Origin of the sequence: Dyadobacter beijingensis DSM 21582 (genome assembly GCF_000382205.1) — a bacterium.
In the GTDB taxonomy this organism is placed as follows: Bacteria; Bacteroidota; Bacteroidia; order Cytophagales; family Spirosomataceae; genus Dyadobacter; species Dyadobacter beijingensis.
Genome location: NZ_KB907794.1, coordinates 57,672 through 170,080, shown reverse-complemented (window position 1 = coordinate 170,080; position 112,409 = coordinate 57,672). Strand labels below are relative to the sequence as shown.

Annotated in this window: 100 protein-coding genes, 1 tRNA gene, 1 rRNA gene and 2 pseudogenes (1 of these 104 only partly in view); 40 read left to right on the top strand and 64 right to left on the bottom strand. The window is 51.1% G+C overall.

The genetic code is table 11. The annotated features are described in order from the left end of the window. Positions 1-139 precede the first annotated feature (139 nt). Positions 140-251 (top strand): 5S ribosomal RNA (gene rrf, locus H144_RS0131055). A gap of 289 nt (positions 252-540) precedes the next feature. Here the strand turns inward: rrf and dxs are convergent. The 4 genes from dxs to mutL form a co-directional block, all read right to left on the bottom strand. After that, positions 541-2,478 (bottom strand): 1-deoxy-D-xylulose-5-phosphate synthase, encoded by a 1,938-nt coding sequence (gene dxs / locus H144_RS0131050; RefSeq protein ID WP_026351140.1) that lies wholly within the window; start codon positions 2,476-2,478, stop codon positions 541-543. Positions 2,479-2,564: 86 nt separating this feature from the next. Continuing rightward, positions 2,565-3,479, bottom strand: a complete 915-nt coding sequence (locus H144_RS0131045; protein ID WP_019946037.1) for a rhomboid family intramembrane serine protease — start codon at positions 3,477-3,479, stop codon at positions 2,565-2,567. A gap of 3 nt (positions 3,480-3,482) precedes the next feature. Next, positions 3,483-4,268: a rhomboid family intramembrane serine protease gene (locus H144_RS0131040; protein ID WP_019946036.1), complete on the bottom strand. Its 786-nt coding sequence runs from the start codon at positions 4,266-4,268 to the stop codon at positions 3,483-3,485. A gap of 58 nt (positions 4,269-4,326) precedes the next feature. Then, entirely contained in the window at positions 4,327-6,213 is a 1,887-nt protein-coding gene (mutL, locus tag H144_RS0131035; protein WP_019946035.1) for a DNA mismatch repair endonuclease MutL, read from the bottom strand. A gap of 245 nt (positions 6,214-6,458) precedes the next feature. Between mutL and H144_RS34680 the strand changes: the two genes are divergently transcribed. Continuing rightward, positions 6,459-6,623 (top strand): hypothetical protein, encoded by a 165-nt coding sequence (locus tag H144_RS34680; RefSeq protein WP_019946034.1) that lies wholly within the window; start codon positions 6,459-6,461, stop codon positions 6,621-6,623. Positions 6,624-6,715: 92 nt separating this feature from the next. On the opposite strand, the gene nagB is transcribed toward H144_RS34680, so the two are convergent. Continuing rightward, the gene (gene nagB, locus H144_RS0131025) at positions 6,716-8,656 is read right to left on the bottom strand and encodes a glucosamine-6-phosphate deaminase (protein ID WP_026351139.1); all 1,941 of its coding nucleotides are present in this window, start codon (positions 8,654-8,656) and stop codon (positions 6,716-6,718) included. A 346-nt stretch (positions 8,657-9,002) separates the two neighbouring features. Between nagB and glyA the strand changes: the two genes are divergently transcribed. The 5 genes from glyA to serS all read left to right on the top strand — a co-directional run bounded on the left by glyA (position 9,003) and on the right by serS (position 14,730). Continuing rightward, positions 9,003-10,304 (top strand): serine hydroxymethyltransferase, encoded by a 1,302-nt coding sequence (glyA, locus tag H144_RS0131020; RefSeq protein ID WP_019946032.1) that lies wholly within the window; start codon positions 9,003-9,005, stop codon positions 10,302-10,304. 235 nt (positions 10,305-10,539) lie between these two features. Then, entirely contained in the window at positions 10,540-11,241 is a 702-nt protein-coding gene (locus tag H144_RS0131015; protein WP_019946031.1) for a tetratricopeptide repeat protein, read from the top strand. Positions 11,242-11,361: 120 nt separating this feature from the next. Beyond that, complete coding sequence (gene ribH / locus H144_RS0131010; RefSeq protein ID WP_019946030.1) at positions 11,362-11,865, top strand: 6,7-dimethyl-8-ribityllumazine synthase; 504 nt, start codon at positions 11,362-11,364, stop codon at positions 11,863-11,865. A gap of 154 nt (positions 11,866-12,019) precedes the next feature. Then, positions 12,020-13,378 carry an aspartate kinase gene (locus H144_RS0131005; protein ID WP_019946029.1) on the top strand — a complete coding sequence of 453 codons (1,359 nt, stop codon included), beginning with the start codon at positions 12,020-12,022 and terminating at the stop codon, positions 13,376-13,378. 59 nt (positions 13,379-13,437) lie between these two features. Further along, on the top strand, positions 13,438-14,730 hold the full coding sequence (serS, locus tag H144_RS0131000) for a serine--tRNA ligase (RefSeq protein ID WP_019946028.1): 1,293 nt from the start codon (positions 13,438-13,440) through the stop codon (positions 14,728-14,730). 29 nt (positions 14,731-14,759) lie between these two features. On the opposite strand, the gene H144_RS0130995 is transcribed toward serS, so the two are convergent. From H144_RS0130995 to H144_RS0130985, 3 genes are all read right to left on the bottom strand, one after another. Next, positions 14,760-16,103, bottom strand: coding sequence for a MutS-related protein (locus tag H144_RS0130995; RefSeq protein ID WP_019946027.1), 1,344 nt, complete (start codon positions 16,101-16,103; stop codon positions 14,760-14,762). Between the two features lie 63 nt (positions 16,104-16,166). Next, complete coding sequence (locus tag H144_RS0130990) at positions 16,167-17,408, bottom strand: hypothetical protein (protein WP_019946026.1); 1,242 nt, start codon at positions 17,406-17,408, stop codon at positions 16,167-16,169. Continuing rightward, positions 17,405-18,676 carry a hypothetical protein gene (locus tag H144_RS0130985; RefSeq protein ID WP_019946025.1) on the bottom strand — a complete coding sequence of 424 codons (1,272 nt, stop codon included), beginning with the start codon at positions 18,674-18,676 and terminating at the stop codon, positions 17,405-17,407. Before H144_RS0130985 ends, H144_RS0130990 begins: the two co-directional genes overlap by 4 nt. A gap of 151 nt (positions 18,677-18,827) precedes the next feature. Between H144_RS0130985 and H144_RS0130980 the strand changes: the two genes are divergently transcribed. After that, a complete protein-coding gene (locus tag H144_RS0130980; protein ID WP_019946024.1) occupies positions 18,828-19,967 on the top strand; it encodes an acyl-CoA dehydrogenase in 1,140 nt (379 codons plus the stop codon). Between the two features lie 172 nt (positions 19,968-20,139). Next, entirely contained in the window at positions 20,140-21,069 is a 930-nt protein-coding gene (locus tag H144_RS0130975; RefSeq protein ID WP_019946023.1) for a helix-turn-helix domain-containing protein, read from the top strand. 81 nt (positions 21,070-21,150) lie between these two features. Here the strand turns inward: H144_RS0130975 and H144_RS0130970 are convergent, their stop codons facing one another. Further along, on the bottom strand, positions 21,151-21,576 hold the full coding sequence (locus H144_RS0130970) for a nuclear transport factor 2 family protein (protein WP_019946022.1): 426 nt from the start codon (positions 21,574-21,576) through the stop codon (positions 21,151-21,153). A 104-nt stretch (positions 21,577-21,680) separates the two neighbouring features. Here H144_RS0130970 and H144_RS0130965 point away from each other — a divergent pair, with 104 nt between their 5' ends. Further along, positions 21,681-22,022 carry a hypothetical protein gene (locus H144_RS0130965; protein ID WP_019946021.1) on the top strand — a complete coding sequence of 114 codons (342 nt, stop codon included), beginning with the start codon at positions 21,681-21,683 and terminating at the stop codon, positions 22,020-22,022. Here H144_RS0130965 and nadD read toward each other — a convergent pair. The 7 genes from nadD to H144_RS0130930 form a co-directional block, all read right to left on the bottom strand. Continuing rightward, the gene (gene nadD, locus H144_RS0130960; RefSeq protein WP_019946020.1) at positions 22,017-22,589 is read right to left on the bottom strand and encodes a nicotinate (nicotinamide) nucleotide adenylyltransferase; all 573 of its coding nucleotides are present in this window, start codon (positions 22,587-22,589) and stop codon (positions 22,017-22,019) included. The two genes, H144_RS0130965 and nadD, sit on opposite strands and share 6 nt — an antisense overlap. A gap of 14 nt (positions 22,590-22,603) precedes the next feature. Continuing rightward, complete coding sequence (gmk, locus tag H144_RS0130955) at positions 22,604-23,173, bottom strand: guanylate kinase (protein WP_019946019.1); 570 nt, start codon at positions 23,171-23,173, stop codon at positions 22,604-22,606. A gap of 9 nt (positions 23,174-23,182) precedes the next feature. After that, a complete protein-coding gene (locus tag H144_RS0130950; protein ID WP_157505265.1) occupies positions 23,183-23,386 on the bottom strand; it encodes a phosphohydrolase in 204 nt (67 codons plus the stop codon). 166 nt (positions 23,387-23,552) lie between these two features. Next, positions 23,553-24,152, bottom strand: a complete 600-nt coding sequence (locus tag H144_RS0130945; protein ID WP_015813277.1) for a sigma-70 family RNA polymerase sigma factor — start codon at positions 24,150-24,152, stop codon at positions 23,553-23,555. Positions 24,153-24,338: 186 nt separating this feature from the next. Beyond that, positions 24,339-24,842, bottom strand: a complete 504-nt coding sequence (locus H144_RS0130940; RefSeq protein WP_026351137.1) for a hypothetical protein — start codon at positions 24,840-24,842, stop codon at positions 24,339-24,341. After that, complete coding sequence (mreC, locus tag H144_RS0130935) at positions 24,839-25,681, bottom strand: rod shape-determining protein MreC (RefSeq protein ID WP_019946015.1); 843 nt, start codon at positions 25,679-25,681, stop codon at positions 24,839-24,841. Before mreC ends, H144_RS0130940 begins: the two co-directional genes overlap by 4 nt. A gap of 101 nt (positions 25,682-25,782) precedes the next feature. Next, positions 25,783-26,808, bottom strand: coding sequence for a rod shape-determining protein (locus H144_RS0130930; protein WP_019946014.1), 1,026 nt, complete (start codon positions 26,806-26,808; stop codon positions 25,783-25,785). Between the two features lie 187 nt (positions 26,809-26,995). On the opposite strand from H144_RS0130930, the gene H144_RS0130925 reads away from it, so the two are divergent. The 3 genes from H144_RS0130925 to H144_RS0130915 are packed head-to-tail and all read left to right on the top strand — an operon-like array spanning position 26,996 to position 30,126. Then, positions 26,996-28,498 carry a GH3 auxin-responsive promoter family protein gene (locus H144_RS0130925; protein WP_019946013.1) on the top strand — a complete coding sequence of 501 codons (1,503 nt, stop codon included), beginning with the start codon at positions 26,996-26,998 and terminating at the stop codon, positions 28,496-28,498. A 17-nt stretch (positions 28,499-28,515) separates the two neighbouring features. Next, the gene (locus H144_RS0130920) at positions 28,516-29,676 is read left to right on the top strand and encodes a 1-deoxy-D-xylulose-5-phosphate reductoisomerase (RefSeq protein WP_019946012.1); all 1,161 of its coding nucleotides are present in this window, start codon (positions 28,516-28,518) and stop codon (positions 29,674-29,676) included. Next, positions 29,677-30,126 (top strand): hypothetical protein, encoded by a 450-nt coding sequence (locus tag H144_RS0130915; protein ID WP_019946011.1) that lies wholly within the window; start codon positions 29,677-29,679, stop codon positions 30,124-30,126. Positions 30,127-30,133: 7 nt separating this feature from the next. Here the strand turns inward: H144_RS0130915 and H144_RS0130910 are convergent, their stop codons facing one another. From H144_RS0130910 to H144_RS0130890, 5 genes are all read right to left on the bottom strand, one after another. Then, the gene (locus H144_RS0130910; RefSeq protein WP_019946010.1) at positions 30,134-30,898 is read right to left on the bottom strand and encodes a glycosyltransferase family 2 protein; all 765 of its coding nucleotides are present in this window, start codon (positions 30,896-30,898) and stop codon (positions 30,134-30,136) included. A gap of 38 nt (positions 30,899-30,936) precedes the next feature. Continuing rightward, a complete protein-coding gene (locus H144_RS0130905) occupies positions 30,937-31,767 on the bottom strand; it encodes a glycosyltransferase family 2 protein (RefSeq protein WP_019946009.1) in 831 nt (276 codons plus the stop codon). 7 nt (positions 31,768-31,774) lie between these two features. Next, on the bottom strand, positions 31,775-32,593 hold the full coding sequence (locus H144_RS0130900; RefSeq protein WP_019946008.1) for a phytanoyl-CoA dioxygenase family protein: 819 nt from the start codon (positions 32,591-32,593) through the stop codon (positions 31,775-31,777). A gap of 96 nt (positions 32,594-32,689) precedes the next feature. Then, complete coding sequence (locus H144_RS0130895) at positions 32,690-33,625, bottom strand: glycoside hydrolase family protein (protein WP_019946007.1); 936 nt, start codon at positions 33,623-33,625, stop codon at positions 32,690-32,692. Between the two features lie 40 nt (positions 33,626-33,665). Continuing rightward, positions 33,666-34,547: a class I SAM-dependent methyltransferase gene (locus H144_RS0130890; RefSeq protein ID WP_019946006.1), complete on the bottom strand. Its 882-nt coding sequence runs from the start codon at positions 34,545-34,547 to the stop codon at positions 33,666-33,668. A gap of 186 nt (positions 34,548-34,733) precedes the next feature. Here H144_RS0130890 and H144_RS0130885 point away from each other — a divergent pair, with 186 nt between their 5' ends. Beyond that, positions 34,734-35,927, top strand: a complete 1,194-nt coding sequence (locus H144_RS0130885) for a M20 metallopeptidase family protein (protein ID WP_019946005.1) — start codon at positions 34,734-34,736, stop codon at positions 35,925-35,927. Here the strand turns inward: H144_RS0130885 and H144_RS0130880 are convergent. Both H144_RS0130880 and H144_RS0130875 read right to left on the bottom strand, forming a co-directional pair. Continuing rightward, positions 35,890-36,651 carry a polyprenol monophosphomannose synthase gene (locus H144_RS0130880; protein ID WP_019946004.1) on the bottom strand — a complete coding sequence of 254 codons (762 nt, stop codon included), beginning with the start codon at positions 36,649-36,651 and terminating at the stop codon, positions 35,890-35,892. The genes H144_RS0130885 and H144_RS0130880 overlap by 38 nt on opposite strands. Positions 36,652-36,708: 57 nt before the next feature. After that, positions 36,709-37,068 carry a DUF4296 domain-containing protein gene (locus H144_RS0130875; protein ID WP_019946003.1) on the bottom strand — a complete coding sequence of 120 codons (360 nt, stop codon included), beginning with the start codon at positions 37,066-37,068 and terminating at the stop codon, positions 36,709-36,711. 84 nt (positions 37,069-37,152) lie between these two features. Here H144_RS0130875 and H144_RS0130870 point away from each other — a divergent pair, with 84 nt between their 5' ends. Genes H144_RS0130870 through rnhB form a run of 4 tightly spaced genes read left to right on the top strand, consistent with a single transcriptional unit; the run spans position 37,153 to position 40,626 of the window. Further along, positions 37,153-38,046 (top strand): DUF58 domain-containing protein, encoded by an 894-nt coding sequence (locus H144_RS0130870; RefSeq protein ID WP_019946002.1) that lies wholly within the window; start codon positions 37,153-37,155, stop codon positions 38,044-38,046. After that, positions 38,039-38,968: a hypothetical protein gene (locus tag H144_RS0130865; RefSeq protein ID WP_051100224.1), complete on the top strand. Its 930-nt coding sequence runs from the start codon at positions 38,039-38,041 to the stop codon at positions 38,966-38,968. The genes H144_RS0130870 and H144_RS0130865 overlap by 8 nt, the downstream gene beginning before the upstream one ends. 12 nt (positions 38,969-38,980) lie before the next feature. Then, a complete protein-coding gene (locus H144_RS0130860; RefSeq protein WP_019946000.1) occupies positions 38,981-40,000 on the top strand; it encodes a vWA domain-containing protein in 1,020 nt (339 codons plus the stop codon). Continuing rightward, positions 40,000-40,626 carry a ribonuclease HII gene (rnhB, locus tag H144_RS0130855; RefSeq protein ID WP_019945999.1) on the top strand — a complete coding sequence of 209 codons (627 nt, stop codon included), beginning with the start codon at positions 40,000-40,002 and terminating at the stop codon, positions 40,624-40,626. Before H144_RS0130860 ends, rnhB begins: the two co-directional genes overlap by 1 nt. Here rnhB and H144_RS0130850 read toward each other — a convergent pair. The 8 genes from H144_RS0130850 to H144_RS0130820 form a co-directional block, all read right to left on the bottom strand. Further along, the gene (locus H144_RS0130850; protein WP_019945998.1) at positions 40,587-41,120 is read right to left on the bottom strand and encodes a DUF2480 family protein; all 534 of its coding nucleotides are present in this window, start codon (positions 41,118-41,120) and stop codon (positions 40,587-40,589) included. The two genes, rnhB and H144_RS0130850, sit on opposite strands and share 40 nt — an antisense overlap. A 74-nt stretch (positions 41,121-41,194) precedes the next feature. Next, positions 41,195-41,890 carry a tRNA (adenosine(37)-N6)-threonylcarbamoyltransferase complex dimerization subunit type 1 TsaB gene (gene tsaB / locus H144_RS0130845; RefSeq protein ID WP_019945997.1) on the bottom strand — a complete coding sequence of 232 codons (696 nt, stop codon included), beginning with the start codon at positions 41,888-41,890 and terminating at the stop codon, positions 41,195-41,197. 42 nt (positions 41,891-41,932) lie between these two features. Next, positions 41,933-43,585 carry a S41 family peptidase gene (locus tag H144_RS0130840; RefSeq protein ID WP_019945996.1) on the bottom strand — a complete coding sequence of 551 codons (1,653 nt, stop codon included), beginning with the start codon at positions 43,583-43,585 and terminating at the stop codon, positions 41,933-41,935. A 6-nt stretch (positions 43,586-43,591) separates the two neighbouring features. Beyond that, on the bottom strand, positions 43,592-44,008 hold the full coding sequence (locus H144_RS0130835) for a ribonuclease P protein component (protein WP_019945995.1): 417 nt from the start codon (positions 44,006-44,008) through the stop codon (positions 43,592-43,594). Positions 44,009-44,117: 109 nt separating this feature from the next. Continuing rightward, the gene (rpmH, locus tag H144_RS34165) at positions 44,118-44,276 is read right to left on the bottom strand and encodes a 50S ribosomal protein L34 (RefSeq protein ID WP_015813300.1); all 159 of its coding nucleotides are present in this window, start codon (positions 44,274-44,276) and stop codon (positions 44,118-44,120) included. 124 nt (positions 44,277-44,400) lie between these two features. Then, positions 44,401-45,819, bottom strand: coding sequence for a hypothetical protein (locus H144_RS0130830; protein ID WP_019945994.1), 1,419 nt, complete (start codon positions 45,817-45,819; stop codon positions 44,401-44,403). A gap of 124 nt (positions 45,820-45,943) precedes the next feature. Beyond that, complete coding sequence (locus H144_RS0130825) at positions 45,944-46,168, bottom strand: hypothetical protein (RefSeq protein ID WP_229208041.1); 225 nt, start codon at positions 46,166-46,168, stop codon at positions 45,944-45,946. A gap of 339 nt (positions 46,169-46,507) precedes the next feature. Next, a tRNA-Met gene (locus H144_RS0130820) sits at positions 46,508-46,580 on the bottom strand. Positions 46,581-46,688: 108 nt separating this feature from the next. Between H144_RS0130820 and H144_RS0130815 the strand changes: the two genes are divergently transcribed. From H144_RS0130815 to H144_RS0130800, 4 genes are all read left to right on the top strand, one after another. Further along, positions 46,689-48,689 carry an LTA synthase family protein gene (locus H144_RS0130815; protein WP_019945992.1) on the top strand — a complete coding sequence of 667 codons (2,001 nt, stop codon included), beginning with the start codon at positions 46,689-46,691 and terminating at the stop codon, positions 48,687-48,689. A 45-nt stretch (positions 48,690-48,734) separates the two neighbouring features. After that, entirely contained in the window at positions 48,735-49,658 is a 924-nt protein-coding gene (gene era / locus H144_RS0130810) for a GTPase Era (RefSeq protein ID WP_019945991.1), read from the top strand. Between the two features lie 64 nt (positions 49,659-49,722). Beyond that, positions 49,723-51,033, top strand: a complete 1,311-nt coding sequence (gene der, locus H144_RS0130805; protein WP_026351135.1) for a ribosome biogenesis GTPase Der — start codon at positions 49,723-49,725, stop codon at positions 51,031-51,033. Between the two features lie 335 nt (positions 51,034-51,368). Next, a complete protein-coding gene (locus H144_RS0130800) occupies positions 51,369-51,755 on the top strand; it encodes a hypothetical protein (RefSeq protein ID WP_019945989.1) in 387 nt (128 codons plus the stop codon). A gap of 61 nt (positions 51,756-51,816) precedes the next feature. On the opposite strand, the gene H144_RS0130795 is transcribed toward H144_RS0130800, so the two are convergent. The 6 genes and pseudogenes from H144_RS0130795 to H144_RS0130770 all read right to left on the bottom strand — a co-directional run bounded on the left by H144_RS0130795 (position 51,817) and on the right by H144_RS0130770 (position 57,742). Beyond that, positions 51,817-52,653, bottom strand: coding sequence for a fumarylacetoacetate hydrolase family protein (locus H144_RS0130795; RefSeq protein ID WP_019945988.1), 837 nt, complete (start codon positions 52,651-52,653; stop codon positions 51,817-51,819). Between the two features lie 119 nt (positions 52,654-52,772). After that, a pseudogene (locus H144_RS32910) lies at positions 52,773-53,153 on the bottom strand (RES family NAD+ phosphorylase); the annotation flags it as partial. Next, positions 53,144-53,365, bottom strand: a complete 222-nt coding sequence (locus tag H144_RS0130785; protein WP_019945986.1) for a hypothetical protein — start codon at positions 53,363-53,365, stop codon at positions 53,144-53,146. The gene H144_RS0130785 and the pseudogene H144_RS32910, both read right to left, overlap by 10 nt. Positions 53,366-53,413: 48 nt before the next feature. Further along, complete coding sequence (gene uvrA / locus H144_RS0130780; RefSeq protein WP_019945985.1) at positions 53,414-56,272, bottom strand: excinuclease ABC subunit UvrA; 2,859 nt, start codon at positions 56,270-56,272, stop codon at positions 53,414-53,416. A gap of 106 nt (positions 56,273-56,378) precedes the next feature. Continuing rightward, positions 56,379-57,173, bottom strand: a complete 795-nt coding sequence (locus tag H144_RS0130775) for a cysteine hydrolase family protein (protein WP_019945984.1) — start codon at positions 57,171-57,173, stop codon at positions 56,379-56,381. A gap of 17 nt (positions 57,174-57,190) precedes the next feature. Then, positions 57,191-57,742 carry a hypothetical protein gene (locus H144_RS0130770; protein ID WP_033403579.1) on the bottom strand — a complete coding sequence of 184 codons (552 nt, stop codon included), beginning with the start codon at positions 57,740-57,742 and terminating at the stop codon, positions 57,191-57,193. A 111-nt stretch (positions 57,743-57,853) separates the two neighbouring features. Between H144_RS0130770 and H144_RS0130765 the strand changes: the two genes are divergently transcribed. From H144_RS0130765 to H144_RS0130755, 3 genes are all read left to right on the top strand, one after another. Beyond that, positions 57,854-58,831: a glycosyltransferase family 2 protein gene (locus tag H144_RS0130765; RefSeq protein ID WP_019945982.1), complete on the top strand. Its 978-nt coding sequence runs from the start codon at positions 57,854-57,856 to the stop codon at positions 58,829-58,831. Between the two features lie 21 nt (positions 58,832-58,852). Continuing rightward, entirely contained in the window at positions 58,853-59,605 is a 753-nt protein-coding gene (locus H144_RS0130760) for a DUF5672 family protein (protein ID WP_019945981.1), read from the top strand. Positions 59,606-59,688: 83 nt separating this feature from the next. Beyond that, positions 59,689-60,933, top strand: coding sequence for an OmpA family protein (locus tag H144_RS0130755; protein WP_019945980.1), 1,245 nt, complete (start codon positions 59,689-59,691; stop codon positions 60,931-60,933). A 169-nt stretch (positions 60,934-61,102) separates the two neighbouring features. Here H144_RS0130755 and tpiA read toward each other — a convergent pair whose 3' ends face one another. Continuing rightward, positions 61,103-61,864: a triose-phosphate isomerase gene (gene tpiA / locus H144_RS0130750; protein WP_026351132.1), complete on the bottom strand. Its 762-nt coding sequence runs from the start codon at positions 61,862-61,864 to the stop codon at positions 61,103-61,105. 302 nt (positions 61,865-62,166) lie between these two features. Between tpiA and H144_RS0130745 the strand changes: the two genes are divergently transcribed. The 5 genes from H144_RS0130745 to H144_RS0130725 all read left to right on the top strand — a co-directional run bounded on the left by H144_RS0130745 (position 62,167) and on the right by H144_RS0130725 (position 69,267). Continuing rightward, positions 62,167-63,435 (top strand): aspartyl protease family protein, encoded by a 1,269-nt coding sequence (locus tag H144_RS0130745; protein WP_019945978.1) that lies wholly within the window; start codon positions 62,167-62,169, stop codon positions 63,433-63,435. A 29-nt stretch (positions 63,436-63,464) separates the two neighbouring features. After that, positions 63,465-64,121, top strand: coding sequence for a tRNA (5-methylaminomethyl-2-thiouridine)(34)-methyltransferase MnmC2 (mnmC2, locus tag H144_RS0130740; RefSeq protein WP_019945977.1), 657 nt, complete (start codon positions 63,465-63,467; stop codon positions 64,119-64,121). A gap of 25 nt (positions 64,122-64,146) precedes the next feature. Beyond that, positions 64,147-64,731: a D-sedoheptulose 7-phosphate isomerase gene (lpcA, locus tag H144_RS0130735; protein ID WP_019945976.1), complete on the top strand. Its 585-nt coding sequence runs from the start codon at positions 64,147-64,149 to the stop codon at positions 64,729-64,731. 204 nt (positions 64,732-64,935) lie between these two features. Beyond that, a complete protein-coding gene (locus H144_RS0130730; protein ID WP_019945975.1) occupies positions 64,936-65,379 on the top strand; it encodes an NUDIX domain-containing protein in 444 nt (147 codons plus the stop codon). 102 nt (positions 65,380-65,481) lie between these two features. Then, positions 65,482-69,267, top strand: a complete 3,786-nt coding sequence (locus H144_RS0130725; protein WP_019945974.1) for an SNF2-related protein — start codon at positions 65,482-65,484, stop codon at positions 69,265-69,267. 38 nt (positions 69,268-69,305) lie between these two features. Here H144_RS0130725 and H144_RS0130720 read toward each other — a convergent pair whose 3' ends face one another. The 6 genes from H144_RS0130720 to H144_RS0130695 all read right to left on the bottom strand — a co-directional run bounded on the left by H144_RS0130720 (position 69,306) and on the right by H144_RS0130695 (position 77,206). After that, positions 69,306-69,551: a hypothetical protein gene (locus H144_RS0130720; protein WP_019945973.1), complete on the bottom strand. Its 246-nt coding sequence runs from the start codon at positions 69,549-69,551 to the stop codon at positions 69,306-69,308. Between the two features lie 206 nt (positions 69,552-69,757). Beyond that, positions 69,758-70,141, bottom strand: a complete 384-nt coding sequence (locus H144_RS0130715; RefSeq protein WP_019945972.1) for a RidA family protein — start codon at positions 70,139-70,141, stop codon at positions 69,758-69,760. Between the two features lie 43 nt (positions 70,142-70,184). After that, on the bottom strand, positions 70,185-72,338 hold the full coding sequence (gene recQ / locus H144_RS0130710) for a DNA helicase RecQ (protein ID WP_019945971.1): 2,154 nt from the start codon (positions 72,336-72,338) through the stop codon (positions 70,185-70,187). Positions 72,339-72,398: 60 nt separating this feature from the next. Then, on the bottom strand, positions 72,399-74,516 hold the full coding sequence (locus tag H144_RS0130705) for a ComEA family DNA-binding protein (RefSeq protein WP_019945970.1): 2,118 nt from the start codon (positions 74,514-74,516) through the stop codon (positions 72,399-72,401). A gap of 36 nt (positions 74,517-74,552) precedes the next feature. Then, positions 74,553-75,416: a carboxylating nicotinate-nucleotide diphosphorylase gene (gene nadC, locus H144_RS0130700; protein ID WP_019945969.1), complete on the bottom strand. Its 864-nt coding sequence runs from the start codon at positions 75,414-75,416 to the stop codon at positions 74,553-74,555. A 17-nt stretch (positions 75,417-75,433) separates the two neighbouring features. Continuing rightward, positions 75,434-77,206 carry a capsule assembly Wzi family protein gene (locus H144_RS0130695; RefSeq protein ID WP_019945968.1) on the bottom strand — a complete coding sequence of 591 codons (1,773 nt, stop codon included), beginning with the start codon at positions 77,204-77,206 and terminating at the stop codon, positions 75,434-75,436. Between the two features lie 126 nt (positions 77,207-77,332). On the opposite strand from H144_RS0130695, the gene upp reads away from it, so the two are divergent. Next, the gene (gene upp / locus H144_RS0130690; protein WP_026351131.1) at positions 77,333-77,977 is read left to right on the top strand and encodes a uracil phosphoribosyltransferase; all 645 of its coding nucleotides are present in this window, start codon (positions 77,333-77,335) and stop codon (positions 77,975-77,977) included. 4 nt (positions 77,978-77,981) lie between these two features. On the opposite strand, the gene H144_RS0130685 is transcribed toward upp, so the two are convergent. Further along, on the bottom strand, positions 77,982-81,065 hold the full coding sequence (locus H144_RS0130685) for a carboxypeptidase-like regulatory domain-containing protein (RefSeq protein ID WP_026351130.1): 3,084 nt from the start codon (positions 81,063-81,065) through the stop codon (positions 77,982-77,984). 288 nt (positions 81,066-81,353) lie between these two features. Here H144_RS0130685 and H144_RS0130680 point away from each other — a divergent pair, with 288 nt between their 5' ends. Continuing rightward, complete coding sequence (locus H144_RS0130680) at positions 81,354-82,421, top strand: mannose-1-phosphate guanylyltransferase (protein WP_019945965.1); 1,068 nt, start codon at positions 81,354-81,356, stop codon at positions 82,419-82,421. A 251-nt stretch (positions 82,422-82,672) separates the two neighbouring features. Here the strand turns inward: H144_RS0130680 and recF are convergent, their stop codons facing one another. Beyond that, positions 82,673-83,770 (bottom strand): DNA replication/repair protein RecF, encoded by a 1,098-nt coding sequence (gene recF / locus H144_RS0130670; protein ID WP_026351129.1) that lies wholly within the window; start codon positions 83,768-83,770, stop codon positions 82,673-82,675. A 129-nt stretch (positions 83,771-83,899) separates the two neighbouring features. On the opposite strand from recF, the gene pdhA reads away from it, so the two are divergent. Both pdhA and tatC read left to right on the top strand, forming a co-directional pair. Continuing rightward, positions 83,900-84,931 carry a pyruvate dehydrogenase (acetyl-transferring) E1 component subunit alpha gene (pdhA, locus tag H144_RS0130665; RefSeq protein WP_019945962.1) on the top strand — a complete coding sequence of 344 codons (1,032 nt, stop codon included), beginning with the start codon at positions 83,900-83,902 and terminating at the stop codon, positions 84,929-84,931. Between the two features lie 138 nt (positions 84,932-85,069). Continuing rightward, positions 85,070-85,960 (top strand): twin-arginine translocase subunit TatC, encoded by an 891-nt coding sequence (gene tatC, locus H144_RS0130660; RefSeq protein WP_019945961.1) that lies wholly within the window; start codon positions 85,070-85,072, stop codon positions 85,958-85,960. A gap of 8 nt (positions 85,961-85,968) precedes the next feature. On the opposite strand, the gene H144_RS0130655 is transcribed toward tatC, so the two are convergent. From H144_RS0130655 to H144_RS0130630, 5 genes are all read right to left on the bottom strand, one after another. Further along, a complete protein-coding gene (locus H144_RS0130655) occupies positions 85,969-87,063 on the bottom strand; it encodes an aminotransferase class I/II-fold pyridoxal phosphate-dependent enzyme (RefSeq protein WP_019945960.1) in 1,095 nt (364 codons plus the stop codon). Positions 87,064-87,072: 9 nt separating this feature from the next. Continuing rightward, positions 87,073-88,095, bottom strand: a complete 1,023-nt coding sequence (locus tag H144_RS0130650; protein ID WP_019945959.1) for a dipeptide epimerase — start codon at positions 88,093-88,095, stop codon at positions 87,073-87,075. Positions 88,096-88,121: 26 nt separating this feature from the next. Further along, positions 88,122-88,997 carry an NAD kinase gene (locus H144_RS0130645; RefSeq protein WP_019945958.1) on the bottom strand — a complete coding sequence of 292 codons (876 nt, stop codon included), beginning with the start codon at positions 88,995-88,997 and terminating at the stop codon, positions 88,122-88,124. Positions 88,998-89,090: 93 nt separating this feature from the next. Continuing rightward, the gene (locus H144_RS0130635) at positions 89,091-89,762 is read right to left on the bottom strand and encodes a CBS domain-containing protein (RefSeq protein WP_019945957.1); all 672 of its coding nucleotides are present in this window, start codon (positions 89,760-89,762) and stop codon (positions 89,091-89,093) included. A gap of 90 nt (positions 89,763-89,852) precedes the next feature. Then, positions 89,853-90,626 carry an alpha/beta fold hydrolase gene (locus tag H144_RS0130630; RefSeq protein ID WP_019945956.1) on the bottom strand — a complete coding sequence of 258 codons (774 nt, stop codon included), beginning with the start codon at positions 90,624-90,626 and terminating at the stop codon, positions 89,853-89,855. A gap of 317 nt (positions 90,627-90,943) precedes the next feature. Between H144_RS0130630 and H144_RS0130625 the strand changes: the two genes are divergently transcribed. Next, positions 90,944-91,855 carry an alpha/beta hydrolase gene (locus H144_RS0130625; RefSeq protein WP_019945955.1) on the top strand — a complete coding sequence of 304 codons (912 nt, stop codon included), beginning with the start codon at positions 90,944-90,946 and terminating at the stop codon, positions 91,853-91,855. Here the strand turns inward: H144_RS0130625 and H144_RS0130620 are convergent, their stop codons facing one another. The 7 genes from H144_RS0130620 to glpK all read right to left on the bottom strand — a co-directional run bounded on the left by H144_RS0130620 (position 91,856) and on the right by glpK (position 101,040). After that, a complete protein-coding gene (locus H144_RS0130620; protein ID WP_019945954.1) occupies positions 91,856-92,992 on the bottom strand; it encodes a UDP-N-acetylglucosamine 4,6-dehydratase in 1,137 nt (378 codons plus the stop codon). A 111-nt stretch (positions 92,993-93,103) separates the two neighbouring features. Continuing rightward, positions 93,104-94,498, bottom strand: coding sequence for an NADH-quinone oxidoreductase subunit N (locus H144_RS0130615; protein WP_019945953.1), 1,395 nt, complete (start codon positions 94,496-94,498; stop codon positions 93,104-93,106). Between the two features lie 9 nt (positions 94,499-94,507). Further along, on the bottom strand, positions 94,508-95,956 hold the full coding sequence (locus tag H144_RS0130610; protein WP_019945952.1) for a complex I subunit 4 family protein: 1,449 nt from the start codon (positions 95,954-95,956) through the stop codon (positions 94,508-94,510). 54 nt (positions 95,957-96,010) lie between these two features. Beyond that, positions 96,011-97,930: an NADH-quinone oxidoreductase subunit L gene (gene nuoL, locus H144_RS0130605; protein ID WP_019945951.1), complete on the bottom strand. Its 1,920-nt coding sequence runs from the start codon at positions 97,928-97,930 to the stop codon at positions 96,011-96,013. 32 nt (positions 97,931-97,962) lie between these two features. Further along, entirely contained in the window at positions 97,963-98,316 is a 354-nt protein-coding gene (gene nuoK / locus H144_RS0130600) for an NADH-quinone oxidoreductase subunit NuoK (RefSeq protein WP_033403560.1), read from the bottom strand. A gap of 102 nt (positions 98,317-98,418) precedes the next feature. Next, positions 98,419-99,228: a 3'-5' exonuclease gene (locus tag H144_RS0130595; RefSeq protein WP_019945949.1), complete on the bottom strand. Its 810-nt coding sequence runs from the start codon at positions 99,226-99,228 to the stop codon at positions 98,419-98,421. Between the two features lie 312 nt (positions 99,229-99,540). Then, a complete protein-coding gene (glpK, locus tag H144_RS0130585; RefSeq protein ID WP_019945947.1) occupies positions 99,541-101,040 on the bottom strand; it encodes a glycerol kinase GlpK in 1,500 nt (499 codons plus the stop codon). Positions 101,041-101,195: 155 nt separating this feature from the next. Between glpK and pbpC the strand changes: the two genes are divergently transcribed. Further along, on the top strand, positions 101,196-103,496 hold the full coding sequence (gene pbpC, locus H144_RS0130580) for a penicillin-binding protein 1C (RefSeq protein ID WP_019945946.1): 2,301 nt from the start codon (positions 101,196-101,198) through the stop codon (positions 103,494-103,496). Between the two features lie 4 nt (positions 103,497-103,500). Here pbpC and H144_RS0130575 read toward each other — a convergent pair whose 3' ends face one another. The 3 genes and pseudogenes from H144_RS0130575 to H144_RS35275 form a co-directional block, all read right to left on the bottom strand. Next, positions 103,501-104,535, bottom strand: a complete 1,035-nt coding sequence (locus H144_RS0130575; protein WP_026351127.1) for a M28 family peptidase — start codon at positions 104,533-104,535, stop codon at positions 103,501-103,503. A 49-nt stretch (positions 104,536-104,584) separates the two neighbouring features. Continuing rightward, a complete protein-coding gene (gene cysS / locus H144_RS0130570; protein WP_019945944.1) occupies positions 104,585-106,087 on the bottom strand; it encodes a cysteine--tRNA ligase in 1,503 nt (500 codons plus the stop codon). 21 nt (positions 106,088-106,108) lie between these two features. Further along, positions 106,109-106,494: pseudogene (locus H144_RS35275) on the bottom strand (DUF5618 family protein). A 192-nt stretch (positions 106,495-106,686) separates the two neighbouring features. On the opposite strand from H144_RS35275, the gene H144_RS0130560 reads away from it, so the two are divergent. Both H144_RS0130560 and H144_RS0130555 read left to right on the top strand, forming a co-directional pair. Next, the gene (locus tag H144_RS0130560) at positions 106,687-107,604 is read left to right on the top strand and encodes a PfkB family carbohydrate kinase (protein ID WP_019945942.1); all 918 of its coding nucleotides are present in this window, start codon (positions 106,687-106,689) and stop codon (positions 107,602-107,604) included. 131 nt (positions 107,605-107,735) lie between these two features. After that, the gene (locus tag H144_RS0130555) at positions 107,736-108,548 is read left to right on the top strand and encodes a glycerophosphodiester phosphodiesterase family protein (RefSeq protein ID WP_019945941.1); all 813 of its coding nucleotides are present in this window, start codon (positions 107,736-107,738) and stop codon (positions 108,546-108,548) included. Positions 108,549-108,573: 25 nt separating this feature from the next. On the opposite strand, the gene H144_RS0130550 is transcribed toward H144_RS0130555, so the two are convergent. From H144_RS0130550 to kdsA, 3 genes are all read right to left on the bottom strand, one after another. Next, a complete protein-coding gene (locus H144_RS0130550; protein ID WP_019945940.1) occupies positions 108,574-109,107 on the bottom strand; it encodes a DNA-3-methyladenine glycosylase I in 534 nt (177 codons plus the stop codon). A 97-nt stretch (positions 109,108-109,204) separates the two neighbouring features. Next, positions 109,205-109,852, bottom strand: coding sequence for a phosphatase PAP2 family protein (locus tag H144_RS0130545; protein ID WP_229208040.1), 648 nt, complete (start codon positions 109,850-109,852; stop codon positions 109,205-109,207). A gap of 41 nt (positions 109,853-109,893) precedes the next feature. Next, a complete protein-coding gene (kdsA, locus tag H144_RS0130540) occupies positions 109,894-110,706 on the bottom strand; it encodes a 3-deoxy-8-phosphooctulonate synthase (protein WP_019945938.1) in 813 nt (270 codons plus the stop codon). Positions 110,707-110,938: 232 nt separating this feature from the next. Between kdsA and H144_RS0130535 the strand changes: the two genes are divergently transcribed. Further along, the gene (locus H144_RS0130535; RefSeq protein WP_015813362.1) at positions 110,939-111,175 is read left to right on the top strand and encodes an acyl carrier protein; all 237 of its coding nucleotides are present in this window, start codon (positions 110,939-110,941) and stop codon (positions 111,173-111,175) included. Between the two features lie 43 nt (positions 111,176-111,218). Continuing rightward, on the top strand, positions 111,219-112,409 hold the 5' portion of the coding sequence (gene fabF / locus H144_RS0130530) for a beta-ketoacyl-ACP synthase II (protein WP_026351126.1). 63 nt of this gene lie beyond the right edge of the window; only the first 1,191 of its 1,254 coding nucleotides appear in the window; the start codon lies at positions 111,219-111,221; its stop codon lies beyond the right edge, outside the window.

Below are 112,409 nucleotides of genomic sequence, written 5' to 3'. Positions count from 1 at the left end.
TCTTCATCTCTTCTACTTCCAATATGACATGAAAAGAGTTCAAAGTTCAGAGCCAAAAGTCAATGAGTGAGAATCACTCATGAACTTTAAACCGCTGCGGCGGACCGCTCCTAAACGCTCAACTCCACTCAAAGAGCTTGTTGGTGACTATTGGACTGGTGTTCACCTCTTCCCATCCCGAACAGAGAAGTTAAGCCCGGTTCCGCCGATGATACTTGGATCAAACCTGGTAAAGTAGGTAGTCGCCACAATTATTAAAACAAAAAGCATCCCCCAAAAGGATGCTTTTTTGCGTTTAGGGGGGCTTTGTTATCTTACTACCATTGCGACTACCGACTGTATCAGAAAGTAACAACATCGTTAATAGTTATACGCCGGAGCCTCTTTTGAGCACTCTGAACGCACTAGAATTAAGTTCTGATCCGGAAGGTCCAACTCATCCATCAAGCGTCTCTGAGCACGAATTTTAAGCCACATAAGCAAAAAGCCGGTCAGTAGATCGGCTTTGCATTATTATCAATGTTTCTTAATTCTGGTAGATTAGTGTAGCACAGCTCGTGACCTATGCTGCATGAATGCGATCGAAGTATTTAAAATACCTTCTGCATCAAGACCACATTCGTGGTAGAGTTCCGCCGGCTCCCCGTGTTCAACTATGGTATCCGGTATTCCGAGGCGCTTTACCTGGCTGGTGTAGCCGTTATCAATCATGAATTCCAGAACCGCGGTGCCAAATCCGCCTTGTAAGCAGCCATCTTCCAATGTTATGACTCTATCATAGGAAGAAAAGATTTCATGCAGCATGGCTTCATCTAATGGCTTTGCAAACCGCATGTCAAATAAGCCGGCGTGAATGCCCTGCTGTTCGAGTTCGTCGCAGGCTTTTAATGCAAAATTTCCGAGAGGGCCGAACGACAGGATTGCCAGGTCGCTGCCTTCACGTACTTTTCTTCCTTTACCAATCTGAATTTCTTCAAATGGCGTTTTCCATTCAGGCATCACGCCATTGCCTCTTGGGTAGCGGATCGTGAATGCATTTCTACCCGATTGAAAGGATTCCAGCTGCGCGGTGTACATCATATTACGCAGTTCTTGCTCGTTCATCGGGGACGCGACCACCATATTTGGGATACAACGCATAAATGCGATGTCGTAAACACCGTGGTGCGTAGGCCCATCGGCACCTACCAGCCCTGCCCTGTCGAGACAGAAAACAACCGGTAGCTCCTGAATACATACGTCGTGCACGACCTGGTCGTATGCGCGCTGCATAAATGTGGAGTATATATTACAATACACCACATCCCCACGCGTAGCCATACCTGCCGAGAATGTAACCGCGTGCTGCTCGGCAATACCTACATCGAATGCTCTTTCCGGAATAGCTTCCATCATGATGTTCAATGAAGAACCGGATGGCATTGCGGGTGTAATGCCGACGATCTTCGGATTTTGTTTCGCCAGCTCGACGATGGTATGGCCGAATACATCCTGGTATTTGGGCGCCTGAGGCGTGTCGTATACTTTCTTCTTGATTTCCCCCGTGATCTTGTCAAAAACGCCGGGAGCGTGCCATTTTGTTTGGTCTTTCTCCGCCGGGCCATAACCCTTACCTTTCACAGTAAGACAATGCAACAGCTTGGGACCTGGGATGTTTTTAAGGTCTTTAAGTACCTCGGTCAGGTGGCCGACGTCATTGCCGTCGATCGGACCGAAATAGCGTAACCCGAGCGATTCGAACAGGTTGCTTTGGCGCAAGATTGCCGTTTTCATGGCAGTTTCTACCTTTGAAACGATCTCCTGCGCACTTTTGCCGAAATTGCTCATTTTGCCGAGCAGGTTCCAAACCTCGTCCTTGAACTTGTTATAAGTCTGAGAAGTCGTAATATCGGTCAGGTATTCCTTGAGCGCACCGACGTTCGGGTCGATGGCCATACAGTTGTCATTGAGGATGATCAGCAGGTTGGAATCCGTAGCACCGGCATGGTTCATGCCTTCAAAGGCCAGGCCGGCCGTCATGGCACCGTCGCCTATAATGGCGATGTGCTGGCGCTCGAAGTTCTTTTCCAATGCGGACGCTACCGCCATTCCCAGCGCGGACGAAATAGACGTAGACGAGTGTCCTACTCCAAATGCATCGTAAATGCTCTCTTTTCTTTTTGGAAAACCGGAAAGACCGCCGTAAGTGCGGTTGGAATGAAAATCATCGCGGCGCCCTGTGAGGATCTTGTGGCCGTAAGCCTGGTGGCCTACATCCCACACCAACTGATCATCGGGCGTGTTGAAAACGTAATGCAAGGCTACGCTCAATTCCACCACACCCAGACTGGCACCGAAGTGCCCGCCGTACACAGACACATTATCTATAATAAATTGCCTTAACTCATTGCAAACCTGCGGAAGCTGAGAACTGTCCAGTTTTCGAAGATCTTCGGGAGAATCTATTGTTGCTAATAATTTTCCTGGCGTTATAAGCATACCGTAGGGCTATTGAATCAAATTTACTAGCTGTCCGCTTTATTAAATAGTCACAAAATTAAGCAAATACGCAATACGACTGACTATTATTTTTGCTGGCTCGCCTTGAACAACTTTTGCTTTTCCTCCCTCGTAAGGCTTTCGTAGCCCGATTTCGAGATTTTATCCAGGATCGAATCGATCTCCATCTGGTCCGGCATTTCGATCGTGCCCGATGATGAAGACGAATATACGCTCGTACTGCGGTACACCTGCCGTTCACGGTAGGTCACCTGCATCGAAGGTCGTTTGCGGAAAATACGCGACCATACTGCCAGCAACCCATAAACAGGCTTGCCGAGATCTGTCCCGTTTTGCAGCAATTTGATGAATATATAACCTGTAAATGCCCCGCCCAAATGCGCCAGGTTACCGCCTGCATTGGGGCCAACGGTTTGTGCCAGTGACAGGATAATGTAGAACAGTGCAATGAATTTGATACGTACCGGTCCGAGAAAGATCAGGTTAAATGTATAATTCGGGAGCAACGTAGATGCACCTACGGCTACCGAAAATGCGGCTGCCGAAGCACCCAGCATTCTGGAACCTTCGATATGCGCCTGAAAATAAGGCAACAGGTTGTACAACACGATGTAAATCAAGCCGCCGGCAATACCGCCCAGCATGTAAAGCGCAACTACCCTTTTGGCACCGAGATATTCATCCACCAGCTTGCCGAACCAGTACAGGAACAGCATATTGAACAGAATGTGAAAGATATCGTCGTGGGTAAAAAAGTAGGTGATGAGCGTCCAGGGCTTGTAAATGAATTCCTGCGTCGCAGCTGGGAGCTGCAACATGTTGATCACCAGGGCGTATACGTTAGAAGATTGGGATAGGGTAAGTACAATCTTCATGAGCAGCAGGATCAGGAATACTGCTGTATTTATTAGGATAATCTTGACCAGTGCATTCTCGGATTTCGCGAACTCCCGTTTTACGTCGTCAACAATATTGCTCATCTTCTAATAGAAATTTGATTTTTGCGTACCCCAGTAACGCAACAATATATATGCAAATAGCATTCCTCCAACGTGCGCGAAGTGGGCAACATTGTCGGATTGAGCATTTTGTATTCCTGAATACAATTCAAAAAGCCCATAAAATGCGACGAAATATTTCGCTTTGATGGGGAAAGGCACAAACAGGAGAAAAAGCTCGGTGTTTGGAAACAACAAACCAAACGCCATCAGAATGCCGAAAATCGCACCCGAAGCGCCCACCATCGGAATGCCGATGGCGATCTGGTACACAGCCTGTACATCCTTAATACTCTGTTGAATATACAGTGAATTAGTGGGATTTACTTCAAAATCATTTACAAATTGGAGCCGCGAATCGTAATAGGGTGCAGCATGCTTGCTCAGGAAGTCTGCGAAGCCGTCAGGTGTGGGGTTTTGGGTATATATCTCAACAGCCTGCGCCAGTTGCCAGTTCTCATAAAGACCTATCCCCGAGAACAAAAGCCCCGCTCCGATGCCCGTCACGAAGTAGAATATCAGAAAGCGCTTCGGCCCCCATATCCTTTCCAGCAAAGGTCCGAACATAATCAGACCGAACATATTACTGAACAAATGCCCCAGGCCGCTGTGCAGGAACATGTAGCTCACAAACTGGAAAATGTGAAAATCGGGCGATAGCACCGGCATCAGCGCAAATAGCCCTTTCAGTTGAAAAACGGAAGAATCTATAAAATAGAAGAGAACATTCAGGATCAGTAAATTTCTTACCGTGGGGGTTATGGCTAACATATTTAATTCAGATTCAAATATTTACCTTCAATAAACTGTGTGCGGTCCGTTTTTGTTCTCAGTTCCGGAATATATTCGCGAGCTTGTCCATCGTCAGTAAAACGATGATAGGCTCCCCGCCGGGTGTCCGGTTCGGGTCGGAAGATGAAAACAGCTGGTTCATCAATGTATGTATCTCCATATGCGACAATTTGACCGCATAACGCACCGAAAACCGCTTCGCCAGCGACCTGGAAAGGCTCTCCGGCTTGTTTAGTTTGAGGTCGGAATAACTCTGTTTGAGTTGCTCGATGAGCTCTTCGAATAAATCCTGTTCGCTTTCTTCCGGCAAATCGGCCGGAATGCCGCGGATGATCAGCTCATTCAAACCGAACTCGTCGAACTCGAAGCCCAGGCTGCGGATTTCCTTTTTCGTCTCGTGTACAAGCTGCATATCCGAATGCGTGAGCCGGATCGTTTTCGGGAAAAGCAGCTGCTGGCAAGCCCCGTTGCGGTTAATGAGCATCTTACGATATCTTTCGTAGAGAATGCGTTCATAGGCCGCCTTCTGATCGATGAGCATAATTCCGTCTTTTACCTGAGATAAAATATAGCGGTTGTGGAGCTGGAACAGCAATGCGTCGGCTTCCGGTGCGGCCACTACTTCGGACGCCATCCGGTTGACCTTACTCGCCACCGTTTTGGCCTGCTCCTGGTACACCGGGCGCGATACGGCAGGTGTATTCATTTCAAATGCGGCCAGTTCGCGGTGCCGGTCCTCCGTATTTTGCAGCCCTTCGAAAAGCTTGCTCCAATTCGTCAGGTTCGATTTGGAAGCGCCGCCCTCGCTCTTGCGCGGCTGTGCGGCCCAGTCGGGCATCACCGTGCGCGGGATCAGGTTGTTGTTTGTTTCGTTCGGTGTTGGATTGAGAAAATTGATATTTTCTTCAAAATCGATCGATTGCGACAGATTGTAGACGCCTACCGCCTTCTTCACTGCGGCCATGATGATCGCATATACCGAGCGCTCGTCGTCGAATTTGATCTCTGTTTTAGTCGGGTGAATGTTAATGTCAATATGCGAAGGGTCGATGTCAATAAACAACACGTAAAACGGATGGCTGCCTTCCGGGATCGTCCCGTCGAATGCGCTGATCACCGCGTGGTGCATGTAGTTATGCTTGATAAACCGGTCGTTCACGAAAAAGAACTGCTCACCGCGCGTTTTGCGGGCAAATTCGGGCTTGCCGATATAGCCGCGGACCTTAATGTACGAAGTGTCTTCCTGGCAGAATGCGAGCTGCTCGCGGTAGCTTTTGCCGTAAATGTCGATGATCCGCTTCACCAGTTTCACCGGCAGCAGGTTGAAAACTTCGGTGTCGTTGTGATGGAGTGTAAAGCCGACCTCGGGATTCGCCAGCGCCACACGCTGGAACTCGTCTAGCACGTGCCGCATTTCCACTGAATTGGATTTCAGAAAGTTGCGGCGCGCCGGCACATTGAAAAACAGGTTTCGGATGGAAAAATTGGTGCCTTTCGGGCAAGCCACCGGCTCCTGCGTTTTAATATCCGACCCATCGATGCGGATTAATGTGCCTATTTCATTCTCTTCCCGACGTGTCCGGAGCTCCACCTGTGCTACCGCGGCAATGGAAGCCAATGCCTCGCCGCGGAAACCCATGGTCCTGATCCTGAACAAATCTTCCGACTGCCTGATTTTGGAAGTAGCGTGTCTTTCAAAGCTCATCCGCGCATCCGTTTCCGACATTCCGGTTCCATTGTCGATCACCTGGATCAGCGTTCGGCCAGCCTCCCGGAGTATCACCTGCACCTGTGTCGCCTTCGCATCGATCGCGTTTTCCATGAGCTCCTTTACCACTGAAGCGGGCCGCTGAACGACCTCTCCCGCGGCAATCTGGTTGGCTATGGAATCGGGTAATAGTTGTATGATGTCGGATGAAGGCATGTCGGAAGTGGCAGTTAACTTTACTATAACAAATAAACAAAAATTTTTTTTACTGCCTGGCTTGTCGTGGCGGGTAACAAACGGGGGCCATTTGCTTTTCCATAAATCCCAATTGAAATAATTACATTAATTATTCAAATTTTATAGAAAATTTGGACGTTATTGAAGTAAATACTTGTTGACAATGAATTAATTGTATAACTTGGGATACATAAACCGATGAAATTTAAGCAACCCGATCCTTTATGAAAACGCCAATTAGCAAGAGATTTAATTTTACCATGGCACTGCAATGGCTCATCTTCCTACCCATTATCCTGCCTTTATGCGTCGTTTTCGGCGCTTTGCAGGGAGTGATGAATATGGTGGAAAAAATGGCACACAGGATGTGGGCTGATATGGAATTGTAATAGAAACAACAACTTATTGATTGATATATCAGGTAGATATAAAGTAAAAGAGCCCGGAAAATTTCCGGGCTCTTTTTGTTGGCGGCTGCCGCTTAAAACTTCCAGCGAACAAATGCTTCCATCGCTTCGTACTCCGCAAGGCCGAGCGAGTCGTACAGATGCGCAGTACCACGGTTCCGCTCTTCGGCACGCTGCCAGAATTCGCGGGAGTCTTCGCCCTGGAATACCACACCGTCTTTCTGCGACTGGTGTTTGAAAATACCCTGGCGTTTTTTCAGTACCTGGTCGGGGCTCATTGGTACGGCCATTTCGATTTCGTAAATGTCCCACTCAGCCCATGCGCCGCGGTACAGCCATACCCAGCAATCTTTCATGAAATTCTTATGCTTTGAGCGCTGCAGAGCCGCTTCGATCGCGTCCCAGCAAACTTTGTGCGTTCCGTGCGGATCGGCGAAGTCGCCGGCTGCGTAGATCTGGTGCGGTTTGATCTCCTCGATCAGGTTCTCGATGATCTTGATATCGTCTTCGCCGATCGGCTTTTTCTGCACGGTACCGGTTTCGTAGAATGGCATATCCAGGAAGTGCGCCTGGCTTGTCGGGATGCCTACGAAACGGCACGTAGCCTTCGCTTCACCGCGACGGATCAGACCTTTTACCTTGCGGACCTCGGGGCTGTCGATTTCGCTGTTTTTGGTATGCCTCAAAAACTCCTTGGCATCCAGGAACAATTTATTTGCATCCGGGCTGTCGATACCGAAGCCGGTGTTGAAATCCACGACGAAATCGATGAAACGCAATGCTTCGTCGTCGGCTACGGCGATGTTACCGGAAGTCTGGTAAGCCACGTGTACTTCGTGTCCCTGGTCGACGAGGCGCTGGAAAGTACCACCCATTGAGATGATATCGTCGTCAGGGTGCGGGCTGAAAATCAGTACGCGTTTTTTCGCAGGCTGTGCACGCTCCGGACGATGCGTGTCGTCCGCATTGGGTTTACCACCCGGCCAGCCGGTAATGGTATGCTGCAACTGGTTGAATACGTTGATATTGATCTCGTAGCAAGCACCATATTGTGCCAGCAAGTCGCTCATACCATTATCGTTGTAATCCTTGTCGGTCAGTTTCAGGATTGGTTTTTTCAAGGTTTGCGACAAATGCGTTACCGCTTTCTTGATCATTTTATTATCCCAGATCACCGAATCCACCGCCCAAGGTGTTTTAATGCGGGTCAGTTCGGATGCGGCGCTTTCGTCTACTACAAAGCTCACATCGGCGTGTGCTTGCAAGTACGAAGCCGGGTTTAGCTCGGTTACAGGGCCTTCCACGGCGCTTTTGATCACCGAAGCTTTTCTTTCACCCCAGGCCAGCAATACAACGCGGCGTGCATTCAGGATCGGAGCCACACCCAATGTGATCGCTTTGCGCGGCACATTGTGCAGTCCGCCGAATTCCATGCTCGCGGCAGCGCGGGTAGAATGGTCGAGCGTGATGAGGCGGGTATGCGAGTTGATAAGCGAGCCCGGTTCGTTGAAACCGATGTGGCCGTTACCCCCGATACCGAGCAACTGGAAATCCAGTCCGCCCACGGCGTTTATTTTATTTTCGTAGGAAGCACAGTAATCGCGCAGCAATGGCGCCGGTACGGTACCATCCGGCAGGAAATAGTTTTCTTTGGGAATGTCTACGTGATCGAACAGCTGCTCTTTCATGAACCGGTGGTAGCTGTAAATGGAATCAGGCTCCATTTGATAGTACTCATCCAGGTTGAAAGAAATTACATTCTTGAAGCTCAAACCTTCTTCGCGGTGCATACGTACGAGGATCGCGTACACCGTCTTCGGTGAAGAACCGGTGGCGAGTCCCAGCACGCAAGGCTTTCCTTCCTTTTGTTTCTGGCGGATGAGGTCCGAGATCTCTTTCGCTACCGCATAAGACGCTTCTTTCGAATCGGCAAAAATCTGCGTCGGGATTTTTTCATAGGTAATGGGTTGCCCTATGGTGCCGGAAGTGCCTTTTCCATTATTGGAAGCTTGCATCAGGATTGTTTGTGGACTTACCGCTTGTTGGCTCATAACTAAATGTTGAATGATGTAAGAGTTTCGTGAATAGAATTAAACCGCAAGTTACTCATGTGTTCGATCACGCACGAACGATTCGACCACAAAAGTACAACGGAAAACAATTATTCTTAAAATAATTTAAGAAATAACTTACAGTTAAAATTACGCCTGCCGCCTGTCTTTAGGCTATTTGCCTCTGTAATGCTTATCAGCCCGTTGGCACTTTAAATATAAAGTAAGTGTTAATATTTTATTCCAAAATAATTGCTTGTATTTTTGCGGCTTATTCCGAAATATCACACCATTTTTTCTGACAAATCCCATGTCTACACTCACCAGCGTTGAACGCGACACCGCCATTTTTGATCTGATCAACAGAGAAAAACATCGCCAGGAGTCTGGTATCGAACTGATCGCTTCTGAAAACTTCACGTCACGCCAGGTAATGGAGGCGTCGGGGAGTGTATTGACCAACAAATATGCAGAAGGTCTTCCGGGCAAACGTTACTACGGTGGTTGCGAGGTCGTTGACGAAATCGAACAGATTGCGATCGACCGTTTGAAAGAGCTTTTCGGCGCTACCTGGGCCAACGTACAGCCACACTCGGGAGCACAAGCCAATACCGCCGTTTTCCTTGCTTGCCTGAATCCCGGCGACAAGATCATGGGCTTCAACCTCGCACACGGAGGTCACCTTACCCACGGCTCGCCTGTGAACATTTCAGGTAAATATTTCCAGCCGGTATTTTATGGCGTGGAAGCAGAAACCGGTCTGATCGACTGGGATAAGGTTGAGGAGACCGCATTGAAGGAGCGTCCGAAGCTTTTGATCTGCGGCGCGTCTGCGTATAGCCGTGACTGGGATTACGAACGCCTGCGTGCGGTGGCCGACAAAATCGGTGCATTGTTGATGGCCGATATTTCCCACCCGGCGGGTCTGATCGCGAAAGGACTTTTGAAAGATCCGTTCGATCACTGCCACATTGTTACCACAACTACGCACAAAACATTGCGCGGCCCACGCGGCGGTGTGATCATGATGCGCAACGACTTCGAAAACCCGTTCGGTATCAAAACTCCGAAAGGCGCGCTGCGTACGATGTCGTCATTGCTGGATTCGGGCGTATTCCCGGGTACACAAGGCGGACCTTTGGAGCACATTATCGCAGCCAAAGCCGTTGCATTCGGAGAAGCATTGAGCGAAGGATATTATAATTACGCCACCCAGGTTGCCAAAAATGCACAGGCGATGGCCAAAGCATTTGTGGACAAAGGTTACCGGATTATCTCAGGCGGTACCGACAACCACCTGATGCTGATCGACCTCCGTACGAAAAACGGCATCGAATCGGGCTTGACTGGTAAACTGGCTGAAAATACGTTGATCAAAGCCGACATTACCATTAATAAAAACATGGTTCCTTTCGACGACAAATCGCCGATGGTAACCTCGGGTATGCGTGTAGGAACGGCTGCAATGACGACCCGCGGATTGGTTGAGGCAGATATGGAGCGCATCGTTGACCTGGTTGATACCGTTTTGGTCAACAACGACAACGACGCGAAAATCGCTGCGGTAAAAACAGAAGTAAACGAATGGATGAAGCAATATCCATTGTATTAATGTTCAATAGTAATGCAGAATGCTGCGCGGTGACTCCGGTTACCGCGCAGTTTTTGTTTTCGGGCAGGTTAATGCGTTGACTTACAAATCAAAGGGCTCTTCATGCATTTGTCACCGAAAGCCTTTCGTTCATTATTGGTTAGCCGGAAACATATAACACAAAGAATTGTGTCCTAACTTGTTTTGACTTAATAAGTTTTTCATAACTTTGCACTCCAAAATCGAATTAATTGATATGAGCAAGAAAAATCCGGGCGAACCCGGGATTGAAATCATCGAATCTCCGGAGGCATTAGCGGGTCAGATCAATAAAGCAGAGGTTTTTTTCCTAAAAAACCGTAAGGTTGTTCTTGGAATTGGAGGGGCTATTCTGGTTGCTATCGTTGGCTTTGCAGGTTACCGTTTTTATATAGATGGTCAGGAAGGCACCGCACAGAATGCACTTGCAAGTGTTGTTTACGATTTTGAAGCCGATTCTCTGCAAAAAGCACTGAACGGAGCCGGTGGTAACGAAGGACTTTTGTCTATCGCCGACAATTATAAAGGAACCGACGCCAGCAACCTCGCCAGCTTCTACGCAGGTGTAGCATTGCTGAAACAGGGCAAATACGACGACGCGATCAGCCGCCTTCAATCATTCAGCTCTTCCGATCTGTTGATCCACGCACGCGCACAATCGTTGATCGGTGACGCATATCTCGAAAAAAATCAGCCTGCCGAGGCGATCTCATACTACCAGAAAGCAGCTGACTATGAGAAAAACGAATATTTTACACCAGTTTACCTGATGAAGCTCGCACTCGCGCAAGAAAAGGCTAACCAGCCTGCTGACGCGGTGGCTTCCTATAAACGTGTTGTTGACGAGTTCCCACTCTCCTCGGAAGTGGTGAATGCCAAGAAATATATGGGATTATTAGAGGGACAGGTCGGCAAATAATGGTTAACCATTCTGTTTCTGAAAAAGGATAAAGCCGACCTGGGTTTTATCCTTTTTTTATTCATCTAATCCGGATTTTTGAAGTAATACCTTTTATAAACTCCTTGAAAATCAACTACCATGTCAAGTGCCGATAAAAATCTGAGCGTATTCACGACGGAAGGGCTTCCCGATATCAGTAATAAAAAATTCGCGATCCTCGTGGCCGAATGGAACAGCGAGGTCACCGAGAAGCTTTTCGAAGGCGCATATCAAACGCTGATCACCTACGGGGCGCTCCCGGCGAATATCGTCAGAGGTAATGTACCGGGCAGCTTCGAGCTTACGATGGGTTCCCAATGGTTCGCACAGCGCGCCGACATCGATGCGGTCATCGCATTGGGCGTCGTGATCCAGGGCGAAACCAAGCATAATGATTATATCAACCACGCAGTAGCGCAGGGTATCACCAACGTGAGCCTGAAATACGACAAACCTGTCATTTTCGGCGTACTGACGCCTAACAATATGGAACAGGCATTGGAACGCTCGGGCGGCGTGCATGGCAACAAGGGCGACGAAGCGGCGATGACGGCGATCAAGATGGTCGGCCTTAAGGCGCAGGCTGTTGCCGGTCAGGCGTAGTCTGTCGTTGTCAGGTGCGGTCACAAGTCTTTAGAATGGGGTTTGTTAAAACAATACCTAACTATCAATGACCATGCCTGACCATCCATGACAACCTCCTGACGGCACCTGACAAAAAATAATTCATTCAAAATTCAATCATTCAAAACTAGTTATGCAAGTCTGGAAATTTGGCGGTACTTCGGTAGGGAAGCCTGAGCGTATGCACTCAATCCGCGAACTCCTCAACAATGATCCTAATCGTAAAATTGTGGTATTGTCGGCATTGTCCGGTTCTACCAATGCGCTGATCGCTATCGGAGAAGCGGCCAAATCGTATGACGATGCCAAGGCTGCGGCTTTGATTGAAGAGTTGAAAAACCACTACGATCTGTTTATCAAGGAATTGTATTCAACGCCGGAAGGATTGGCGGCTGGTCAGCAGATCGTAGATGCCGAGTTTGGATTTATCAAATCGGTGGTAGGCGTGAAGCCGTTTACGATCAAGCAGGAGAAGGAACTCGTTGCGGAAGGTGAAATATTGAGTACCAAAATGTTCCAGGCTTATCTCGAAGAAAAAGGAGAAAGCTCGGTGTTGCTTCCCGCGTTGGATTTCATGCGTATCGACGCCGACGGCGAGCCGGAACTGGCGACGATCGAGGAAAAACTGGTGACGATTTTGAACCAGTATACCGACAAGCAGACGATCGTAACCCAGGGCTTCATTTGCCGCAATCCGCGCGAAGAAGTGGACAACCTGAAAAGGGGTGGTTCGGATTACACGGCGTCACTGATCGGCGGTGCGATCCGTGCGGACGAGATCCAGATCTGGACCGATATCGACGGTATGCATAACAACGACCCGCGCATTGTGAAACGCACCTTCCCGATCCGCGAGCTGACGTTCGAAGAGGCAGCTGAGCTGGCATACTTCGGGGCGAAAATCCTGCATCCAAGCACGATTACCCCTGCCAAATTGCGCGGCGTACCGGTTCGTTTGAAAAACACCATGCAGCCCGAAGCTCCGGGAACGCTCATCGCAACCCAGACCTCTGACCGCGATATCAAGGCCATCGCTGCGAAGGACAATATCACGGCGATCTACATTCACTCGACGCGTATGCTGAATGCTTACGGCTTCCTGCGCAGGGTGTTCGAGATCTTCGAAAAATATAAAACACCGGTGGACATGATCACGACCTCCGAAGTATCGGTGTCGGTAACGATCGATAACTCGGAAAACCTGGAACAGATCAGCGCCGAATTGCGTGAATTCGCTGATTTGGAGGAACATGACCGTGATCAGAACATCATTTGCATCGTGGGTAATTTCAGCGCCGACAAAGAGGGTATCGCCCTTAAGGTGCTCGACGCGATGAAAAATATTCCTATACGAATGATTTCGTACGGCGCTTCGGAGCACAACCTTTCGTTGCTGATTCATTCAAAATATAAAGCGGAAGCGCTGAATGTCCTGAACGAGCGCTTGTTCTTTTACGAGGATGCGATGAAGGACATTTTCACCGCGCCTTGATTTTCAAAGCATTCAAAATACTAAAAAGCTGATCGCCGACAGCCGACAGCGCACAGCCAATGTTACAAACGAATTTTATCCGCGAAAACCGCGAACTGACCATCGCGGGACTGACGAAAAAGCATTTCAAGGATGCCGAACAAGCGGTAGACCGCATTATAGAGCTGGATAGCAAGCGCCGTCAGGTCCAGCAGGAGCTGGACGACGTGCTAGCCGCATCCAACAACAAAGCCAAGGAAATCGGTGCATTGATGAAGGCTGGCCAAAAAGCCGAGGCAGAAGCCGCCAAAGCCGACACCGCCGCATTGAAAGAGCGTTCCAAAGCATTGGAGGAAGAGCACAAGGCATTCGAGGAAAGCTTGCTGCAAGAGTTGGTAAAATTGCCAAATCTCCCGCACGAGAGCGTGCCCGAAGGCCGCACTGCCGACGATAATGTGACCGTCCTCGAAGCCGGTATCAAGCCGACATTGCACGAAGGCGCATTGCCGCACTGGGACCTGATCAAAAAGCTGGGCGGAAGCCAGGCACCGATCATCGATTTCGAGCTCGGCAACAAAATTGCCGGCGCGGGTTTCCCGGTGTACAAAGGCAAGGCCGCGCGTCTGCAGCGCGCGATGATCGCATTCTTCCTCAGCGAGGCGGGTAATGCAGGTTATACCGAAATACAACCGCCGATCGTCGTGAATGCGGATTCTGGCTTTGCAACGGGCCAGTTGCCGGACAAGGAAGGCCAGATGTACCACGCCACTGTGGACGATCTATACCTGATTCCCACCGCCGAGGTGCCCGTTACCAACCTCTACCGCGATGTGATCGTAGCCGAAAGCGAATTGCCTGTGAAGAATGCCGCATTCACGCCGTGCTTCCGCAGGGAAGCGGGCAGTTGGGGTGCGCACGTACGCGGGTTGAACCGCTTGCACCAGTTTGATAAGGTGGAAATCGTACAGATCAACAAGCCGGAGGAATCTTACAAAGCCCTCGATGAAATGGTGGAGCACGTCAAAAGCCTCCTCGAAAAGCTGGAATTGCCTTACCGCATTCTTCGCTTGTGCGGCGGCGACATGGGTTTCACTTCCGCATTGACCTACGATTTCGAAGTATGGTCGGCCGGGCAGCAGCGCTGGCTGGAATGTAGTTCTGTTTCAAATTTTGAGACTTACCAGGCCAACCGCTTGAAACTGCGCTACAAGAATGCCGATAAAAAGACGCAGCTGCTTCACACATTGAACGGCTCCGCATTGGCATTGCCGCGCATTCTGGCCGCATTGCTGGAAAACAACCAGCAGGCCGACGGAACCGTGAAAGTACCGGCCGTTCTGGTACCATTCTGCGGCTTCGATGTGATCGAATAGGATATTTGAATGCAAATTGCAAAAGGCTCTCATTCCAGTGAGGGCCTTTTTGCGTTTTGGAGTAATGCGGTAACGCCGGTCTGCTCCATAATGAGCCTTCCTACTTTTTCAAATGCCGCACCTTCCTCGATTTTGAACGTGTTTTGAAACCCGTTTTCGTTAATGCGGGTGCGAAAGCATCGGAAGCTGATGGCCGGCTGCGCGGTATATTGCGCGATAAGCTCGTGCAGGTGAGTAGAAACGAGGAAATAGGAGCCGCCGAAGTCGGAAAAACCGTCCAGCACTGTTTTGGAACAATGCAAGGCGTCCTCCTGATTGGTACCGCGGAATAATTCATCCACGATCACAAAGCATTTCTCTCCATCGCTCAATGCCTTTGAAATCTCTTTGATACGCATCATTTCATTATAAAAATGGCTGAAACCCTGGTCGAGGTCGTCGGAGAGATGAATGGAGGTGAAGAGCCGTTGGATAAATGGCAGGTAGAGCGATTTTGCGGGCACTGGCCAGCCCAAATGCGCCAGGTAGACCAGGACACCGCACGCTTTGAGAAAGGTCGTCTTACCGCTCGTATTCGCGCCGGTGAGGATGCATACGGGGTTGTTACTTTCCAATTCAAGGTCATTTGGAACAGGATCGGTGATCAGCGGATGCCAGGCATTTTCAATGCGGAAGTTTTTGGAATGTATATCAAAATGGGGAAATGATAGCTGATGTCGTCTGGCTGTTTTGACAATCGCCAGACAAGTGTCCAGCTTGTAAAGCGTGTCGAGCATTTGCCTGAATTTATCCCGGTGGCTGATCCGAAAATGATAGTCAAGGTAGAAGATCGAGCGATTGGACAGTTTCCTGTCGTTCTTTTTCAAAAAGATGGATAGGATGGGAGAAAAGATAAATTTTCGGAGCTCGTCAATGTCGTCGGAAATTTCCTCGGGAATGGCCATTTCCGCAAGGTGGTCCAAAGTGGATTGAACCGCTCTCACCAGCCGCAGTGTTGCCAGCACGCCGCTTTGAATGCGGTAATATTCGCCTTTGTTCCGCTTCGAGTACAGCCAGGTGTCAAACCAATGTACAACTGCATCCTGCGACATCGAATGTGCTACACTTAATGCATAGTAGCTTTCCGCAGCCGCTGCATAAGCTTTCGCGATGTTTACCTGCCATGCAGCCGGGCGGGTTGCGATTGCCTTTAACAAGTCCTGGAAACGGATAATGTCTTCGGGCGTTGCTTTCGGTCTGCTGATAATGCTTCTGAGATAGTCGGCGCCGCCGAGCGTTTCGGTGTGGTTGTAGAAGGCGAAAATGCTGGCTGTCCGGCTGTTTTCCGGAAGGAGTTGTAGTTCGTGCAGGGTGTGGCGGTCGACGGGCTGCATTCGGGGCAGTTTTGGTATTCCCAAATGTAGAAACCGCTGTCGACAGCCAGCCGTTAAAGAAAGTTAAACTTCGTGCTTTTTAGGGAATGCGAGCCAGATGAAATAGCCCGTTAAAATGACGATAGCCGTCTGCATGGAGTAGTCGATCAGCAGCTCTGTGGATGCGGTGGTATCCGAAGGCGTCATGTAGCATGGCATGCCGAGGCGCCACCAGTACGAGGGATGCACGACGCAGAGCAGATTGAATACGAATAGGATCGTAACCTGTGTTTTGTTCTTCCAGTCAATCACATAGAACACCAGCGGAAGCAGGAACAGGAAAATATAATTGCTATAAGCGCTTTGCTGTACGATCATCATCGTAGCGTACAAAACGATCCAGACTTTGGAAAGCATCACCCTGAAATCGGCATAGCGCAGGCGCCAGGCGGCCAGGCAGGCTAGCCCTACGGACGCTACCAGCCCGATCCAGTTCCAGAATTTTTCCCCGACACCAATATTATTGTAAAACCAGGGATTCAACACGGAAGGAATGTTGGGCGCACGCAGGGTTTTCGCTTCGTCCAGCGGCTGCATGAATTCCAACCCCACGAGCGGGTACAGTACCGCCAGCGAAATAATGCCGATGATGGCAATAGGGATCACAAAGCGTACTTTTTGTTTTTCCAATAAAAACAATGGCACCATGATGAGCACGAAAATGGCCTTGGTCATCAACAAACCTATGGCGAGAATGGCCGCATACCACTCCACCCGCAACGTACGCTCACGCACGAGGTAGGCGAGCGTCACGAAAAGCCACATCCATACATCCTCCTGCGCGCCGATCACGCATAGCACGAGCGAGCCGGGGAGCAGCAGGTAAATGAGCGCCCGGAACAGGAATGCACCGCGCGTTTGGAATGGCCTGAAAAAATGGTAGGAAACGAGCAATGCCACGCCGTCCATGACCGCCATCGTGAGGACGATCATTTTCGGGCTGTACCAGAGTTTGAGCCAGATGCCGAGGAAATAGGCGTAAAGCGGGGAGTAGGGCGACCAGAAATCGCGGTACACGACCTGGCCTAACGAAGCCTTGCTGCCTTCGTCCCAGAAACCGTTCACGTCGGAAGTCGGCTCCATATTGGCGACGAGGTACACGGCGATAAATGGAAGCAGCCGCAGGATAATCCACGCGACAGAGAGCACGGCGTTGGCGGATTTCTTTTCCAGCCAGTCGGTCAATGCGTCTTTTTTGAATAACAATGCGGCCGTGACGAGCAATGCGGCAATGCTGATGGCGGTTTTGGCAAGGATAATGTTCATGCCGTCGCCAGGTTTTGCGTCGGAACCACTTTGCGGAATGTTTCGCGGAGAATCCACAGGAAGCAGAGCACATTCAGGATCTGCAATACATACTCAAAGAGGTAGGATGCATTGGCAAACATGCCCAATGAGGTGTATGCGGGCTGTTTGATATAAACCCACACAAATGGCTGCACCACCGTGAGCCAGTTCAATGCAAGGAGCACCACTACGTGCGCGGTTTTGCGGATATCGATGATTTCGAACAGAACGGCCATCAGATAGGCGATCACGTAAGCGCCCATCGCGCTGGCCTGGAAGAGCATCATGCACACGAAAACGGCGATAAACAGGCCGGGTAATACTTCGCTGATGTGCCGATGCCGGGCTTTGAATGCCATGTAAACCGGGATGAAAACGGTAAATAGCAGCCCGAACCAGTTGATCAGCGTCGATTTCTTTTCGTCCACATGGAAAACGATTTCCACGAAAGGTCTTAGTACCGAAAACAGGTTAGGCGTCATGAGCTGCTCCGTATGCCGGATGGGCATCAGGAACAGGTCGCCGATCTGCCAGTAGAGGAAACCCACCGCCGGTAGCCCGATAGCCGCCATAACGAGGAGCATTTTAACGGGTTTTTTCACCATCACCAGCAATGCAGGCAGCAGGAATATGAAGGTAACCTTGATCGTCAGCAGCGTCATCGCGTACAAAATACCGATACCGACCTCGTAATTGGCCCTGTTTTTAATGGTATAACGCCAGATCAGCAGCGCAGCGCCCCAGAACCAGACTTCTTCCTGCCCATCGACGAGGATGTACATGAATGCGGCCGGCAGCATGAAATAAATGCTGGCCAGTTGCAGCGCTTTCGGGCTTCTGGATTTATATGTATCGTAAGTGAGCCAGAGAATAGCGGTTTCCATGAGCACCATAAACAGCACGATCGCCCGCGCATTGTGCCAGATCCAGACGGGGATGCTGATAATGTAGGCGTACAGCGGCGCGTGATACGACCAGAAATCACGGTAGACGAAACCACCGGCCTTGGCGCCTTCGGCTTTGTAGAAAAAGAAAGGAATGTCGCCGCGCGGCTCTTCGTTGATAATAAGGAAGATGCCGATCCAGGGAATGAGCCTGAAAAGCACGAAACCCAGGGTGAAAATCAGTTTATCGTTTTCCTGCTGCCATTTTGAAAAAAGATCCGAACGGCTGATGGTCCAGATAATTCCGATAGTCAATGCAAGGTTGATGAGCAGCTTAATGTAAAAAACGGTAAGAACGGGCATGTGTAGCAGTCGTGATCAGTGCGCAAACATAATAAGTTTTAACCGGTTAGGAAATGTATGCTTGCATACCTTTTTTGTAATTCCTATTTTTAAAAATCTTCATCCTCAAAAATCAACGTCTTCTATGTCAGCTTCCCAACCACTTTCCGGAATGGATTTCAACCTCAGTGAAGAGCACCTGGCCGTGCAGGCCGCTGCACGCGATTTTGCACAAACGGAGTTGCTGCCCGGCGTGATCGAGCGTGACACGGCGCAGCATTTCGATCCGATACTGTTGCGCAAAATGGCTGAGATGGGTTTCATGGGCATGATGGTCGCGCCCGAATACGGCGGCGGGGGCATGGATACGCTCGCATATGTACTCGCGGTAGAGGAAATTTCGAAGGTAGATGCCTCTGCCGGGGTGATCATGTCGGTGAATAATTCGCTGGTGTGCTGGGGATTGGAAAAGTATGGGACGGAGGCGCAGAAGCAGCAGTACCTGACACGCCTCGCGTCGGGGGAAATCGTCGGCGCATTCTGCCTGTCTGAGCCGGAAGCGGGTTCGGACGCCACGTCGCAGCATACTACTGCATTTGCCAGTGGCGACCATTACTTATTGAACGGCACAAAAAACTGGATTACCAACGGGAATACCTCGTCGGTATGCCTCGTGATTGCGCAAACCCATCCGGAATTGAAACACAAAGGCATTAATGTTTTTATCGTCGAAAAAGGCTGGGCGGGTTTTTCGGTGGGCAGGAAAGAAGATAAAATGGGTATAAGGGCCTCAGATACACATACTTTGATGTTTTCGGACGTAGAAGTGCCTGCGGAGAACCGGATCGGGGAGGACGGCTTCGGTTTTCGCTTTGCGATGAATGTGCTGAATGGCGGCCGCATCGGCATTGCCGCGCAGGCGCTGGGGATCGCGGCGGGCGCTTTTGAGCTTTCCTTGAAATATTCCAAGGAGCGGAGGACATTCGGCAAACCCATTGCAGAGCACCAGGCGATCCAGTTCAAATTGTCCGAAATGGCGACGAAAATTGAGGCCGCCCGGTTACTTGTTTACAAGGCGGCACGATGGAAAGATGAAGGAAAAGACTACATCCAGGCCGCGGCGATGGCAAAATTGTATGCATCCGAAGTAGCCATGTGGGTGACAACAGAAGCCGTCCAGGTGCACGGAGGCTACGGTTATGTGAAGGAGTACCACGTAGAAAGGCTCATGCGCGATGCTAAAATCACACAGATTTATGAAGGTACCTCCGAAATCCAAAAACTCGTCATCGCCCGGGAGCTTCTTAAATAATTAGTAATTCCCCTAAAAGTCGATTTTATTCTGAATCTTGGATTAAAATAATATCAAAATATCACTTTTTTTTAAATTTTTGTGAAACTATACTTGTATTAGTTTTGTACAATTTATTAGATTTGTACAAAATTCGAAAAATCGGTCAAAACGACCCTTAAATATATCAAGTATGGAAGACTATAATAAGATTATTGAGTCGTTGGGGGTGAAATTTGTGAAGGCCCGTCATATCAGGATTTTACAGCCCATCACAATCAAGAATTTCTATGACGTACAGAACTCCCTGACCATTCTGTACGATGGCGAAGTTTCTTTCGGTTCCGAAGAGTCGCAGAAGGTTGAGGAAGGGGATATGCTCTTTATTCCGGGCGGAAAGCACGCTACCGTGACGTATGGTAACACGGCCACGGCCAAAACCGTATCGAACGAAGAGTTCATGACCAACCGGGACAACTATATCGAGGCAGGCCATGATCCCGCATTGATCGGCAAATTGCCTAACTCGTTCGGATTGATCTCTTTCGAGGCAAAGGTGTTCGATACCGTTAACTTCTTTACCTCCCTGGACGTGCCCCCGTTCCTGATCAAACGCGACGATCAGATTGCGGCGACGATCAACCAGATCCTGACGGAAGACATGCTCGATACGCCCGGAAAAGGCCGTATTATCAAGATCAAAACCGAAGAGGTGGTGATCGAAATCATCCGTTATATTTTGAAAAACAAACTGTTCGTGGAGCAGCTTGTTACCAATAGTACCTATTTTAAAGATCCTCGCCTGATCGACATTTTCGCTTACATCAAAGACAACCTGGGCGGCGACCTGTCGAACAAAGTGCTCGCGAACGTAGCGAACGTTTCAGAGGATTATGTAGGCCAGTATTTCAAAATGCTGACAGGTATTAACCCACAGGATTATATCGAGTACCAGCGCATGGAAAAGGCTGTGGACCTGCTCCGCACGTCGAAGAAAAGCATCCGCGCGATCGGTTCCGATGTGGGTTACAAAGACACCGCGTATTTCTGCCGCCGCTTCAAGATGATGTTCGGTATCCCGGCCGGGAAAATGCGCCGTCGCGAATCGCTGATGAATGTTTAGAATGTAATGTTAGACTATAATTGAAAAAGAGAACTGGTTCCAGTTCTCTTTTTTTGTGTCCTTATCTTCAAACGGCAGTTTTCATTGAGCAGGTGTCAGCTGCACCGTGGCCACCTTCCACCTCCCGCCCGAGCGTACGCACACGCTCGTGTACGCGACATTGCCGTTGAAGCCGTTGTTCTGTATCCGTGCGCTCACATTCCAAAGCCCCTGCACGACGGTCACATCCCCGTACGTGCGCGAGCGCGTGCCCGTGAGCATGCCCGAGTCGACAACGATGAAGCCTTGCGATACGGCCTGCTGCAATGCGCGGGCATCGATGGTGGAGCCGTTGAAATTGGTGACGGTAAAATCGTTTGAAACGAGATTCCCCATGGCATTGGCGTCTTCTTCCAGCAATGCTTTAAAAAACAAATTCGAACAATCCGTACCGTCGATCGGCTGGTTGTTTTGCGCAAGCACCGGGATAGCCGCGAGTGCCAGCAGGAAGGTGAGGAGTTGTTTCATATTCTCGTGTCGTGTGGCTAGATTCGCCTCTGTTTTTGAATGAACGAATCAGTACAATGAAATTATCTATAAAAATCCTTTTGAGCGCATTGGTTTGCCTTACAATGGCCTGTTCCAGCGCCCCCGATAAATTAGGCAATCTCGACCTTAAAAAATGGCGAGGCGACCGCGGAGGCTGCAATGATGTGCGCAAAGGCCTGGAAGCCGATTTTAAGGGCGTCGAAGACGAGTTGAAAGGAAAGTTTGCCGATACGATCGGGGAATTGCTCGGCCGGCCCGACATTCACCAGCTGGGTGAGCGTAATACGAAGTTCTACGTATATTACCTCAGCAAAGGCCCGCAATGCGAGAACATGCAGGCAAAATCGGAATCGCGGAAGGTGATTCTGAAATTCAACGCGGTAGGGTTGCTGTCCGAAATTACCTACCAGGACAGGCCGTTATAAATAAAACTTCTTGATTTTGATCAGCTGCTCCACAGGCTCCGGCACCATGTACCGGATCGACTGGCCGTTTTTGATGCAGCCTCTCAAAAATGTTGCGGAAATATCGAGCAGCGGCGCCTGTACGAAACGCACATTGGGATGGTTACCGAATGCGTGCGCTTTGGAATTGGGGCGCGGGTAAACGTATAGCCCGGTGTATTCGAGGATTTTCTCGTAATTCTTCCAGTTGGGAAACTGCGCCAGATTGTCTTCGCCCATGATCAGCCTGAATTCGTGCTGCGGGTATTTCTCCTGCAAACGCACGAGCGTGTCGATGGTATAACTAGGCTTGGGCATGTGGAACTCTATGTCGTTCGCCCGAAGCAATGCATTATCCGAAATGGCGCGCTGCACGAGGTCGAAACGGTCGAACTCGTGTAACAGGCTGCTGTTTTTTTTAAATGGGTTCTGCGGGCTGACGATAAACCAGACCTGTTCGAGGTCGGTAGTAGTGGCCATCGTGTTGGCGATGATCAGGTGGCCCACATGGATAGGATTGAACGATCCGAAAAACAGGCCGACTTTCATCGCTGGCAATAAGATTAGGATTGAATGAATTTCTGAACGAGCTCTTCCGCCTGGGTAAGCGCCTCTTCCAGATGATCATTGACGAGGACCTGATCAAATTCATGTTCGAAACTTTGTTCGTATCGAACTTTCGCCAGGCGGGTTGCAAGGGTTTCGGGGGTTTCGGTCCCACGTCGTGCAAGGCGGCGTTTGATTTCTTCGTCGGAGGTAACCTTCACGAATACGGCGAGTGCGGCATCACCGTATGCTTCTTTCAGCTTTAAACCTCCTTTCACGTCCACATCGAAGAGCACGTGTTTGCCTTCGTCCCAAAGGCGTTGTATTTCGGCTTTCAACGTGCCGTAGTAATTACCGGCGTAAACTTCTTCCCATTCCGCGAACTGCTGATCTGCAATTTTTTGGCGAAAATCCTGTAAGGTCAGGAAGTAATAATCTTTGCCATCTATCTCGTGCTCACGCCGTGTGCGCGTACATGCGGAGACAGAAAATGCCAGTTGCTGTGTGTATTTATTTAAAAGATGCCTTACAATAGTGGTCTTTCCGGATCCGGAAGGGGCAGAAAATATGATAAGCTTACCTTTCACTCGAACAGATTAACTGTTAATTTTTGACATGATTGTATTAAGAATGCTCTCCGGGCAAGGTTTCTTCACAATTTTCAGGGTGAGGGAATCCTTGATGCACTTTTCCAGGCGGTAAGCCTCGATACAAGGGATGCATTTGTCCATGTTTTCGCGGAAGTGGTCCTTCTCTGCTTCGCTCGCCTCGTCATCCAGGATCGCCTGAATGATTTTCATACACTCAGCATGATGCTCGCAGGTATGCTTCATTTGTTTTTGCGCAACTTCTGTTACAGAAGGCGTCGTGGAAGATGCATTCATTAGTTAAAATGAAAAAAGAATAATGGAATATATGTACAGTTGTACCCTATAACCGAAGAGGTTGCAAAAAAAGTTTCACAACCTATGAATCATATCCCATTGAACTCGCGTAGCTTCTGAGTTTTTCTTTCAGGAGGTTACGCGCACGGTGCAATCGCGACCTCACGGTTCCGATCGGAATGTCCAGGATTTTGGCCATCTCTTCGTAAGTGAACCCTTCGATGTCGCAGAGGATGATAACCGTTCTGAAGTCGACAGGCAGGGCATTGAGCGCATTAGCAACCTCATCGCCGATCAGTTCCTGTACAGCATCGGCACGGAGGTCTACGGTATAAGTGGTATCGGATGCTTCCTCGGAATTATAGGTCGTTTCAACTTCCTGATAATCAACTTTGGAAGGTTCTTTACTTTTTTTACGGTAGTCGTTGATGAAGCTGTTTTTGAGGATTCTGAAAAGCCAGGCTTTGGCATTCGTACCCTGCTCGAAGGAAGATATAAAACGGAACGCTTTCAGATATGTATCTTGAACCAGGTCATTCGCATCGTCTTCGTCCATTGTAAGGCGGAAGGCGAAGTTGTACATGGAGTCAATGTGTGGCATGAACTCGCGGTTAAATACTTCATAACGAAGATCGTCCGTGTATTCATTAGTCGTGAGCGTTTCTGACATGGCAACTAACATAGGAATGCTGAATTTACAAAGATTAATAACAGCTCCAATTCGTACAAATTAAAATTTGATAAATGGCTGATTGGAGCGCCCTAACTGCCCTTTTTTCACGATGAAAACGGTGCCGCCTCTTATCGTTAATTTAATGTTACTACATCAAATTCCGAGCCAAAAAGCCGGTTCGGTCAAAATGTCATGCTAGCGTTTGGAGAAGAGTTCCAGCAGGATAATGAGGATCGTCGTGAACAATGCGCTGGCACCGATGCGGATCAGCGTGTAAAGGATCATTCCAAAGTTGTTCATCTCCATCAGGAACAGCATGGAATGGTGTAGTAGTATTAATGGAAAAATGTAGGAAACGAACTGCCCGAACCCCTGCGCGCGTATCCCTACTTCCGCGCGCTCTGCCCCGCGCGACTTCATCTGGTAATGGATCAGGAATGGCCTCAGGTAAGCGATCAAAACGGTAGCAGACGCGTGCATACCGAACGTATTCGAGAATACATCCACGATAAAACCGATCGCAAAGGCGATCAGCAGCGCATACATGCGGTCCATATCCGCCGGCAGCAGCAGGATGCCCGCAATGTAAATGAAGCAGAACGCGTAATTGAACAGCACGATATTCCGCATGAAGAAGATCTGCAAAAACAGGTAAAGCAGGATCATCAGGGAATATTGTATGGCCTCGCGTAAGCTCATTTCTTAGGATCTATGGTTCTTAGTTTAAGGTTTTCCTGTTCTACAAGTTGGTGATTTTGTACCACATACACGTATGACAGGTTCCGGAAGTCGGTGGCGAGACGAAGCGTGATGTTATAAAATGTCTGGTTCGGGTTCACAGCCACCGTTTCTACTTTTCCGACCATGATGTTCGGCGGAAAGACCGAGTTTTGGTCAGACGTCACCGCCGAGTCGCCCTTGAAAACTTTGGTATACTTCGAAACGTCGATCATGTCGATGAGGTTGGGGTCTTTTCCATCCCATTTGGCATAACCGATTTCCTTGCTCCGGATCAGCTTGGACGAAACCATGAAGTTCGAATGCAGGATCGAGGTGATTACCGAATAATGTTCCGAGCAGAACCGCACTTTTCCGACAACGCCCGTCGCCGAAATGACGCCCATACCGGGTTTAATGCCATGCGCCGTGCCCTTGTCGATGGTAATGACGTTGTTCGCCTTGTTGGTTTCATTGTCTACCACTTTCGCCACCGTGTAGGTAAAACGCGCCGCGAACGCGGAATCCGGCACATAACCCGCCGGAGACTGGGTGGCGTTCGTCTGGCTGAGCCGCGCTACCTGCGCGTGCAGATGTGCATTCTCGCTCGCAAGGTCGGCATTGATCTCGTTGAGCTTGGTATAGTCTCGTACCGAGTTCGAAAAAGCGAGCGTTTTGGCTACGTAGTAATTCGAAGTATTGAAATAAGTAGCTCCCCAGTAGGTGTTGTTGCGCACGATCAGCCATACACTGAGCACTTCCAGCAACACAAATACCAAAAAGAAACGATTCCGGACGACGAAATCAACGAGTTGGAGCATGGGGATAAATGTTCACGCGCAGTTCATTGCCGGCGCACTTTGCGCAAAAATATGAAATTTTTACGCGCTACGAATCGAGCGATGAACTGTGCGCTCCGATCCTACGAAATCAGTACGGGCTTGTATAGTTCGAGGTTTTTGAGGACTTCCCCGGTACCTTTCACGACGGCCTTAAGGGGATCGTCGGCGATGTGTACGGGAAGTTTGGTTTTCTGGGCGATACGTCTGTCGAGGCCGTGGATCAATGCGCCGCCGCCTGTGAGGTAAATACCGTTTTTGAAAATATCCGCAGAAAGCTCTGGCGGAGAAATTTCGAGGGCTTTCATGACGCCCTCTTCGATTTTGGAAATCGATTTATCGAGCGAATAAGCGATTTCGCTGTAAGTAACGCGGATTTCCTTTGGAATACCGGTCATCAGGTCGCGGCCGCGGATCTGGTAATCGTCCAACGGGATTTCCAGTTCCGGTGAAGCGGAGCCAATCGCCATCTTGATGAGTTCGGCAGAACGCTCACCGATGAGCAGGTTATGCTCGCGGCGCATGTAATCGACGATATCACGGGTGAAAACGTCGCCCGCGATGCGTACCGACTGCTCGCAAACGATACCTGACAATGCGATAACGGCGATTTCGGTGGTACCACCGCCGATGTCGACGATCATGACGCCATTAGGCTGCGTAATGTCGATACCGATACCGATTGCCGCTGCAATGGGTTCGTGTACCATATATACTTCCTTTGCGCCGGCGTGCTCGCAGGAGTCCTTCACGGCCCGTTTTTCAACCTCGGTAATTCCCGAAGGAATACAAACTACCATGCGGTGGGAAGGAGTGAAGAAACGGCTTCCGGTATCGATCATTTTGATCATCCCGCGGATCATCATTTCGGCTGCTGTAAAGTCGGCAATCACCCCGTCTTTCAGCGGACGGATCGTTTTGATATTCTCGTTCGTCTTTTCATGCATCTGCATTGCCGTGTGCCCGATCGCCAGTACTTTACCCGTGGTTTTATCCATGGCAATGATCGACGGCTCATCCACAACAACTGTATCTTTATGAATGATCAGAGTATTCGCAGTACCCAAATCAATCGCTATATCGCTCGTCAAAAAATCAAACAATCCCATATATAATGTTAAAAACTTTGCTCACTTTGATTTCAGGATGGCAAAATTACAGATTATTAACCACAAACAAAGGCATTTAAAAAATTTCGGTATGTGGTATCCGAAGGGCGTAAAACTAGTTGCAAAGCAGCTCTCAGACGGTGTAAAATCATGGAATTTGTAAATCCTGCGTACATTTGTTTTCACTATGGGAATCAGATCAATTTTGAGCAGGCCGCTGGCCCGTTACATTGTCAGGCAGCAACAGGAATGGATCGCACGCAGCGTGGAGGTCCAGGAAAAGTGGAGGGCGGAACTGGTGAAAAAGGCAGCGGCGACGCAGTTTGGAAAGGACCATTTTTTCAAAGACATCCACAGCTATTCCGACTTCCGGGAAGCCGTGCCGGTGAGTGACTATGAGGACCTGAAACCTTATGTAGAGAAAATAAAATCCGGGGAAAGTGATATTTTGTGGCCCGGCAAACCGCTCTATTTTGCCAAGACTTCCGGGACGACTTCGGGCACCAAATACATCCCGATTTCGAAAGACTCGATCTCCAACCACATCGACTCGGCAAGGAATGCCATTTTGACGTATATTGAAGAGACGCAACGGTCTGAATTCCTGGATAATAAGTTGATTTTTCTCTCTGGCAGCCCGATACTGACAGAAACCGGCGGGGTACTGACAGGCCGTCTGTCAGGCATTTCCAACCACCACGTGCCGGGTTATCTGCGTTCCAACCAGCTGCCGAGCTACGATACCAACTGCATCGAGGACTGGGAAACAAAGCTCGACAAGATCATCGACGAAACGATCGATCAGCGCATGTCGCTCATTTCAGGTATTCCCCCCTGGGTGCAAATGTACTTCGACCGTATTATCGAACGCACGGGCAAGAAAATCAAAGACGTTTTCCCTGATTTCTCCCTTTTTATATATGGCGGCGTCAATTTCGAGCCCTACCGCGCCAAGCTGTTCGAGTCCATCGGCAAGCCCATCGATTCCATTGAATTATACCCGGCTTCCGAGGGCTTTCTGGCCTATCAGGACAAGCAGAACGACGAAGGACTGCTGCTTTTGCTCGATACCGGCATTTTCTTTGAATTTATTCCCGTTGAAAACTACTTCGACGAAAATCCGAAGCGGTTGTCGATCGGTGAAGTGGAGGTAGGGAAAAATTATGCGGTAATCGTCAATAACAATGCGGGATTATGGGGCTATTCCCTGGGCGATACCGTCAAGTTTGTCTCGACAGACCCTTACAAGATATTGGTGACGGGACGTATCAAGCATTTCATTTCCGCATTCGGCGAACACGTGATCGGCGAGGAGATCGAGAAAGCATTGAAATACGCATTGGAACGCCACCCGGAAACGGAAGTGGTAGAGCTGACCGTGGCGCCGATGGTGACCCCGGCGGGCGGCGGGCTGCCTTACCACGAATGGTTGGTAGAATTCGCGACAAAGCCGAACGATACGGAGCAGTTCGCGAACGACCTCGACCGCAGGCTGACAGAGTTGAACATTTATTACAAAGACCTGATCACGGGAAGCATCCTGCGCCGCCTCGAACTCACGCCGCTGCGCAAGAATTCGTTTATCGATTATATGCGCGCTAACGGTAAGCTGGGTGGCCAGAATAAGGTGCCGCGCCTCTCCAACGACCGGAAGATCGCCGACGAGCTCGCACGCCTGAACGGAAATTGAACCTAACTGAGAATGCAATGAAAAAAAGAGTAGCCATATTAGGTTCGACCGGTTCCATCGGCACCCAGGCCCTGGAAGTGATCGCAGCCCATCCCGATATTTTTTCCGTGTCAGTGCTTACCGCCGGCGGCAATGCGGATTTGCTCATCGAGCAAGCCGTGAAATTCAAGCCGGAAGAGGTGGTGATTTGTAACGAGGCGCATTACGAAAGGGTGAAAGCAGCCCTTTTTCCTTTCGGCATTAAAGTATACAGCAGCGCGGATGCATTGGCGTCGGTCGTGGAATCGGACCATGTGGATGTGGTGCTGACGGCGATGGTGGGTTATGCGGGTCTGATACCGACCATTCACGCGATCAAAGCGGGAAAGGACATTGCATTGGCCAACAAGGAAACGCTCGTTGTGGCGGGGGAAGTGATTACGGCCCTGGCGAAGCAGCACAATGTCAGCATTTACCCCGTCGATTCGGAGCATTCGGCGATATTCCAATGCCTTGCCGGAGAATCGGAGAACAAAATTGAAAAGATCATATTAACTGCGTCGGGCGGGCCATTCCGGGGCAAAGACCGTGCATTCCTCGCGCACGTCACGAAGGCGCAGGCGCTCAAACATCCGAACTGGAGCATGGGCGCCAAGATTACCATCGACTCGGCGACATTGATGAACAAGGGGTTGGAAGTGATCGAAGCCAAATGGTTATTTGACCTGAATGCTACGCAGATAGACGTGATCGTACACCCGCAGAGCATCGTGCATTCGCTGGTACAGTTCGAGGACGGCAGCATCAAGGCGCAAATGGGGCTTCCCGATATGAAACTGCCCATTCAATATGCGCTCAATTACCCGCTACGGCTGAAATCCGACTTCCCGCGGTTCAATTTCATGGACTATCCGACGCTGACCTTCGAAAAGCCGGACCTGGAAACTTTCCGTAACCTTGCCATTGCCTATGAAGCCTTGGAAAAAGGCGGAAACGCTGCTTGCATCGTCAATGCCGCCAATGAAATTGCCGTTGACGCATTCCTGCACGATAAGATTGGTTTTTTGGATATTTCGGACGTAATTGTCGAGAGCCTTGCCAAAATTGCATTCATCGGGAATCCTTCAATCGGGGATTATGTTGAGACGAACGAAGCGACAAGGCGTTTTGCTTCTGAAATGATACAGGTCAAAGTTTAAATGAAAACCACCTTTCTAAAATACTTGTCCGTTGCGCTTGCCAGTACATTGAAATTCTTCGGAGGGCCGATTGCGGGGGTAGTGTTAAAATTGACCTGGATAGAAACTGCCCTTTGCTCGGCGGTAGGGATGATGTTCACGGTGTTCGTGCTCACCTATCTGGGCGGCGCGATCCGAAACCTCATTCAGAAAAACCGGAAATCCCCACCAAAAAGATTCACCAGAACCAACCGCATTGCCGTCAATATCTGGCGTAAGTTCGGGATCGTCGGCATTGCATTCCTGACGCCCCCGCTGTTCACGCCGCTTTTCGGGCCCATTCTGGCCGTCGCTTTCCGCGTGCCGAAGCCGTCGATATTCTTGTGGATGTCGGCCAGCGCGCTCGTATGGGGTCTGGCAATCTCCTACATCGCCCACAAGATGACGTTTATCCAGGAGTGGATTAAATGAGTCGTTTCTACCGGCTGACTTCCTTCTTCGGCGCAGCGGTTTTCTTCATAAAATCACCTTGCGAGAAGTATTTTTCGATGAGGCAGTACATCAATATAAAGAAGTACCGGCTGCCCATTTCCTTGATTTTCAGCTTAGATTCACCGTATTTCCGGTTGGTCCAGCTATTGGGTACGACAGCGTAGTTGTAGCCGCGCACCATGGCTTTGAGAGGTAATTCGATAGTTAAATTGAAATGAGGTGCCAGAAATGGCTTGATACCCTCAATGGTTTCGCGCTTGTAAAGCTTGAATGCATTGGTAGTATCATTGTATTTAATCCCCATTACCATGCGCACGATCGCATTTGCCACGCGGTTAATCACCTTTTTCAGTGCGGGGTAGTCGATCACCTTACCCCCTTTTTCCCAGCGCGAGCCGAAAACGCAGTCGTAGTCGCCTTCCAGCATTTTGTAATAAAACTTCACGAGGTCTTCGGGATCATCGGACATATCGGCCATGAAAACGGCCACACAATCACCTTTGAAGCGTTCCAGACCGTAACGAACTGCGTAACCGAAGCCATTCGGGCCGGGATTGGTATAATAAACGAGGGTAGGGATCTGAAGCGATAGTTCGTCGAGTACACGCAATGTCCCGTCCTTCGAATTGTCGTTGGTGACGCAGATTTCGTGGGGGATATTGTACTTATTTAATGTATTATGTAAGGATACAAGCGTGTGTGTGATGGATTCTTCTTCGTTATATGCTGGTATTACGACGCTTAGCTTCATAAATGTATTTCGTGTTAAACAGTACAAATTAAAGATTATTAATTCGAACTGCCAATTTTTTCAAGGCTGGCAAGGAGCTCGTTGTAGCGTTGCAGGGTTCTGGCAACGGTCGGATCATGCCGCCCTTCGAGCCATTTGCCTACGTTTTCAAACATCTCCTTTCTGTTTTGCAAAAATTTCAAATTCGTGTGTGCGTGTACATTGCTCAGGCCCGCGCTATGCTTGCGATACACGCCCATGACCTCATCCAAATAACCGATTTTGCCCTTCGCGGCAAGCTGGAACATGATCGCCCAGTCGCCCGCAGCCGCTTTCGCATGCCATTCGGCGAAGTCTTCGGTCAGGAAATGGTTGCGGTAAACCCAGCTTGCCGTCGCCATAAACCATTTGTCTTCCAATAGATCTTCAATGGTAGAAACCGCTTTCTGATCGGCCGCATTGAAGAAATGCGAAGGAGAGCCGTCTTCATAAATGACCTCCATATTGTGGTGGCAAACGGCAAAATCACGGTTTTGATCCAGAAAATCGACCTGTTTTTGGAGTTTCAAAGGATCGGTCCAGTAATCGTCGCCCTCGCACATCGCTACGTACTCGCCTTTACAGGCTTTCAGGAGCTGCAACACATTGTTTCTTCCTGCAAACTCGCGCGGCTCCTTCGGCCCCTGGTTTTCGGAATGCAGAAAAGCCCGGATGACACCGGGCTTTTCTGCGGAATATTTGCGAATAATATCAGGCGTGGCGTCGGTAGAAGCATCATCCCCGATAACAATTTCAAAGTCGAAGCTGGTCTGCTGCATGAATGCGCCTTCCAGCATCCGGCCAATGTATTGCTCGTGGTTGTACGTCGGGACGCAAACGGAAAGTTTCATTCGGAATTTAGCTAAAAACCTCTTTCAATTGCTCCACCGTCGGGAAATCCGGCGTTACGAGCTCTGTTTCGGGTTTATAAATGTACGCCATCGGGTAGCCGCGCTCAATGAAGGTTGGTTCGTCGAGGTTGTTGTAACGCAGCTGAACGGACCAGCGGATGTTGTTCGTAATGTTGTTGCCCGACTGGTGGATCAGGAATGCCGAGAAAATCAGGATGTCGCCGACTTTAAATTCAGTCTGAACAAAATCTTCATCCTTTAATTCAACCGTAATACCTCCCTGATAACCGGATGTCGTAGAAGCCTGCAAGCCGATTTTATGGCTGCCCGGGATCACCTGCAATGCGCCGATATCGGCACCGGCATCGACCATCGGGAACCAGATTACCGCGCTGTCGAGCGAGCCCTGGCCCGTGCGCCAGTCCTGGTGCGCGTCGAGTTTCCAGTGCTTGCTGCCGTCTTTGGACAAAAAGCGGCTATTGAATTGCATGGCCGCGCGGGCACCGATGATGGGCGCCGAGAGGCCAACATCTTTCAACAAATTTTCGATCACCGGGTCTACGCCCAGGCGGTGCAGCGGAAATGAATGCTGAACCGTTTTGCCCGTGCTTACAAATCCATCGAAATCCTTTTCGAAGAATTCGAACATGGCATTTTCAAAAGTATCGCGGTCGTCGATATCGACGGTTTTGCCCGTTACGCGTTTGATCTGCGTCGCGAAAATTTTGCGGGCATCGGTATATATTGCATTAATGACGTCCTTGTCGAGGTAGTTTCTCAAAAGGACATAACCATCGCGGTTGAACTGCTCCTGAAGTGTACTCATTGTGCGATCACGTTTGTGACATTTAATGGTGATTTCTTCAAAATTATCTCGCCATTGTTGCTGAGGTTATGACTTGCCTCAGTTTGATTCAGAATATTAATCTTCCCAAACCGCGTAGCCAAATCCCGCCGCACCGAAGCCATTACCATTATAAAGCAGGTAACGCTTGCCATTGTGCTGGTAGAAATTGGCGTAATCGATCATTTCGTAGTCGAAATCTTCCGGGTTGTCGGATTTTTCGATGCCTACCAAATGGTCTTTGCGCTCCCAGGTAGTACCGTCGGCCGACTCGGCATAGCCCAGGCGGTAGCTCTGGTTGCGGTCGGTGCGGTAGTCGCGGGAGTGGCGGTAGGAATAGTACATTTTGTAAATGCCATCTTCCTTAAACACACTCGGGCGGCCTACTGCATGCAGGAAATCGTCGAAATCCAACGTAGGAATGTCGCTGATTTCCCAATGGATACCATCTTTCGAAGTCGCCGATTGTGCGCGGTAGTAAGGCTCGGGGTAATCGTGGATCATCTCGCATTTGTGGCCCGAAATGTACCACATGCGCCAGGTACCGTCATCGTCGATCAGTACCGAAGGCTGCGCTGCCCATAGCGGGTTTTGGATGCTGCGGTCCATAATGGGCCCGCGGAACATCTTTTTGAATGTGATACCGCCGTCGTGACTTACCGAAAGGCCCATGGAAAGCCGGTAGGAATTCCAGGTACGGTTCCAGCCGGTGTAGTAAAGCCAGATATCGCCGTTCGGCCGGTCTACAAACCAGGCGGGCATGGCACCAGTTTCGTCGTATTCGCCCGGACCGCCGAGTTCGAGCACGGGTTTGTCGTGTATGTAAAGGATTTTTTTAGGATCGTCGTAATCCACATCGATGAATGTCGGACGTGATTGCGTGCTGTTATCCCTCGTCGAGAAATAGATTCTTAGAAAATCCTTGTGTTTATAGGCAAATGGTACCTGCGCATGGCTCTGACTGTGCGCCAGACTGCCGTCAGGTTTATAAATAACTCCTTTTTTAACCCACATTGGAACGTTGAATTTTTGGTATTGAAAAATGGCGTAATGCTTAGTCGACTGCTTTTTCAGCACGCAGGCGCCAGTTATCAACGAAATCTTTGCCCGGGATCGGCAGATCGATATCCACTTCCGGAGCCTTCGCGGTAACGCGGTATTCCATCACATAAAACGCATTTCCAAACACGTAATGCAGCTTGAAGTTCTCGATGTTAGCCGGAACGTCTTCGAGCGGCACCTCGGCGCGGAACAGCGGGTTCGCTTTTAGCAAAGTAGCATAAGTAGGGGTGTTCCGCAGCCACGGGGCCACGCTTTCATCGCCTACCACCACTTTTCCGCCTGGTTTCACAACGCGGGTCAGCTCGTCGAATGCGCGTTTGCGCTCCGAGAACGTGTTAATGCCGCCGAAATGGAACACAGCATCGAAAGTATCGTCCGGGAAAGGCAGGTATGAGCCATTTCCGAGGAAGTAATGCACGTCAAGGTCGTTCGTATCGAGTTTTTCCTGCGCCAGTTTCAGCATGTTAGGCGAAAGGTCGGACAGAACAGCCGTTCCGCCGGGTCTTACTTTGTCGAGGATCAATGCAGAATCCTTTCCGGTTCCCGCACCTACTTCGAGGGCTTTCATGCCGGGTTTCAGCTCCATCAGATCAATGAAAAAGCGGCGGGTAGCAGCTTCGTCGGAGTGGTTCAGGGTTTCGAAAACCCAGGAAACGCCCCGGTCGTAGCGAAGGAAAGCCTGGTCGTACAAGTATTGTTCGCGCGCATCTTCGGGGAGCAATTCTTTGGGATACAGCATATTGACGATGCCCGTATCTCCCACTTCATAAACTGTGCCGTCTTCGCTTTTAAGAGATTTGCCGTCTTCGGCTATGGTTAAAGGGGTTCCTGTGCGTGGGCAAACCAGTGATTCTAAAAACTCCTGTTGATTCATTTTTGCGTGTCTGATTGATTCATATCCGGTCAAAATTACCTTTTTTCTTTGGAACACCAGCCAACGAACGGCGGCTTCTTAGCAAATGGGCAATGTGTTTTTCTGTTGCATGGTAACGATACCGCACCATTTTTTTATTATTACCTTTGAATGTTTTGTAAAGACAACCCGTAGTACTTCATTATCATGTCCCAGCTTCAGGAAAAAATCAAAGCGCTTGCCAAGGATCAGTCGGAAGACATTATTGCCCACCGCCATCATTTGCATAGTAACCCAGAGTTATCATTCGAAGAGTTCAAAACAGCCAAATACGTTGCATCGGAGCTCACGGCAATCGGCCTGCAACCCCAGGAAGGCATTGCCGGAACGGGCGTGGTGGCGATCATCGAAGGACGCAATCCGGGCAAGAAAATCGTCGGCCTGCGTGCCGATATGGACGCATTGCCAATCCTCGAAGCGAACGATGTACCTTATAAATCAACGGTCCCGGGCGTGATGCACGCATGCGGGCATGATGTGCACACATCGTCGCTCCTGGGCACGGCTCGCATTCTGCACGCATTGCGCGAGGAGTTCGAGGGGACTGTTAAATTAGTGTTTCAACCGGCGGAGGAGAAAGCACCGGGTGGCGCTTCGCTGATGATTAAGGAAGGTGTTTTGGAAAATCCACGTCCGGCCAGCATGGTAGGCCAGCACGTAGCGCCCAATATTCCCGTAGGTAAAATCGGCTTCCGCGAGGGCATGTATATGGCCAGCACGGATGAGCTGTATCTGACGGTAAAAGGCAAAGGCGGTCACGCCGCGGCACCGCACCAATTGGTGGACCCCGTATTAATGGCTTCTCACATTATCGTGGCATTGCAGCAGATTATCAGCCGCAACCGCAATCCGGCGAACCCGTCGGTGCTCTCATTCGGCCGTTTCATTGCCGATGGGGTTACGAATGTCATTCCAAACGAAGTGACCATCCAGGGAACGTGGCGGTGTATGGACGAGGAATGGCGCGAGGACGGTTTGCGCCGCATGAAGAAAATGGCTGAAAATATCGCCGAAGCGATGGGCGGAAACTGTGAATTCGAGATTGTGAAAGGCTATCCGTTCCTGAAAAACCACCCCGAGCTCACACGACGCACCAGAACGGCGGCCGTTGGCTACATGGGTGCGGAAAACGTGATCGATCTCGACCTGTGGATGGCCGGCGAAGACTTCGCATTCTACTCACAGGTGGTCGACTCGTGCTTCTACCGCCTCGGAACGCGTAATGAGGCACGCGGAATCATCTCCGGCGTGCACACACCTACATTCGATATCGACGAAAGCGCACTCGAAATCTCGACCGGCCTTATGAGTTGGCTGGCAATTTCTGAGCTGAATGCTTAGGGATATACCTCTTGAAATAACTGTTGATTTTCAACGTGATCACACCAAAGATGGCTTCCTTGAAAATGCCTTTCGACATTTTTGAGGCGCCTTTGGTGCGGTCGGTGAAGATGATAGGCACCTCGGTGATGCTGAAACCGTATTTCCAGGAGTTGAACTTCATCTCGATCTGGAAGGCGTAGCCGATGAACCGGATATTGTCGAGGTTGATCGTATTCAGCACTTTGGCAGTGTAGCAAATGAAGCCCGCCGTCGGGTCCATAATCGGCATCCCGGTGATGGTGCGCACGTAATAGCCTGCAAAATAAGACATTAAAACGCGGTTGATCGGCCAGTTGACCACATTTACTCCCGTAATGTACCGCGACCCTACCGCCACGTCGTGGCCTTCGTTCGCGCAGGCATTGTACAGACGGATCAGGTCTTCCGGCGGGTGCGAGAAGTCCGCGTCCATTTCAAAAATATAGTTATACCCTTTTTCGAGCGCCCATTTGAAGCCGTGGATGTAAGCGGTACCCAGGCCGAGTTTTCCCTTTCTCTCAACCAGGTGAAGCCCTGGAAATTCTTTCATCAAATCCTTGACAACCCCTGCGGTGCCGTCCGGCGATCCGTCGTCAATGATCAATAAATCAAACGGATGGTTCAGGCTGAAAACCTTCCGGATGATGGCTTCTACATTTTCAAGTTCGTTGTAGGTGGGGATAACTACAATGCAATCGTTCACAGGAATTGTCCAGTTTAGAAGTTAAATGCGTAGTATTGAGCGTGATACACAGAAAATTTAGAAGCTAATATTATTACTTTTCTCCCTAACCTCAATTTTCTTGTTCACTTTTTCGTAAATGGCGGTCATCCGTTCGGGATGACTCATATAATAAGAGTAGCTTTCGCGGTACGCCGTTGTATCAACCTGGTGTTTTTTCCAGATACCACTCTTCAAGCGGTTGAAAATCATGAGCGAAGAATCGAGCGATTTCAGTTGCAGGCGGTTCACACGCGATTCTGCTAAATGAATATCGGTCAGAATGGCGGCCATTTTATCCTCAGGTAATGTGCCTTTCGGCGGCTTTTCGTCCTCGGAGCAGGACGAAAACAGCATGCCCAGGAGGGCGAGAACGGCTATACCGGTCGTGAATTTCATGGCAGGACGCAGCTTACTATCAAAATACCTATCTTTGTTTTAGGTACACCAGACGACAAAGGTGGTGATTTTTTTGCAAAACTTATGTTTGAGCAGTTTCTGGGAAAGTTAAGGAAGTATGAAATCCGCATGCGAAAAGCGGTGACCAGCGAGCGTCACGGCAATTTCCATTCGGTATTCAAAGGGTCCGGCCTGGAATTCGATGACCTGCGCCTGTACCAGTACGGCGACGACGTGCGGGCGATCGACTGGAACACTTCTGCGAAAGGTCACGGTACGTTTGTCAAGATTTTCAAAGAAGACAAGGAGCAGACGGCCTTCTTCATGCTCGACGTGAGCGCATCGCAGCAGGTAGGGGAGGTAAAGAAGCTGAAAATCGATATTGCGAAGGAAATATGCGGGGTATTGACCCTCTCGGCCATTCAGGAAGCGAGCCGTGTCGGATTACTTTGTTTTTCGGACCGTAATGAGCGCTATATCCGGCCTTCCGACGGTATGAAACACGGCTACGGCCTCATTTCGGAGCTTTACAAATTAGTACCGGAATCTACCAAAACCAATATTGCCGATGCCATTCTGGTCGCGTTGAATGTGCTTCGCCGCCGCAGCCTGATCTTTTTGATCTCCGATTTTATCGACAACAATTACCAGCATAACCTCAAAGCCCTCGCCCGCAAGCACGACCTGATCGTGATCCATTTGTACGATTCGCGGGAGGTGAATCTGCCAGGACTAGGCATTATCCCACTTTACGACGCCGAGAAAAAGACGACCGTGTGGGTAAACACTTCTTCCAGACAATACCGGGAGGAAATGGCCAACCGGTTCGGCAAACGCAGCGCCGAGCTTCAACGGCTTTGCCACCAGAACCGCGCCGATTACATTTCCATCAATACACAGGAAGATTACGTGCCGGCCCTGATCCATTTGTTCAAAGTGAGGCGTTATACCAAAAGTACGGCACCGTCCAATGGCTAGGGTTTTTCAGGCGATATTATCAATAATCCTCATTTGCGTTTTGCTATGCGGCATCGGCGCGGCCAAAGACGTGCGAAAGCCGCGCATCAAACCCCGCGGTGCTTTCCACACCGACAGCGTGGAGGTGGGTAAGCCGGTCTATTTCTCGCTCAGCGTCCGGCACAGCCCCGATACCGAGATTTTCTTCCCCGACAGCACCTTCGATTTCTCGCCTTTCGAACTCGTTGCGCAGCGCAGCTTCGTATCCAGCACCGACGGTCGCGGTACGCTCGATAGCGCCGTGTACCACCTTATCTCGTTCGACGTAGCCAGAATACAGCAGCTCCGGTTGCCTGTTTATGTATTTCAAAAGAAGGATTGCACGGCCGTTTTTACCGCCCCGGATTCTGTTTTTCTTATTAAAAGCAACAATATCGATATCCGTAAAAAGCCGCTATTGAAAGAAGAAACGCATCTTTTGCCGCTTAGCCGGGAGTTCAACTTTTCGATGCTGATCGGCTCGGTGGCATTGATTATCGGCGTTGTGGGAAGCATTTACTGGGTTTTCGGGCGGGACATTTACAAGCAATGGCAGCTGTTGAAATTGCAGCGCCGCCACCTCGAATACGTCCGCTCGTTCAACCGCCTCATGCGCAGCGCGCGCGAGAAGAGCAATATCAAAGACGCCGAAAAGGCCATTATCATTTGGAAAAACTACCTCGAAAGGCTGGAAAAGAAGCCATTCGCCACCTATACCACCCGCGAAATCATCGATAACATGCCCGACGACGAGCTGGCCGACGCATTGAAAAACATGGACAGCATTGTGTACGGGCAAGGCCGCTCCGGGAACATGGAAACGTACCTCGAAGTGCTCAAAACGGGTGCCACGCGTTTGTATCGCGCCAAAAGGAAGTTTGTACTCGACAGCCCCGTCGCTTAACCCGGTCATTGAATGGAGAATTGGTTTTCACTGGAATGGTTTGGGTACAATGCGCTGCGGTCTTATGAATGGGTGTACCCCTATTTCCTCTATTTACTGCCGCTCGTACCGTTCCTTTTCTGGCTTCGGAACGCACTGCACCGCAAGCACAAGCAGCGGCTCACCATTACCTACACATCCGTCACCGGGTTCCGCAGCTGGCTTACATTGCTGCGGTTTGTGCAGCCCATTTGTGTCGGATTGGCCATTAGCCTCATTTTGGTGGCATTGGCCCGGCCGCAGGTCGTTTCGGAGCGGAAGGACCAGTATTCGGAAGGGATCGATATTATGCTGCTCCTGGATATTTCCGATTCGATGATCGAGAAAGACCTGAGCCCCAACCGCCTCGAAGCCGCCAAAAGAATGGCCCGGCAGTTTATCAAAGGCAGGTTGCAGGACCGCATCGGGTTGATTGTATTCGCGGGGGAGGCGGTATCTCTTTGTCCGCTTACAACCGATTACGAGTTATTATACGGCTTCCTCGACGAAGTTAATCCCAGCCTCATTCCTACACCCGGCACGGCCATCGGCAGCGCATTGGCCGTGGCGGTGAACAGAATGCGCGATACGGCGGGCGAGAGCAAGGTGGCGATTTTGATCAGCGACGGCGATAATACGTCGGGTAACCTCGGCCCTACGACGTCGGCGCAGCTGGCGAATGCATTCGGTGTGAAGGTGTACACGATTTCTGTCGGGAGGCCGAAAAAAATGTCCAAAACAGACACCACGGCCACTGCTGGTGCATTAATGGATGAAGGAGAGCTGCAAAATATTGCGGGAATCGGCAATGGGAAGTATTTTCGTGCTACCGATAACACGGCGCTGGAAACGGTTTTCAAACAGATCGACCAGCTCGAAAAAGTGAAATCCCGCGATGTGCTGTCGCGCGATGTGAAGGATTATTACCGCGTTTACCTCTATTGGGCGGTGACGCTGCTGCTCGTGGCGACCGGGACGAAGAGTACATTTATGGCCAATATTCTGGAAGATTAATGCTGAAAGCTTATTACAATATCGACGCGATCGAGGCGGGACTGGATGAAGTGGGAAGAGGCTGCCTGGCCGGGCCGGTTGTGGCTGCGGCGGTGATCCTGCCGCGTGATTATAAGCATTCATTCCTCAACGATTCCAAGCAGCTTACCAAAGCGCAGCGTTTGGAACTGGAAAAAGAGATCATCCGGGAATCGGTTTCCTGGGCCGTGGCGGAGGTCGACAATATCGAAATCGATAAGATTAATATCCTGAAAGCCAGCTTTCTGGCTATGCACCGGGCGGTGGATAAGCTGCGCATTCGTCCCGAGCATTTGCTCGTCGATGGCAACCGCTTCACGCCTTACCCGATGATCCCGCACACCTGCATTATCAAGGGCGATGCGCATTATCTTTCCATTGCAGCGGCTTCCGTTTTAGCCAAAAACTACCGGGACGAGCTTATGAGTAACCTTTCCCGGCAATTCCCGCATTACGGGTGGGAGCAAAACGTGGGTTACCCGACGATCCATCACCGTAAGGCGATCGTGCTCCACGGCCCATGCTCTTATCACCGCATGACATTCAAATTAACCAAGGAAGAAAGCGATCAGTCGGTTGAAGAAACCGAAGATTTGGGCTTTTTGTAAAGCGGCACGGTACTGCACGGCTCGCCGAACATGAGGCTCTGCACGACCGGTTTCAGCAATTTGCTCACGGCCACATAAGCAGATACCGGGACTTCCACCTTGCTGCAACCTTTTACTACCACGCGTTTTCCTGCAAATTCATCCGCATTCAGCTTAGCGATGGCGTCTCCGAAAAGTTTGTCCTCCAATGCATTCAAATCACCGAAAACAAATGCATTCGCGAATGGCTCCAGATGCACGGCCAGTAGCATATAGGCCCAGGTAGGCACAATGGCATCTTCCGAACAAATGATCGCCACGTTTTTACCCCGGTATTGCGACCAGTCGTGGGTTTTCAAAAAATCCCGGAAATCCTTTTCGCGCAGGATCATGCCCTGCCAGAGGTTGTCTTGGATATCGTAGACAATGCGCTCGCCGGGATGGTAGAGGTCTTCCAGATCGAGGGAGATGATGCCGCTGGTGGCAACCCGGTTTACTATTTCGTCAGTTTCCATTGTAAAAATGCTGTTACAAAAAGGCTAACAACAAAATGCGGGCGATTGTTTGTAAAAACTGCTAAAATCCGCGCTCACTGCACCAAAGTGCTGGCTTTTCGAGGTGCGGGCGACATGAAATCTTTCAAATAATAAGGTTCAAATGCCGCTACATCCTCAAACTGCGCATTCGCAAATGCCAGTGCACCGAGCAGGGCAACCGTTTTGGCCGACGGCTTGATGTCGATCGCGGGGAAAACTGCATTCGCATGCTTTTCAAGCACCGGCTTGCATTTGGCAGCACCGTCCCCGAAGAAGACAACCCGGTGGTTCGCGAGCAGATCTTCGAATGAACTTTCAGTCAAAATCACGGCCTGCGTTTCCTGCACGAATGCATTGTTGTCATCGAAAACGGCTGAATATACCTCCATCCGGCGCGCGTCGATCATCGGGCATAGCAAATGGCCGGGATAGTAGGGTGCCAGCTGCAATGCCATTGCCTGCAAGGTATTGATGGCGATCAGCGGCTTGTCCAGCGCATAGCAGAGGCCTTTCGCGGTGGATACGCCTACGCGCAGGCCCGTATACGAGCCCGGACCTTTCGCCACGACAATCGCGTCGATGTCGGCCAGTTTGAAACCAGCGTGCTCCACGGCGTCGCGCATGAGCGTCGTGAGCATCGCGGAGGAGGATTTGTCGGTGAAAAGATCATAGGATGCCAGCAAACCGGAGTCGTTCTGAACAGCCACCGAGCATCCGCGGATCGAGGTATCGATACAGAGTAATAGCATATAAAAACAAAAAGCCCGCCGCTAGCGACGGGCCGGTTGGTATTATTTCTTTTTCAAAATCTGGCTGTAACGGGCCGGGTCTTTGAAGAGCGCCAGGGCTGCCTTCACTTCGGGATCTTCGTTGAAAGAAGCTTCCCGCATGCCTTTTTCCAGGTAATAATGTTTGATAATCTCTTCTTCGAGGATCTTTTTGATCTCCGGTTTGAAAATTTGCAAATCGTTGTCCTTGCTATGTGAAAGCTTGGATTTCAATGCTTTAAGCTGCTCTTCGATCACTTCCAGGGACTTTTCTTTTTTGGCAGAAGCTTCGAGATCGTTCAGGTCGCGCTCTACTTGCGTGGTGTAATCGTATTCCTTGTCGCCCAGCCATTTCGTGAATGCCGCATAATCGGCGTCCGACAAATGGAATTCCTTGGCGGGTTTAATGGTCTGGTGTTCGAAATGGTACTTCACGGCGTAGTCGAAGAACAACCGGTTACGGCCAAGTGAGATCGCGAGCGGTGAAAGGTTCTCCTTTTCGGTAATAATGTCGGGCAGGATACCGCCGCCATCGAATACGACGCGACCGTTTTTGGTCTTAAACTCCGTCATGAGCGAATCGGGGATCTTGCCCACGCTGCCGTCGTCGTTGCGGTGGCTGTAATCGATCGCCTGAATACACCGGCCGCTCGGAATGTAGTATTTGGCGGTGGTGATCTTCATTTTGGTATTGAATGAAAGGTCACGCGTGGTTTGTACCAGCCCTTTTCCGTAAGTCCGCTGACCGATCAGCACGCCGCGGTCGTAATCCTGGATCACGCCCGAAACGATTTCCGCGGCCGAGGCACTGCGATTATTGGTTAAAACCACCACGGGTATTTCGGTATCAAGCGCCGGGTTGTATGCAGTGTAGGTCTTGTTCCATTCGCTCACCTTTCCTTTGGTCGAAACCACTTCCTCGCCTTTAGGAATAAATATATTCGAAATCTCGATCGCCATATTCAGCAATCCGCCGGGGTTGTCGCGCAGGTCGAGCACGACGGATTTCATGCCTTTTCCTTTCAGCTCCTGGAATGCATTACGCACTTCTCGTGAAGCGGTAGCCGTAAAGTCTTTCAGATCGATATAACCTACTTCGTCGTTCAGCATGCCGTAATAGGGCACATTGGTCACCTTCACGATGTCGCGGTTGAGGGAGATTTCCAGGGGCTTGGTGATGCCGTAGCGTTTCACAGTTAATGTAACCGCCGTCTGTGTCTGGCCTTTCAGCAACTTGCCCGTGTCGAAATCCTCGCGGGTCGAGAGGTCGATGCCGTTGATTTTCGTGATTTCGTCGCCAAGTTGCAGGCCGGCTTTTTGTGCCGGGGTATCTTCATACACCATCATCACGGTATGCTTGCCATCGGCGGAGTTGACCATCGCACCGATGCCGTTGTACTTGCCGGTGGTCATCGTCATGTAATCCTCAATGTCGTCCTCGGCATAATACACCGTGTATGGGTCGAGGGAGCGGAGCATATTATCGATGCTCGTCTTGATCAGCTGGTTAGGATTGATCTCGTCGACATAATAGGCGTTCAATTCCTTGAAAAGCGTGGCATAGATGTCAAGGTTCCGCGCGATTTCGAAAAGGCGGTCGTCCTGGCGGAAAGAAACGAATGCAAGCCCACCCACAACCGGAGCGGCCAGCAAGATGGAACGAAGATACTTTTTCATCTATGTTCAGGAATTGGATTGTTCTTTGAGAAAGGCAGGCGGCAGTTTTTCAAGCTTTTTGAGCGACTGCTTCATGGCCGTTTCAATAACGTCATATGAGGTTATTTCTTTTGCAAGATACAAAAAAGCAATGTAGGAAGGGCGCGTTTCGGCGGGTAATGCGGCGAGCGCGGATTTGTGCAGGCGGTAGGCCTCGCGACAGCGTCGGCGTATCAGATTGCGGTCGACCGCTTTCTTGAAATGCCTTTTGGAAACGGAAAAGAGGACTTGCGGAAGGGCAGGCGGCGTTTGCTGATCATAAATGTACAGCAACCTGAACGGGTAAAGGTAGAACGTTTGAACCTCCGGGCTGCTTTTCTTGAAAAGCCTGCCGATGATGCGGAGGTTGCACAGCCGTTCGCTCTTACCAAATGTTTGTTTCAAGTTCTTGTAGAAAAAAATGTCTGATAAGTTTGAGATGTTCAAACTTATCAGACTATGAAGACTATTGTCCCGGAATGGAACGTCCTCTACTCAAACCTTCAAGCGTAAATTATTGCTTGTGACGTTTTTCGTCAGAAACAGTCAATTTCCAGCGGCCTTTTTTGCGACGGCCAGCAACTACTTTACGTCCGTTTGCGGTGGACATTCTTTCACGAAAACCGTGCTTATTTCTCCTCTTACGATTCGATGGTTGAAAGGTACGTTTCATCTCAGTATCAAATTATTGCGATATAAATCTCTGTCTACCCGTAATTTTGGCTTGCAAAGGTAGACAAAAAAATTAATCATGTCAAAATTTCTGTATTTTTTTCAGAAATAGTCTGTTAGCGAGCCTATTTATAGAAAAACTTCTTCTTGAAAAACCACTCCGCACAGCCGTTATTGACCTCTACCGAAGCCCAGGCCGGGTCGGTTTCGTCGTTTACGATGAGGATCGTGTAGGGTACATTTTTAAGTTTGGGCACATATACCTGGTCTTCTTTCGTGTTCAGTACCAATGCCGTACGCTCGTGCATTTCCTTGTTGAAACGCGCCGCCCGGCCGGTCAGCAGGTCGGACCACGCCGAACGGTAGTTGAAATTGCCCGCAAACAGGAACAGAAAGTACAGTCCCACTATCCAGGCCACCGGCGCGCCTTGCTCCACCGGTTGCAGATATCCTTTTTTCAGCACCCAGAATGTGAGTACGAAAACATTGTACGTCCAGCCGATAAGCGTCCAGAACGTGATCACGCATTGCCCGCGAAGATTGGGCGGCTCTGCAATGGACCAGTAGGACGGGAAATAGGTCACAAAAAGGCATCCCAGGAAGATCAGTATCGACAGCGCCGGGTGTACGCCGAAGAATTTGAAATCGTTTTCTCCCTTGTTTTTGTAAAGCTGGCAGGCGATCGGGATCAGTACTAATGCCAGCACGCACAGGGCCGGCGCCATTTTGGAGAAATTATGGATCTGCCAGGCCAGGCTGTTTTTAATGGAAAAGAGCAGGTTGTATTTTAAAGGCGTCGGATAAAGCCCCGATTCGGCCCGCGCACCATTGCCCGGCGCCGTCACTGAAAGTACCCCGAAAACGAGCGCCACGGAACTTAAAATCAGGTATTGCAATTTCAATTTCCGCTCGATGACGCTGCTGAAAAAAAACAATGCGCCGGAAAGCACCACCAGCCACACGAGCGTGTATTCGTTCATGCCCACGAGCAGGATAATGCCCAGCGCGAGCACGAGTATATTCACGGTCGACAGCCTGGCATAATTCCGGAACAGATAGGAAAGCAGATACAGGGTACCAATGTCGGCCACGGTGTAGTAGTAGCCGGTATACCAGTAAAAGTACCCCGAAACGACGGGCAGCTCGGCGATGAGCACGAACACCAGCAGGAACGCGAGCAGCCAGGTTTGCCATTTGGGCAGCTTATCGGCGGTAATGGCCCCGGCGAATTTCAGCGATGCATGTACATATAAAAGAATAAGCACGATGGGTGCCAGTTTGTACCCCACGTACGAATCATAGGCAAGGGGCTGTGTGGCGGAGATGAGCGTGCCGATATACCGGCCCGACCATGTTTTCCAGTAATGCACCTGGTAGCCCCAGTAGCCCATTTCTTTTACGGCGAGCGTATGGCAGTAATCGTCGGTGGTGGGGAAGGCAAAAAATGAAACCGCTACAAATGGAAACAGGATGACAATGAATGCCAGCAGAAGCAGTTTGAACTTGTTATCGGGATTTTTAAACCAGGAGAAGTAATGTGTCATATGTGTTTACCCTTGTGAAAGAAGTATCCAAACATAAGACATTTATTTTAAACGGGCGCGCTGCACGGCCTTTCTGTGAGGGTGCGGCAAGGAAACGGCGGGCGCTGCGCGGTGTTGCCGACGGCTAGGCCGACATCAGGTTATAGGCGGAGTAATACTTCGTGAAAGACTCGCGCACGTCCTCGATCTGGTGCGTCAGCAGCCAGGTGCGGAAGCGTGTAGCGTCCTCAGCCTCATGGTGAACGATACTTCCGCCGGAAAGCAGGAGTGTGAAGGTTTTATGAGTTTGCAGAAAGCGACGAATCTGCGCTGCACTGTGCTCGAAGCCGGAGAAATAAGGGTTTGTCATAATCATATTCACATGGCATCATTGAGAATTGGTCGGCAAGATACTACATTGTAGGTGTAGTTTTATAAAATTGTAGAATAAATTAATTGTACATCCTTAATTTTTTCAAATATAACATAAGAACTGTAAAATAATATGTCACCGATGGCAAATAATTTTTTTATAATTGGAGGGCCGCACCCTGTAAATGACTTGATACTGATTCGGATACAGGTTTGGCAGGGAGCATGCGATGTAACCGGATAGAAGCCGGTGTGACGTAGAATGGCGGTCGGGATGGCCGGAGAAAGGCACTAAAAGAAAAAAGCCACTCTCTTTCGAAAGTGGCTTTGGCCTGTGTAGCGGGAGCTGGACTCGAACCAGCGACCTTTGGGTTATGAGCCCAACGAGCTACCAACTGCTCCATCCCGCGGTGTCGTTGAATTGGAGTGCAAACATACGACAAATGTTTTACAGAAAACAATTATTTTTGTGAAAACTTTTCAAAAAAGTTTGCCTCTAACGTTCTGATACCATTACTATGAGTTCAAATACAGGCGCTTCCGGGTTCGGATGGCGCATTCATCAGGTGCTGCTGATCCGGCTGCTCGGCATCATGATTTTATTCAGTATCTGCCGTTTTTTGTTTTATCTGTTCAACCAGTCGTTCTTTCCCGAGGTAAATTTATCCCTTGCCCCGCGGCTGTTCCTCGGCGGCGTGCGGTTCGACCTCGTGGCGGTGCTGTACACCAATATCCTTTATGTGTTCCTCACGCTGGTGCCGTTTACATTCAAATACCGCCCGGCGTTCCAGAAATTCCTCGACTACCTTTTTATCGTCACCAACAGCATCGCATTGCTCGCCAACTGCGCCGATTTCATTTATTACCGCTTCACGATCAAGCGCAGCACGTGGTCGGTATTGCAGGAATTTTCGCACGAAAACAATATGCACAAGCTCTTTGGCGGCTTTCTGGTCAACTACTGGTATGTGGCGCTCGTGTGGGTAATGCTCGTAGTGCTGGTAGTGTACCTCACGCGCCGCTGGAAAGTGAACGCGAAACCTGGTAGACCGGCATGGCAGATATTCCTCGTACACAGTCTATTGATGACCGTTGCGGTGTTTCTTTTCATCGGCGGGGTAAAGGGTGGGTTCCGCCACAGCACGCGGCCGATCACGCTGAGCAATGCCGGCGAGTACGTCGACAAGCCCAAGGAAATGTTCATCGTCCTCAACACGCCATTCTGCATATTCAAAACCCTGAAACGCTCGGATTACCAGCGGGCCGACTATTTCAAATCGGAGCAGGAAATGAATGCCGTGTATTCGCCCATTCACACGCCCGACCCGAATGCACCGGCGTTCCGGCCGAAGAATGTCGTGATCCTGATCTGGGAGAGTTTTGGGAAGGAAATGGTGGGTACCTACAATAAGGACCTCGAAAATGGCACTTATAAAGGTTACACGCCTTTTATCGACTCGCTGATGCCGCATAGCAAAGTGTTTTGGTATTCGTTTGCCAATGGGGCAAAGTCGATTGAAGCCATCCCGTCGGTGCTGACGAGCATTCCGGGCATTCTGGAACCGTTCATTCTCACGCGTTATACGGACAACAAGCTGCCGAGCCTGCCGGAAATGCTGCAAGCGAAAGGTTATCACACCTCTTTTTTCCATGGAGCGCCCAATGGCTCGATGGGCTTCAAGGCATTCACCAACCTGATCGGCATTAAAGATTATTATGGTAAAACAGAATATGATAATGATGCGGATTATGATGGCATATGGGGTATTTGGGACGAAGAATTCCTGCAATTCTGGGGCAAAAAGCTCGATGGTTTTCAGCAGCCCTTCATGAGCACGCTGTTTACCGTGTCGTCGCACGACCCGTATAAGGTACCCGCCCGCTACCGGGGCAAATTCCCCCAGGGCGCGCTGCCGATTTATCAGACGATGGGCTATACCGACCACGCATTGAAGCGTTTCTTCGATTCGGTCAAAGACAAGCCCTGGTTCAGGAATACCCTATTTGTGATCACGGCCGATCATGCCGCCACATTTGCGCATTATCCCCAATACCAGACTTCTGTCGGTAACTTTTCGATCCCTATTCTGTTTTACGCGCCGGGCGACGTTTCGCCGGGCGAAGCGTCGCCCGGCGAAACGTCGTCAAACCTGCCTTCGATGACAGGCACCGATAGCAGCCGTCTCGTCCAGCAAATCGACATTATGCCTTCGATTCTGGGTTATTTGCACTACGACAAACCCTATTTTGGATTCGGGAAAAATGTGTTCGGGAACCCTCCGCTGAACTTTGCTGTCAACTATGATGGCGTCTATCAATGGTTCAATGGGCCATATGTTTTGCAATTTGATGGCCGGAAAACCGTAGGTTTGTATAAATATCAGGAAGACAAGCTTTTGAAAAACAACCTTGCAGGCCGGATTCCGGACGTGCAGGGGCCTATGGAATTGCAAGTTAAGGCATTTATCCAGCAATATTCCAACCGGATGCTGGACGACCGGCTGACGGTAACGCCTTAGCGGAAAGGTTTTTGGGAAGCAGAAAAAAGTGAAGAAGTAATTTTTATGGAAGAACAAGCCGAAAATAATACAGGATTGCGCAACCACCGGGCGGGGTTTGTGAGCATTATCGGGAAACCGAACGTGGGCAAATCCACGCTCATGAATGTGCTGGTAGGCGAGCGGATGTCGATCATCACCTCCAAAGCGCAGACAACCCGTCACCGGATCATCGGGATACTGAACGGGAAGCATGAAGACATTCCTTTTCAGCTCGTGTATTCGGACACGCCGGGGGTCATTAAGCCGTCGTACAAGCTGCACGATTCGATGATGACCTTCGTGAAGGGTTCATTGGAAGATGCCGACGTGGTGCTTTTCGTTGTCGAAATAGGGGAGAAAGCAGCCGAGCACGAAGTATTGCCGCTCTTGAAACGCACGGAATCGCCGGTGGTATTGGTATTGAACAAAATCGACCTTTCCAACGAGGAGGAGGTGAAGCAGAAAATGGAGGAATGGGAGAACGAGATCCATCCCGACGCCATTATCCCGATTTCCGCATTGGAAAAGGCCAATATCGGCACATTGTTCGACGCCGTGGTATCGCGCCTGCCTTTCCACCCGCCTTACTTCGATGAGGATGAACTAACCGACAAGCCGGAGCGTTTCTTTGCTTCCGAAATCATCCGCGAAAAGATCTTCTTGAACTACCGCCAGGAAATTCCATACAGCTCCGAAGTAGTCATCACTGAATTTAAGGATAAGGACGACATCATCGTGATCCGCGCCGAAATTCTGGTCGAACGAAAAAGCCAGAAGGGGATCATTATTGGTGAAAAAGGGGAAATGCTGAAAAAAGTAGGTACCCAGGCCCGTCAGGACCTCGAAGATTTCTTTGGTAAAAAAGTCTTCCTCGAGCAGCACGTGAAAGTAGAACCCGATTGGAGAAGTAAGGAAAACAAACTCCGCCAGCTCGGCTACCAGGAATAAATTTTAAATAAAACGAATGAAGAACCGGCGCCAGACCGGTTCGGATCACATTAATAGTAGAAAAATGGCAAATGTAATATCGATTGTTGGTCGTCCGAACGTGGGCAAATCCACTTTGTTCAACCGCCTTACCGAAAGCCGGAAGGCCATTATGGACAACCAGAGCGGCGTAACCCGCGACAGGCACTATGGTTACGGCGAATGGACCGACCAATATTTCACAGTAATTGATACCGGAGGTTATGTAGTAGGCTCCGAAGACATATTCGAAGGTGCGATCCGCGACCAGGTGGAGCTCGCGATCGAAGAATCGACCGTCGTACTTTTTATGGTCGATACGATGACAGGGCTCACCGACCTCGACAAAGATTTCGCGAATGTATTGCGCCGCTTCAACAAACCGGTGTACCTCGTGGCCAACAAGGCCGAGACGACCGAGCGCTACCAATCGGCGGGAGAGTTTTATGAACTGGGTTTGGGGGACGAAATCTTCGCGATTTCTGCACAAACCGGCTTCGGTACGGGCGAGCTGCTCGACAAGGTAATCCAGCATTTCGAAACCGCGGGCATCGAAAACCCCGAGGAAGGCATTCCGCGCATCGCGATCATGGGCCGTCCGAACGTGGGTAAATCGTCGTTCCTGAACGTCCTCACCGGCACCGACCGCAGTATTGTTACCGACATCGCGGGTACCACGCGTGACGCGATCCACACGCATTACAATGCATTCGGGATGGAATTTATTCTCACCGACACCGCCGGTATCCGCCGGAAATCCCGTGTGAAGGAAGATATCGAGTTCTACTCGACGCTCCGTTCGGTAAAAGCAATGGAGGAATCCGACGTTTGTATCGTGTTGCTCGACGCCACGCTGGGGCTCGAAGGCCAGGACCTGAACATTATCGGCCAGGCCGACAAAGCCAAGAAGGGTATTGTGATCATGGTCAATAAGTGGGATTTGGTTGAGAAGGATTCCAAAACGGCCGATCAATACAAAAAAGCGTTGCTGGAAAGGCTCGCTCCGATGAACTACATGCCGATCATTTTCGCTTCGGTGGTAGAAAAGCAGCGCATTCACCAGGTAATGGAGAAAGCGATGGAGGTTTATCAGAACAAAACGAAGAAAATTTCTACTTCGAAGCTGAACGAGGTCATGCAGGCCGAGATCGAGAAATACCCGCCGCCGGCGCACCGTGGTAAGTATATCAATATCAAGTATATGATCCAGCTGCCGACGCCTTCGCCGACATTCGTGTTTTTCAGCAGCCATCCCAAGCATGTGAAGGAGCCTTACCTGCGCTACCTGGAAAACCGGCTGCGTGAAAATTTTGATTTTTCGGGCGTACCGATAACTATATTCTTCCGCGAGAAGTAGGGATACCAAAATCGCTGAAAAAGAAACGCCGGCCGGGATTTTCCCCCGCCGGCGTTTTACGTTTTATCCGTAACCTGCTACTGTTCAGTGCAAAATTTCGACAGTTCGTCTTTTTTGCAAAATCTTGAGCAACCTTTTATTGTACATTTACATCTGTTATCCGGCCAGTCCACGGTACTTTGGCCCCTTTCGGAAAAATTTTCGAAAAAAATGTTAAAAACAAGGTACTATGTATTGCAAGATACCTAATGAAACATATATATTTGTAAGGTCAATTAGTTACACATAATTCCAGCCGGCTACGCCCGGGATTCTTAACGATTGAAAGCAAAGCCATGAAAACACTCAGAATCTTTATTGTACTCATATTAATCAGCCTGCAAGCCAGTGCTACCGGTTACGTGCATAATATGTTCGTGGCGCACAGAAAACTGCAATCGGGCAAAGAATGTGTAACTGAAAAGGCTGTTGCCAGAAAAGCGAAACCCGCTTTGAAAGCGGTAAAAGCGCCGGTTCAGGCGAAACACGCAGGGTTAATCAAAAATACCAGCGCCGGTACGCCGAGTATTGTCACGCTGAATGCCCGTATTTTGGAAGAAGGGCCTGCTGCATTGTTTGAAAGCGAAGAAAACGAAAGCAGCGAAGACTCGATGGTGAGCAAGCTGGTAGGTGTTGTCCGTTGTGTGATTTATACCTTTATCCCGAGACTGGGACATTCGTAAGCAATATTTCTACTATTGAATGCAAAAGCTGCAAGGTCCAACCTTGCAGCTTTTTGTTTGATCAGCCTACGGTATTCGTCAGCGTGCCGATCGGCTCGATGGTAATGTGGACCACGTCGCCTGCTTGCAGGGTAAAATCGGAAGAAGGCACGATGCCGGTGCCGGTCATGAGGTAGGCGCCGTGCGGGAATGACATTTCGCGGTAAAGGAAATGCAGGAGCTCTTCGGGCTTACGCTTCATTTGTGACAATGTCACCTGCCCGTTAAAAACCTCCTCGCCCCCGCGCACGATCGACAGATCGATCAGCGTATCCGCGCCGAGTGGCTCCTTAAATACATATAAGCAAGGGCCTAATGCGGCGCTGCCGGTGTAGGATTTCGCCTGTGGCAGGTAGAGCGGGTTTTCGCCTTCGATACTTCTCGAACTCATATCGTTACCGATAGTATAGCCCACCAACGCGCCTTCCGATGTCGCAAAAAGCGTCAGTTCAGGCTCAGGTACGTCCCAGGTTGAGTCCTTGCGGATGCGCACCGTGCCGTGATGCCCTACCACGCGCCACGCCGTCGATTTGAAAAAAAGCTCCGGGCGCTCGGCTTCATAAACGCGGTCGTAGAAACTTCCGCCGCCCGCTTTTTCGGATTCTTCCATCCGCGCCGTGCGGCTTTTGAAATACGTTACGCCGGATGCCCAAACTTCCTGCGAACCAATGGGCGCAAGCACTTCGGGCATAGGAATGTCGTCCGTGAAGGTCAATGCGATGAGGCTGTTCGTCTGATCTTCAAGCCATTCGTACAAGTTGTTGCGATTGACGACGACGTCCCAGTCGGTTTCGTGGAGGCGGTAGAAAATGTCCTCATTTTCGAGGAGAATGCCATTTTCGGTCTTATATAACTTCATGAAATGCAAATGTTGGTTTAGCCTGAATAAGACCCCGGCGGGGTAACTTTACTGTTAAATACGGGTGGGAAACTTATTCAGGCCACTTGATTTTGAAGGAATATGCGCGAACAAACGCACTAGCTCCGCCACAGCCGGCGGTCGATCGGGATGGGTTCCTGCGCGACAAGTTTGACGTCGGCAAACAGCGGATGATCGGGATGGAGGATGATCTTGGAGGAAAACGGCACGATTACGGAAGGGATACCAATTGCCAGAACATCAGGTTTGATGTGCCAGTCTTTCAGCGAGAACTGGGTCCGGACATAGGTTTTATCCTGCCAAAAGTCCGGCAGGTCTTTTCGCGAATAATGCCGGATGTCGTCCGGCATTTCAATGGAGGAAAGCCAGTATTTGGGGAGGTCGTCATAGCGCACACCCGGCGCGTGTGCGAGGGTTTCGACAAGCCCAAGCTCGGGCGTGGAAGTGGTGTAAAGTACGCCCACGCCTTTCAGGTTCCACCGCGCTCCGAATAGCCGTGCACCTTCCGCAGAAAGGGCGTCATGCCCAGCACATAGGCGATCTCGTTGTCCGTCAGCCCTACGAGGTCTGAGATTTCATCGGCGACGGCACGCATAATACCTTCCCGTGACGTTTTCACGACCAAAAATTCGGAAGCGGGCTGCTTGCCGTAAGGAACGAACTCTTCTTCGAGATACCGGATAGGCGCCATTGTCTTTGAGTGAAGTATGTCACTTAGTTAAGTGACATACTTCAATATTCAAATCTTTTCCTTCAAAAATTCCGCCGTGTAATTTCCTTCCAGCTTCGCCATTTCCTCCGGCGTGCCGGTGAAAGTGAGCTGGCCTCCGTTTTCGCCGCCTTCTGGGCCCAGGTCTATGATCCAGTCGGCGCTCTTGATGACTTCCATATTGTGCTCGATGATGATCACGCTGTCGCCCTGCTCCACCAATGCATTGATCGCTTTGAGCAGCTTCTTAATGTCGTGGAAATGCAGACCGGTCGTCGGTTCATCGAAAATGAAAAGCGTTTTGCCTTTATTGGAAGAGCCTTTGCCGAGGAATGAGGCGAGTTTGACGCGCTGCGCTTCACCGCCGGACAATGTATTCGAGGATTGTCCCAACCCCACGTAACCCAGTCCTACCTCCTGCAATGGCAGTAGCTTGTCTGCCAGCTTCGGTTCGCCTTCACGGAAAAATTCAATGGCCTCATCGACCGTCATGTCCAGGATTTCGGCCACGTCTTTGTCCTGGTACTTCACTTCCTGGATCTCCTGTTTAAAACGCTTGCCGTTACAGCCTTCGCAGGTAAGGTAAATGTCGGCCATGAACTGCATTTCAATCTTCACCTGGCCTTCGCCCTGGCATATTTCGCAGCGGCCGCCATCGACATTGAACGAGAAATGCGAAGGTTTGTAACCCCGCGCCTTCGAAAGTGGCTGCTCCGACATCATCTGGCGGATGTAATCGTAAGCCTTGATGTAGGTAACCGGGTTAGAGCGCGACGATTTGCCGATCGGGTTCTGATCGATCATTTCCACGGCTTCAATGCGGTCGACGCTGCCAGTCAGTTGGTCGAAGCGGCCGACATCCTCGCTAAACTCGCCTTTGAGGCGCATTAATGCAGGGTAAAGTATTTTTCGGATCAATGTCGATTTACCCGAGCCGCTGACGCCTGTGACTACCGTAAGATTATTTAAAGGGATTTTGACATCCAGCTCTTTCAGATTGTTCTCCCGCGCGCCTTTGATTTCTAAAAAATGCAAAGATTTCCTCCGAACCGATGGCACCGGAATGGAATCATGCCCCAGCAAAAAGTCGAGCGTATGCGACTGCGCGTGATCATCCCCGATTTCCTGCCCATTTTTCAATTCCTCGATATCACCCTGGTTACCCTGGAACACGACATGTCCGCCGCCCGTACCGGCTTCGGGGCCAATGTCGATGATCTGGTCCGCCGCATGCATCACTTCTTCTTCGTGCTCCACCACGATCACGGTATTTCCGAGGTCGCGGAGCGATTCGAGCACGCCCACAAGCCTTTGCGTATCGCGCGGGTGCAGGCCGATGCTCGGCTCATCGAGAATGTACATGGAGCCTACCAATGCGCTTCCCAGCGAAGTGGCCAGCTTAATGCGCTGGAATTCACCGCCGGACAATGTGCTCGTGAGCCGGTTCAACGTCAGGTAACCCAGCCCGACGCGGTTCATATAATCGAGCCGCGATTCGATTTCCGTCAGCACCCGGCGGGCGATCTGGCGGTCGTGGTCGCCGAGTTCCAGCTGTTTGAAAAACGCGGAAACATCCTGAATCGGCATTAGTACCAGATCGGTAATGGATTTGCCGCCCACTTTCACATAAGCCGCATCCTTGCGCAGGCGCGAGCCGCGGCAGTCCGGGCACGTCGTGCGGCCGCGGAAGCGCGAAAGCATCACACGGTACTGGATCTTATGGGTTTGGGATTCGAGTTCGTGGATGAAATCGTTGATGCCCTGGAAATACTGGTTACCCGTCCAGAGCAGGTCTTTCTGCTCGCCGGTCAGGTCTTTATACGGCCGGTGGATCGGGAAATCGAACTTCACGCCGTTGCGCACGAGCGGGATCAGCCATTCGCCCATTTTTTCGGTACGCCAGGGCGCAATGGCACCGTCGTACACGGAGAGATTTTTGTCGGGAATGACCAGGTCGGGGTCAATTCCTAATATTTTACCAAAACCTTCACACCTCTTGCAAGCGCCATAAGGGTTGTTGAAGCTGAAAAGGTTGACGGTCGGTTCTTCGAAAATGATGCCGTCGAGCTCAAACTTGTCGGAGAAAACCCTTTTTTCACCATTCACGATATGGACGGTACAAGTGCCTTCGCCTTCGAAAAAAGCCGTTTGTACGGAATCCGAAAGGCGGTATTGCGTATCCTCGTCGTCGTGGCGGATCGCCGCGCGGTCGATGAGGATGAATACCTGGTTGCCGGCCTGGGAGAAGTTTCCGGGGTTTTCGAGAATGTCTTCAATGGAGACTACTTCCTCGTTCAGCACAATGCGGTTGTAGCCTTTGGAAAGCAGGATCGTCAGCTCTTCAATTTGCGTACGGCCGTCGCGGATGAGCAGGGGCGCCTGGATCATCACGCGCGTACCCTCTTCGTGCGCGAGCATGTAATTCACCACGTCGGTCACCGAATCCTTCCGCACTATTTCTCCGGAAACCGGCGAATGCGTATGCCCGATGCGCGCGAAAAGCAGTTTGAGGTAATCATAAATCTCCGTGGAAGTACCCACGGTCGATCGCGGGTTGCGGGTATTCACCTTTTGCTCAATGGCAATAGCCGGTGAAATGCCTTTGATATATTCCACTTCCGGCTTCTCCATCCGGCCGAGGAACTGCCGCGCATAGCTGCTTAGGCTCTCCACGTACATCCGCTGGCCTTCCGCAAACAGCGTATCGAATGCCAGCGACGACTTCCCGGAGCCCGAAAGCCCCGTAATGACGACCAGCTTGTTGCGCGGGATCGCCACATCGATATTTTTCAGGTTATTGACACGGGCACCTTTGATCAGAATGTAATTCCTTGGGTCCAGCTCGTCGAACTGGTCGGCCTCGATGCGGGGCACAGCTAATTGCATCATAGCGGGGTTATCGATGGATAATGATATTAGTTTGAACGATGATGTGATACTATTATAACCAAAAGCAAAAGCATTTAGTTTGATACCCGCGACAGTTATCCGCCGGTTATTTTTCCGTAAAAGCCTGGCTTGCTTTCACAAATGTCATGCCGCTCGCAGCCGCTTCCTCGTAAATGGGATCGGCAAGATGGCCGAAATTGGGCACGTCCGACATGCAATCGGTCAATACAACTACTTTCGGAGCAAGCGCCGGCGCATACCGGACAATCTGCCGGATGCTCGTCGCTACGCAGTGTGAGCGCGCCTCGCCGGCCACCAGTACGCGGTCATATGCATTCAGTTCATCCAGAAAGCGCTGGTCGAGTTCCGTGTCAGGCGCATGATCCACCGGTACCTGTGCTTTAAAAACCCCGAAATGCTCCGTCAGCGGGTTCATACCCTTTGAAACAGTCCGGTAATCGCGGCGCGTGCGGTGCGCCCAGCCGAGCACGGCGTGCATCAGCGTTTCGTCCAGTGCCGCGCCCCGTGAGCCGACGAGGCAGTGCTCCGGCCAGATGAAATGCTGGAATTCGCCCCCGGCTTCGAGGGTTTGCAGGTATTTCAACACATAATCCGCATGGTACCGCGGCACCCATTTTCCTGCTTCTACCGATTTGCTTGAAATCAATGTAAACGGCGCTACCGTGTTGCCGTTCTGGTCTTCCCAGAAAAGCGGGTGCGCAATATCCAGCACCTGGTGTGTATCGAGCGTAAGGAAGATCGCGTCGATCCGGTCGCCTTCGAGGGAAATGAGGTTGGCCATGCGCTCCACGTCCTTTTCGGCTCCCGGTACGAACAGCGTACCGTTTGGATTACAAAAATCATATTGCGCGTCGATGATCAGGAATGCGGTCTTTTTCATAGGTTAAATGGCGTGTTTTAAAATTCCAGCTCGTGCGGCAGCTCCATTTGCCGGGCGTACATTTTGGAGCAGAGGCTGTACACGAGCGCCAGCATCCGGTTGGTGTCTTTGATATAATCTACCCGGTAATCCTCATCAAGCTTGCTGAGGCCATTCAGGATCACCTGGGCCTTTTTGGCAATGTACAATGCACAGGTATCGGCGCGCGAAGAGTAGGTACGCAGCACGTCGGAGTAGCTTTCGAGAAAGGTATTGAGCAGGAAAATGTTCAGTTCAATGCCGCCGGTCTTGTCTTTGGTCACTTTCACATGGTAGGCAATGTCCCCGCTGAGCGCCCGCATGTCCATCAGCACCCATCCGGGCGTGTTCTGGTTGTATTTCGATGTCCGCACGATCCTGCCCATCAGCTCTTCGCGTCGTTCGGGTATCGTGGCGCTGTCTTCGATGAGTTCGAAGTGGAGCCGGTCGCTCAGGGTTTTGTCTTTCGTGATCAGTCGTAACAGGAGCTTATCCTTTTCTTTGGCAGGCATCTGGATAATCGCCTTTTTGAGCTGTTCTGGTAACGCCATTCGGGTGCTTTTAATAACTTTTGTTTTAATCCCCCGGTTCAACCGTGTAACTTTATGGCTCATAAACGGGCCGGGAAGCTTTTACAAAAATATAAAATACAGATACACATTATGATTTCAGTGGCTATGTGTACCTACAACGGGGCAAAGTACTTGCCCGAACAGTTGAAGAGCATTGCTGAGCAAACGGTTTCGGTGGACGAATTGGTTGTTTGTGACGACAGATCGAAGGACGACACGATTGAAATCATAAAATCTTTTGCAGCTACAAGCAAATTTCCCATACGGATTCACGTGAACGAGGAAAATCTCGGCTCCACGAAGAATTTCGAAAAATGCCTTTCGCTTTGCGCGGGCGACATTATTTTCCTTTGCGACCAGGACGATCGCTGGCGGAAAGACAAAGTTCAGAAGCAGCTCGCGTTCCTGAACGCCAATCCCGAACTCGACGCCGTGTTCAGCGACGCCGAAAAGATCAACGACGATTCCGAACCGACGGGCGGCACGATCTGGCAGGAAATCGAATTCGATGGCGCGCGGCAGCAGCTGTGGCATAGCGGCAAGCCGCACGAAATCCTGTTCAACGGGTTTGTGGTCACCGGTGCAACCCTGGCGATCCGCAAATCGGCCCTCGAACGCTTGATGCCTTTCCCCACCCATGTGCAGGACCTCATTCACGACGCGTGGATCGCCGTGGTACTGAGCCTGCAAAACAAGATCGATTTCATTCCCGAAACGCTCATTTCGTACCGCATTCATTCCAGCCAGCAGGTTGGTTTTGGTAATAAAATTGAAAAAGTGCAGCTCTCCGACCGCTTCAAACGTGACCGGAAGCTGAAACTGATCCCATTGGAAGAAAAGGCCGACAAGCTGCACGAACTATATTTGTTGCTGCGTTCGCTGCCGTTTGTGCCACGCGAGAAGCTTATTAAGCTGTACCTTGCGCAAAAGCATTTTTATATCCGCGCCGCCTTGCCCGATAACCGTTTGAAAAGGCTGACGCCCGTGCTAAGCCAGCTCATCCGCGGCTACTACCGTTTTAGCAGCAAGGATTGGTGGCTGCCCGCCATCGGGGATTTGTTGGAATAATTGAACTGGATTTTTAAGTAAATGGCTGATAATAAATCGCTAGTGGCAGTGGTGATCCCGGTTTACCAATCGGCGATGACGGATGCCGAGCAAATGTCGCTGAAACAATGCATGGCTGTGCTGGGGAACTATCCGGTGGTCATCGCCAAGCCTGCGTCGCTCGACCTGACGGCGTTGCGCGGGGAATATCCGGCACTGGCATTCGAATCGTTCGAAGACAGTTATTTCAAAAGCGTCGATGCTTACAACCGGCTGATGACCTCCATTGATTTTTACAAAACGTTTACAGCCTACGAATACATCCTCATCTACCAGCTCGATGCATTCGTTTTCCGGGACGAATTAACGGCGTGGTGCGCGAAAGGGTACGACTACATCGGCGCGCCTTCCTTGCACCAGCCGAAGTACGATACCGTTCCTGCCGGATCCGCACAGATTTTCGCGGACGCATTGTCGACGCAGCGTGTCGTGCTGAACGGTGGGCTTTCCCTGCGCCGCATACCCGCATTTTTGCGTTATCTCAAAATCTACAATACCTTTTACCCGGCCTGGAAAGGCAATGAAGACATGCTTTTCTGCCAGGAAGCGACGCGCCTGAAACCGTTGAAAATCTTCATGACGCTGCCGAAATGGCCGGAGGCATTGCGGTTCGCATTCGAGAAGAGCCCGGCGGCCAGTTACGAGCTCACGCACCATGAGTTACCCTTCGCATGCCACGCGTGGGAGCGTTACGAGCCGTCGTTCTGGGCGCGCTTTATCGCTGTAAACCAGTGACTTTCTGGGTTTAACAATTTTTAACAAACTATCAGCGCTTTTCGGGCGTTCTTGCAGATATTTGTTTAAACCCCAATATCACCATGCATTTCAAATTGCTTTCGGCCTGTTTTGGAGCCATTTTACTATCCATCCATACCAGCTTCGGGCAAATCACTGAAAACCCCAAAGTAGAAGAATCGTCGGCGCCGTATGTGAAAATCAAACGGGTAGAACTGACCGACGCCAATACCATTATCCACCTGCAATTCGTCGATAAGTCGCCGAAGCAGCCGCAATTCCGGTCGCAGCCGGGCTTTCCTTCACTACCCGATTCCCGCGTGCCGGGAGGCTTGCCGCAGACGAAGGAAAGCCAGATCTGGTTGGATCCCGAAACGAGGCTCTACAAACCCGGTGAAATCGATAAGAAATACAAATTCATCCGCGCCGAGAATATTCCTACTACTTCCAAAATGAATGTTTCTTCGGGCGACACAGTCGATTTTGTGGCCTATTTCGAAAGATTAACGCCGGGTATCGAGGAGTTTGATTTTTATGAGGGAAGAAGCCAGGGCGGGCTGCAATCATGGAATTTTTATGGAATCCATATTAAAAACCCGCTGAAAAAAGAAGCTGCCAAACCCGGAAAGCCCGTAGCCAAAGCGCCGGCGCCTGTTAAAAAGCCAGCCGCGAAACCGGCCCTCAAAACGCCGGAGAAGCCGGAAATAGCCGCAAAAAAGGATGCCGGGATGGCGGTTTTGAGGGGAACGGTGTATAATGCGAAAACGAAGGAGCCGATCGCGGCGCAGATTTCCTATGTCGATAATGGCGATACGCTGCAAGTGAGATCGTCGTCGGGCAAATACCGGGTAGGCCTGGATGCTGGCGGTAGCTACACAATCCGGGTACAGGCCCGCGGCTATTATGGCTCGTCGTTCAACTTTGCGCCGGGTGATTCGTCTGCCGAGGCATTGGATAAGGATGTCTACCTCACACCGCTGATCGTCGGGGAAACCATTCTTCTGCCGAATATTTACTTCGAAACATCGAAATACACCCTGCTATCGGAGTCGTTCGAGGAGCTGAACCGCCTTGTGGAGGTAATGCTCGATAACCCGGCCATCCGCATCCGCGTAGAAGGCCATACCGACAACGTGGGCGATTTTGACAAAAACCTGGAACTCTCCCGCCAGCGCGCGGAAGCGGTCAAAACCTACCTGACCGAAAAAGGCATTAATGCCGGCCGCATTGAAGCAAAAGGCTATGGCGGCACCCGGCCAATCACGAAAGGAAGCGAAGAAGAGCGGAAAAAGAACCGCCGCGTGGAGTTTGTGATTACGGAATTGTGACCAGGTAAGGTCGGTTGTTATCAGGGTGGTCAGGAATGGTCATTTGTGGTCAAGAATTGTCATTGATTGCCAGAAATTGTCATGAACGGCAACACAAATTTCCTTCCCGACCATTTCTGACTATACATGACAACACTTGACCACACCCGACCACACCTGACCGCGAAGCCTACCGCGCCTTGATGATATTCGTGAACTCCCGCGATTTCAGGGAAGCACCACCTACGAGGCCGCCGTCGATATCCGGCGACGCGAACAGCTCGGGAGCGCTGGCTGCCGTTACGCTGCCACCGTAAAGGATCGAAATTTCGTCGGCCACTTCCGCACCATACTTGGATGCGATGTGCGCGCGCAATGCCGCGTGCATTTCCTGCGCCTGCTCAGCCGATGCCGTCAGGCCGGTGCCGATCGCCCAGATGGGCTCGTACGCGATCACCACCGATTTCAGTTGCTCTTCCGACAAGTGGAAAAGGCTTTCGGTGATCTGGTTTTTCACAAAACCGATATAATCTTCATTCTGGCGCTGTTCGAGCGACTCGCCGCAGCAGAAAATAGGCGATACGCCGAAAGAAAGAGCCGTATTTACCTTCTCAGCCAGTAACGCATTCGTCTCGTTGAAATACTGACGACGCTCGCTGTGGCCGATCAGCACATATTCCACACCGATCGATTGGAGCATTTGCGCGGAAATCTCTCCGGTAAATGCGCCTGAAACTTTATCCGAACAGTTTTGGGCAGCCACGGCGAAATTAGGCTCTGTCTCGATATATTTTTTAACGGTAGTAAGGTAAATCGCAGGAGGGCAAAGGATGATTTTGGCATCATTACGGACCTCGTCTTTGGCCATATTTACCAACTCTGAAGTAAGCGCAACTGCTTCATCCAGAACCTTGTTCATCTTCCAATTGCCGGCAACAATTTTTTTTCGCATGAGAAAATTTTTATTGTGGGAAAAAGTCATTTTACGCAACAAAAGTACCATATTTTCCTCATTTGCATGATTATATATATATGATCAAAAAAATGTCAGAAAATTTGCACATATCGAGATTTTTTTGTGTTTTATTGATGTAAAATCATTTAATTTTACTTGATTAACCGATTGGACTGAATTCGACACTTAGCGTACACGGAAGAATATAAATCTACTAGTCAAGTCATTTATAATCAGAGTGTTTGTAGTAATGTAAATAGCGGAATCTGAAACATAGCACTTAAAGAAAGGAGGCCACGATGAAAACGTCTAAGTGGTTTATAGCAGCGATCATACTTTTTACCCACACCCTAACATTCGGCCATCCCAGCGACGTTCCCCCTGTATCAGAGGAAAAGTATGGTTATTTTTTAGATAAAAATCATAAAACGGCACGTATCCCTTTCGAGCTGCATTCCAACCTGATATTACTTTACGCGAAGATTAACGACAATGATTCCCTGCGTTTTATCCTCGACACGGGCGTTAGCTCCATCATCATTACCGACCCGAATGTCCTCAAACCCGACAAGCTGCGTTTAACCCGCAAGGTTAACCTCACGGGCGCAGGCGAGGGTACGTCCATCTCCGCGCATGTGGCGATCGACAACCGGTTTGCGATGGGCAGGCTCAAAGCCAACCACCAGAATATCGTGATCCTCGAACAGGATTTCCTGCGGCTCTCCGAATATGTGGGCGTGCCGGTGCACGGCATTTTCGGGTATGAGATCTTCAACAACTTCGTGGTTACCATCGATTTCGCACGGAAAGAAATCCTGCTGATGCGCCCCGACAAATACCGCTACAAAACCAGCAAGGGCGATAAGCACCCGATCATTATTGAGGATACCAAGCCATTTACCGATGCCGTTACGCTCTTCGCCGACGGCCGCGAGCACCCGATCCGCGTGCTGATCGACACGGGTGCAGGCCATGCATTGCTGCTCAACAATACCCCGAAAGAAACTTTCCGGTTACCCGAAAAAGTTATCCGGGCGCAATTGGGCCGTGGCTTGAATGGCGTGATCAATGGTAACCTCGGCCGGGTGGACAAAATGCGGCTGGGGCGGTTCGAGCTCAACAATGTGGTGGCGTCGTTCCCGGATAGCATCGCTTTCGGCTCCAAAATCAAGGCTGGGGCAGAGCGGCAGGGCAATATCGGCTGTGAACTGCTGCGCCGCTTCAAGGTGACATTCAACTACGGCGAGCGCTACATGGTGCTGAAACCGATCAAAAGCCGCCTGCGCGAAAAATTTGAGCATGATATGAGTGGCATGGAGATCCGCGCGGAAGGCAGGGATTTGCGCTCGTACATTGTCAACCATATCGTGGATGATTCCCCGGCAGCCAAAGCAGGGCTCATGGAAGGCGACCAGCTGCTGTTTATCGACGACCATTCGGCCTCGGAAATGAACGTCAGCGAAGTATACAAACTCATGCAGCGCGGCGACGGCAAGAATATCGACCTGCTCGTGAAGCGCAAAGGCGATATTTTCTTCACCCAGATCACACTGCGCAGAATGATTTAGTACTTTTGGCCAAACAAATATCCGGCCATTTGGAACGCTTCATCATTACCGAAGACGGCTCGCATTCGTTGTTCAGCGCGCAATTCAAACAGCAATACCACTCGTTGCAAGGTGCTTTGAATGAATCGGAGCACATTTATATCAACCTCGGTTTAAGGCCGGTCCTGGAAAATGCTTCGGGACCGGTCCATGTTTTTGAAATGGGTTTCGGCACCGGGCTGAATGCATTCCTCGCCTGGAAGCTCGCCGACAGCCTTCAAAAACAGGTTTTCTACAATTCCGTGGAAGCATACCCCGTTTCTCCCCTGGAAGCCTCGCAGCTGAACTACGAGGAGGCGACGGGTGAAACCGGTTTTATGCAGCTTCACAATGCGCCGTGGGGTAAGGAAACGGCCATTTCGCCATTTTTTCACCTGCAAAAAGAAATAACCGCTTTGCAGGATTTCACTTCGGAGCGGTTTTTTGACGTTGTTTTCTACGACGCGTTCGATCCCAGGGCACAGCCGGAGCTTTGGACAGCGGAAATATTTACCAAAATAGCGGCCCAAACACGGCGCGGAGGCGTATTAGTAACATATTCGTCCAAAGGCATTGTGAAAAGGGCGCTCACGGCCGGCGGCTTCAAAGTAGAACGGCACAAAGGCCCCGGCAGAAAAACGCACGTTTTGAAAGCCATCCGAATCTGACGAATTATTAGCATCACATACAAACATGAATTACCAAAGCATTATTAGCCAGGAATTAAAGGAAGCGCAAACCGTTCTCGACAACTTCCTGAGCGACCCCGTACAGATCGAGAAAATAGAGCAGGCGGCAGGGCTCATGGCCGACGCAATCATCCACAACGGCAAAATCCTTTCCTGCGGCAACGGCGGCTCGCATTGCGACGCCATGCATTTCGCCGAGGAGCTCACCGGCCGATACCGCGACAATCGCCGCGCATTACCCGCCATCGCGATCTCCGACGTGAGCCATCTGAGCTGCGTCAGCAACGATTTCGGGTACGAATACGTGTTTTCGAGATATATCGAGGCGTTGGGCCAGCCCGGCGACGTGCTGCTGGCGCTCAGTACGAGCGGTAACTCCGTGAACATCATCCGCGCCGCCGAGGCCGCGCGTGCAAAAGGCATGAAAGTCATTATCATGTCCGGCAAGGATGGCGGCAAACTGGCCGGAGCAGCCGACGTCGAGATCCGTGTGCCGCATTTCGGCTACGCCGACCGCATTCAGGAGATCCATATCAAAGTGATCCACATTTTCATGCTCCTGATCGAAAAAATGGTGTTGCGGGATTGACATATTGCAGGTTTGTATGACGGTGCGTCTTGGTCAGGCGTAGTCAGGAATAGTCATTTGTTGTTAAGTATTGTTATTTGTCGGTGGAAGTTTGTTTATTGAGAAAAATCATTTTCAACAAATGACTACACCTGACCATCTCTGACTACGCTTGACAACACCTGACTAAAATCCAACGATACCAACTAACACACCCGTACCATCATGAACGTCCGTCCATCCGCCATCATTCTCGACAACGACCGCATCCTTACCCTGCGCTACCAGTACGGCGAAAAGGAGGTTTTCGCATTACCGGGCGGCAATCCCGATCCGGGCGAGTCGCTCGCCGACGCACTGGCACGTGAGCTGATGGAAGAGCTGGGCGTGGAGGTGAGCGTCGGACAAATGGTGTCCTGCGGCGAAGTAATCTGGCAGGAAGTGCGGAAGGAGACGCTCCATATGATTTTTAACGCAAATATAACAAAGGGCACTCCGGCCCTGAACCCCGAACAGACCACGGCGCTCGAAATCGTCTGGCTGCCCGTTTCTGCGCTATCTTCCAAACATTTATATCCCAATATCGGCCCGCAAATCGCCGCATTCTGCCAGGAGGCGCTGCATTCGGGGCATATCGGCGTCATCGACCAGCCATACGTGCGCTCATAATTCACTGACAGGCGATCTTCGCGCGGCACCAATACTTTCCCGTTCGTTTCTATAAGACAGAAACATACCGTACTTTTGCGTTTTTAACAGGCAGCAGGGTAAATGGAAAACGAAAAGAAGGAGAAATTATCCAACTTCTTACTGAGACGGGCGGAGCGGGATGTATTGTCAAGAGGGCGTTCCATTTATAGCAGTGGCGGCTTAAAAGTTTCCAAACTCGATTATAATGGCCCCGGTAATGCCGAGTTCAAAGTCAAAAGCGACTACTCGATCCAGTATTACCAGATTTTCATCCGCGATTTCCTCACCCCGCAGATCACCACCGAATGTTCGTGCCCCGACAAAGCCGGGTTGTGTAAACACCGCGTGGCCAGCATTTTGTACATTCTCGACAAGATGCCGACGATCAAGCAGGTGGTCCACGAAATGGCCAACACGACGATCGAGCTGCAAGAGCTGCGTGAAATGCAGCTCCGTGGCATGGTACTGGACGATACCTGGCAAAACCGGGAGAATGTAGGCCCGGTGGAGATCGTTTCGGCCAAGGAAGGCGAAGCGGAATGCCTCGTAACGGACAAAGGCCAGGAGTATACGACCACGTTCAAGCGCGTGAAAGGTACCCGGCAGATCCAGACTTCCTGTACCTGCAACCAGAAACTCTGGGTACCGCTCTGCGAGCACAAACTTGCCGCATTGCTGAAACTCCGCGAAGAGCTGGGTGAAAAGGCATTTGAAGTAATGCGCGACCTGACGGTCGAGAAGAGTAACCTGCTCGCGGAATACGGCTATTCGCTTGAAGATCAATATAAAGACAAATTCGAATTTCGTCTCGACGAGGACGGCGGCCTGCATTTGATCAGGCTGGACCCGGCGATTCAGAAAGTAGGTGCCTACCAGGACTGGCAGTCGTTGCGTGACCGCATATTGCCTGCGCAGGAATCGTCATTTGCTGTTACGCTGACCGACAACGGCCAGGAGGATGAAGATCGCGTGTCGATTTTTGTATTTTGGCCAAAAGGAAAAAATCATTTGCTGGACATCGGTTTCGGTGTTTTTTCGGTCAAATTCAGTTCCAAGTCCGAGAAGGTTACCAATATCCGCAACATTGCGGGCGGTTCGAGCCATTACTATAATGCGGATGAAATTCCGGTACTCACTGAATCGGATGCGCGCCTCGTACGCATGGCGAAGCATTGGGAGGAAGGCTTGCAAAAATTCATCCGCAAGCAGGGATGGGCGTATAATGCCTACCTGCATTTCGACGATGTGGAGGCCGACCAGCGCTATGAAGCCCGCAATTACGTAGGCAAGCAGCTTACCCGCGTCTTCAACGACCTCGACGGTGACCGGCTTTTCCTCGCCGACGGCGATTACGTGACGAGCAACCACCAGCTCACGCAGCTGGAACTGCACCGCGAGCCTGTCAAGCTGTTTTTTGTGCTTACGGAAGACAAGGAGTTCATTACCCTCAACCCTTATGTGGAAATCAAGCCCGGCACGCCGCTGGAATTGCAGAAAGTAGTGTCGCTCGACAGCTTCTGGCTGGGCATTTACAATGAAAAGACATTGTTCCGTTGGGCGGGTATCAGCGAGGCCGAAATGGTCGCTTACCTGGGCCAGAATGGATTTAAAATAAGGATCAAAAAGGATTTCGGTGACGATTTCCTGAAAAACTGGATCATCCCCGTTTCGGAGAAATTCGATGTGATTTTCCAGACGCGCCACGAAATCCAGCATTCACCGCTGGCTTTCCAGAAACCGAAATTTTACCTGAGAGAAGACGAGGCGAACCTGCTCATCGTGCCTTCCTACATCTACCTGGAAGAAAACGGCAAGACGGAAGAACTGGAACTGCTGCACGACCAGCGCCGCGTGAAAACCAGCTTCGATAACAACCAGATCACCATGCTCGAACGCGATGTTCAGGCGGAAAATGGTGTTTGGGAGTGGTTGAAGGGCCTGCATCCGGGTTTTCAGCATCAGACGGGGCAGCCGTTTTTCTATGTGCCGTTTGAGCAGGTGATGAAGGAAGGATGGCTGTTCAACTTCGTGGATGCGGCCAAAAAGAAACATTACGAAATTTTCGGGTTCAAGGACCTGAAAAAGATGAAGTTCAATCCCAACCGCGGGATGGTGAAAGTGCATACATCGTCGGGTATCGACTGGTTCGATATGAAGATCGAGATCACTTTCGGGGACCAGACGGTGTCGCTGGCCGATGCGAAGAAAGCATTGCTCAAAAAGCAGAACTATATTCAGTTGCAGGACGGCTCGCTGGGCGTACTGCCCGACGAATGGATCGCCAAGCTGGAACCGCTCATGCAGTTCGGCCGTGTGCAGGACGACCAGATCCATCTGTCCAAAATCCATTTTTCACTGATCGACGAGCTCGTTTCGGAGATCGATAATGAGGACGTGTTCCGGGAATTGTGGGAGAAAAAGCAAAAGCTGCTCAATTTCAAACAAATTCCGTCGGTACCATTGCCGCAGAACATCGAAGCGACGCTCCGCCAGTATCAGGAGGAGGGTTACAAATGGCTCCATTTCCTCGATGAATTCCAATGGGGCGGCTGTTTGGCAGATGATATGGGGTTGGGTAAAACCCTGCAAATGCTCACCTTCCTGCAAAACCAGAAAAATCTAGATCCAGCATATACGAACCTCGTCGTAGTTCCTACGACGCTGATTTTCAACTGGCAGGCGGAAGCGGCAAAGTTCACGCCGGATCTGAAACTGTATGTTCACAGGGGCATGTCGCGGAGAAAAGACATCGAGTTTTTCCGGGAATACGACATCATCCTGACGACCTACGGAACGATGCGCAGCGATGTGGAACTGCTCCGCGAGTTTGATTTCAACTATATTATCCTCGACGAAGCGCAGGCCATTAAAAACCCCGACTCGCTCACGTCGAAAGCTTCGCGCCTCCTGCGTGCGCGCAACCGCCTGACCATGACGGGTACGCCGGTGGAAAACAACACATTTGATCTGTACTCGCAATTCGAGTTCCTGAACCCCGGAATGCTCGGCCACGCCGATTTCTTCCGGACGGAATATGCAACGCCGATCGATAAATACCAGGACAAGGAAAAGGCGGCCGAACTGCGCAAGCTCGTGTACCCGTTCATGCTCAAACGCACGAAAGAGGAAGTAGCGACCGATTTGCCGGACAAGACGGAAACTATTTTGTTCTGTGAAATGGGTAACAAGCAACGGAAAGTGTACGACACTTTCCGCGAACGTTACCGCCAGGAAATCGCCGAAAAACTGGCTACCGAAGGCCTCAACAAAAGCAGCTTCCTCATCCTGGAAGCATTGCTGAAACTGCGCCAGATCTGCGATTCGCCATCCATTTTGTCGGGTGACGAGGATTTCGGCAACGAATCGGCGAAACTGGAAGAGCTGACGCGGGAAATCGAGGAAAATGCCTCAAACCACAAAATATTGATATTCAGCCAATTCCTTGGTATGCTGGATCTGATCCGCAAGCATTTGGAAAAGGTGAATATCCCCTACGAATACCTCGACGGGCAAACTGTGGACCGCGCCGGCCGCGTAAACCGCTTCCAGAACGACGACACCTGCCGTGTGTTCCTGATGAGCCTCAAAGCGGGCGGAGTAGGGCTTAACCTCACCGAAGCCGACTACGTGTACCTCGTGGACCCATGGTGGAACCCGGCCGTAGAGCGCCAGGCGATCGACCGTACGCACCGCATAGGGCAGACGCGCAAGGTATTTGCCTATAAAATGATCTGTAAGGATACGATTGAAGAGAAAATTCTGCTGTTACAGCAGCGCAAGCAGGATTTGGCAGAAGACTTGGTCGGCGGAGAGTCCGGTTTTATCAAGAAGCTGAGCCAGGAAGATATAATGGGGCTTTTCAGCTAGGAATTGCATTTGGCTAAATTACTGAATCGGGTACCGGTTCAGTAATTTAGCAGTTTGCTGTTTGCAGAAATGTGCAACAAACGTTGGTTCACAAGCCGGGCAGCTGGTTCGTTTTTACTGGTGGTGTCAGCGGAAGCGAACTCGAAAGTCTGCGAATCGGTCAGCAGCTGATCGCCTGCCGGTACTTCCGGTGCCTGTCCGTTTTTCTGCGCATCAGATGTGGAATTGTATATTTTTTCTACATTCCCACGCTGCGAGGTGCCGTATCTGGCTTCTTTTTGCACTACGCACAGAATCAGTAAAACTGAGGCAATTAGTAATGTTATTCCATTTTTCATGTCCAGAGATGTCTTTGTTATAGGGTTCTAAATCAGACAACTTCCCCACAAAGAGCAAAATCCGCGCCAAAAGGTTGGAAGGTCCGATGAATAGGACACAAAAAATGCCCGTTTCTGTTGCATAACGGGCATTTTTTTAATATTCCAATACATTACTGGACTATTGCGGTGAATTCAATCTCGACGAGGTAGTCGGGTGAAACCAGCTTACTGATCTCGTAAATGCCGGTTGTAGGCTTAATGTCCCGAAAATACGCACCATGGGCACGTGCGATCTCATCGAACAGGGTGATGTCGGTCGTAAAAATGCGGGTACGGACCACATCGGCGAGGCTTGCGCCGGCGTCCTGCAACACTTTTTCGATGCGTTCGATGATATTATCCGTCTGCGCAAAGGCATCGTCCGCCTTCACTTTTTCTCCGTCCACGATAGCCACCGTACCGGCCACTTCCACGATATTCCCGATCCGAACCGCCCGGCAATACCCCATTTTGTCTTCCCAAGGCGAGCCTGAGAGTATGTTTTGTCTTGACATATTGTTGGTTAAGTATTTAAAACGTAAATATAAATAGGCTGCTCTAATTTTGCCTCTCCCCCTCCCAAATCGCCAGCGCCAGTCGGATCTGGCCGTAATCGTACCGTTCGTTCAGCAGTTCGAAGAGCGGTTTGAGCGGGTCGTTTTTGCCGATGCGTATTTCTTCGGCCGCATCGATGATCGTGCGGTAGTTGGCCGGGTCTATCAGCGATTTGAGGTCGACGGGGTGGCCGTCTTCTTTGAGTTTAACCAAATGCGAAATGATCGTGACGGGGTTCAGGTTGCGCTTTTCGGCGATGGCCTGTACAGAATAACCTTCTTTGTAGAGATCAAAGGTTTCAACGAAAGTCATGCCTTTCACGATCCGGGTGCCCGGCGCGCTGTTTTCGCGGGCGAAATGAAGGATCTCGTTGATGAATGCTTCACCGTAACGACGGAATTTTTCTGCCCCGACACCCGAGACGGCCTTCATCTGTGCTTCGGAAATGGGTTTTTTCTGGGCCATTTCAGACAATGAGGCGTCACTGAAAACGACGTAAGGCGGCACGCCCAACGCATCGGCCAGCTGCTTGCGCAGCTGGCGCAGCCGCTCGAAAAGCGCGTCGCGGATAATTTCCTGTTTCGGTTTTTCCTTCGGTACCAGCTCCTCTTCCTTCGCTTTCCGTTCGCTGAGCGGGATGAATTTCACGAGGTCGATCTGCTTTTCGCCTTTCAAAACCTGCCAGCTCACAGCATTCAGTTTGAAAGAATGCGCCTCGTCGTACGCAATGTCCATCACACCCGAATTAAGCATCTGGCCCAGGTATTCCGACCATTCGTCGCTCCGCAGCTCGTGGCCGACGCCGAATGTCGGCAACCGATCGTAGCCTTGTTGGAGGATATTGCGGTTACGGCTGCCGCGCAGGATGTCGATCAGCATCCCCATCGCTACCTTTTGCTCGGTGCGCGCGATGCCCGACAATGCTTTTTGTGCGATCACCGTCGCGTCGAAGCGGGTCCGCGGGTTGCGGCACACGTCGCAATTGCCGCAGTCATGGTCTACCGGTTCGTTGAAATAGTTCAAAAGAATGCGCCGGCGGCAAATATCGGCTTCTGCGTATTGTTTCATCCGGTTCAGTTTGGCGTGCAGCAGTTCTTTCTGCTCGGCCGACTGGTCCGAATTATTGATCATATCCGTCCGCGTAATGATGTCCATATAGCTGTAAAACAGCACGGTATCCGCGCTGGAACCGTCGCGGCCCGCCCGGCCGATCTCCTGGTAAAAGCTCTCTACATTCGAAGGCAGGTTATAATGGATCACCCACCGCACGTTGGATTTGTCGATCCCCATCCCGAATGCAATGGTTGCGACGATGATCTGAATGTCATCGCGCAAAAAATTCTCCTGCACCTGCGAGCGCTTGTCCGCGGGCATGCCCGCGTGGTAGTACGCGACCCGGAAACCTGCTTTTTGCAAACTGGCGGCCACCGTTTCGGTGCCTTTCCGGCTGAGGCAGTAGATAATGCCCGGCTGGCCGTCGTGTTTGTTGACGAAGCGCTGGATCTGCTCGATGCGTTTTCGCCCGGGCAGCACATTTAGGCTCAGATTTGGCCTGTCGAAGCTGGAAATGAAGGTTTCTGCGTGCTCGATGTTGAGTTGCTTCAAAATATCGCGGCGTGTCACGCGGTCGGCGGTGGCGGTGAGGGCCACGATCGGGATATGGGGGAAGCGGAGTTTCAGCAGGTTCAGCTGGCGGTATTCCGGCCGGAAATCGTGGCCCCAGGAAGAAATACAGTGCGACTCGTCGATGGCGAACAGGCTCACGTTCCATTCGCGGAGCAAATCGAATGTATTTCCGGCAAAAAGCCTTTCCGGGGCAATGTAAAGCAGTTTCAGTTCGCCGAGCTTGATCTGCCACATGATCTGGTCCTGCTCGGCGCCGGAAATGGTGGAGTTGAGAAATGCGGCATGGATACCGTTGCCGCGCAATGCCTCGACCTGGTCTTTCATGAGGGCGATCAGCGGGGAGATAACCACCGTCAGGCCCTCGCGGAGTACCGCCGGGATCTGAAAACAGACCGATTTACCGCCGCCGGTGGGCATTAGTACCATGCAATCACGGTCGGCCATGATGGTGTCGATGATTTCGGATTGCTGCGGGCGAAAGGAGTCGTATCCGAAATATTTTTTTAATGCTTCAAGTTTGTTGGTAGTCATGTTGTACTGATTAATGTGCTTTACTTCAAAAATTTCCTTTCGCGCTGCAAAAATAGGCTTTCAAAACTGATACATCACCTGCAACTTTACTTCGCTGCGCTTGTTCCCATTGATTTCGTTGAGTCCCGAACTGATCTTCTCGATATCCGAATACCGCGTTTGCGACCACCGTAGCCATATTTTGATTCGCCTGGAAGCCGTGTAGCGCAGCATCAGATAATGTCGCGTGCCGGTATTGTAATAGGCTGGAATAGAGAATGCATAGAGCATATCTTTCTCATAGACATATTGCCGGCTGTCGTAGTCGTCGGTTTTGAAAAATGCCGCACGCGCGCTGATTTCGACCTTTCGAAAATGCCAGTTTACATCCTGCACCACGGTAAAACCATTCGATACCGGCGAGCCTTCATTTTTTGAGGTGCCGAATTGAACCCTCGTCCGGAATGCACATCGGAGCGGGAGCTCGTAGTCGATATTGAATGTGGCCGTCCTTTTGATGTTCTGGATTAAAGCAGGCTCATTCTCCGCTGCCGCCGGATCGTTGGTTTGCTTATGTTTTTCATGGAAGAGTATGTACGCGTTCAGCCGTTTGGAGGGCTTCCAAAGCAAATGCAGGAAATAGTCATAACCCCGCGACGGCGCATCTACCTGATATTTGAGCCACGGAAACCGGAAATAGTCGCCATAGGCGCTCCATTGCCACCGGCGCGAGGGCGACCAGCGCACACCCGCATAAGCACCGCGCTCGTTAATGGGTCGCGTGGCTTCGCTGATCGGGTTGCCATATAATGTGTGAAAATGGCGGGCATAATGCCGGGCCATCAACGACATATCCAGCTTCCTGCCTGCGCTGGCGATCATTCCGGCGATGGTACCCGTGCCGCCGCTGCGCGAAATGGCCGTTTCGGTAAAGAAATGCATGTTTTGCCAGCGGTAGTCGCCGTGCAGGCCGGCAATGAAGTTTTGTTTACCCGAAAATTCATACCGATTGTAAGCCCAATCGCGCTTTTGGATAAATGAGTTGTAAGAGGTATGCAAAACCGTGACGCCCAGCTGCCCCTTTTGCGAGGCCAGCTGGTGCAGCAAATGCATGCCGGTATTCTGTTCCAGAAGCACATGATGCTTTTCGATTTCAGACGGCGTGCGGTGGTAGCCGGTCACGGGCAGCGATGTGGTAATGCTGGCATGAATGCTGTCTGGCTCCTGTGTGGCATCCCGTTTTGTCCTGGACAATAATAATGTGATATCCGTGCCGCGCATGATACGCCAGCTAGCGGCCACGCCCCTGAAAAAACCGGCTTCGGAAGCGGAAGTATAAGGTTTCAGGCCGGTAGTGCTGCGGTACACCGTGCGGATGACTTCCGAGCCTTTGCCCAGCGAAAATCCGGCTCCCAGCACCATACCCTGGCCGGCCTGCATTTGAAAGTCGCCGATGGCGAGATTGTTCAACCTGCCGCGGTGGAGGATTTGCGCATGAAAAGAGGTGTAGTCAATGCCGAGGATCTGCCTTTGGGTATCCCATTGCCACATTTGTTCCCCTGCATCTTTTTCCAATGTTATTCCAAAACTATACGCTCCGCTGCGCGCACTGCGGTAGCGGAGGTAGCCATTGAATGGAGATCCTTGGTAGCGGGTTGTGGATGCGGAACCGGAATCCAGCGGTGCGAAGCCTTTTTGCTGCTCCAAAATTTTCCCCGAACGGAACATCAGGAAATGCTGCCCCGGATTTTTCAAGGCATCGCGGAAGGAAACGGCCCGCGTGGCGATCGTTACAAAGGGCAAAAGCCGCCGGATGGTGGCCAGATCAAACTCCGGCACGGCTTGCAGCTCGTATAACGACAGCAATGCCCCGGCTTTCGCGCGGTAATCGAAAAATGCATGCAGCTGTATTTCGGAAAGAATGAATGTTGCCGCCAGGTCGTCGGGCGTAGCGGTATTCAGGTCGAGCGGGCTGGCGTAGCGTTGCAAAAGTGCCTCGAAAAGCTCCTCGCTGTCGTCCGGCGGAATGGGGAAGAGCTCGGCAATCAAGCGGTTGATGTCGATTTCGGAGCGGGGAGGGGCGATGCCCGTGAATTCCTGGGCGGCGCAAATGGTGGCCATGCCGACAAGCAAGGCGGTGACGCACAGGGAAAAGCAGGTCGTTTTCCCTTGAAGATCAAAAGCGTATGTGATTTTCATCGATCTCAGCATACGCTTTTGATATGAATGAAAAGGTTAGAAGGCTTTCAAACTTAAATCCAGACTTCGCGCCTGGTGCGTGAGCGCACCGCTCGATATGCCGTCCACACCGGTTTCGGCCACCGCGCGCAATGTTTTTTCGGTAATGTTGCCGGAAGCTTCCGTTTCGTACCGTCCCCCGATCCTTTTCACCGCCTCTTTCAGGTCGTCGAGCGAAAAGTTATCGAGCATGATAATGTCTACATCGCCTACCCGCAGCACTTCGTCCACTTCGGCTAGGTTCCGGGTTTCCACCTCGATTTTGAGCTTCCGGCCCGTTTCTTTCAGGTATTTGTTGGCCCCGGTAATAGCCGCTTCGATGCCGCCGGCGTAATCCACGTGGTTGTCCTTCAACATAATCATGTCGTAAAGGCCCATCCGGTGGTTTACCGCCCCGCCGATTTTCACCGCCATTTTCTCAAACAGCCTGAAATTCGGGGTCGTTTTGCGGGTATCGAGCAGTTTTACGGGCAAATCCTTGATCAGGTCTGACATTTGCCGTGCATAGGTGGCGATGCCGCTCATGCGCTGCATGATGTTCAGTACCAGCCGCTCGGCTTTCAGGATCAGACGTGCGTTTCCTTCTACCGTCAAAACAATGTCTCCTGTTGATACGACGGAACCGTCAAATAGTAACACATTAATTTTCGGAAGGGGGTAACCGTAATATTTTGCGGTCTCATCGAAGATAATCTGCGCCACTTCCACACCCGCGAGTACGCCGTCCTGCTTCACCAGCAGCTTGGCGCGCTTGGTGGCATTTTCGGGTACGCTGGCAAGGGATGAATGGTCTCCGTCACCGATATCTTCCAGCAATGCGAGCCTGAGAAGATTCCGGAGTTCGTGCGGGTCAGTTTCCATTTGGGTTGAAATTAAAATCAGTAGGTTTGCTGCCGGTACGCCATATTATAGCGGATGGCAAACGTAAAAATGTTGGAATTGGTCGCCACATTCACATCCTGTGACCTGACCTTCCTGATTTGGTACCGGCCGTCGAGGAACAAATTGTGGGCCAGAGAGTAAGACAATCGTAAATCCGTAAACAATGTTTTCGCTTTAATGCCCTGGCCGATCTTCTGGTTCAGGTCTGCTTCTTCCTGGCCGCGGTTGACGTGCCGCGTTTCGTAACTCTTCGAAATATCGCCGCCGAAATTCATATAAGGCCCCGTGCTTGGGTCTTTACCCTGCATGGCCGACATGACCGTGCCGTAAATCGACAGCCTCGGCGTGACTTTATATCTTAAAATACCCAGGTACTCCCGGAAGTTCGCGCCGAGCGGGTGTGCGAGCGCCTGTCCGTAATGCATATAGTTGCGCCCGCCGTCCTTATGCGAGTACGTGTAGGGGCGCACGACGTTGTATTCTGCCTGCAAATCCAGGTTGGGTATACCAAAAGCATCCACGTATTTGGCACCGAGCTGAAAGCTGTACTTGTTGGTCCACGAGCCGCTGCCATTGAAAAGGTATTTGGTCAAAAACTCGTCGAGTACAAACTGGCTGTAAATGGAAGCCGTTTTGCCCACGAGCCAACGGAAATCGAAACCGAGCAATGCATTGTCCTGGCTGCCGATGTAGGATTCCACATAACGGTAGAAGATAATCGGGTTCAGATAATTAAGGTCGTACCCGCCGCCCACGGAATCGCGGTTAAAAACTTCTGCTTCAAATACACCGATATTGATCTTTTCGGTCAGGTTCACGCTCAAATGGTGAATGGCTGCGAATTTCTTTTTTCTCAAAAACTCGGAGAATGCATCTTCGCCGCCGTCGATCATGCTCGTCCAGAGGTTGGTATAGTGGAACCGGCCGAGCTGGGTGTCCAGTCTCAAAAACAAATAAGGGCTGCTGTTGTCTGAAAGGATCAGCGAGCGGTAACCGCTGCCGAATGTGTTGTAATCGTGCCCGAATTTGACATTAATGGCTTTGAGCGGCCGGAAGGTAATGTAGCCGCGCGCCGAAAGGAAGTCGGTACCGTGGTTACGCGTCGATTTGGCAAGGCCTTCTCCCGGAAAGCTGTATTTTGGCGCCATCGCATTGACATACCTTGGAAAACGGCCCTGGTTATCGGACACGAAGGTGTAAAAGCCCAGCTTGTCGTTGATCATCCCGCGGATCTCCACGCCCCGGCCGGTAAACCACAGCGATTGGTGCGACGTGGTGTCGTAGCTGTTGTCTTTCCCGATGAAGTTGGTGGTAGTAAAATTAAAATGCAGGTCGAAATCTTTGTTATGAATGCTGTACAGATCGGCGGGGTGGTGGAAGAACTTGCGTTTCTGTCCGGGCGGCGGCGATTTAAACCAGCCTAGCCGCGCGAGTTTGCTGTATTTGGCCGAATCCGTCGCAATCATGCCCCTGGTCCATTCCCAACTGTCTTCGCGCAGGTAGTCGATCGTTTCCCAGTCGCGGTCGGTGAGGTCTACGGTGCCTTCTTTCAAAATGGAATCCGTCAGTGCGACTATCGCTTTACGTTCGAAAGGCTTGGCATTGAAATGGAAACCCTCGGAAAATTTGCCACGTTTGATTTCGAGGCGGTCGATGAGGTGGTAATAGTCGTCGTTTAGCGGAACGAATGAACTTTGCGCGTGTACGTATGCTGAGGATACCAGTGTAAAAAGCAGTATTTTAAAATGCCGGATAATTCCTTGATACATAGGCAACAAAATTCTTCGGATACCGCAATGAGAGCTCTTGCACGTAATTTTTAGAAATGGTGTTCCAAATTACGTCAATGAATTTGTATTATCTTGCATGGAGTAGTCTAAAAAACTGTCGCTCCCATGTTTTTACTTTCCCAGAAACCTTCCATTGCAGATCATTATCTGGCCGAGTTGCGTGATGTAAATTGTCAGCAAGACAGAATGCGTTTCCGCCGGAATATGGAAAGGGTAGGAGAACTTTTGGCATATGAATTGTCCAAAACACTCACTTTTAAAACGGAAAAGGTAGAAACGCCGCTCGGTACCGCACCCTGTCGTACCGTGTTGCAGCCGATCGTACTGGCTACCATTCTGCGGGCAGGGTTACCATTTCACCAGGGTTTTCTGAATGTGTTCGACAAGGCCGATAATGCATTCATCGGCGCTTACCGCGGGCACCATATCAATGCCGAGGAGGAATTTACGGTGGAAATGGATTACATCACCAGCCCCGACCTGACGGGCAAGATCCTCATCATGATCGATCCGATGCTGGCTACCGGCCGGTCGATGGAAAAGGTGTACCACGCATTGCTGCGCTTCGGCATTCCGGCGCAAACACATATTGCGTCGGTCATCGCCAGCCCCGAGGGCGTGGAATACCTGCAAAGCCGCATCCCGCAATGCCGCCTCTGGCTCGGCGCGGTGGACCAGAAGCTGAACGAACAATATTATATAGTACCAGGCCTCGGCGACGCCGGAGACCTGGCTTACGGCGAAAAATAGCTTCCTAGTTCAGCAATTCATCAAACATAATGGATAGATAGTACGTGCTGCCCACATTCGGGCTCGCATACGACTGGAAATAGGATTTGCCGAACAAGTTCGTCCCACCGAGTTTCACGATCGATTTGATCGCCGGGATTTTCCAGCTCACCTGCGCGTCGAGGTTGCTGATCGCCGGTACGCGGGTGTTGGAGAACACCGGTACATCCGTGGTCGTAGGCACCACGAAGCTCGATTCCCACAAAAATGCCTGCTGATAACGGTACACGATATTGAACCCCCAGCGATTCGTGCTCGTCACCCGACGGCCGAAGTTCGCATTATACCGGTATTTGGGTGTGTTGAATTGTGAATACTGCACTTCGGGCGACGGTGTGAAATCTTTCAGCTCATTGTTGGCCACATTGCCGCCGATGTTGAAGCCTTTGGGCAATGCATAGTTCAAACCGATGGCAAACCCGCGCGTCGTGATCGTTTCCGTCGTGTTCACCGTTCGCGCAAATCCCTGGTAATTGCCCACCCCGATACCCGATTCGATCGGCAGCCCCGGCGCCGCAGCGGCCGTCGGCACGACGATCACCGTTCCGCCGATCAGGTCTTTGTATTTACTGATATAATAGTAGGCGTCGACAAACAGCTTTTTCGCAATAACGCCTTTATAGCCAATTTCATAGGTCGCAATGCGTTCCGGTTTCAGCTTCACCGGCTCGTATTTAGGCAGTTTGCCCAATGCGTAAGCCTTTGCCAGATCGGGAACAAGCCCGGGAACCTGTGATGCCAGAATGGCCGGCAGCTGCGCCGCGAGCACGCCCGGCAGTGCCTGGTTTACACCGGCTGCAATGGCCGCCTGGATCACGGCCGGGTCGTTCGGGATGGTGCCGGCGGCCACACCCTGGTTTACCTGCGCGGTAACCTGCGTAGTCACGGCCTGGGTAATGGTGGCCGTCGCCTGCTGGGTTACCACCGCCGTGGCGTAGGTTTGGGCACTCTGGATTACCGAAGGATCATTCTTCACGACGGCTGCCACGGTCGCTTCCGACAGGTTTTGCCGTAAAATACCATTGGAAAGATTGTAACGGGAATCGAATTCCGGCAAACCACCGACCAGCGTGCCCGAAGGTGTGCGGAGGTCGATGTACTGGTTCTGGGTCGTCGGAATGCGGAAGCCGGTTTGGTAGGAGAGGCGGATATTATGCTCGCCGAATGTCGTCACGGCCGACACGCGCGGCGTAAATTGTCCGTCGAAATTCTCGTTCTTGTCGTAGCGGATCGAGCCGGTGAGTTTCAGATGGTCGGAAAGCAATGTTTTGCCGGCCTGCACGAATGCGCCCCATTCATTAATCGGAATGGTACCGTCGCGGCCTTCCTTCGTATCGGCAAAAAGTGTCCCGTTCGAGCGGAGCGTGTAAAGCCGGTAGTTGGCCCCGGCGAGCAGTTCGACGAAGCGGATCTGGTTTTTGAAATTGTAAAAACCTTCGACGTGGTACATATTGGTTTTATCGGCAAAACCGCCTCCGCCATCTACGATGGGCATATTCCGGTATTTATCCAGCAGCTGGTTGAACGTCGCGCTGCCCGGCTGGGGCATTCCCTGATCCGCGGCAGCCCGGCCGATCAAATGCGCTTCTTCTTCCGTCGTCCCGCGTGCACGTGCGCCCACAAATGCACCCACATACTCGCCAAACCACACATTGTTCGGCTTGATCTCGCCCAGCATCGATACCGCCGCGAGCCCCGAGAGGTACGACTTGCCCGAGCGCTCCTGCGTGGTATACGCGCGAACGGTGAAATTGTCGCCCCGAAGTTCCAGCTTGGCCTGCGTCAGGTTGAAGTCACGCAGCGAATAGCGGCCCGTACCGGTGTAGACCGTCGTCCCATAACCATAATTGACCTGTGCAATGGCTTCGACCTTCTCGTTCAGCCGGTAATGCAATGCGGCATTGGCCTTGAAGCTTTTGGTATCGTAATCGACAAGATCTTTTTCCCGGAAACCCGTCCGGCTGACGAACGCGTTGGGAACGAACGCCACACCTGCCTGAGGGAGCTGCCCGGCCGCCGCCATCGCTTTGGCTACGGCATTGATATTGGTCTGAATTTCATCACCGTACACATTCGTGCCGTCATAATCGAGGTCGGTGCCGGCCCCGCGGTTGGGATCGGCATTGCCGCCTACGTTCAGGTTGGTGTAATTGTTCGCCTCCCAGTCTTTGGCCTGGATGTACGAGAGGTTGACCTTGAATGCAAATTTGTTATTGAAAGCCTTGGCATAACGGATGGTCGCTTCTCCGAACGGCGTGGTTGCCTTGGAGCGGTTCTTTTCGTGCATTATACCGCCTTTGACATTCGCGCTCAATCCCTGATAAAGGAATGGGCTTTTGCTGTTCATCAGGATCAATCCGTTCACCGCATTCGGGCCGTACAATGCCGAAGCCGCGCCCGGAAGCACCTCCACGCTTTCAACATCGAGCTCCGACATACCTATAATATTGTCGAGCGGGAAATTCAGCCCCGGCGCCTGGTTGTCCATACCATCGATCATCTGCACGGTGCGGGGGTTACCGGTGGCGCCGAAGCCGCGCATGTTGACGGATTTGAACAATACGCCCTGCGTCGTCATGTCGATCCCTTTCAAATTAGCCAGTGCGTCGTAGAAATTAGTGGCCGGCGTGTCCCGGATGCCCCGGATGTCGAGTTTTTCCACGGCTACCGGCGATTTCATCACGCTTTCTTCCACGCGCGAGGCCGATACGACGATTTCTTTCCCGAGCACGGGCTGCTCCACGAGCCTGATATCGAGGTTGGACATGCTGGCGGTCACGGCGATTTCCTGTGTTTGGAAACCTACCGAGCTGACGATAATCGAAAATGGCGGATCGGAAGTGGTATTCAGGGAAAATTCGCCTTTGGTATCGGTAATGGTACCGGCCACTTTGCCTTGTATACGAATGCTAACCCCTGCCAGCGGTTCCTGCGTGACCGACTCGGTTACTTTGCCGGTTAAACTAATCTGTGCAAATGAATGTTGCCAAAACAACAATGCGAGGAACAAGCAAAGGAGATTTTTGAGGGGTGTAGTAGTTGAGCGCATGGTTCTTAATGGGTTGATGTCTGTAACAAGTTACTAAGAAATCAATTTTTTTATCATTAAATACAATTTTTTCTTCGGGTATTTATAAAAATATTCAGGAGGTAATGGAGGGCCATTTCCGGTATGCTGCGGCTAGCTAATTTAATAAGCGGACGAAGGATTGCCGTGGGTGCCACGAACTAATTTTCCGGGACTTTTCACCGGAATGGTAGAGCATACTGACTCTTTATCATTAGTTTTGAGTGATTTTATTTAACGTTATATCAAAATATACCTTACACAACACAGATGCAGGATACTTATGTAATTATCATGGCAGGCGGGGTGGGAACCCGTTTCTGGCCTTTCAGCCGGACGGACTTCCCGAAGCAGTTCCATGATGTGCTTGGCACGGGAAGAACGCTCTTGCAGCAGACTGTCGACAGGTTCGATGGCGTTTGCCCGATTGAAAATGTTTATATAGTAACCAGTCAGGAATACAAGGAGCTTGTAAAGCAGCAGATCCCCGAGCTGACCGACGATCAGATCCTCCTGGAACCGCACCGGCGGAACACGGCGCCTTGCATCGCCTATGCCTGCTATAAAATCGCAGCCCGCAACCCCAATGCAAACGTGGTGGTGGCCCCGGCCGATCACATTATCCTGAAAGAGGAAGTTTTCAAAGACACGATCAGGGTGGCGCTGGGCGCGACCCGCAACGAAGATATTCTCGTGACGCTCGGCATCCAGCCCACAAGGCCCGATACCGGTTACGGGTACATTCAATACATTCCCGACAAGCTCACGGTGAAAAAGGTGAAATCCTTCACCGAAAAGCCGCACCTGGAACTCGCATTGCAGTTCCTCGACAGCGGGGATTTCGTGTGGAACGCCGGTATTTTCGTTTGGAATATCAATGCATTCAAAAAGGCGCTGACGCAGTTCCAGCCCGATATCGCCGAGATTTTCCAGGGAGGCAACGAGCATTATTATGTCGATTCGGAAGATTCGTTCATCCAGCGCGCCTACCAGCATTGCGGCAGCATATCCATCGATAACGGTATTATGGAAAAGGCTGAAAACGTGCACGTGGTACTAGCTAGCTTCGGCTGGTCGGACCTCGGTACCTGGAAATCGATGTACGAAGTGTCGGAAAAAGACGCCAACCTGAACGTGACGGACGGCAATATGATCCTGCACAACACGACGAACTCGATCATCAAAACGCCCAAAGACAAGCTCGTCGTGATCAACGGCCTGGACGGTTTTATCGTCGCGGAATTCGACGGCGTGCTGCTGATCTGCAAAAAAGACGACGAACAAAAAGTAAAGGAATTCGTAGCCGAAGCCAAAGAGCTCGATCCGAAATATGTTTAGTGTAACGGCAGGATAATTCCGCCGTCCGAAAATCCAGGTCAGTTTGGCCTGGATTTTGTGTTTTTAGAGGGGCTATTTGTTGGATATGTCCTTTTCTACTATTTGTCTGGCCTCAGCAAGAGTCGTCTCGTCAAGTTTTTCAATGGCCAATTGCATTAGTCCTCTCGGTCCAATCTTTAACGCTGATTTTGAGGGAATTGACACCAGAGTCTTTTCTAATTGTGGCGAATTCGCCATAATTAAAACCGCATTCACTCCTTCAACACCTTCTCAATCTCAAAAAACCGCACATCCGCCTTCACATGCTCCAAAATGCGCTGCGAGCGCTCGGGCCTTGCATCGGTAATGAAAACCTGCGCCAAAAAGCCGGTGTCGATGAGTTCGATGAGCTTGTGAATCCGCCGGTCGTCGAGCTTGTCGAAGATGTCGTCGAGCAGCAGAATGGGCGTTTTGCCCTTTTCTTCTTTTAACAATTCGAATTGCGCGAGTTTCAGGGCGATGAGGAAGGACTTTTGCTGGCCCTGGGAGCCGAACTTTTTGAGGGTAACCCCGTCGATTTCGAAAACATACTCGTCCTTATGCACGCCTTTGCCCGTGCGCTGCGCGTGCAGGTCGCGGCTGCGGTTGCGGCGGAATTCGGCGGGGAAATCGGGGCTGGCGACTTCGCTTTCATAGATTACGTCTACCTTTTCGTGGCCGCTGCTGAGGAATTCGTAATATTTATGGAAGAGCGGGACGAATTTTTGCATGAACATCGCCCGGTGTTCGTGAATGCGCTGCGAGAGGACGATAAGCGGCTCGTTGTAGGTTTCGAGCAGGTCTTCGTCGAGGTAATTGCGCTCTGCGAAGAGTTTCAGCAGGCCGTTTCTTTGGGTCAATATCTTGTTGTATTGCAAAAAATCGGTGAGGTAGCCGGGCACGGCCTGACCTAAAACGCCGTCGAAAAACCGGCGGCGCTCCTCGCTACCTTCGCGGATGAGATCGGTATCGTCCGGGGCGATGAGTACCACCGGAAACAGGCCGATATGGTCGCTCAGGCGCTCGTAATGCTTTTTATCGGCCATGAACACCTTGCGCTGGCCGCGCTGGAGACTGCACGTGATCTGGATGTGCTTGCCGTGTTCGTTGAAGACGCCGTCGAGCAGGAAGAAGTCGTTGATATGCCGGATGCCGAGGGCGTCCTGGTTATGAAATGCGCTTTTGGTGAGGGTCAGGAAATAGATGGCGTCGAGCAGGTTCGTCTTGCCGCTGCCATTCTCGCCCACGATACAGTTCACATGTTCTCCAAAAACAAAGGCCTTCTCCTCATAGCTTTTAAAGTATGTAAGGTGGAGCTTTTCTAGCCACATGAACTTCTTTGTTATTTAGTTTATGCTTATTTTCGCAGATCATTGCGTGAGTACGGCAAAAACAGACTCTGTTCATACCACTACTAACTTTAAGACAAAGTTCTGTCTTTATAAACGAGAACCAAATACATGGCCACCGTTACTGAGAAAAAGAAAGCATCAGCCCCCAAAAAGTTACAGCATCCGAAGGAGCAATACCTGTTCTGGTTCGAGAATATGCTTTTACAACGCCGTTTTGAAGAAAAATCAGGCCAGCTGTACGGTCAGCAGAAAATTCGTGGTTTTTGTCACTTGTACATCGGCCAGGAAGCCTGCTCTTCCGGCGCGGTGAGTGCCCTCAAAGAAGGCGACAAATACATTACCGCTTACCGCGACCACGGTATTCCCCTCGCGCTGGGCACCAGCCCTAATGCGATCATGGCGGAGCTTTTCGGCAAGAAAACGGGTACGACCAAAGGTAAAGGCGGTTCCATGCACATTTTCGACAAAGAAGTGGGCTTTATCGGCGGCCACGGTATCGTTGGCGGCCAGATTCCCCTGGGCGCTGGAATCGCTTTCGCTGAGAAATATAACAAAACCGATAACCTGTGTATCTGTTACTTCGGTGACGGCGCGATCCGCCAGGGTTCTTTCCACGAAACGCTGAACATGGCGATGAGCTGGAAACTGCCGGTGATCTTCGTCGTGGAAAACAATGGTTACGCGATGGGTACTTCCGTAGCGCGCTCTTCCAACGTTACCGAGCTGTACACATTGGGCGAGGCTTACGACATTCCTTCAGAGCCGGTCGACGGCATGAGCGTGGAGGCGATCCACGAAGCGGTTTCCCGCGCAGCCGACCGCGCGCGCAAGGGCGACGGACCAACTTTCCTCGAATTCCGTACGTATCGCTACCGCGGCCACTCGATGTCCGATCCGCAGAAATACCGTTCGAAAGAAGAAGTAGAAGAATACAAACACCGCGATCCGATCGAGCAGATCCGCGCAGTGATCCTCGACAACAAGCTCGCTACCGAAGAGGATCTCGACAACATCGATAAAAAAGTGAAGGAAATCGTGGCAGAATCCGTCCAATTCGCCGAAGAATCGGAGTGGCCGGACCCGAAAGAAGCCTACACCGACGTGTATGTGGAAAGCGATTATCCTTTCGTAATGGACTAATCCATTCATTCAATGCATGATAAAAAACCCGCCGGAATACTTCGACGGGTTTTTTAAGTAATTTCAGCTTTTAGTAAACAGGTAGTGATCCTGTCGGCAGTGTTCCACGTAGATTGAATTCTAGTAATAAATTAAAATATGTCCCTGGACCAGGATTTTGAACGAGACGAAGAGGAAGATGGCGATGGCAAGGAGATGTCGTTCCTCTCGCATCTCGAAGAATTAAGATGGCACGTGATCCGCGCCGGAGCTTCCATTCTGGTATTTGCCATCCTCGCGTTTATTTACATTCAGGAAATTTACCATTATGTGATCATCGCGCCTTCGCAGCCCGATTTCTGGACTTACCGCATGCTTTGCAAGCTGTCGGAAGTGACCGGTTATGAGGATTTGTGCGTAAAAGCGCTCAATTTTAAATTGCAGGTGATCGGGATGGGAGATGCGTTTACGATGAGTATGACGTCGTCGGTCATCGCCGGCCTTGTCTTTGCATTTCCTTATGCCTTCTGGGAGATCTGGCGGTTTATCGAGCCCGGCTTGAAGCCTTCCGAAAAGCGTTCGGCCCGTGGAGCGGTATTTTATGTAACGACCCTGTTCTTTTCCGGTGTACTGTTCGGCTATTACGTGGTATCACCGCTGGCGATCAACTTCCTCGCGAACTACACGCTCGATCCGTCCATTATCAACGAATTCAGCCTGGCATCCTACATTTCCCTCGTCGCTACGCTGACGCTGGCCTGCGGTGTGGCCTTCCAGCTGCCGATCGTCGTGTATGTGTTATCAAGGATAGGCGTGCTTACACCGGCATTCATGCGCGAATACCGCAAGCATTCGATGATCGTCATCCTGATCGTGGCAGCCGTGATCACGCCATCGCCGGATATTTACAGCCAGGTACTCGTAGCGATCCCATTGTTCCTGCTTTATGAGCTGAGTATCATGGTTTCGGCCAAAGTGGAGCGTGAAAAGCTGGCCGAAGAGAAGCGCGTCGCGAAATTCGGTGACTCTGATACGACTACCGAAGACTGATCAAGGCATTAAGCGATAAATTTTTTACAGACCTCGGCCAACCGGTCGAGGTCTTCTTTTTGGTGCAGGCTGCTGAGCACAATGCGCGTCACCGGGGCATCGGCCGGCGAGGGGTAGGGGAAGCACGAGGCCATCATGCCATTCGCCAGCAAATGATCGAACAATGCGGGATTGGCAGAACAGAAGACTGGGTAACCGGGAATGGCTTCAAAAAGCGAGCTGTCCGCCATTCTTTTGACAAAATAGGAGATATTATCCAGCAGCAATGCGTTCGATAGCGGGTAACTATTGTTTTCCAGCAGCATTTTCAGCGCATATGCATACGCGGGCGCAGGCGGGGAGGCCCCCGCAAACCACGGCGATTTCCGCAGGGTTTCAATCACATTTTTCGCGGCCCAAATGGCCCCGGCCGGAATGCCCAGCGCCTTGTTAAGCGACGATACGAACAGGGTTCGGGGCAAAAGTTTTGGGTCAATTTTCTCCGAAACACCTTTTCCTCTCGTGCCCATGACGCCCAGCGAATGCGACTCGTCGATGACCAGCCAGGCATTCGCTGTATTTCGCAGGGTATTAAAAATCGTCAAATCAAATGCGCTGACCATCGGCGATCCTACGGCGTCGGTACAGATAATGTGCGCCACGTCCGGCTCGGTTGCAGTGATTATTTGCACCGTTTGCGCGGCCCATTCGGCCCATTCGCCATCGTTTCGCTGAAAAGCGTGGCCCCACAATGCGGGATGCACGCCGGGGGCATAATGGTAGATGACCCGCGTAACGTCCGGCCGCGGCCCAACAATGTTTTCAATCTCCTTCATCAGCAACTGTCCCGCCCACATCCCGGAGGAAACGAGCAATGCGGATTCAGTTTGCAGGAAATCAGCCAGTTGCTGCTCGGCTTGTTCGTAGACGGTGAGCCGTAAACTATTATTCCGGGAACTTCCGTAGTGATTTCCGAAAGTTTCCGTAGCGGAATGGGTAAATCTACGAAGGTCTTCGTTGTGGCCCATTCCCAGGTAATCGGTACCGCTGAACCACAGGAATTCCTGCCCGTCGGAAGTTTCGACGGTCCGGCCGGGGAGTTTGTGGCTGTGGTATACCTTCACAGATTAGCCTTATAGAAATTCAGGTTTGAGCGAAGCGCCGGTGCCATTGCCCGGGGCATAGATTACCTTGCCAAAATTGAAGGTCACACCCGTGGCGGGGTCATTGCGGATCAGCAGCGAGCCATCCATATCCACATAATCGAGCAGGGGAAGTAAATGCGCGATGGCCGAAATGCCGACACTCGTTTCCGTCATGCAGCCTACCATCGTTTTCATGCCCAGTTCACGGGCTTTCGCGATCATCCGCAATGCCGCGGTAGGCCCGCCGCATTTGGTGAGTTTGATATTGATACCATGAAAAAGGCCGTGGCAAGGTTCCACATCTTCTTCGATAATGCAGCTTTCGTCTGCTATCACGGGTAGTGCGCTTTCCGCGAACACCGCTTTCATACCTTCGGTATCGTCGGCGGGCAGCGGCTGCTCGATAAATTCCACGCCTAACGCCGCCAGTTTGGGTGCCAGCTCGATGGTTTTCTCCGCCGTCCAGCCGCAGTTGGCATCTACGCGGAATAGAGCATCCGTATTTTTCCGAAGCTCCTGCACAATGCGCAGGTCTTCGTCGGTACCAAGTTTGATCTTGTAAATCGGCCAGGGAAGCTCCTTCATTTTAGCTACCATTTTCTCCACCGTATCGATCCCGATCGTGAAGTTGGTCATCGGGATGTTTTCCGGCGACAAGCCCCAGCTTTCGTACAGTTTCTGCCCTTTCTTTTTGGCAAAATAATCCTGCGCCGCCTCGTCCAATGCACATTGCGCGAAAGAATTGTCTTTGAGCAGCGGATGTACCATCGCCCAGAGTTCTTCCGCGGAGCTGTATTTCCCTTTTTCAACAATATCCTTCACCATATCCAGCGTCGCCGTCATGTTGCCGATCGTGATGCCGTAATAGGGGTTGGAAGTGGCTTCGCCAAAACCGGCGAAAACGCCGTCGTTCAGCTGCACGATAAGGGTTTGCTGCACATCGCGCGAGTCGTGCGCGATGGTGAAGGTGTGTTTCAGTTGAAGGTCGAAAGTGTGGTAAGTCAGGCGCATAGGGTGTCAGGAGTGGATGCCGCGGGTCAGTTACGCATATCGAGGCCCCACGATAATTTGCTTCGTAATGTATTTAAAAAACTGTCGTCTTTCATTTTAATCAACCGGGCAATGAAGCCGGCCTTACGCACGAGCAGCTGCGTGTTCTCGTCTACAATGCGCGAGCGGGCATCGAGCGAGACGAGGAAGTTGCTGCTGCGGCTTTTTACTTCGAGGCGTATCACGGCCGTATCTTCCACCACGAGCGGACGTACGTTGAGGTTGTGCGGGCTGATGGGCGTCACGATGAAATTCTGAGAATGCGGCATCAGCACAGGCCCGCCGCAGCTCAGCGAATAGCCCGTGGACCCGGTCGGCGTCGAAACGATGAGGCCGTCGGCCCAGTAGGAGTTCAGAAATTCGTCGTTCAGGTAAGTGTGCACGGTGATCATCGACGACGTATCCGTTTTGGTGATCGTGAAGTCGTTCAAGCCGAAATTGAGGCCGTCGAACAGGTCGATATTGGATTCTACTTCCACCAATGTGCGCTCGTCTATACGGAACTGGCTGTTTTCAAGCGCAGAAATCATATCGGAAATGCGCTCGGGGGATACCGTGGCAAGGAAGCCGAGGCGGCCCACATTAATGCCGATTGCCGGGATCTGGCGCTTGCCCACATGCGAAATCGTTTCCAGCAGCGTGCCGTCGCCGCCCATGCTCACCACCAGGCGCGCGTCGCAAAGTTGTTCCGGCGTTTCATAAACGAGCTCCGAATAATGCGAAATGCCGTTCTGGTCCAGAAATGTCCGGAAAGACCTAGAAAGCTGAACCTCAACTTTTCGACGCGACAGTTCATCGAACATATTCTCAATAAACGGTCGGGCGGACTCATTAAAGTTGCGTCCGTGAATGGCGATTTTCATGAAAGGAAATGTAAAACTTGTGGTTTCAGCCGAAAGATACGCGACAAATAGCCTGATTCAAAAGCCGCAGGTACATTTACGGGCCGCCGGATGCTAGGTGGCGAGGTAGCGCAGAAGCATATCGAGGCGCTCCTGGTCGAGGCTTTCGATCGGGTCGTTGGCGTGCGCTTCCTCGATATCGTAGCCGAAACGCTCCAAAGTGGCGATAATGGGGGTAATGTGCGTCCGGTTTAGTTTGAGCGTCAACCGCGCCTCGTTGGTGGGGTTATAAACTTCTCCGGAAGTATAGTAGCTGCTGAGGATTTTGACGCCGTTGGATTCGATCAGGCGGCTGATTTCGGACAGCGAGTAATTTCTTTCCTCGATTTTCAGGACAATCACCGCGCCTTTTTCCTGTACGCCGAGCTCATTGACAAAGCGCTCTACGAGGTCGTTGACGAGAATGCTGCCTGCAAACGAGCGATCCTCATGCAAAACGGGGATTACGGCGAGTCCGAACTGGTTTACCAGCCGCAGGAGCTCATAAGGATGCTGGTCCTCGGTGGCAAAAATGTCCTGATGCTGGATGATTACCTTGGAAAGATGCTCCGAAATGTCGGTAATGTCGAAAAGAATGTCCTCGGAAACGATGCCCTGATAAGCGGCCGAATCGGTGACGACCAGCTGCTTGACGCCAAACTCGTCCATCCAATCCAAGGCCGTGCCCACCGAGTCGGTCGGTTTCAGGACGGGGATCATTGGATTTATCAGATTGGCTGCGAGCATGGGTCAGAACGTCATTTTCCGAAGCTATAAAAAAACAATATATAGGTCAACTATTGTAACAAAAGAAATTTGAAGGGAATTCCACGGCTTTTAAGCCACTGGTACCGTTGCGTGTTTTTCCAGGAAGCTTTCCAGGATCACATTGAATTCGTGCGGATGTTCCATCATCGGCGCGTGACAGCATTTGTCGATAAAGTACAATTCCGAATTGGCGATCAGGCGGTTGAACTCGTAGCCTACATGCGGTGGCGTGATGGTATCGTTCAGCCCCCAAACCAGCAGGGTTGGAACGGTAATCTGGTGCAGGTCTTTCGCAAGATTGTGTCTCTGAGCCGATTTCGCTATTCCGACGATGCTCATGCACTTCGGAATGCTCGACGTTGTTTCGAAAACCTCGTCGATGAGGTCTTTCGTAGCCACTTCGGGATCGTAGAATGTGTAAGCTACGCGTTCCTTGATATAATCATAACTTCCGCGTTTGGGGAACGAGCCGCCCATCGAATTTTCGAAGAGGCCGGAGCTGCCCGTCAGCACGAGGCGCTGTACATTATCCTGGTTTTTCAGGGTGTAGAGCAGGCCGATGTGACCGCCCAGCGAGTTACCGATGGCCGTAACATTGGTCAGGTTTTTAAAGGCAACGAAATCTTCCAGAAAGGCTAGCAGCGCTTCCAGGCCTGCTTCACGCGGTGGCAGCTCGTAGATCGGAAGAAGTGGAATTACTACCCTGTAACGGCTTGAAAAATGGTCGATGATACCGTCCCAGTTACTCAATGCACCGAAAAGGCCATGCAACAGCAACAATGTCTCGCCTTTTCCCTCGTCGATAAACTGAAACCTGCCCTCTGCATGTACTGTATATTTCATTCTTTTTGTGGATTTAAGACCATCTATAACTTATCAAAGAAACTAGTGCATGATTAGGATACTCTACAAAACTAGTTATTTTTTTGATTGTTCAATGAGGCAAAGTAACAAACGCGTTTCGAATTTCTTGTAAATATTATATTAATATTAAAAGAATTAGTCAAATAACACAGAATGGTGCAATTCTGTTCAAAGCACCCCGTGACTATTCAGGCGAAGTAGCGCAGGTAAAATTCGTCCATTTGCGCCTTACCCTCTTTGCAAACGGAATTAGAAAAAAATTAAATCGACTCCCCAAATCCTGCTATTCTTCCGATATGACCCGAATTTTCAACCTGCTGGCCGCTTTTTGCCTTATTCAAATCCTCTCGCTTACCCTGCATGCGCAAACGGAAATGCCGCTTTACCCGAATGGCGTGCCGAATGCAAAACAGGCCGAGGACAGGGAAACCAACCAGAATAATGTGGTCCGAAACGTCTCAAAACCTACATTAACGGCCTTCCTGCCACCCGCAGGCACCGGAAACGGCACCGCGGTGATCGTGTGTCCCGGCGGCGGCTATGGCGTGCTCGTGATCGACCGCGAGGGTTACCAGGTAGCGAAAGCGCTCAACAAGCAGGGCATTGCCGCTTTCGTATTGAAATACCGCCTCCCCGACGACCGCATTATGCAGGACAAGGCTATCGGGCCCTTGCAGGATGCACAGCAGGCCATCAGGACTGTGCGCGAAAAGGCGAAAGAATGGGCCATTGACCCCGCGAAGATCGGGATCATGGGCTTCTCGGCCGGCGGGCATCTGGCGGCGACGGCCGGTACGCATTACGACAGTGCATTCGTCGCTAATCCGCAGAAGACCAGCCTTCGTCCCGATTTTATGATCCTCGTTTACCCGGTTATCAGTTTTCTGGATAAAATAGGGCATAAGGGCTCATCCGCAAACCTGCTAGGGCCTGCGCCTGCACAGGAGCGCGTGCGGTATTTTTCCAATGAGCTTCAAGTGTCGCGCACGGCCCCGCCCGCATACCTCACGCATGCGGGCGACGATACGGTGGTGCCCGTCTCCAACAGCCTTCGCTTTTACGAAGCGCTGAATGCGCAGGGCATCCCGACGGACATGCACATTTACTCCCAGGGCCAGCACGGCTACCCGAAAGTACCGACGTTCGACGAATGGTTCGGGCGGTGCCTGCTGTGGATGCGGACGGTCGGTGTCCTGGCCGCGCCATGATCAAGGCGGCCCCGAATGCGCCACATCCAGCTTCACGAACGGTGAATTGGCACTGATGTACTCGGGTATGGCCGCTTTGAGAACGGCTACCATCCGCTCCGGTTGGCCGGAGTCCAGTGCCTGGCGCAGGGCCGATAGCCGTTGCCGTATGCAGTGCCCGGGCGGAGCGGGAAAGCGTATGCATTTGAGCAGGCCATTTTGCATTGCCGGCTCGCCCGTATCCAATGCCTCTTCCTCCGATATTTTCTCGCCGGGCCGTAAGCCGGTGAAGCTGATCTGAATATCGGCGCCCGGTTTCAGGCCCGCCAGCACGATCATGCGGCGCGCAATGTCCTCAATGCGCACGGGCTTCCCCATATCGATCGACCATATTTCTCCGCCCTTGCCCACCGCTGCCGCTTCGAGCACGAGCTGGCATGCTTCCGTCGGGGTCATCAGATAGCGCTCGGCGTCGGGGTGCGTGACGGCCACCGGTCCGCCCTCCCGGATTTGCTGCGCAAAACGGATCAGGAATGAGCCATTAGAACCCAGTACATTGCCAAATCGTGTGATAATGAATTGGGTCTGACCGTGATATTCGTCATGCAGGTATTGCAGGTAAAGTTCTCCGAAGCGTTTCGTAGCACCCATAATGCTGGCTGGGCGGACGGCTTTGTCGGTGGAAACATAAATGAATTTTTGGACGCGGTAGGTAATGGCGAGGTCCGCGAGGATCACGGTGCCGAGCACGTTGGTTTTGATGGCCTCGTAGGGCTGGTGCTCCATGAATGGGACGTGTTTGTATGCAGCCGCGTGAAATACCGTCTGAAAATGGTGCCGGAAAAAAAGCTCCGCCATTCGCTGTGCATCGGTGATATTGGCGACGTAGCAATGCAGGTTCACATGCTGGAAGTGCTGGCGCAGAAAAAGGTCGAGGTCGTGGAGTGCCGTTTCGGATTGATCTATCAAAACCACCTTCGCCGGCGCAGATGCACATACCTGTGCGGCAAGTTCGCTGCCGATGGTGCCGGCGGCGCCGGTGATGAGGATGGTACGGCCTTTAATTTCACGTGCGCTGTTTAGAGCGTCGAGGACAATGGCCGGGCGACCGAGCAGGTCTTCGGGGTTGAATGGGTAAGTGTGTCGTTTTGCTGGCATAAGGCTATCATTTGTTAATTGATACCCTTGATACGAGCGTTTCGGGATTTGGTCACAAAAAAAGAGCTGCAAGTGTACAGCTCTTTTCGCAATGTATTTTTTACTAAAATGTCAGATCAGCTTTTCGAAGATCCCCGGCGCCAGACCGAACAGGATCGTCAGGAAAGTCGCAAGTACCAGGATGATCTGATAGAACGGCGCTACCCGGATTTTTACCGTGTCGCCCTCCCTGAAATAAGACGAGATAATCACGCGGAAATAGTAGTAAATACCCACCGTCGACATCAGTACCGCGATCACCGTGATCCAGATAATGCCGCGCTCTGCCGCGCTGGTGAAGATGAAGAATTTACCCCAGAAACCGGCTGTGAGGGGGATACCCGCGAGCGACAGCATGGAAACCGCCAGCACGAATGCCAGCAGGGGGTTCTGCCTGGCGAGCCCGTTGAATGCTTCGTAGCGTTCGTTCGGCTGTCCTTCGATGGATTTTTCTTTGGAAACGAGCATCAGCACACCGAATGCGGAGATGGTCGAAAGCGAGTAGGCGAGTGAGTAAAAGACAATAGCGTTTTGGCTGGGCTTCGTGAGTGCCGTCAATGCGATGAGCAGGTAGCCGGCATGCGAGATACCCGAATAGGCGAGCATTCTTTTGAAACTTCCCTGGCTGGTAGCACCGATGTTGCCCACCAGCATGGTCAGCACGGCGATGATCGCGATGACGATCCACCAGAAGCCGTAAATAGCGAACGTACCATTTAGTAAACGGAACAGCGCGGCGAAACCGGCCGTTTTCACGATCGTCGACATGAAAGTGGTAAAGATAGTCGGCGCGCCTTCGTACACGTCCGGCGTCCAGAAATGGAATGGCGCGGCCGATACTTTGAACAGCATACCGATCAGCAGCAGCAGCAAGCCTGCATAGAAGATGTAGGACTGCTGGCCCATATTCATATTAGAAGCAAAACCCTGGATAGCGGCGAGCTTGAACGAGCCGGTGGCGCCGTACAGCAAGGTCATACCGAAGAGCATGAAGCCCGTTGCGAATGCACCCATTAAAAGGTATTTCAATGCTGCCTCGTTGGAGCGCAGGTTGCGTTTGTTGCTACCTGTCAGCACGTACATCGCTACCGAGAGGATTTCTACTCCGATGAAAAGCATGATCAGGTGATCGAAGCCGATCATCATGATGGCGCCTACAAGGGAGAAAAGCATCAATCCGTAATATTCTGCCGGTTCGGAATCCGCATTGTCCTGAAAACCGCCCGAAATGGCCGCGATCATGAATGCGGAAAGCAATACGATCCCGTTGAATGCGAGCGTGAGGTTATCTACCCGCAGCATATCGTTGAAGTAGATGAACGGCCCTTTGCCCCATTCGATGAAGTTGCTGCCTAATGCGACGATCAGGAACAGCAGCACGGCCGGCAAAAGTATGTTTTTGGATTTCGAGAAGCCCAGGAAAAGGGTTATAATTCCAAAAACCGATAACAATATAATGGGATACATATTCTTAACTTAGTTATTGACCAGTTGCAACAATTGGTTTACAGCAGGCTCGGTGATTTTCAGGAATGTGCTGGGGTAAATACCGATCCAGAATACCATGATCACCAGCGGGAGCAACACGGCCCGCTCGCTCGCCGTCAGGTCCTGGAAGCCTTCCACCCATTTGGATTTGGGCCCGAACATCGATTTCTGGAACAGGCGCAGCATGTACACCGAGCCGAGGATGATCGTCAGTCCGGCTACGGCACCCAGCCAGCCTTTGTATTGGAATACACTTGAAAGCAGCAGGAACTCGCCTACGAAACCGTTGGTAAGCGGCAATGCGACGCTACCCAGCAGCAATACCATGAAGTACACGCTCAAATGCGGCGTGCTCTGCGTAATGCCCCCGAGCTGATCGAGGTAGCGGGTTTTGGTCCTTGAATAGATAATGTCGACAATGAAGAACAAGCCGATCACGTTGATGCCGTGCGCCAGCATCTGGATCAATGCGCCCTGCAAACCATTCAGTGAAGAAGAGAATACGCCGGCGGCCATCAGTCCTACGTGCGCAAAGGACGAGTAGGCGATGAGCGTTTTCATATCGCTCTGCTGAATGGCGATAATCGATCCGTAAATGATACCGATCACGGCGAGGATCATCGCCAGGAAGCCCCATTGCTGCATTCCCAGCGGTACGATAGGCAGCAGCAGGCGAATGAGCCCGTAAACCCCCATTTTCAGCATAATACCCGACAGCAGCATCGTCGCCGGTGTAGGTGACTGCGTGTAAGTATCGGGCTGCCAGGTATGGAATGGGAACAATGGCATTTTAATCGCGAATGCGATGAAGAACGCCCAGAACAGGTAGCCTTGCGCCGCAGGGCTCAGCTGCAACTGGTAGAATGCGGAGATTTCGGAAGTATGCGTACCGGGTGTCTGGTAATACAAATAAACCAGCGCTACCAGCATGAACAAGCTACCGAATATGGTATAAATGAAGAATTTGAAAGTAACCTTGATCCGGTCTTCACCGCCCCAGATCGCCGAAAGGAAGTAAACCGGGATCAGCGCCGCTTCGAAGAACAGGTAGAACAGGAAGGCGTCGGTGGCGGTAAATACGCCGATCAGTGCCGCTTCCATGAAAAGGATCAGCGAATAGAATGCGGCCGGATTTTTATAGTCGTTTTTGAATGCCGAAAGGATGATCAGCGGGGTAAGGAAGGTTGTGAGCAGCACGAGCAGCATGCTGATGCCGTCGATGCCCGCAGCAAATGAAATGCCTCCGGAAGCTACCCACGCATATTTGAACCCGAACTGGGAACCCGCCGCCGGGTCGAATTGCAGCCAGGTAAATGTTGCGACACCCAATGAAGCTAGGCCGCCAACCAGGGCCAGCTGCTTCGCGAGGCGTTCGCCGGCCAGCAGGGTGATAACGCCAGCCGCTATCGGTAAAAGTATTAAAAGAAGAGTAAGCATATTTTCAAGTCGACGGTCCTAAACCAGTATGGTACGGATTGATGAATGATCGGATCAGAGTAACAGCTTCCAGAATAATATGACCACAATGCCGATCACCATCGCGAACACGTATTCGCCGGTGGACCCCGTTTGTGTTTTTCTCAGCAATCCCGCCAGGATGTTCACCAGGCGCACCACCGCACCGATAATGAGGTCGATGGCGATCTCGCCGAAGCTGTACAGGATGTTGGACAATGTCTTAATGGGTTTTACAAATACGGCGTCATACAGTTCGTCGACATAGTATTTGTTGTAAACCACGCGTTGCAGGCTTGATTTTTCTTCCGAGTCGGGAGCGGGTACCGCACCTTTTTGTACATACATAACAAAAGCTACGATGGCAGAAATGGCTGCGGCGGCTACGGAAATGCCCATCAGCAGATACTCTTCCGAATGCGAAAGGGAAGTATGCCCGAATGCGGCCGGATTGGCTGTTTTGGCCAGATCATACAACGGGCTCATGAATTGACCCAGCTGATGCGTGCCGTGCAATGCTTCCGGCACACCGATAAACCCGCCCAATGCGGAAAGTACCGCCAGAACGATCAAAGGGATCGTCATTGAAGCCGGCGACTCGTGCAAATGGTGCTCCTGCTCGTGCGTACCGCGGAATGTTCCGAAGAAGGTCAGGAACAGCAGGCGGAACATGTAGAATGAGGTCATCACCGAGCCGAGCACACCGATTACCCACAGAAGTTTGTTGTGTTCGAATACGTGGGCAAGGATCTCATCTTTCGAGAAGAAACCCGCGAATGGCGGCAAGCCGGCGATCGCCCAGGTAGCGATGAAGAACGTGATAAATGTAATCGGCAGTTTCTTGCGCAGGCCGCCCATCGAGCGGATATCCTGTTCGTCGGACATGGCGTGGATCACGCTACCGGCACCGAGGAAGAGCAATGCTTTGAAGAATGCGTGGGTAATGACGTGGAACATCGACGCCGAATAGGCCATAGCGCCCAGACCCATGAACATATAACCCAGCTGACTCACCGTAGAGTAGGCCAGTACCTTTTTAATATCGTTTTGCAAAATACCGATCGACGCGGCGAACAATGCCGTTGCACCACCAATAATGCCCACGATTTCGAGTGTTGAAGGCGCGAGCGAGTAGAGCACGTTGGAGCGGATCACCATGTAAATGCCCGCGGTCACCATCGTAGCGGCGTGGATCAGGGCGGAAACAGGCGTAGGGCCGGCCATCGCGTCGGGAAGCCAGGTATACAAAGGAATCTGCGCCGATTTACCCATTGCGCCTACGAAAAGGAACAAAGTAATGGTGATGATCACCGGGTCGCCTACCTGGAAGCCTGCGGCCGCTTTGCTGAACACTTCGGTGTATTCTACCGAACCGAACGTAGCGATGATCGTGAAGATACCGAGGAGAAATCCAAGGTCACCCACACGGTTCATAATGAATGCCTTACGGGCAGCATTGTTGTAGTTGGTATTCTTGTTCCAGAAACCGATAAGCAGGTAAGAGCAAAGTCCTACACCTTCCCAGCCGATAAACATGATCACGTAGTTCGAGCCCAGCACCAGCAGGAGCATGAAAAACAAGAACAGGTTCAGGTAAGCGAAAAATTTACCGAAACCCGAATCGTGGTGCATGTAGCCGATCGAATAAATGTGGATCAGCGAGCCTACGCCCGTGATGATCATCAGCATTAATAACGAAAGCTGGTCGACCTGGAAAGAGAAGGGAATGTTGAGGTCGCCTACGGTGATCCAGTCGAAAAGCGGGACGATGAACGGCTGGCTTCCGCCCGCTACGAACGCATTGAACGTCATCACGGAAAGCACGAAACTGGCCACTACCGCCAGCGTTCCGATGATACCGACTGCGCCTTTGGGAATATTGGGAAATCCGAGTCCGTTGATCAGAAAACCGGCGAGCGGCAGCAGCGGAATCAGGATGAGTAATGATGCAGACATGTCTATTTGTTAATCTTTAATCTCTGGATTGTTTACCATTTCAGCTTATTCAGGAACCCGATGTCGGTATTTCTGGTATTGCGGTAAATCATTACGATAATGGCAAGCCCGACGGCCACTTCTGCGGCGGCAACCGCCATGATGAAGAATACGAAGACCTGCGCGGAAGGATCGGACCGGTAGGAAGAGAATGCGATCAGCAGCAGGTTAGCGGCATTGAGCATCAATTCGATCGACATGAAAATGATGATGGCATTTCTCCGCGTAAGTACGCCGATGATACCGATCACAAATAGCAAGGTGCTGAGAATTAAATAGCTTTGAAGTGGGATATTTTGAATAACCGCTGGTATGTTAACCTCTGGCATCGTAGGGTTTGGGATCATAGCAGGTTTACCTAGTTGGATATCCGGTTAAAATAGTCAAAAATAGATTTCTGGCAAAAATAGACATAATTACTACTTACTCAAACCTGAGGTAAGATTATGTCAACGTTGGGTTAATCCCCTTAATTTAATCTCCGTCAATTTGCGTTTCGTGTCGAGGGGGAACTCGCCTTTCATCATCCAGTCGAAAAACGACGGTTCGTTTTTCAATATATCGGCCACACGTTTGCCATTGTGTTTCCCGAAATTGAATACTTCCTCCCCCTTGTCGTTGAACACCATACGGCCCGCGAAATCCACGATCCGGGAAGCCGTCAGTTCGTGCAGCGCCGCCACGTCGTTCTGAATGGGCTGCGTTTCCTTACCGTGCGAATCGACGACGGTAACGCCCTCGTACCTGGCGATTTGTCCTTGTAAAACTTCAAAGGTAGCAATGGTATCGGCTTCGGCGCTGTGGGCATTGTCGAGGGTTTTACCGCAGTAAAACTTGTAGGCAGCTCCCAGGTTCCGCGGTTCCATCATGTGGTAGATCCGTTGCACGTCCACCATCCGGCGGTTTTTGATATCGAAATCCACACCCACGCGCAGAAATTCCTCCACGAGCATCGGGATATCGAACCGGTTGCTGTTGAAACCGGCCAGGTCGCAGCCTTCGAGGAAGGATGCGAGGTTTTTGGCAACGCTTTTGAATGTGGGGGCGTCTTTGATGTCTTCGTCGTAAATGCCGTGTATGAGGCTGCTTTCCAGCGGGATAGGAATTTCGGGGTTGATCCTCCGCGTGCGGATCTCGGTTTCGCCATTCACCAATGCTTTTACTACGGAGATTTCTACAATGCGGTCGCGGACAATGTTGACTCCGGTTGTCTCAAGATCAAAAAAAGCAAGGGGCTTTTTGAGATGGAGGGTATGCATGGGTTACTCAGGTTGATTTGGCACCGCGAAGTTAAGGTGAACGGCGTGACGGCACAAGGAATGGGCTTGTTTATAAAGATTATAAAAAAGGATGTCAGGTGTAGTCAGGTATTGTCATTTTTGGTCAGGGGTGGTCTGGTTTGGTCAAGGGTAGTCATTTTTGGTCAGGGGTGGTCAGGGTTGGTCAAGGGTAGTCATTTGTGGTCAGGTGTATGATCGCCAGTGCGATTTTCTTCTACTATGACTATAAATGACAATACCTGACCAATCCTGACTACTAATGACCACACCCGACCATAACGAAAGGCGTCACTAATCAATCCAATCGTACGATTTGGTAACCGCTTTCTTCCAGCCTTTGTAATAGGTATCCCGCTTTTCGTCGGGCATATCGGGGTTCCACGTATGGGCGATGGCCCAGTTTTTCTTCAGATCATCGGTGCTTTTCCAGTAGCCCACTGCCAGTCCGGCGGCGTAGGCCGCGCCCAATGCGGTGGTTTCGGCCACGGCCGGGGAAACTACCTGCGTGTTGAGAATGTCGGATTGGAACTGCATTAATAGCTGGTTATGTACCATCCCGCCGTCGACACGCAAGCTGGCGAGCTCGATGCCGGAATCCTGCTCCATGGCTTTCACCACATCGGCGGTCTGGTAAGCTGTGGCTTCCAGTACGGCACGGGCAATGTGCCCTTTGTTCACATAGCGTGTAAGGCCCGCTACCACGCCGCGGGCGTCGTTGCGCCAGTAGGGGGCATACAGGCCTGAGAATGCTGGTACAAAATACGCCCCGCCATTGTCTTCGACCGTCGCGGCCAAAGGCTCGATGTCGCTGCTGTTCTGTATCAGGCCGAGGTTGTCGCGGAGCCATTGCACGAGCGCACCGGTCACGGCCACGCTCCCTTCCAACGCATATTGCACCGGCTGGTCGCCGAATTTGTAGGAAATGGTCGTCAGCAGGCCGTTTTCGGAGGTTTTCAGCTCTGTACCCGTGTTCATTACGAGGAAACAGCCGGTACCATATGTGTTTTTGGCCATGCCGGGTTCAAAGCAGGTTTGGCCTACCAATGCCGCGTGCTGGTCGCCCAGGTCGCCCGCCACGGGCACGCCGGGAAGCACTTCATGGGTAGCATAGCCATATATTTCGCTGCTGCTTTTGATGGCAGGGAGCATAATTTCAGGGATATTGTAGGCCGCCAGCATCGATGGGTCCCATTGCAATGTGCGCAGGTTCATGAGCTGGGTGCGGCTGGCATTGGTCACATCCGTCACGTGAATGCCGCCGTGCGTGCCGCCCGTGAGATGCCAGATCAGGAAGGTATCGATGTTTCCGAAAATCGCCTCGCCTTTCTCTGCGTCTTCGCGGATACCTGCTACGTTATCGAGGAGCCATTTGAGTTTCAAACCGCTGAAATAGGTCGAAACGGGCAGACCGGTAATGTCGCGGAACTGGTTCAGGCCGCCTTCTTTTTCATACTTCGCAACGAGGTCGGTGGTGCGGGTATCCTGCCAAACCAATGCATTGTAATACGGCTTGCCGGTGCGCTTGTTCCAGACGACTGTCGTTTCGCGCTGGTTGGTAATGCCTACCGCGGCAATATCCTGCGCATGTGCCGATACATTGATCCGCGCCAGGGCGATCACTTCCAGCGTATTTTTCCAGATTTCGGTCGGGTTATGCTCCACCCAGCCGGGGTGTGGGTAAATCTGTTCGTGCTCTTTTTGTCCTACCGAAACAATATTCCCCTGTTGGTTGAAAAGTATGCAGCGTGTGCTGGTGGTACCCTGGTCAATGGCGGCAATGTATTTGGACATAATAGTATTATGATTGATTTTATTTGTAGTAAAGCAAGTAAATAGGCAAAATTAACCGAGCAGCACAAACGGCCGGCCAATTTTATTGAACGGGGCATTGTAAATCCCTGTCGCACCGTTGCCTATCCATATATTTGCGGTTCAGAACATCTCACATGAAAAACAGCAGGGTCAAAAAAGGGTTACTGGCATTGTTATGCTTCCTGCTCCTGATTTGGGTACTTGACTTCGCCTTCCCCTTCCGCCCGGCAATCCGTTACGCCACGCAAATCACTGACTCGAAAGGCCGCGTAATCCATGCATTTTTGAGTAAAGAAGACAAATGGCGCCTCTATTCGCATGTGAACGAAATCACGCCGCTGCTGCGCAAAACGCTCATTTACAAGGAAGATCAGTATTTCTATTATCATCCGGGCGTGAACCCGCTCGCGGTGGTGCGGGCGGCGGTGCGCAACGTATTTTCGGGCAAAAGGACGTCGGGTGCTTCGACGATCACCATGCAGGTGGTGCGCCTCATGGACCCGAGGCCGCGCACGTACCTGAACAAAGTGGTAGAAATGTGGCATGCCGCACAGCTCGAAATGCACTATTCCAAAGCGGAGATCCTGCAATTGTATGTCAATCTGGTGCCTTACGGCGGTAATATCGAGGGGATCAAGGCTGCTTCGCTGCTCTATTTCGGCAAAGCGCCGCAGCTGCTGAGCCTGGCCGAAATTACCGCATTGACCATCGTGCCCAACCGTCCCTCGGGCCTGCGCCCGGGCACGCGTAACGACGCATTGCGCGTGGCGAGGAACAGCTGGCTCAAACGGTTCGAAGAGGACGGATTGTTCGATGCGAATGTGATCCGGGATGCTTTGGAGGAGCCATTGGATATCCGCCGCCGACAGATGCCGCGGCTTGCCCCGCATGTATCGATCCGCCTCAAACAGCAGTTTCCCGACGAGCCGGTGATCAGTACTTATCTTAATCTCCAAGCGCAAAGCCAGATCGAGGAGCAGGTGCGGAACTACATCAACCGGCGGCAGCTGATGAACATCCATAATGCCGCCGTGCTGGTGATCAATAACGAAACGATGCAGGTAGAGGCCTACATAGGCTCTGCCGACTTCAACAACCCGTTCGACGGGGGGCAGGTGGATGGGGTACGGGCCGTGCGGTCGCCGGGCAGTACTCTCAAACCACTACTCTATGCAACGGCTTTCGACGCGGGCATTATCACGCCGAAATCGGTGCTGAACGACGTGCCGGGGAATTTCAATGGCTACGAACCGGAGAATTTCGACCGGCATTTCAACGGGGCCGTCACGACGGAGTTTGCATTGGCCAATTCGCTGAATATCCCGGCCGTGAAGGTTTTGAAGGACATCGGCACCCCTGCCTTGATCGCCAAATTGCGGAAAGCGGGTTTCAAAACGGTGGATAAGCAGGCCAAAGACCTGGGTCTTTCGATGATATTGGGCGGGTGCGGCGTGACGCTGGAAGAATTGACACGGCTTTTTGCCGCATTTGCCAACGAAGGGCAGCTACGCAACCTGAGGCTCAGCAGCGCGGATGCCGTTGTAAAAAAGGGAATACCGATATTGTCGCAGGAAGCAACTTACTTGACTACCAGTATTTTAACCCAAATCACCCGGCCCGATTTGCCCACCAATTTTGACAATACCTACCATTTGCCCCGCATCGCCTGGAAAACGGGCACTTCTTATGGAAAAAGGGACGCATGGAGCATTGGTTATAACCGCCGGTACACAGTCGGGGTATGGGTCGGTAATTTTTCGGGAGAAGGCGTAGCCGAGCTGAGCGGCGCCAATACCGCCACGCCGCTGCTCTTCTCGATCTTCAATGCATTGGACTACAACTCTCCCAAAGGCTGGTACCAATCTCCGGCTAACATTGCACTGCGTAATGTGTGCCCCGTGAGCGGCGACATTCCTTCCGAATTTTGTGATCACGAGGTGCCGGCGCAATACATTGTGGGCGTGTCGGGCTATCACAAATGCCGGCATATGCGATGGGTATTCACGGATGCGGCGGGCAAAATGTCCTATTGCACCTACTGTCTTCCCGAAAAAGATTTTGAAAAGAGGGCTTACCCGAATCTCGCACCGGAACTGATTGCATTTTATGAGTTACAAAAACTGCCGTATGCCAAAATCCCTCCGCATAACCCGCAATGCGAACGGGTATTTCACGAAGGCGCGCCGCTGATCGTGAGCCCGAACGAAGGCAGCGAATACTATATCCGCAAGGACGAGCCGCAGCAGATTCAGCTAGCGTGCCAGGCGGCGAATGATGTTCAGGAAGTGTATTGGTATGTCAATGATAAATTACACCAAAAATCGCCGCCGCAGGAAAGCGTCTTCATCAGTCCGCCGCTGGGACGCGTCAAAATATCCTGCTCCGATGACAAGGGACGGAATTCGGACGTTTGGATTGTGGTGAAGCGGATGTAGCGGATCACAGCGGCTGATCCTTTGCTTCCTGGTACAGCACCTGTATGAGCGTCTGTCCTACCGCTTTTAACGTTTTCGGATCGATGTTTTCCATCGTGTCGTGGGTGGTGTGCCACTGGTCGAAGAACGTTTTGTTGAGGTTGTGCTGGTGGGTATGGATAATGTCGATCATCGGGATGCGGGCCACCTTGTTCACGGGCACGTGGTCGTCGGTAATGGCGCCGCCGGTTTCGTCGATGAAATAATTGCTGTAACCGAGGCGGCTGGCCGTAGCCCACACCTGGCGCACGGTATCATCCGCTAACTGAACGGAATAGCCCTCCTTGAAGAAAGTCGCGCCTTTTGCACCTACCATATCGAGCAATACTCCGAAATAGGCCGTATAGTTCGGGTTATGCTTGTTGGCCGCCCAATGCTGTGAGCCGAGGCAGAAACCGCCATATTCCATTCCGGTATCTTCCGAACCTGAGGAGCCCCAGTCTTCCGCATCAAAAAAGATGATATCGACGCCGATATCCGGCTTTGCGGCCTCTTTGGAAAGCACGCGTGCAATTTCAAGGAGCACGCCCACGCCGCTTGCACCGTCATTGGCGGCGAGTACAGGTTTGTTTTTCACCAGAGAATCCTGATCAGAAAATGGCCGGGAATCCCAGTGCGATGCTAACAGAATGCGTTTGCTGGCCTGCGGATTGAAACTTCCGATGATGTTCCGGGCATTTAGTTTCGTACCATCGTAGGTGGTGGCGGTAAACGGCTGCTCCACTACCTGCCAGCCGTATTTTTTCAAAGTAGCGACCAGGTAGTCGCCGCAAGCCTTATGCTGGGCGGTATTCGGCACGCGCGGCCCGAAATCGACCTGTTTTTGGACAAACTGAAATGCACTGTCGGCATTAAAATCTGCGCTTTTCACGAGTGCCGTCGGGGCTTGTTCGGCGGTTTGCTCGGAACTGGTGTTGCTTTTGCAGCCGTAAATACCGGCGACAATGGCTAGAAGTATCGGTAATTTCTTCAAAAACAAACTCTTAGAAAGAAATGACATCTCTGAATTAAATATTGTTGATAGCGCGACGACCTCCGCCGCTTCCTGTTTACTCCTCGTAAGCCCAGTCGATGCGCGTCTTGGTGTCGCGGATCACCAGCCCCTGATTTTTGAAATAAGAACGGATTTCGTCCACTTTTTCGTAGTTCTGGGAAAGTTTAAATTCCCGGTACAGTTTCAGCATGCCGTCGAGAATGGCGTGGCCTTCGGCGAGTTCTTCTTTCAGGCCGAGGACATCTTCGAAAAATACGACGAACTGCTCTTTCAGCGAAGTGAATACGGCCTCGCCCAATGCGGCGGATTTTAGCTGGCCGGTATTCAGCATGTTAATGTATTTCAGCATGTTGAACAGGTTGGCGAATGCTACTGCCGTGTTCAGGTCGTCATTCATGGCATTGTAAAAACCTTCGATCGATTTTTCGATATCGGCTTTTTTTGCGTCGTCCGCACTCACGCCGTCCTCGTGCGTGTACGTCAGGAGTTTCGCTAGGCGCAGGCCGTTCGCGAGTTTTTTGTAGCCTTTGTGAGCGGCTTTCAATGCGTCGTTCGAGAAGTCGAGCGTGCTGCGGTACTGGCTTTGGAGCATGAAGAACCGCACGGTCATCGGGCTGTACGCTTGTTCGAGCAGCTCGTGGTTCCCGGAAAACAGCTCAGCCGGCAGGAACGAGTTCCCAAGCGACTTGGACATTTTCTGGCCATTGACGGTCAGCATATTGGTGTGCATCCAGTAGCGAACGGGCTCTTCGCCGGTGAGCGATTTGCCCTGCGCGATCTCGCATTCGTGGTGAGGGAATTTCAAATCCATACCGCCGCCATGAATATCGAACTGTTTGCCCAAATACTTGGCACTCATGCAGGTACATTCGAGGTGCCAGCCGGGGAAGCCTTTGCCCCAGGGCGATTCCCATTGCATAATGTGCTCCGGGCTGGCTTTTTTCCACAATGCGAAATCGAGCGGGTTGCGCTTTTCGGCCTGGCCGTCGAGGTCGCGGGTTTCATTGAGCAAATCCTCGATAATGCGGCCCGAGAGCTTGCCGTATTCGTTGCCCCCGGCCTGGTACTTATTAATATCGAAATACACGGACCCGTTCGATTCATATGCTACACCCTTTTCGATGAGGGACTCCACGGCTTCGATCTGCTCAATCAAATGGCCGGTGGCGGTGGGTTCGATGCTCGGCGAAAGCAGGTTGAACACGGCCGTAACGTCATGAAAATCATTGGTGTAGCGCTGCACGATCTCCATCGGTTCCAGCTTCTGGAGCTTCGCCATTTTCCCGATTTTGTCCTCGCCCTCGTCGCCGTCGCCCACGAGGTGGCCTACGTCGGTGATGTTGCGCACGTAGCGGACCTTGTAGCCGATGTGCGTCAGGTATCGGAACAGGATGTCGAATGAAAGGAACGTGCGGATATTGCCCAAATGCACATTGTTATAGACCGTCGGCCCGCACACATACATGCCGACGTAGGGAGGCGCAATGGGAACGAAAACATCCTTTTTACGGGTAAGCGTATTGAATATTTTAAGTGGCTGGAAAGTTTGTGCGGTCATTTATATGTTGTACTTTCTTGATTACTGATTTTTCTTTTCGAGCCGCGTTTCGACCCAGTCGATGATTTTTTCGGCTTTTTTGAGACCTAATGAAGCCGTGTCGGCAGTTTGGATTCCCTGATAGCCCATATGCAGGTGAAGGATTTCATAAGCGCCGGTAAAGTTTGATAAAAGCGTCTTGTCAATTCGGCTCAATGCATGCTGATACCATTCAACACTCTTCGGGGTCTTTTTGTTTTTTCTCCTAAAAGCTCGTTCAGCGCCAACAACACACCTGTATAGGCTGCATGTCCTGCAATCTTAACGTACTTTCTATCCTGATAGAGTCCATCCTGCTTCCTTGCATTGTTGCTGAGAAAATCCTTTGCATTGTCGATGTGGCGTCTTGCTTCTGAGATTCCTTCCATGATAGTATGTGATTAGAGTGGTGTTTTTACTTGATTCAGACAAAAATAGCAAATAACCCAACATTGATTTGTAGGCGTAGCTGAGAATGAGCGGGTGGGAGAAGGCTATTCGGGCGTTTTGTTTATCTTCGCAGCGTTTTTGCATTTAAAATCCAGTTTGAAACTAACTTAAAATCAACACAGTAATCACTTATGAGTTTACTTACCGTAGGGTCTGTTGCATTCGATGCGCTCGAAACCCCGTTTGGAAAAACAGACAAAATAATCGGTGGTGCAGCCACTTACATCACACTAGCTGCTTCCTATTTTACCAAACAGAACAACCTCGTTGCCGTGGTAGGTGGTGATTTTCCAAAAGAAATGATCGACCTGCTCGAAGAACATGGCGTGAATACCAATGGGTTGGAGATCGTTCAGGATGGCAAGACGTTCTTCTGGTCGGGTAAGTACCATGAGGATATGAACACCCGCGACACGCTGATTACCGAGTTGAACGTCATGGAGCATTTCGACCCCATTATCCCGGATTCCTATCAGGGTACCGAATTCCTGATGCTGGGCAACACGGTGCCTGCGACCCAGAAACTGGTGATCGAGCGCCTCGCGAAACGCCCGAAGCTGATCATGCTCGATACGATGAACCTGTGGATGAATATCGCATTGGACGATCTGAAATCCGTTCTGGCGCTCGTCGATTTGTTGACTATCAATGATGAAGAAGCGCGTCTGCTCTCAGGTGAGTATTCGTTGCGTAAGGCTGCGAAGAAAATCATGGCAATGGGCCCTAAAACGCTGATCATCAAAAAAGGCGAGCATGGTGCATTGCTGTTCCAGGACGATCGTATTTTCTTCGCGCCGGCATTGCCGCTCGAAGAAGTGTTCGATCCGACCGGTGCCGGCGATACATTCGCAGGCGGTTTCATCGGCTACCTTGCGGCTACCGACGATATTTCTTTCGAAAACATGAAGCGCGCGATCATTTACGGTTCGGCGATGGCTTCCTTCTGTGTGGAGAAATTCGGTACTGAGCGCCTCGTGAACCTTTCGCAGGAAGAAATCAATTCCCGCGTGCAGGAATTTGTGAATTTGTCGAGCTTCGAAATACAATAAAAGTTTAAAGTTCAGAGTCAATGAGTCTATAAGTTGAAGACATACTTTCACTTGTAGACTCATTTTTTTATTGGCATATTGGCCTTTTTGTTTGAAAAAACGGTAACTCCGCTGATAACCTGAAATTCGTGATGAAACTGTTGCTTCCAAAAATCTTTCCCCTGCTTGCGGGCATAGTCCCTGCGGCATTCGCCCAACATTCTGTACATCCCGCATTACCGCATTCCAAGCATAAGACCGTCGTGATCGCGCACCGGGGTAACCATGTGAATGCGCCCGAGAACACGCTCGCGTCCACACGCGAGGCGATCAGCTGCGGCGCTGACTATGTGGAAGTGGATCTGAGGACCACCAAAGATGGCCACCTCGTCGCGATGCATGACGCCAAAGTGGATCGCACAACGAACGGTACCGGTAAAATCGCCGATATGACCTGGCAGGAAGTGGAAGAATTGCAGGTTTTCAACCGAAATAAAAAGACGCACCGCATTCCCGAGTTCAGGGAAGTACTCGCGCTTTGCAGAGGCAAAATCAACATTTACCTCGACTTCAAGGAAGCCGATGTGGCCGAAACCTGGAAACAGATCAAAGCCGCAGGCATGGAGCACCAGGTGGTGATTTATTTAAATAAGGAGGAACAGTACGGAAAATGGAGAGAAGTAGCGCCCGAGGCGCCGCTAATGACCAGCCTGCCTAAGGAAATCCGCAGCAGAGACCAACTTTCCGCTTTTCTCGCGCATACCCATATCCAGGTAGCCGACAATATCACTGATCCCGAATTGCTGAAGGCCGCCCATGCGATGGGCCTTTCCGTCTGGCTCGACGTGCAAAGCGCCACCGAAGGCCCGGCGTCCTGGAATGAGGCGTTGCACAAAGGTGTTCAGGGCTTGCAAACGGACAAGCCAGCCGAGATGGTTTCGTATTTCAAGAGTCACGTTCAGTAGCGGTGGGAATACCAAGCCGACGGAACTAATGTGCCCTTGTGGCGTCAAAAACCGGACAATCCGCGTCATGCGCGCCCGGTAGATAACCCGTACTCATCAGAAATTCATTCACAATCTCCCCGCCTGTGAATTTAAAAGTCTTCTTGAACAGCTTGACCCATTGCTCTTTGGTCAAAGGATGATGCGCGTCGATCCAGCCTTTGAATGAGCCGTAGTCCTTTTTCAATTCGAGAATTTTCTGCGCATTCACAATAGCCGCATTCACTTTCAAACGATTGCGGACTATGCCCGGGTCGGCAAGTAGCCGCTCGCGATCGGATTCGTCGTAGGCAGCCACTTTTTCAATGGAGAAATTATCATAAGCTGCCCGGAAGCTGTCCTGCTTGCGGAGCATCAATGTCCAGCTAAGGCCGGCCTGATTGATTTCCAGCAAAAGCCGTCCGAAAAGCTCGTCGTCGTCGTCGATCGGGAAACCGTACTGGTTGTCGTGATAATGTTTGTGGAGCAGGTAATCGGCCTGCTCCGAGGGGTTGTTGTTGACGTAAGTGCAATATGACATCGCGGTATTGCTTAAATGATCTCTTAAAAAAGATATGGCTAACAGATGACTTTGCAAATGTGGAAGCCTGGAATGACAACCCTATGTCAGCAGCATTTCAATTTTTTTCGGAATGCCGCCGCGCCTTCATTCTTCGTACCTGCTGCTGCATCCACGGATAGCCGATATACACGACTTTCGTCGCGCCTATGCCGATGCCCGCGCCCATGAGCACGTCGGCGAGCCAGTGGTGGTTGCCCAGCACACGCATGGCGCCGACTGTGGTCGCTGTACCGTAGCCGCCTATACTATATAATATACTGCGCTGCCCATACTCTTCATGCAGGATCGTGGCATTGGTGAATGCCGTAGTGGTATGCCCGGAAGGAAACGAATGGTAATCCTCGCCATTCGGCCGCGGATAGCGCACAATACGTTTCAAACTCTGCGTAACGCCCTGTGCGATCACGTTGGAGAGTAACGCCAGAATGACCTGGTCGCCCAGCTTATGTTTTCCCTTCACGCCCGCGGATGCGAGCCCGAGACTTACCACGCCAGGCGCATAGGGCAGGTATTCGTCAACATTGGTGCGGTAATGGGGATATTTAGAAACCACATTTTCCTGTAAATGCCGGCTGATTTTTCCCTGCACGATCAGCCCCGCCAGCCCGAGCGTGACAGGAGGAATGACGTCGCCCACCGTGACTTTCCACAGGCGTAGGGAATCTCCCTGGGCGAATGCGGCCTGCGGAAGAATTAGCAGCAAAAGAAAAAGGCATATCAGATATGCCTTCAAACATTTTGGGATCATAAAATAGCTTCTCTCACACGTACGAGTCTTTCCAGAAGTCCTTCCAATTGATCAAGCGGCAGCATATTGGCGCCGTCCGATTTGGCTTCCGAAGGGTTGAAATGCGTTTCGATAAAGAGCCCGTCGGCACCCACGGCAATGGCCGCCTTGGCAATCGTTTCGATTAGTTTCGGTTTTCCCCCGGTTACGCCGGATGTCTGGTTGGGCTGTTGCAATGAGTGCGTACAGTCCATTACCACCGGCACGCCGAATGCGGCCATTTCGGGGAGGTTGCGGTAATCTACCACCAAGTCGCCGTACCCGAAGCTGTTGCCGCGGTCGGTCAGGATTACCTGTACGTCGGGATTTACTTCGTTAATTTTTTCTGCCGCGAATTTCATGGAGGTGCCGGAAAGGAACTGTCCCTTTTTCACATTTACGGCCTTTCCCGTGCGTGCGGCTGCGGCGAGCAATTCGGTCTGGCGGCAGAGAAATGCCGGTATTTGCAGCACATCCACATATTCGGCGGCGAATGCGGCCTCGTGCGATTCGTGTATGTCGGTTACAGTAGGAATGCCGAATGTCTGACTTACTTCCTGCAAGATTTTCAGTGCTTTTTCATCACCAATGCCTGTAAATGAGTCGATTTTAGTGCGGTTGGCCTTGCGGTAGGAGCCTTTGAAAATATAGGGAATGCGAAGACGATCGGTAACGGTTACGATATGTTCAGCGATTCTGAGGGCCATGTCCCTTCCTTCGATCGCGCAGGGGCCTGCCATCAGGAAGAATGAGGTCGAATCGGTATTTTTCAGCTTCGGTATCGAGATCATACTGGTGTTGGTATAGATATTGATAAATGTTTTGCGAATGTACGGCTATCCGTAACGTTCTCTTTGTAGTGAGGATATTTCTTAAAATCAAATGCTTCTAAAAGGCTGATTTCCTGCTTTTTTTTATTTTAAACACGGATTGTGCAATAAAAAGGTCCGTTTAAAAAATTTTTGAAAAAGTGAACTGAAATATCTTTCTTTGTGGCGATTTTAACCAAAAAGTGATTATAAAATGTCAGCAATTGCAGAAAGAGTTAAGCAAATTATCGTCGAAAAACTCGGCGTTGAAGAGTCGGAGGTTACACCGGAAGCAAACTTCCAGAACGACTTGGGAGCGGACTCTCTAGACACCGTTGAATTGATTATGGAATTCGAAAAAGAATTCAATCTTTCTATCCCTGACGATCAGGCAGAGAACATCGGTACAGTTGGTCAGGCTGTTGCATATCTGGAAGAAAACGTGAAGTAATCCGGTTTTTACCAGTACAATCTTCTATTTCTGTCCCAATTTTATGAGTTTTAAGCGAGTTGTAATTACAGGAATGGGCGCTTTGACGCCCGTTGGCAATGATGTTCCTACCTTTTGGTCAAATCTGGTTGCAGGCGTAAGCGGTGCAGCCCCCATCACGCGGTTCGACGCTGAAAAGTTTCGTACCCGTTTTGCGTGTGAGGTAAAAGGCCTGGACGTTACGAATTACATCCCCCGGCAAGAAGCCCGTAAAATGGACCCCTTTACACAGTATGCCGTCATCGCGGCTGATGAAGCGATGAAGGACGCCGGCTTTGACGCAGATACGCTTGATCTCGACAAAGCCGGTGTAATTTGGGGCTCCGGTATCGGTGGCCTCAAAACTTTCGAGGAAGAAGTGATGAACTTCTCCGAGAACGGCAGAACTCCCCGCTTCAATCCTTTCTTTATCCCGAAAATGATCGTGGACAGCGCTTCGGGCGTACTGTCGATCCGGTATGGTTTCCGGGGACCCAATTTTATCACGGTATCGGCCTGCGCTTCGGCTACCAACGCATTGATCGACGCATTCAACTACATCAAACTCGGTTTGATGAATGTGTGTATCTCCGGCGGTTCGGAAGCGGCGGTGACGATTGCCGGTGTGGGTGGTTTCAATGCATTGAAAGCATTGTCCGAAAGAAACGATTCGCCTGAAACTGCCTCGCGCCCTTACGACAAGGACCGTGACGGTTTCGTGCTTGGAGAAGGTGGAGCGGCAATTATTTTGGAAGAACTCGAACATGCGAAAGCACGCGGGGCCAAGATTTACGCCGAAATGATCGGTGCAGGCATGTCGTCCGACGCCTATCACATCACCGCGCCGCACCCGGAAGGGTTGGGGGCTTACATTGTAATGAAAAATGCAATCGAAAATGCAGGTATCAAGCCTGAGGAAATCGATTACATCAACACGCACGGTACATCTACCCCGATCGGTGATCCGCAGGAGATCAAAGCCATAGAAAAATTCTTCGGCGAGCATGCATATGATCTGAATATCAGCTCTACGAAATCGATGACAGGGCATTTATTGGGAGGAGCAGGAGCGATTGAAGCTGCCGCCTGTATCATGGCGATCAAAGACCAGGTCGTGCCGCCTACCATTAACCATTTCACCGACGATCCGGAAATCAACCCCCGGTTGAAGCTTACCTTCAATAAAGCGGAAAAACGTCGCGTAAATGTCGCTTTG

Excerpts from the sequence above, each read along its gene's own strand:
- nadC (WP_019945969.1), bottom strand. The coding sequence starts at position 75,416 with ATGGAAACTGACCCGCACGAACTCCGGAATCTTCTCAGGCTCGCATTG.
- H144_RS0130795 (WP_019945988.1), bottom strand. The coding sequence starts at position 52,653 with ATGAAGTTATATAAGACCGAAAATGGCATTCTCCTCGAAAATGAGGAC.
- tatC (WP_019945961.1), top strand. The coding sequence starts at position 85,070 with ATGTCCCTGGACCAGGATTTTGAACGAGACGAAGAGGAAGATGGCGAT.
- H144_RS0130560 (WP_019945942.1), top strand. The coding sequence starts at position 106,687 with ATGAGTTTACTTACCGTAGGGTCTGTTGCATTCGATGCGCTCGAAACC.
- rnhB (WP_019945999.1), top strand. The coding sequence starts at position 40,000 with ATGCTGAAAGCTTATTACAATATCGACGCGATCGAGGCGGGACTGGAT.
- lpcA (WP_019945976.1), top strand. The coding sequence starts at position 64,147 with ATGAATTACCAAAGCATTATTAGCCAGGAATTAAAGGAAGCGCAAACC.
- nagB (WP_026351139.1), bottom strand. The coding sequence starts at position 8,656 with ATGCAAGCTTCCAATAATGGAAAAGGCACTTCCGGCACCATAGGGCAA.
- nadD (WP_019946020.1), bottom strand. The coding sequence starts at position 22,589 with ATGAAAGTCGGCCTGTTTTTCGGATCGTTCAATCCTATCCATGTGGGC.
- H144_RS0130980 (WP_019946024.1), top strand. The coding sequence starts at position 18,828 with ATGGATTTCAACCTCAGTGAAGAGCACCTGGCCGTGCAGGCCGCTGCA.
- H144_RS0130830 (WP_019945994.1), bottom strand. The coding sequence starts at position 45,819 with ATGACACATTACTTCTCCTGGTTTAAAAATCCCGATAACAAGTTCAAA.
- H144_RS0130755 (WP_019945980.1), top strand. The coding sequence starts at position 59,689 with ATGCATTTCAAATTGCTTTCGGCCTGTTTTGGAGCCATTTTACTATCC.
- H144_RS0130550 (WP_019945940.1), bottom strand. The coding sequence starts at position 109,107 with ATGTCATATTGCACTTACGTCAACAACAACCCCTCGGAGCAGGCCGAT.
- tsaB (WP_019945997.1), bottom strand. The coding sequence starts at position 41,890 with ATGCTATTACTCTGTATCGATACCTCGATCCGCGGATGCTCGGTGGCT.
- H144_RS0130860 (WP_019946000.1), top strand. The coding sequence starts at position 38,981 with ATGGAGAATTGGTTTTCACTGGAATGGTTTGGGTACAATGCGCTGCGG.
- H144_RS0131005 (WP_019946029.1), top strand. The coding sequence starts at position 12,020 with ATGCAAGTCTGGAAATTTGGCGGTACTTCGGTAGGGAAGCCTGAGCGT.
- H144_RS0131040 (WP_019946036.1), bottom strand. The coding sequence starts at position 4,268 with ATGTTAGCCATAACCCCCACGGTAAGAAATTTACTGATCCTGAATGTT.
- pbpC (WP_019945946.1), top strand. The coding sequence starts at position 101,196 with ATGAAAAACAGCAGGGTCAAAAAAGGGTTACTGGCATTGTTATGCTTC.
- der (WP_026351135.1), top strand. The coding sequence starts at position 49,723 with ATGGCAAATGTAATATCGATTGTTGGTCGTCCGAACGTGGGCAAATCC.
- H144_RS0130940 (WP_026351137.1), bottom strand. The coding sequence starts at position 24,842 with ATGAGCTTACGCGAGGCCATACAATATTCCCTGATGATCCTGCTTTAC.
- H144_RS0130610 (WP_019945952.1), bottom strand. The coding sequence starts at position 95,956 with ATGCTTACTCTTCTTTTAATACTTTTACCGATAGCGGCTGGCGTTATC.
- H144_RS0130900 (WP_019946008.1), bottom strand. The coding sequence starts at position 32,593 with ATGAGTACACTTCAGGAGCAGTTCAACCGCGATGGTTATGTCCTTTTG.
- H144_RS0130975 (WP_019946023.1), top strand. The coding sequence starts at position 20,140 with ATGGAAGACTATAATAAGATTATTGAGTCGTTGGGGGTGAAATTTGTG.
- H144_RS0130875 (WP_019946003.1), bottom strand. The coding sequence starts at position 37,068 with ATGAAATTCACGACCGGTATAGCCGTTCTCGCCCTCCTGGGCATGCTG.
- H144_RS0130930 (WP_019946014.1), bottom strand. The coding sequence starts at position 26,808 with ATGGGATTGTTTGATTTTTTGACGAGCGATATAGCGATTGATTTGGGT.
- H144_RS0130625 (WP_019945955.1), top strand. The coding sequence starts at position 90,944 with ATGACCCGAATTTTCAACCTGCTGGCCGCTTTTTGCCTTATTCAAATC.
- H144_RS0130850 (WP_019945998.1), bottom strand. The coding sequence starts at position 41,120 with ATGGAAACTGACGAAATAGTAAACCGGGTTGCCACCAGCGGCATCATC.
- pdhA (WP_019945962.1), top strand. The coding sequence starts at position 83,900 with ATGGCCACCGTTACTGAGAAAAAGAAAGCATCAGCCCCCAAAAAGTTA.
- nuoK (WP_033403560.1), bottom strand. The coding sequence starts at position 98,316 with ATGATCCCAAACCCTACGATGCCAGAGGTTAACATACCAGCGGTTATT.
- H144_RS0130800 (WP_019945989.1), top strand. The coding sequence starts at position 51,369 with ATGAAAACACTCAGAATCTTTATTGTACTCATATTAATCAGCCTGCAA.
- ribH (WP_019946030.1), top strand. The coding sequence starts at position 11,362 with ATGTCAAGTGCCGATAAAAATCTGAGCGTATTCACGACGGAAGGGCTT.
- nuoL (WP_019945951.1), bottom strand. The coding sequence starts at position 97,930 with ATGTCTGCATCATTACTCATCCTGATTCCGCTGCTGCCGCTCGCCGGT.
- H144_RS0130650 (WP_019945959.1), bottom strand. The coding sequence starts at position 88,095 with ATGCGCCTGACTTACCACACTTTCGACCTTCAACTGAAACACACCTTC.
- H144_RS0130840 (WP_019945996.1), bottom strand. The coding sequence starts at position 43,585 with ATGAAAAAGTATCTTCGTTCCATCTTGCTGGCCGCTCCGGTTGTGGGT.
- H144_RS0130970 (WP_019946022.1), bottom strand. The coding sequence starts at position 21,576 with ATGAAACAACTCCTCACCTTCCTGCTGGCACTCGCGGCTATCCCGGTG.
- H144_RS0130990 (WP_019946026.1), bottom strand. The coding sequence starts at position 17,408 with ATGAACATTATCCTTGCCAAAACCGCCATCAGCATTGCCGCATTGCTC.
- H144_RS0130865 (WP_051100224.1), top strand. The coding sequence starts at position 38,039 with ATGGCTAGGGTTTTTCAGGCGATATTATCAATAATCCTCATTTGCGTT.
- H144_RS0130965 (WP_019946021.1), top strand. The coding sequence starts at position 21,681 with ATGGCCTGTTCCAGCGCCCCCGATAAATTAGGCAATCTCGACCTTAAA.
- H144_RS0130760 (WP_019945981.1), top strand. The coding sequence starts at position 58,853 with ATGGCTGATAATAAATCGCTAGTGGCAGTGGTGATCCCGGTTTACCAA.
- H144_RS0130905 (WP_019946009.1), bottom strand. The coding sequence starts at position 31,767 with ATGAAACTTTCCGTTTGCGTCCCGACGTACAACCACGAGCAATACATT.
- serS (WP_019946028.1), top strand. The coding sequence starts at position 13,438 with ATGTTACAAACGAATTTTATCCGCGAAAACCGCGAACTGACCATCGCG.
- H144_RS0130745 (WP_019945978.1), top strand. The coding sequence starts at position 62,167 with ATGAAAACGTCTAAGTGGTTTATAGCAGCGATCATACTTTTTACCCAC.
- H144_RS0130595 (WP_019945949.1), bottom strand. The coding sequence starts at position 99,228 with ATGCATACCCTCCATCTCAAAAAGCCCCTTGCTTTTTTTGATCTTGAG.
- era (WP_019945991.1), top strand. The coding sequence starts at position 48,735 with ATGGAAGAACAAGCCGAAAATAATACAGGATTGCGCAACCACCGGGCG.
- H144_RS0130620 (WP_019945954.1), bottom strand. The coding sequence starts at position 92,992 with ATGCCAGCAAAACGACACACTTACCCATTCAACCCCGAAGACCTGCTC.
- H144_RS0130535 (WP_015813362.1), top strand. The coding sequence starts at position 110,939 with ATGTCAGCAATTGCAGAAAGAGTTAAGCAAATTATCGTCGAAAAACTC.
- H144_RS0131045 (WP_019946037.1), bottom strand. The coding sequence starts at position 3,479 with ATGAGCAATATTGTTGACGACGTAAAACGGGAGTTCGCGAAATCCGAG.
- H144_RS0130775 (WP_019945984.1), bottom strand. The coding sequence starts at position 57,173 with ATGAAAAAGACCGCATTCCTGATCATCGACGCGCAATATGATTTTTGT.
- H144_RS0130925 (WP_019946013.1), top strand. The coding sequence starts at position 26,996 with ATGGGAATCAGATCAATTTTGAGCAGGCCGCTGGCCCGTTACATTGTC.
- H144_RS0130685 (WP_026351130.1), bottom strand. The coding sequence starts at position 81,065 with ATGCGCTCAACTACTACACCCCTCAAAAATCTCCTTTGCTTGTTCCTC.
- H144_RS0130645 (WP_019945958.1), bottom strand. The coding sequence starts at position 88,997 with ATGAAAATCGCCATTCACGGACGCAACTTTAATGAGTCCGCCCGACCG.
- H144_RS0130730 (WP_019945975.1), top strand. The coding sequence starts at position 64,936 with ATGAACGTCCGTCCATCCGCCATCATTCTCGACAACGACCGCATCCTT.
- H144_RS0130635 (WP_019945957.1), bottom strand. The coding sequence starts at position 89,762 with ATGCTCGCAGCCAATCTGATAAATCCAATGATCCCCGTCCTGAAACCG.
- H144_RS0130695 (WP_019945968.1), bottom strand. The coding sequence starts at position 77,206 with ATGTATCAAGGAATTATCCGGCATTTTAAAATACTGCTTTTTACACTG.
- H144_RS0130705 (WP_019945970.1), bottom strand. The coding sequence starts at position 74,516 with ATGAAAATCACATACGCTTTTGATCTTCAAGGGAAAACGACCTGCTTT.
- H144_RS0130920 (WP_019946012.1), top strand. The coding sequence starts at position 28,516 with ATGAAAAAAAGAGTAGCCATATTAGGTTCGACCGGTTCCATCGGCACC.
- H144_RS0130985 (WP_019946025.1), bottom strand. The coding sequence starts at position 18,676 with ATGCCCGTTCTTACCGTTTTTTACATTAAGCTGCTCATCAACCTTGCA.
- H144_RS0130870 (WP_019946002.1), top strand. The coding sequence starts at position 37,153 with ATGTTTGAGCAGTTTCTGGGAAAGTTAAGGAAGTATGAAATCCGCATG.
- recF (WP_026351129.1), bottom strand. The coding sequence starts at position 83,770 with ATGTGGCTAGAAAAGCTCCACCTTACATACTTTAAAAGCTATGAGGAG.
- H144_RS0130765 (WP_019945982.1), top strand. The coding sequence starts at position 57,854 with ATGATTTCAGTGGCTATGTGTACCTACAACGGGGCAAAGTACTTGCCC.
- H144_RS0130995 (WP_019946027.1), bottom strand. The coding sequence starts at position 16,103 with ATGCAGCCCGTCGACCGCCACACCCTGCACGAACTACAACTCCTTCCG.
- kdsA (WP_019945938.1), bottom strand. The coding sequence starts at position 110,706 with ATGATCTCGATACCGAAGCTGAAAAATACCGATTCGACCTCATTCTTC.
- H144_RS0130950 (WP_157505265.1), bottom strand. The coding sequence starts at position 23,386 with ATGAAAATCATTCAGGCGATCCTGGATGACGAGGCGAGCGAAGCAGAG.
- H144_RS0130575 (WP_026351127.1), bottom strand. The coding sequence starts at position 104,535 with ATGTCATTTCTTTCTAAGAGTTTGTTTTTGAAGAAATTACCGATACTT.
- rpmH (WP_015813300.1), bottom strand. The coding sequence starts at position 44,276 with ATGAAACGTACCTTTCAACCATCGAATCGTAAGAGGAGAAATAAGCAC.
- H144_RS0130555 (WP_019945941.1), top strand. The coding sequence starts at position 107,736 with ATGAAACTGTTGCTTCCAAAAATCTTTCCCCTGCTTGCGGGCATAGTC.
- H144_RS0130785 (WP_019945986.1), bottom strand. The coding sequence starts at position 53,365 with ATGGCGCCTATCCGGTATCTCGAAGAAGAGTTCGTTCCTTACGGCAAG.
- cysS (WP_019945944.1), bottom strand. The coding sequence starts at position 106,087 with ATGACCGCACAAACTTTCCAGCCACTTAAAATATTCAATACGCTTACC.
- H144_RS0130770 (WP_033403579.1), bottom strand. The coding sequence starts at position 57,742 with ATGGCGTTACCAGAACAGCTCAAAAAGGCGATTATCCAGATGCCTGCC.
- H144_RS34680 (WP_019946034.1), top strand. The coding sequence starts at position 6,459 with ATGAAAACGCCAATTAGCAAGAGATTTAATTTTACCATGGCACTGCAA.
- glyA (WP_019946032.1), top strand. The coding sequence starts at position 9,003 with ATGTCTACACTCACCAGCGTTGAACGCGACACCGCCATTTTTGATCTG.
- H144_RS0130725 (WP_019945974.1), top strand. The coding sequence starts at position 65,482 with ATGGAAAACGAAAAGAAGGAGAAATTATCCAACTTCTTACTGAGACGG.
- H144_RS0130945 (WP_015813277.1), bottom strand. The coding sequence starts at position 24,152 with ATGTTAGTTGCCATGTCAGAAACGCTCACGACTAATGAATACACGGAC.
- H144_RS0131015 (WP_019946031.1), top strand. The coding sequence starts at position 10,540 with ATGAGCAAGAAAAATCCGGGCGAACCCGGGATTGAAATCATCGAATCT.
- H144_RS0130615 (WP_019945953.1), bottom strand. The coding sequence starts at position 94,498 with ATGTATCCCATTATATTGTTATCGGTTTTTGGAATTATAACCCTTTTC.
- H144_RS0130825 (WP_229208041.1), bottom strand. The coding sequence starts at position 46,168 with ATGACAAACCCTTATTTCTCCGGCTTCGAGCACAGTGCAGCGCAGATT.
- upp (WP_026351131.1), top strand. The coding sequence starts at position 77,333 with ATGTTTTTACTTTCCCAGAAACCTTCCATTGCAGATCATTATCTGGCC.
- uvrA (WP_019945985.1), bottom strand. The coding sequence starts at position 56,272 with ATGATGCAATTAGCTGTGCCCCGCATCGAGGCCGACCAGTTCGACGAG.
- H144_RS0130910 (WP_019946010.1), bottom strand. The coding sequence starts at position 30,898 with ATGAAGCTAAGCGTCGTAATACCAGCATATAACGAAGAAGAATCCATC.
- H144_RS0130885 (WP_019946005.1), top strand. The coding sequence starts at position 34,734 with ATGTCCCAGCTTCAGGAAAAAATCAAAGCGCTTGCCAAGGATCAGTCG.
- mreC (WP_019946015.1), bottom strand. The coding sequence starts at position 25,681 with ATGCTCCAACTCGTTGATTTCGTCGTCCGGAATCGTTTCTTTTTGGTA.
- H144_RS0130815 (WP_019945992.1), top strand. The coding sequence starts at position 46,689 with ATGAGTTCAAATACAGGCGCTTCCGGGTTCGGATGGCGCATTCATCAG.
- glpK (WP_019945947.1), bottom strand. The coding sequence starts at position 101,040 with ATGTCCAAATACATTGCCGCCATTGACCAGGGTACCACCAGCACACGC.
- recQ (WP_019945971.1), bottom strand. The coding sequence starts at position 72,338 with ATGACTACCAACAAACTTGAAGCATTAAAAAAATATTTCGGATACGAC.
- H144_RS0130715 (WP_019945972.1), bottom strand. The coding sequence starts at position 70,141 with ATGTCAAGACAAAACATACTCTCAGGCTCGCCTTGGGAAGACAAAATG.
- dxs (WP_026351140.1), bottom strand. The coding sequence starts at position 2,478 with ATGCTTATAACGCCAGGAAAATTATTAGCAACAATAGATTCTCCCGAA.
- H144_RS0130915 (WP_019946011.1), top strand. The coding sequence starts at position 29,677 with ATGAAAACCACCTTTCTAAAATACTTGTCCGTTGCGCTTGCCAGTACA.
- tpiA (WP_026351132.1), bottom strand. The coding sequence starts at position 61,864 with ATGCGAAAAAAAATTGTTGCCGGCAATTGGAAGATGAACAAGGTTCTG.
- H144_RS0130680 (WP_019945965.1), top strand. The coding sequence starts at position 81,354 with ATGCAGGATACTTATGTAATTATCATGGCAGGCGGGGTGGGAACCCGT.
- H144_RS0130890 (WP_019946006.1), bottom strand. The coding sequence starts at position 34,547 with ATGAATCAACAGGAGTTTTTAGAATCACTGGTTTGCCCACGCACAGGA.
- H144_RS0130630 (WP_019945956.1), bottom strand. The coding sequence starts at position 90,626 with ATGAAATATACAGTACATGCAGAGGGCAGGTTTCAGTTTATCGACGAG.
- H144_RS0130895 (WP_019946007.1), bottom strand. The coding sequence starts at position 33,625 with ATGTGGGTTAAAAAAGGAGTTATTTATAAACCTGACGGCAGTCTGGCG.
- mutL (WP_019946035.1), bottom strand. The coding sequence starts at position 6,213 with ATGCCTTCATCCGACATCATACAACTATTACCCGATTCCATAGCCAAC.